The organism is Bacillus spongiae, assembly GCF_037120725.1.
GTDB lineage: Bacteria > Bacillota > Bacilli > Bacillales > Bacillaceae_K > Bacillus_CI > Bacillus_CI spongiae.
Map to the genome: position 1 here is coordinate 1 of NZ_JBBAXC010000010.1, position 115,343 is coordinate 115,343.

Annotated in this window: 115 protein-coding genes, 1 pseudogene, 1 riboswitch and 1 other annotated feature (1 of these 118 running past the window's edge); of the genes and pseudogenes, 32 read left to right on the plus strand and 84 right to left on the minus strand. The window is 35.3% G+C overall.

The annotated features are described in order from the left end of the window. Positions 1-278 precede the first annotated feature (278 nt). From WAK64_RS12660 to acnA, 7 genes are all read right to left on the minus strand, one after another. Positions 279-707 carry an acyl-CoA thioesterase gene (locus WAK64_RS12660; RefSeq protein ID WP_336587353.1) on the minus strand — a complete coding sequence of 143 codons (429 nt, stop codon included), beginning with the start codon at positions 705-707 and terminating at the stop codon, positions 279-281. Positions 708-993: 286 nt separating this feature from the next. After that, positions 994-1,410: a hypothetical protein gene (locus WAK64_RS12665; protein ID WP_336587354.1), complete on the minus strand. Its 417-nt coding sequence runs from the start codon at positions 1,408-1,410 to the stop codon at positions 994-996. Between the two features lie 1,400 nt (positions 1,411-2,810). Next, positions 2,811-3,044, minus strand: a complete 234-nt coding sequence (gene tlp, locus WAK64_RS12670; protein WP_336587355.1) for a small acid-soluble spore protein Tlp — start codon at positions 3,042-3,044, stop codon at positions 2,811-2,813. Between the two features lie 65 nt (positions 3,045-3,109). Next, positions 3,110-3,253, minus strand: a complete 144-nt coding sequence (locus WAK64_RS12675) for an acid-soluble spore protein N (protein WP_336587356.1) — start codon at positions 3,251-3,253, stop codon at positions 3,110-3,112. Positions 3,254-3,318: 65 nt separating this feature from the next. Then, positions 3,319-3,462: an FbpB family small basic protein gene (locus WAK64_RS12680; protein WP_336587357.1), complete on the minus strand. Its 144-nt coding sequence runs from the start codon at positions 3,460-3,462 to the stop codon at positions 3,319-3,321. A gap of 85 nt (positions 3,463-3,547) precedes the next feature. After that, positions 3,548-4,081: a TlpA family protein disulfide reductase gene (locus WAK64_RS12685; RefSeq protein WP_336587358.1), complete on the minus strand. Its 534-nt coding sequence runs from the start codon at positions 4,079-4,081 to the stop codon at positions 3,548-3,550. A gap of 173 nt (positions 4,082-4,254) precedes the next feature. Beyond that, entirely contained in the window at positions 4,255-6,966 is a 2,712-nt protein-coding gene (acnA, locus tag WAK64_RS12690; protein WP_336587359.1) for an aconitate hydratase AcnA, read from the minus strand. Between the two features lie 327 nt (positions 6,967-7,293). Here acnA and sspO point away from each other — a divergent pair, with 327 nt between their 5' ends. Beyond that, positions 7,294-7,446 (plus strand): small acid-soluble spore protein O, encoded by a 153-nt coding sequence (sspO, locus tag WAK64_RS12695; protein WP_336587360.1) that lies wholly within the window; start codon positions 7,294-7,296, stop codon positions 7,444-7,446. A 131-nt stretch (positions 7,447-7,577) separates the two neighbouring features. Here the strand turns inward: sspO and WAK64_RS12700 are convergent, their stop codons facing one another. Beyond that, positions 7,578-7,841: a hypothetical protein gene (locus tag WAK64_RS12700; RefSeq protein WP_336587361.1), complete on the minus strand. Its 264-nt coding sequence runs from the start codon at positions 7,839-7,841 to the stop codon at positions 7,578-7,580. 109 nt (positions 7,842-7,950) lie between these two features. On the opposite strand from WAK64_RS12700, the gene WAK64_RS12705 reads away from it, so the two are divergent. Continuing rightward, positions 7,951-8,094: a small acid-soluble spore protein P gene (locus WAK64_RS12705; protein WP_419465945.1), complete on the plus strand. Its 144-nt coding sequence runs from the start codon at positions 7,951-7,953 to the stop codon at positions 8,092-8,094. A 62-nt stretch (positions 8,095-8,156) separates the two neighbouring features. On the opposite strand, the gene WAK64_RS12710 is transcribed toward WAK64_RS12705, so the two are convergent. Next, positions 8,157-8,930 carry a serine hydrolase gene (locus WAK64_RS12710; protein ID WP_336587362.1) on the minus strand — a complete coding sequence of 258 codons (774 nt, stop codon included), beginning with the start codon at positions 8,928-8,930 and terminating at the stop codon, positions 8,157-8,159. 242 nt (positions 8,931-9,172) lie between these two features. Here WAK64_RS12710 and WAK64_RS12715 point away from each other — a divergent pair, with 242 nt between their 5' ends. Next, positions 9,173-9,646, plus strand: a complete 474-nt coding sequence (locus WAK64_RS12715; protein WP_336587363.1) for a DinB family protein — start codon at positions 9,173-9,175, stop codon at positions 9,644-9,646. Between the two features lie 132 nt (positions 9,647-9,778). Here the strand turns inward: WAK64_RS12715 and WAK64_RS12720 are convergent, their stop codons facing one another. Next, positions 9,779-10,726: a tyrosine-type recombinase/integrase gene (locus WAK64_RS12720; RefSeq protein ID WP_336587364.1), complete on the minus strand. Its 948-nt coding sequence runs from the start codon at positions 10,724-10,726 to the stop codon at positions 9,779-9,781. Between the two features lie 698 nt (positions 10,727-11,424). On the opposite strand from WAK64_RS12720, the gene WAK64_RS12725 reads away from it, so the two are divergent. After that, the gene (locus tag WAK64_RS12725) at positions 11,425-13,521 is read left to right on the plus strand and encodes a TerD family protein (protein ID WP_336587365.1); all 2,097 of its coding nucleotides are present in this window, start codon (positions 11,425-11,427) and stop codon (positions 13,519-13,521) included. Positions 13,522-13,640: 119 nt separating this feature from the next. Here the strand turns inward: WAK64_RS12725 and WAK64_RS12730 are convergent, their stop codons facing one another. Then, positions 13,641-16,463 carry a fibronectin type III domain-containing protein gene (locus tag WAK64_RS12730; RefSeq protein WP_336587366.1) on the minus strand — a complete coding sequence of 941 codons (2,823 nt, stop codon included), beginning with the start codon at positions 16,461-16,463 and terminating at the stop codon, positions 13,641-13,643. Between the two features lie 1,109 nt (positions 16,464-17,572). Here WAK64_RS12730 and WAK64_RS12735 point away from each other — a divergent pair. Beyond that, positions 17,573-17,797 (plus strand): hypothetical protein, encoded by a 225-nt coding sequence (locus WAK64_RS12735; protein ID WP_336587367.1) that lies wholly within the window; start codon positions 17,573-17,575, stop codon positions 17,795-17,797. A gap of 267 nt (positions 17,798-18,064) precedes the next feature. On the opposite strand, the gene WAK64_RS12740 is transcribed toward WAK64_RS12735, so the two are convergent. The 10 genes from WAK64_RS12740 to WAK64_RS12790 form a co-directional block, all read right to left on the minus strand. Next, positions 18,065-18,502: a GNAT family N-acetyltransferase gene (locus WAK64_RS12740; protein WP_336587368.1), complete on the minus strand. Its 438-nt coding sequence runs from the start codon at positions 18,500-18,502 to the stop codon at positions 18,065-18,067. Positions 18,503-19,279: 777 nt separating this feature from the next. Next, positions 19,280-19,651 (minus strand): cupin domain-containing protein, encoded by a 372-nt coding sequence (locus tag WAK64_RS12745; RefSeq protein WP_336587369.1) that lies wholly within the window; start codon positions 19,649-19,651, stop codon positions 19,280-19,282. Between the two features lie 402 nt (positions 19,652-20,053). Then, positions 20,054-20,542 (minus strand): hypothetical protein, encoded by a 489-nt coding sequence (locus tag WAK64_RS12750; protein ID WP_336587370.1) that lies wholly within the window; start codon positions 20,540-20,542, stop codon positions 20,054-20,056. A 979-nt stretch (positions 20,543-21,521) separates the two neighbouring features. Continuing rightward, positions 21,522-21,845, minus strand: coding sequence for a hypothetical protein (locus WAK64_RS12755; RefSeq protein ID WP_336587371.1), 324 nt, complete (start codon positions 21,843-21,845; stop codon positions 21,522-21,524). Positions 21,846-22,183: 338 nt separating this feature from the next. Next, a complete protein-coding gene (locus WAK64_RS12760; protein ID WP_336587372.1) occupies positions 22,184-23,680 on the minus strand; it encodes a serine hydrolase domain-containing protein in 1,497 nt (498 codons plus the stop codon). Further along, entirely contained in the window at positions 23,677-24,183 is a 507-nt protein-coding gene (locus tag WAK64_RS12765; protein WP_336587373.1) for a DUF1700 domain-containing protein, read from the minus strand. The genes WAK64_RS12760 and WAK64_RS12765 overlap by 4 nt, the downstream gene beginning before the upstream one ends. Beyond that, entirely contained in the window at positions 24,173-24,520 is a 348-nt protein-coding gene (locus WAK64_RS12770) for a PadR family transcriptional regulator (RefSeq protein WP_336587374.1), read from the minus strand. Before WAK64_RS12770 ends, WAK64_RS12765 begins: the two co-directional genes overlap by 11 nt. A gap of 536 nt (positions 24,521-25,056) precedes the next feature. Continuing rightward, positions 25,057-25,656 carry a restriction endonuclease gene (locus tag WAK64_RS12775; RefSeq protein WP_336587375.1) on the minus strand — a complete coding sequence of 200 codons (600 nt, stop codon included), beginning with the start codon at positions 25,654-25,656 and terminating at the stop codon, positions 25,057-25,059. Positions 25,657-25,959: 303 nt separating this feature from the next. After that, a complete protein-coding gene (locus WAK64_RS12785) occupies positions 25,960-26,145 on the minus strand; it encodes a hypothetical protein (protein WP_336587534.1) in 186 nt (61 codons plus the stop codon). Positions 26,146-26,230: 85 nt separating this feature from the next. Beyond that, positions 26,231-26,773: a GNAT family N-acetyltransferase gene (locus WAK64_RS12790; protein WP_336587376.1), complete on the minus strand. Its 543-nt coding sequence runs from the start codon at positions 26,771-26,773 to the stop codon at positions 26,231-26,233. Positions 26,774-27,290: 517 nt separating this feature from the next. Between WAK64_RS12790 and WAK64_RS12795 the strand changes: the two genes are divergently transcribed. The 3 genes from WAK64_RS12795 to WAK64_RS12805 all read left to right on the plus strand — a co-directional run bounded on the left by WAK64_RS12795 (position 27,291) and on the right by WAK64_RS12805 (position 29,352). Beyond that, entirely contained in the window at positions 27,291-27,998 is a 708-nt protein-coding gene (locus WAK64_RS12795; protein WP_336587377.1) for an ABC transporter ATP-binding protein, read from the plus strand. Next, positions 27,995-28,747: an ABC transporter permease gene (locus tag WAK64_RS12800; protein WP_336587378.1), complete on the plus strand. Its 753-nt coding sequence runs from the start codon at positions 27,995-27,997 to the stop codon at positions 28,745-28,747. The genes WAK64_RS12795 and WAK64_RS12800 overlap by 4 nt, the downstream gene beginning before the upstream one ends. Before the next feature lie 71 nt (positions 28,748-28,818). After that, the gene (locus WAK64_RS12805; protein ID WP_336587379.1) at positions 28,819-29,352 is read left to right on the plus strand and encodes a PadR family transcriptional regulator; all 534 of its coding nucleotides are present in this window, start codon (positions 28,819-28,821) and stop codon (positions 29,350-29,352) included. Between the two features lie 237 nt (positions 29,353-29,589). Here the strand turns inward: WAK64_RS12805 and WAK64_RS12810 are convergent, their stop codons facing one another. The 3 genes from WAK64_RS12810 to WAK64_RS12820 form a co-directional block, all read right to left on the minus strand. Then, a complete protein-coding gene (locus tag WAK64_RS12810) occupies positions 29,590-29,841 on the minus strand; it encodes a hypothetical protein (protein WP_336587380.1) in 252 nt (83 codons plus the stop codon). Positions 29,842-30,219: 378 nt separating this feature from the next. Then, positions 30,220-30,978 carry a metallophosphoesterase family protein gene (locus tag WAK64_RS12815; protein ID WP_336587381.1) on the minus strand — a complete coding sequence of 253 codons (759 nt, stop codon included), beginning with the start codon at positions 30,976-30,978 and terminating at the stop codon, positions 30,220-30,222. Positions 30,979-31,371: 393 nt separating this feature from the next. Then, a complete protein-coding gene (locus WAK64_RS12820) occupies positions 31,372-31,836 on the minus strand; it encodes a hypothetical protein (RefSeq protein ID WP_336587382.1) in 465 nt (154 codons plus the stop codon). A 343-nt stretch (positions 31,837-32,179) separates the two neighbouring features. On the opposite strand from WAK64_RS12820, the gene WAK64_RS12825 reads away from it, so the two are divergent. Then, positions 32,180-32,533: a hypothetical protein gene (locus tag WAK64_RS12825; RefSeq protein WP_336587383.1), complete on the plus strand. Its 354-nt coding sequence runs from the start codon at positions 32,180-32,182 to the stop codon at positions 32,531-32,533. Positions 32,534-32,906: 373 nt separating this feature from the next. Here WAK64_RS12825 and WAK64_RS12830 read toward each other — a convergent pair whose 3' ends face one another. The 3 genes from WAK64_RS12830 to WAK64_RS12840 all read right to left on the minus strand — a co-directional run bounded on the left by WAK64_RS12830 (position 32,907) and on the right by WAK64_RS12840 (position 34,491). After that, complete coding sequence (locus tag WAK64_RS12830; RefSeq protein ID WP_336587384.1) at positions 32,907-33,413, minus strand: GNAT family N-acetyltransferase; 507 nt, start codon at positions 33,411-33,413, stop codon at positions 32,907-32,909. A 366-nt stretch (positions 33,414-33,779) separates the two neighbouring features. Next, on the minus strand, positions 33,780-33,986 hold the full coding sequence (locus WAK64_RS12835; RefSeq protein ID WP_336587385.1) for a helix-turn-helix domain-containing protein: 207 nt from the start codon (positions 33,984-33,986) through the stop codon (positions 33,780-33,782). A 16-nt stretch (positions 33,987-34,002) separates the two neighbouring features. Next, positions 34,003-34,491: a DUF2975 domain-containing protein gene (locus WAK64_RS12840; protein WP_336587386.1), complete on the minus strand. Its 489-nt coding sequence runs from the start codon at positions 34,489-34,491 to the stop codon at positions 34,003-34,005. A gap of 614 nt (positions 34,492-35,105) precedes the next feature. Here WAK64_RS12840 and WAK64_RS12845 point away from each other — a divergent pair. Genes WAK64_RS12845 through WAK64_RS12855 form a run of 3 tightly spaced genes read left to right on the plus strand, consistent with a single transcriptional unit; the run spans position 35,106 to position 36,729 of the window. Next, on the plus strand, positions 35,106-35,663 hold the full coding sequence (locus WAK64_RS12845) for an RNA polymerase sigma factor (protein ID WP_336587387.1): 558 nt from the start codon (positions 35,106-35,108) through the stop codon (positions 35,661-35,663). Further along, entirely contained in the window at positions 35,653-36,441 is a 789-nt protein-coding gene (locus tag WAK64_RS12850) for a hypothetical protein (RefSeq protein WP_336587388.1), read from the plus strand. Before WAK64_RS12845 ends, WAK64_RS12850 begins: the two co-directional genes overlap by 11 nt. A 33-nt stretch (positions 36,442-36,474) precedes the next feature. Further along, positions 36,475-36,729: a hypothetical protein gene (locus tag WAK64_RS12855; protein ID WP_336587389.1), complete on the plus strand. Its 255-nt coding sequence runs from the start codon at positions 36,475-36,477 to the stop codon at positions 36,727-36,729. 96 nt (positions 36,730-36,825) lie between these two features. Here WAK64_RS12855 and WAK64_RS12860 read toward each other — a convergent pair whose 3' ends face one another. From WAK64_RS12860 to WAK64_RS12870, 3 genes are all read right to left on the minus strand, one after another. After that, positions 36,826-37,503 carry a DUF4386 domain-containing protein gene (locus tag WAK64_RS12860; protein WP_336587390.1) on the minus strand — a complete coding sequence of 226 codons (678 nt, stop codon included), beginning with the start codon at positions 37,501-37,503 and terminating at the stop codon, positions 36,826-36,828. Positions 37,504-37,875: 372 nt separating this feature from the next. Next, positions 37,876-38,334: an anaerobic ribonucleoside-triphosphate reductase activating protein gene (nrdG, locus tag WAK64_RS12865; RefSeq protein WP_336587391.1), complete on the minus strand. Its 459-nt coding sequence runs from the start codon at positions 38,332-38,334 to the stop codon at positions 37,876-37,878. Beyond that, positions 38,331-40,193 carry an anaerobic ribonucleoside triphosphate reductase gene (locus WAK64_RS12870; RefSeq protein ID WP_336587392.1) on the minus strand — a complete coding sequence of 621 codons (1,863 nt, stop codon included), beginning with the start codon at positions 40,191-40,193 and terminating at the stop codon, positions 38,331-38,333. The genes nrdG and WAK64_RS12870 overlap by 4 nt, the downstream gene beginning before the upstream one ends. Positions 40,194-40,934: 741 nt before the next feature. On the opposite strand from WAK64_RS12870, the gene WAK64_RS12875 reads away from it, so the two are divergent. After that, positions 40,935-41,069, plus strand: a complete 135-nt coding sequence (locus WAK64_RS12875) for a hypothetical protein (protein ID WP_336587393.1) — start codon at positions 40,935-40,937, stop codon at positions 41,067-41,069. A 2-nt stretch (positions 41,070-41,071) separates the two neighbouring features. Then, positions 41,072-41,315 (plus strand) — a binding site (T-box leader). A gap of 112 nt (positions 41,316-41,427) precedes the next feature. Next, entirely contained in the window at positions 41,428-43,281 is a 1,854-nt protein-coding gene (locus WAK64_RS12880) for an alanine--tRNA ligase (RefSeq protein WP_336587526.1), read from the plus strand. Positions 43,282-43,876: 595 nt separating this feature from the next. On the opposite strand, the gene WAK64_RS12885 is transcribed toward WAK64_RS12880, so the two are convergent. The 3 genes from WAK64_RS12885 to WAK64_RS12895 all read right to left on the minus strand — a co-directional run bounded on the left by WAK64_RS12885 (position 43,877) and on the right by WAK64_RS12895 (position 46,918). Next, positions 43,877-44,551 carry an HAD family hydrolase gene (locus WAK64_RS12885; RefSeq protein ID WP_336587394.1) on the minus strand — a complete coding sequence of 225 codons (675 nt, stop codon included), beginning with the start codon at positions 44,549-44,551 and terminating at the stop codon, positions 43,877-43,879. Between the two features lie 124 nt (positions 44,552-44,675). Next, positions 44,676-45,071 carry a hypothetical protein gene (locus WAK64_RS12890; RefSeq protein ID WP_336587395.1) on the minus strand — a complete coding sequence of 132 codons (396 nt, stop codon included), beginning with the start codon at positions 45,069-45,071 and terminating at the stop codon, positions 44,676-44,678. Positions 45,072-45,487: 416 nt separating this feature from the next. Further along, entirely contained in the window at positions 45,488-46,918 is a 1,431-nt protein-coding gene (locus WAK64_RS12895; RefSeq protein ID WP_336587396.1) for a M1 family metallopeptidase, read from the minus strand. Positions 46,919-47,760: 842 nt separating this feature from the next. Here WAK64_RS12895 and WAK64_RS12900 point away from each other — a divergent pair. Continuing rightward, the gene (locus tag WAK64_RS12900) at positions 47,761-48,141 is read left to right on the plus strand and encodes a hypothetical protein (protein WP_336587397.1); all 381 of its coding nucleotides are present in this window, start codon (positions 47,761-47,763) and stop codon (positions 48,139-48,141) included. A gap of 200 nt (positions 48,142-48,341) precedes the next feature. Beyond that, complete coding sequence (locus tag WAK64_RS12905) at positions 48,342-48,737, plus strand: hypothetical protein (RefSeq protein ID WP_336587398.1); 396 nt, start codon at positions 48,342-48,344, stop codon at positions 48,735-48,737. Between the two features lie 177 nt (positions 48,738-48,914). Here the strand turns inward: WAK64_RS12905 and hutG are convergent, their stop codons facing one another. The 5 genes from hutG to hutP form a co-directional block, all read right to left on the minus strand. Beyond that, positions 48,915-49,853, minus strand: a complete 939-nt coding sequence (gene hutG / locus WAK64_RS12910; protein ID WP_336587399.1) for a formimidoylglutamase — start codon at positions 49,851-49,853, stop codon at positions 48,915-48,917. Continuing rightward, positions 49,834-51,105, minus strand: a complete 1,272-nt coding sequence (hutI, locus tag WAK64_RS12915) for an imidazolonepropionase (protein ID WP_336587400.1) — start codon at positions 51,103-51,105, stop codon at positions 49,834-49,836. Before hutI ends, hutG begins: the two co-directional genes overlap by 20 nt. A gap of 77 nt (positions 51,106-51,182) precedes the next feature. Continuing rightward, on the minus strand, positions 51,183-52,847 hold the full coding sequence (gene hutU / locus WAK64_RS12920; RefSeq protein ID WP_336587401.1) for a urocanate hydratase: 1,665 nt from the start codon (positions 52,845-52,847) through the stop codon (positions 51,183-51,185). Continuing rightward, positions 52,789-54,378 carry a histidine ammonia-lyase gene (hutH, locus tag WAK64_RS12925; RefSeq protein ID WP_336587402.1) on the minus strand — a complete coding sequence of 530 codons (1,590 nt, stop codon included), beginning with the start codon at positions 54,376-54,378 and terminating at the stop codon, positions 52,789-52,791. The genes hutU and hutH overlap by 59 nt, the downstream gene beginning before the upstream one ends. 101 nt (positions 54,379-54,479) lie before the next feature. Beyond that, a complete protein-coding gene (hutP, locus tag WAK64_RS12930) occupies positions 54,480-54,914 on the minus strand; it encodes a hut operon transcriptional regulator HutP (RefSeq protein ID WP_336587403.1) in 435 nt (144 codons plus the stop codon). A 236-nt stretch (positions 54,915-55,150) separates the two neighbouring features. Here hutP and WAK64_RS12935 point away from each other — a divergent pair, with 236 nt between their 5' ends. Continuing rightward, the gene (locus WAK64_RS12935; protein WP_336587404.1) at positions 55,151-55,492 is read left to right on the plus strand and encodes a Type 1 glutamine amidotransferase-like domain-containing protein; all 342 of its coding nucleotides are present in this window, start codon (positions 55,151-55,153) and stop codon (positions 55,490-55,492) included. 63 nt (positions 55,493-55,555) lie between these two features. Here the strand turns inward: WAK64_RS12935 and WAK64_RS12940 are convergent, their stop codons facing one another. The 6 genes and pseudogenes from WAK64_RS12940 to WAK64_RS12965 form a co-directional block, all read right to left on the minus strand. Next, the gene (locus WAK64_RS12940) at positions 55,556-56,257 is read right to left on the minus strand and encodes a hypothetical protein (RefSeq protein WP_336587405.1); all 702 of its coding nucleotides are present in this window, start codon (positions 56,255-56,257) and stop codon (positions 55,556-55,558) included. Between the two features lie 108 nt (positions 56,258-56,365). Continuing rightward, positions 56,366-56,692: a hypothetical protein gene (locus WAK64_RS12945; protein WP_336587406.1), complete on the minus strand. Its 327-nt coding sequence runs from the start codon at positions 56,690-56,692 to the stop codon at positions 56,366-56,368. Between the two features lie 375 nt (positions 56,693-57,067). Further along, a complete protein-coding gene (locus tag WAK64_RS12950) occupies positions 57,068-57,691 on the minus strand; it encodes a hypothetical protein (protein WP_336587407.1) in 624 nt (207 codons plus the stop codon). An 80-nt stretch (positions 57,692-57,771) separates the two neighbouring features. Beyond that, positions 57,772-58,302, minus strand: a pseudogene (locus tag WAK64_RS12955) (GNAT family N-acetyltransferase). Between the two features lie 114 nt (positions 58,303-58,416). Continuing rightward, a complete protein-coding gene (locus WAK64_RS12960) occupies positions 58,417-60,675 on the minus strand; it encodes an AAA domain-containing protein (protein WP_336587408.1) in 2,259 nt (752 codons plus the stop codon). A gap of 394 nt (positions 60,676-61,069) precedes the next feature. After that, positions 61,070-61,222 carry a hypothetical protein gene (locus WAK64_RS12965; protein ID WP_336587409.1) on the minus strand — a complete coding sequence of 51 codons (153 nt, stop codon included), beginning with the start codon at positions 61,220-61,222 and terminating at the stop codon, positions 61,070-61,072. 522 nt (positions 61,223-61,744) lie between these two features. Between WAK64_RS12965 and WAK64_RS12970 the strand changes: the two genes are divergently transcribed. After that, on the plus strand, positions 61,745-61,915 hold the full coding sequence (locus tag WAK64_RS12970; RefSeq protein ID WP_336587410.1) for a hypothetical protein: 171 nt from the start codon (positions 61,745-61,747) through the stop codon (positions 61,913-61,915). Between the two features lie 99 nt (positions 61,916-62,014). Continuing rightward, positions 62,015-62,221 (plus strand): hypothetical protein, encoded by a 207-nt coding sequence (locus WAK64_RS12975; protein ID WP_336587411.1) that lies wholly within the window; start codon positions 62,015-62,017, stop codon positions 62,219-62,221. Between the two features lie 189 nt (positions 62,222-62,410). On the opposite strand, the gene WAK64_RS12980 is transcribed toward WAK64_RS12975, so the two are convergent. The 5 genes from WAK64_RS12980 to WAK64_RS13000 all read right to left on the minus strand — a co-directional run bounded on the left by WAK64_RS12980 (position 62,411) and on the right by WAK64_RS13000 (position 65,652). Then, positions 62,411-62,821, minus strand: a complete 411-nt coding sequence (locus tag WAK64_RS12980) for a hypothetical protein (protein WP_336587412.1) — start codon at positions 62,819-62,821, stop codon at positions 62,411-62,413. 616 nt (positions 62,822-63,437) lie between these two features. Next, positions 63,438-63,932 (minus strand): methylated-DNA--[protein]-cysteine S-methyltransferase, encoded by a 495-nt coding sequence (locus tag WAK64_RS12985; protein WP_336587413.1) that lies wholly within the window; start codon positions 63,930-63,932, stop codon positions 63,438-63,440. Further along, complete coding sequence (locus tag WAK64_RS12990; RefSeq protein WP_336587414.1) at positions 63,925-64,833, minus strand: DNA-3-methyladenine glycosylase family protein; 909 nt, start codon at positions 64,831-64,833, stop codon at positions 63,925-63,927. The genes WAK64_RS12985 and WAK64_RS12990 overlap by 8 nt, the downstream gene beginning before the upstream one ends. Before the next feature lie 11 nt (positions 64,834-64,844). After that, positions 64,845-65,402 (minus strand): bifunctional transcriptional activator/DNA repair enzyme AdaA, encoded by a 558-nt coding sequence (locus WAK64_RS12995; protein ID WP_336587415.1) that lies wholly within the window; start codon positions 65,400-65,402, stop codon positions 64,845-64,847. Positions 65,403-65,493: 91 nt separating this feature from the next. Further along, complete coding sequence (locus WAK64_RS13000) at positions 65,494-65,652, minus strand: hypothetical protein (RefSeq protein ID WP_336587416.1); 159 nt, start codon at positions 65,650-65,652, stop codon at positions 65,494-65,496. 155 nt (positions 65,653-65,807) lie between these two features. On the opposite strand from WAK64_RS13000, the gene WAK64_RS13005 reads away from it, so the two are divergent. The 3 genes from WAK64_RS13005 (at position 65,808) to WAK64_RS13015 (ending at position 67,163) form a co-directional block, all read left to right on the plus strand. Further along, positions 65,808-65,975 (plus strand): hypothetical protein, encoded by a 168-nt coding sequence (locus WAK64_RS13005; RefSeq protein WP_336587417.1) that lies wholly within the window; start codon positions 65,808-65,810, stop codon positions 65,973-65,975. Positions 65,976-66,336: 361 nt separating this feature from the next. Beyond that, positions 66,337-66,759, plus strand: a complete 423-nt coding sequence (locus tag WAK64_RS13010; RefSeq protein WP_336587418.1) for a flavoprotein — start codon at positions 66,337-66,339, stop codon at positions 66,757-66,759. 107 nt (positions 66,760-66,866) lie between these two features. Then, a complete protein-coding gene (locus tag WAK64_RS13015; RefSeq protein ID WP_336587419.1) occupies positions 66,867-67,163 on the plus strand; it encodes a TIGR04104 family putative zinc finger protein in 297 nt (98 codons plus the stop codon). A gap of 769 nt (positions 67,164-67,932) precedes the next feature. Here WAK64_RS13015 and WAK64_RS13020 read toward each other — a convergent pair. The 3 genes from WAK64_RS13020 to WAK64_RS13030 all read right to left on the minus strand — a co-directional run bounded on the left by WAK64_RS13020 (position 67,933) and on the right by WAK64_RS13030 (position 73,064). Continuing rightward, positions 67,933-68,574 (minus strand): zinc dependent phospholipase C family protein, encoded by a 642-nt coding sequence (locus WAK64_RS13020; RefSeq protein ID WP_336587420.1) that lies wholly within the window; start codon positions 68,572-68,574, stop codon positions 67,933-67,935. Between the two features lie 701 nt (positions 68,575-69,275). Next, positions 69,276-72,401, minus strand: coding sequence for an MMPL family transporter (locus tag WAK64_RS13025; protein ID WP_336587421.1), 3,126 nt, complete (start codon positions 72,399-72,401; stop codon positions 69,276-69,278). A 96-nt stretch (positions 72,402-72,497) separates the two neighbouring features. Beyond that, a complete protein-coding gene (locus WAK64_RS13030) occupies positions 72,498-73,064 on the minus strand; it encodes a TetR/AcrR family transcriptional regulator (protein ID WP_336587422.1) in 567 nt (188 codons plus the stop codon). A 716-nt stretch (positions 73,065-73,780) separates the two neighbouring features. Between WAK64_RS13030 and WAK64_RS13035 the strand changes: the two genes are divergently transcribed. Then, positions 73,781-74,770: a metal ABC transporter solute-binding protein, Zn/Mn family gene (locus tag WAK64_RS13035; RefSeq protein ID WP_336587423.1), complete on the plus strand. Its 990-nt coding sequence runs from the start codon at positions 73,781-73,783 to the stop codon at positions 74,768-74,770. A 325-nt stretch (positions 74,771-75,095) separates the two neighbouring features. On the opposite strand, the gene WAK64_RS13040 is transcribed toward WAK64_RS13035, so the two are convergent. Continuing rightward, complete coding sequence (locus WAK64_RS13040; RefSeq protein WP_336587424.1) at positions 75,096-75,341, minus strand: hypothetical protein; 246 nt, start codon at positions 75,339-75,341, stop codon at positions 75,096-75,098. Between the two features lie 725 nt (positions 75,342-76,066). Between WAK64_RS13040 and WAK64_RS13045 the strand changes: the two genes are divergently transcribed. Continuing rightward, entirely contained in the window at positions 76,067-76,570 is a 504-nt protein-coding gene (locus WAK64_RS13045; RefSeq protein ID WP_336587425.1) for a GNAT family N-acetyltransferase, read from the plus strand. Between the two features lie 294 nt (positions 76,571-76,864). On the opposite strand, the gene WAK64_RS13050 is transcribed toward WAK64_RS13045, so the two are convergent. The 6 genes from WAK64_RS13050 to WAK64_RS13075 form a co-directional block, all read right to left on the minus strand. Next, on the minus strand, positions 76,865-78,091 hold the full coding sequence (locus WAK64_RS13050; protein WP_336587426.1) for an NADH:flavin oxidoreductase/NADH oxidase family protein: 1,227 nt from the start codon (positions 78,089-78,091) through the stop codon (positions 76,865-76,867). Between the two features lie 228 nt (positions 78,092-78,319). Continuing rightward, positions 78,320-78,961 carry a lytic transglycosylase domain-containing protein gene (locus WAK64_RS13055; RefSeq protein ID WP_419465946.1) on the minus strand — a complete coding sequence of 214 codons (642 nt, stop codon included), beginning with the start codon at positions 78,959-78,961 and terminating at the stop codon, positions 78,320-78,322. Positions 78,962-79,053: 92 nt separating this feature from the next. Then, complete coding sequence (locus tag WAK64_RS13060) at positions 79,054-79,206, minus strand: YjcZ family sporulation protein (protein ID WP_336587427.1); 153 nt, start codon at positions 79,204-79,206, stop codon at positions 79,054-79,056. Between the two features lie 477 nt (positions 79,207-79,683). Then, positions 79,684-80,424 (minus strand): type I methionyl aminopeptidase, encoded by a 741-nt coding sequence (gene map, locus WAK64_RS13065; protein ID WP_336587428.1) that lies wholly within the window; start codon positions 80,422-80,424, stop codon positions 79,684-79,686. Positions 80,425-80,530: 106 nt separating this feature from the next. Continuing rightward, on the minus strand, positions 80,531-81,211 hold the full coding sequence (locus WAK64_RS13070) for an LrgB family protein (RefSeq protein WP_336587429.1): 681 nt from the start codon (positions 81,209-81,211) through the stop codon (positions 80,531-80,533). Beyond that, entirely contained in the window at positions 81,204-81,578 is a 375-nt protein-coding gene (locus WAK64_RS13075; protein ID WP_336587430.1) for a CidA/LrgA family protein, read from the minus strand. The genes WAK64_RS13070 and WAK64_RS13075 overlap by 8 nt, the downstream gene beginning before the upstream one ends. 293 nt (positions 81,579-81,871) lie before the next feature. Between WAK64_RS13075 and WAK64_RS13080 the strand changes: the two genes are divergently transcribed. Next, positions 81,872-82,342 carry an 8-oxo-dGTP diphosphatase gene (locus WAK64_RS13080; protein ID WP_336587431.1) on the plus strand — a complete coding sequence of 157 codons (471 nt, stop codon included), beginning with the start codon at positions 81,872-81,874 and terminating at the stop codon, positions 82,340-82,342. A gap of 107 nt (positions 82,343-82,449) precedes the next feature. Here WAK64_RS13080 and WAK64_RS13085 read toward each other — a convergent pair whose 3' ends face one another. The 7 genes from WAK64_RS13085 to WAK64_RS13115 form a co-directional block, all read right to left on the minus strand. Beyond that, the gene (locus WAK64_RS13085; RefSeq protein ID WP_336587432.1) at positions 82,450-83,898 is read right to left on the minus strand and encodes a right-handed parallel beta-helix repeat-containing protein; all 1,449 of its coding nucleotides are present in this window, start codon (positions 83,896-83,898) and stop codon (positions 82,450-82,452) included. A 694-nt stretch (positions 83,899-84,592) separates the two neighbouring features. Further along, positions 84,593-85,090, minus strand: a complete 498-nt coding sequence (locus WAK64_RS13090) for a GNAT family N-acetyltransferase (RefSeq protein ID WP_336587433.1) — start codon at positions 85,088-85,090, stop codon at positions 84,593-84,595. A 204-nt stretch (positions 85,091-85,294) separates the two neighbouring features. Beyond that, on the minus strand, positions 85,295-85,777 hold the full coding sequence (locus WAK64_RS13095) for an LURP-one-related/scramblase family protein (RefSeq protein ID WP_336587434.1): 483 nt from the start codon (positions 85,775-85,777) through the stop codon (positions 85,295-85,297). 291 nt (positions 85,778-86,068) lie between these two features. Next, positions 86,069-86,821 (minus strand): cytochrome c oxidase assembly protein, encoded by a 753-nt coding sequence (locus WAK64_RS13100; RefSeq protein WP_336587435.1) that lies wholly within the window; start codon positions 86,819-86,821, stop codon positions 86,069-86,071. 359 nt (positions 86,822-87,180) lie between these two features. Beyond that, complete coding sequence (locus WAK64_RS13105; protein WP_419465947.1) at positions 87,181-87,591, minus strand: ArsR/SmtB family transcription factor; 411 nt, start codon at positions 87,589-87,591, stop codon at positions 87,181-87,183. A 354-nt stretch (positions 87,592-87,945) separates the two neighbouring features. Continuing rightward, entirely contained in the window at positions 87,946-89,280 is a 1,335-nt protein-coding gene (locus WAK64_RS13110) for an MFS transporter (RefSeq protein WP_336587436.1), read from the minus strand. Continuing rightward, on the minus strand, positions 89,268-90,605 hold the full coding sequence (locus WAK64_RS13115; RefSeq protein WP_336587437.1) for an NAD(P)-binding domain-containing protein: 1,338 nt from the start codon (positions 90,603-90,605) through the stop codon (positions 89,268-89,270). Before WAK64_RS13115 ends, WAK64_RS13110 begins: the two co-directional genes overlap by 13 nt. A 1,051-nt stretch (positions 90,606-91,656) precedes the next feature. On the opposite strand from WAK64_RS13115, the gene WAK64_RS13120 reads away from it, so the two are divergent. After that, positions 91,657-91,803, plus strand: a complete 147-nt coding sequence (locus WAK64_RS13120; RefSeq protein ID WP_336587438.1) for a hypothetical protein — start codon at positions 91,657-91,659, stop codon at positions 91,801-91,803. Between the two features lie 174 nt (positions 91,804-91,977). Here WAK64_RS13120 and WAK64_RS13125 read toward each other — a convergent pair whose 3' ends face one another. The 3 genes from WAK64_RS13125 to WAK64_RS13135 form a co-directional block, all read right to left on the minus strand. Continuing rightward, on the minus strand, positions 91,978-92,919 hold the full coding sequence (locus WAK64_RS13125) for a glycerophosphodiester phosphodiesterase (RefSeq protein WP_336587439.1): 942 nt from the start codon (positions 92,917-92,919) through the stop codon (positions 91,978-91,980). Between the two features lie 458 nt (positions 92,920-93,377). Beyond that, complete coding sequence (locus tag WAK64_RS13130) at positions 93,378-94,418, minus strand: ribonucleotide-diphosphate reductase subunit beta (RefSeq protein ID WP_336587440.1); 1,041 nt, start codon at positions 94,416-94,418, stop codon at positions 93,378-93,380. A 10-nt stretch (positions 94,419-94,428) separates the two neighbouring features. Beyond that, complete coding sequence (locus tag WAK64_RS13135; RefSeq protein ID WP_336587441.1) at positions 94,429-96,654, minus strand: ribonucleoside-diphosphate reductase subunit alpha; 2,226 nt, start codon at positions 96,652-96,654, stop codon at positions 94,429-94,431. Positions 96,655-97,169: 515 nt separating this feature from the next. Continuing rightward, a riboswitch (cobalamin riboswitch) is annotated at positions 97,170-97,349 on the minus strand. 296 nt (positions 97,350-97,645) lie between these two features. Here WAK64_RS13135 and WAK64_RS13140 point away from each other — a divergent pair. Next, complete coding sequence (locus tag WAK64_RS13140; protein ID WP_336587442.1) at positions 97,646-97,858, plus strand: hypothetical protein; 213 nt, start codon at positions 97,646-97,648, stop codon at positions 97,856-97,858. A gap of 947 nt (positions 97,859-98,805) precedes the next feature. Here WAK64_RS13140 and WAK64_RS13145 read toward each other — a convergent pair. Together WAK64_RS13145 and WAK64_RS13150 are read right to left on the minus strand one after the other, a co-directional pair. Next, the gene (locus tag WAK64_RS13145) at positions 98,806-99,225 is read right to left on the minus strand and encodes a GNAT family N-acetyltransferase (protein ID WP_336587443.1); all 420 of its coding nucleotides are present in this window, start codon (positions 99,223-99,225) and stop codon (positions 98,806-98,808) included. A gap of 231 nt (positions 99,226-99,456) precedes the next feature. Beyond that, the gene (locus WAK64_RS13150) at positions 99,457-99,819 is read right to left on the minus strand and encodes a DUF2185 domain-containing protein (protein ID WP_336587444.1); all 363 of its coding nucleotides are present in this window, start codon (positions 99,817-99,819) and stop codon (positions 99,457-99,459) included. A gap of 380 nt (positions 99,820-100,199) precedes the next feature. On the opposite strand from WAK64_RS13150, the gene WAK64_RS13155 reads away from it, so the two are divergent. Then, entirely contained in the window at positions 100,200-100,322 is a 123-nt protein-coding gene (locus tag WAK64_RS13155; protein ID WP_336587445.1) for a YjcZ family sporulation protein, read from the plus strand. Between the two features lie 80 nt (positions 100,323-100,402). Here the strand turns inward: WAK64_RS13155 and WAK64_RS13160 are convergent, their stop codons facing one another. From WAK64_RS13160 to WAK64_RS13170, 3 genes are all read right to left on the minus strand, one after another. Further along, positions 100,403-100,639: a hypothetical protein gene (locus WAK64_RS13160; RefSeq protein WP_336587446.1), complete on the minus strand. Its 237-nt coding sequence runs from the start codon at positions 100,637-100,639 to the stop codon at positions 100,403-100,405. A gap of 64 nt (positions 100,640-100,703) precedes the next feature. Then, positions 100,704-102,845, minus strand: coding sequence for a DNA topoisomerase III (locus tag WAK64_RS13165; RefSeq protein WP_336587447.1), 2,142 nt, complete (start codon positions 102,843-102,845; stop codon positions 100,704-100,706). Positions 102,846-102,929: 84 nt separating this feature from the next. Further along, positions 102,930-103,658: a WecB/TagA/CpsF family glycosyltransferase gene (locus WAK64_RS13170; RefSeq protein ID WP_336587448.1), complete on the minus strand. Its 729-nt coding sequence runs from the start codon at positions 103,656-103,658 to the stop codon at positions 102,930-102,932. A gap of 402 nt (positions 103,659-104,060) precedes the next feature. Between WAK64_RS13170 and WAK64_RS13175 the strand changes: the two genes are divergently transcribed. From WAK64_RS13175 to WAK64_RS13185, 3 genes are all read left to right on the plus strand, one after another. Next, entirely contained in the window at positions 104,061-104,381 is a 321-nt protein-coding gene (locus WAK64_RS13175) for a potassium channel family protein (RefSeq protein ID WP_336587449.1), read from the plus strand. 674 nt (positions 104,382-105,055) lie between these two features. Then, positions 105,056-105,280: a DNA-binding protein gene (locus WAK64_RS13180; RefSeq protein WP_336587450.1), complete on the plus strand. Its 225-nt coding sequence runs from the start codon at positions 105,056-105,058 to the stop codon at positions 105,278-105,280. Between the two features lie 107 nt (positions 105,281-105,387). After that, complete coding sequence (locus tag WAK64_RS13185) at positions 105,388-105,996, plus strand: histidine phosphatase family protein (protein WP_336587451.1); 609 nt, start codon at positions 105,388-105,390, stop codon at positions 105,994-105,996. Positions 105,997-106,239: 243 nt separating this feature from the next. On the opposite strand, the gene nadE is transcribed toward WAK64_RS13185, so the two are convergent. The 8 genes from nadE to WAK64_RS13225 form a co-directional block, all read right to left on the minus strand. Continuing rightward, entirely contained in the window at positions 106,240-107,073 is an 834-nt protein-coding gene (gene nadE, locus WAK64_RS13190; RefSeq protein WP_336587452.1) for an ammonia-dependent NAD(+) synthetase, read from the minus strand. Beyond that, positions 107,066-107,554 (minus strand): NADAR family protein, encoded by a 489-nt coding sequence (locus tag WAK64_RS13195; RefSeq protein WP_336587453.1) that lies wholly within the window; start codon positions 107,552-107,554, stop codon positions 107,066-107,068. The genes nadE and WAK64_RS13195 overlap by 8 nt, the downstream gene beginning before the upstream one ends. 61 nt (positions 107,555-107,615) lie before the next feature. Beyond that, the gene (gene nadD / locus WAK64_RS13200) at positions 107,616-108,266 is read right to left on the minus strand and encodes a nicotinate (nicotinamide) nucleotide adenylyltransferase (protein ID WP_336587454.1); all 651 of its coding nucleotides are present in this window, start codon (positions 108,264-108,266) and stop codon (positions 107,616-107,618) included. Positions 108,267-108,319: 53 nt separating this feature from the next. Then, positions 108,320-109,423, minus strand: coding sequence for a nicotinate phosphoribosyltransferase (locus tag WAK64_RS13205; RefSeq protein ID WP_336587455.1), 1,104 nt, complete (start codon positions 109,421-109,423; stop codon positions 108,320-108,322). A 152-nt stretch (positions 109,424-109,575) separates the two neighbouring features. Beyond that, a complete protein-coding gene (locus tag WAK64_RS13210; RefSeq protein ID WP_336587456.1) occupies positions 109,576-110,124 on the minus strand; it encodes a cysteine hydrolase family protein in 549 nt (182 codons plus the stop codon). Positions 110,125-110,202: 78 nt separating this feature from the next. Beyond that, positions 110,203-111,024 carry an NUDIX hydrolase gene (locus WAK64_RS13215; protein WP_336587457.1) on the minus strand — a complete coding sequence of 274 codons (822 nt, stop codon included), beginning with the start codon at positions 111,022-111,024 and terminating at the stop codon, positions 110,203-110,205. Positions 111,025-111,295: 271 nt separating this feature from the next. Further along, positions 111,296-112,024, minus strand: coding sequence for a polyphosphate kinase 2 family protein (locus WAK64_RS13220; RefSeq protein ID WP_419465948.1), 729 nt, complete (start codon positions 112,022-112,024; stop codon positions 111,296-111,298). Between the two features lie 213 nt (positions 112,025-112,237). Beyond that, positions 112,238-112,684 carry a CotG/ExsB N-terminal domain-containing protein gene (locus tag WAK64_RS13225; protein ID WP_336587458.1) on the minus strand — a complete coding sequence of 149 codons (447 nt, stop codon included), beginning with the start codon at positions 112,682-112,684 and terminating at the stop codon, positions 112,238-112,240. 188 nt (positions 112,685-112,872) lie between these two features. On the opposite strand from WAK64_RS13225, the gene WAK64_RS13230 reads away from it, so the two are divergent. Next, the gene (locus tag WAK64_RS13230) at positions 112,873-113,961 is read left to right on the plus strand and encodes a CotH kinase family protein (RefSeq protein WP_336587459.1); all 1,089 of its coding nucleotides are present in this window, start codon (positions 112,873-112,875) and stop codon (positions 113,959-113,961) included. A 37-nt stretch (positions 113,962-113,998) separates the two neighbouring features. Here the strand turns inward: WAK64_RS13230 and WAK64_RS13235 are convergent, their stop codons facing one another. Then, positions 113,999-115,099 carry a M24 family metallopeptidase gene (locus WAK64_RS13235; RefSeq protein ID WP_419465949.1) on the minus strand — a complete coding sequence of 367 codons (1,101 nt, stop codon included), beginning with the start codon at positions 115,097-115,099 and terminating at the stop codon, positions 113,999-114,001. Between the two features lie 210 nt (positions 115,100-115,309). Beyond that, positions 115,310-115,343: the 3' end of a DUF2268 domain-containing putative Zn-dependent protease gene (locus WAK64_RS13240; protein WP_336587460.1), read on the minus strand. 863 nt of this gene lie beyond the right edge of the window; the window shows 34 of its 897 coding nt (coding positions 864-897); its start codon lies beyond the right edge, outside the window; it ends in the stop codon at positions 115,310-115,312.

Genomic DNA, 115,343 nt, shown 5'->3' on the forward strand with positions numbered 1-115,343 from the left:
TCTAGTGATAGGGAAAGCATTTATAAATCCTCCTAGTGTTTGTTTAGTCGCTAACATTATGACCAGGATTTTATAGATGCTTTCCTATTTTTATGGATAAATCACAAAATTTGGTGATGAACCATATTTCTTTGTGTTAGTTACGTACGCACACTAGTAATAATAGATGACTAGAATTAATCTGTTCAGGATTGTTAATAGTGTATCTTTTCTGGCATATTTTCTTTAAAAAAATAGACAGCCAGAAGGTTCATCTGGTTGTCTGTTTCCCTTAAATATCATGATTGCGTTTGTTTCTTTACCTTTTCGTATACTTCATGCCAGTTAGCAAATCTCTTCTTTAAGGAAATCGGCCGAAATGAGTCTTTTTTAACACAAATATGTTCCGAACTCCCTGAAACTGCCAATTCTCCATCCTCACTGTACATTTCATAGCCATACGTCAACCGAACCCCATTATATTCCTCGATCCACGTCTTCACAGTGGCGGTATCGCCATATCGAAAAGGCTTTTTATATGAAATTTGTAAGTCTACAACTGGGCAAAGAATACCCTCATTTTCCATTTCTGCATATTGAAAGCCAATATCTTCAATATGCTTTGTACGACCAAGTTCCATCCACACTAAATAATTTGCATGATACACGACACCCATTTGGTCCGTTTCTGCATATCTTACCTTTATCGTTGTTTCTGAAATATGCATTCTCTCACTCCACAATCTAAATTATCCTCTTCCTCATCTTACCACAAAGGTTAGTTGAATCTATTCATTTTATCCCTATTTGCCAATACTCCTTCTACTCTACTTCAAATCATATAGTAAAAGGACAGCTTTCATGAAAATGAGCAATGCTCATTTAAATTATTACCGAATCATTATAACGATACGCTTCTCTAGTTGTTTCGAATTGGATTAGTCAAATGGATGCAAATTATAGCCTCAAACGAACAAGTGAACGGGACAACAATGTATTAGAAAAAAGAAAAAATCATAAAGAATCATTGCTCATTTTAGGTTTATTAAATTTAACAACCGTAATATTAACGAGTGTAACAAATAATGGAATGAACACTATTGTTATCATGATATTCCTCATTGTGAAGTTGACAGTATTAGAAACCTCCCCATACTCTAAAATATAGCGTAAAACCATTCCTACCGAAGTAAACAGCAGGGTTAAGAGAAATATGGTTAATCCCTTATTTCTTACCAATCCGCCTAATAAAAGTGCGATGAAAACATATGCTGAAATAACGACAATTAAGAAAGAATTTAACGATCCATTGGCCTCAATCGCCATCCTATTAAAAGGAAACATAAAGCAGCCATTAAATACAATATAGAAAATGGTAATAAACCAAAATAACTTCTTTCTTTTATGAATAAGATTGAAAAACTGTTCCATACATTTCACCTCTTTTCCCCTGTAATATCTCTCATCAACAATCGCAAATGAACATTTGAAGTTCCAACATCGTTTTTTCTGCTTAGACTGTTAAATATAGCGACGGATGTTACGGTTCTTCAGAAAAATAATTTAAGTCCTTACTGTTACAGTATACCGCACCCTACTATTTGTACAATTCTTCCACTAATTCACTTTTGGACTAGGCTGCTTCATATTCCCATCCATCAATTCCATCTTTTTCAGGAACCGGACACAATATTAGGAAAATTTGATTTTTCATTTTATATTCCCCTCCTTCATTATAGGTTAAAATTTGAAGTCATTGTCTGGAAAAAGAGCTTAATATAAAAGTGGAGTTGTAATCTCATGTATAAATGAAAAACGCATAAGGCAGGTGACTTCACTGTTGATTGTACATCCAATCTAAGTGCTTTATGACGAAAATGATATTGCAAAAATGATTGTAAAAGTAAGTGATGACCAACAGAGAATTTTATGGATCAAATTAGGGGTAGATTATCAATCCTTGAAAGACCTCTTGTGATAGCTACAGGAAAGGGAAAGAGCTATACTTATACCCTTTTCTCAAATCCATAGTAGGTTAATTATTAGGCACGAATTGCCTTTAAAAGACAAGCTACATTAGCTTAACCGATAAACAATTTACTTTGAATGATGTTCTGGATTTTAGTACTGTAAATCAACCTGAATGCGTCAGAGTGATTTTTTGAAGGAAAAATGCATATTTTTTGTTAAACGAATAATAAGATTTGGAAAATGGCTAATTCAATAAAAGGAAGGGGATAGAAAAATGGGTTGGTTATTCATTGTTGCTGTGGCATATCTTCCAATTATCTATCGAATTCATAGCCGGTTAAATGATTTAGAAAAAGAAGTGAAAAGGTTAAAAGGAGAAAAGGATTACTGATCATTGCAGTATCCAGCCTTATTAAAATGAAGGCAAGAAATTAGGAAGTGAGAGGAACTATGAAAAGCCCATTTAGATGGTTGTTAGTATTCATTATTATTATCGTATTATTAGTACTAGTTGGTAAATATACAGTTATTCATACTGTAAAAAATCGTTTCAGCACGAATTGATGAAAAAGTCAAAGAAGAGGATAGTTTCTTTATCATTATCGATGGAGAAAAGATTAAAGTTCATAATGAAAACACTTGGAATATAATCGATAAAAACAGTCAATATGATATTGATTATGAATGGTACGCTAAGTCTACACCCGTTATCAATACTATAGTCCTCACGAAAAATCAACAGTGCACAATGATAATCATTCATAACAATATGCTTTATTAATGGTCTAACATGGAAATACAATCTTATTGTTGTAAATGAGCTTTAAGAAAAAGGTGTCGAAATAATCGACACCTTTTTCTTATTCTTCTCCTTGTTGATGAGCGTACTCATCCTTTATCTCGCTCCGAAACGCGTCAATACTCTCCCGGCGGCGCTCATTTTTGGCTTGGATTTGTTCCAATTGTTGTTCACAATCCGTGTTAGCCATTGATTCTTCTGCTCGTTCCATATTTTGAATCGTATTAAATACCATGTTTTGCAGCTTTTCCACGTTATCACTACGATCATCAGGTTTTGGTTTATCCCATGCCATTGTACAATTCCTCCTTGATGTAAAGAGCAAGTTCATTTAGTTAACATAATATTATTATGGTTATTTTATTCACCTTTTGTTTGAATTACTTGCGTGTGTAATCCAGATTTATCTTGCATCTGTTTTCCTTTATTCCCTCCAGCTGCACGTGGCTGAGTACCAATATGATTTGGAACGAAGTGTTTTCGACTTCCTTTTGGATTACTCATTCATATCCCCCCTCTATGTATCAGTTTTTCCAAAATGAAAGGGAATATGAATGAAGAACAATGGCTTATTCTGCCTTTTCCATTCTTTTTATTTCATAGCGCGCTTCAATTCGTTCTTCAATTTCATCCATCGCTTTTGAATCACTCATTAAAGCTCGTTTATTCTCGTTCACAAGGTCTGCAAATGATTTCTTTCTCAATTTTCTCATCGTTCAATCCTCATTTCATGTAAAGTTATCCATTATTATGGACAAACATGAAGAAGATTATAATAATATTCTTATTTTTTTGACGCTACGGGTTAGTACTCCATTCCGTTAATGTTTCAAGGTCAACCGGTCCAACTTTATTTTCCACTATTTCGCCTCTTTCATTAACAAGTATCGTTGTGGGAATCGATAACACGCCAAATCCACCCTCTACTAGATGATCTTCGTCTAATAAAATCGGGAATGTTAATTTGTATTTATCGGCAAATGCCTTTACATCGTTTTCAGGGTCAATATTAATCGTAAGAAGCTCCACATTAGGGTTGGAATCATAAAATCCTTGTAGGGCAGGCAACTCTTCCTTACATGGTGGACACCACGTTGCCCAAAAATTTAGGATTACTTTCTTGCCAACGTAATCGTTTAATGAAATGAGCTCACCATCTAGGTTGTATAATTGTATACCTTGTTGATTTTTCTCTGTTTCTTTTGTTTCTTCTGTTTCTTTATTTTCAAAAATAGAATTTGCTTTTTCCGACTTGTCATTTGCAAATAATTCCTGTGAGAAGATGAAGAGAATGACACTTAATAGCAAGAACCCTATAGCCTTATTTTTCATTTCTTTTACCTCCATAGCCTGTCTCATTGTAACTATATGCATGAAAGTAATAGATATACGGGGTAAAAGGGAAAGTACATGAGGTTCATTTTGGGGAAGAATAGACAGTATAGCTAATGAATATTGAAGAATAAAAAAAGAGTAAAGGAGATAATCCTCTACTCTTTTTCAACTTAACCGTGAAGCTTTTTACGTAGTACCATTTGCAGAATTCCACCGTGTCTGTAGTAATCTACTTCAACATCAGAATCGAAGCGTACAAGTGCTTCAAAGGTTGTTACCTTTCCGCTTTCGTCGGTTGCCGTAGCCGTAACGATATCACGTGGTTTAACACCTTCCTGTAGTTCAACAGCAATGCTTTCTTGACCAGTTAAACCTAATGTTTCAGCACTTTCCCCTTGTTTGAATTGAAGTGGAAGCACACCCATCATCACTAGGTTCGAACGGTGAATACGCTCATAGCTTTCAGCAATAACTGTTTTTATACCTAAAAGGTTTGTTCCTTTAGCTGCCCAGTCACGGGAAGAACCCATTCCGTAGTCTTTACCTGCAATAACAGCTAAACCAGTACCGTTTTGCTTGTAAGTCATGCAACCTTCGTACATTGACGTTACTTCATTTTCAGGCCAGTACGTAGTGAAACCACCCTCTGTGTTTGGTGCAACTTGATTTCGAATACGAATATTCGCAAATGTTCCGCGCATCATGACTTCATGATTACCACGTCGAGAACCATATGAATTGAAATCACGTGTTTCTACACCTTTAGAACGTAGATACTTTCCAGCTGGTGTATCTTTTCCAATAGCACCTGCAGGTGAAATGTGATCCGTTGTAACAGAGTCACCGAACTTACCAACAATACGTAATCCACTTAATGGCTTAATCTCATCTGGATCTTTAGCTAACCCTTCAAAGAATGGTGGATTTTGAATGTAAGTAGACTCATCATCAAACGAGTACAATGGCTCATTTGATGTTTGAATTTCATTCCAGCTTGCATTATCCGTAAACACATTTTCGTATTCACGACGGAAGATTTCAGGCGTTACACTTTGTTTAACGGCGTCCTTCACTTCTTCTGTAGTTGGCCAAATATCCTTGAAATAAACGTCCTTACCGTCTTTATCTTTCCCAATTGAATCGTTTTGAAGGTCAATATCTACGGTACCAGCCAGTGCATAGGCAACAACTAGTGGTGGTGATGCAAGATAGTTACCGCGTACTAGTGGGTGAATACGTCCTTCAAAATTACGGTTACCAGATAGGACAGATGTAACAAGAAGATCGTTATCAGAAATCGCTTGTTCGATTTCTTCCGTTAAAGGACCGGAGTTACCGATACATGTCGTACATCCATATCCTACTAGGTTAAATCCGAGCTTATCTAAATATGGAAGTAATCCTGAATCTTCTAAATAGCCTGTTACTACTTTTGATCCTGGTGCTAAAGATGTTTTGACAAATTTCGGAACTTCCATTCCAAGTTCAACTGCTTTTTTCGCTACTAAACCTGCGCCAAGCATAACGTATGGGTTAGAAGTATTCGTACAACTAGTAATGGCAGCAATCGCAATCGCACCAGTATTCATTGTAGCTTCATCACCATTGTTAAATTTCACAACAGCTTCTTTGTTTAGCTCACCCTCTGATACACCAAAGCCTTGGTTTCCTGCTGGTGCATTTAGAGCACGATGGAATTCCTCTTTCATTTGCGAAAGTGGAATTAAATCTTGTGGACGTTTTGGACCTGATAAATTTGGCTCAATCTCAGATAGACTAATTTCCACAACATCTGTGTAGACAGGATCAGCATTGTCAGCTGTAAAGAACATATCATTTTCTTTTAAATATTGCTCGACAACTTGAATATGGTCTTCATCGCGTCCCGTTAAGCGAAGATAATCTAAAGATTCTGCATCAACTGGGAAGAATCCACATGTAGCACCGTATTCTGGAGCCATATTGGCAATAGTTGCACGATCTGCTAGTGGAAGTGAGGTAACACCGTTACCAAAGAACTCAACAAATTTCCCTACAACACCTTTTTGGCGTAATACTTGTGTTACTTTAAGAGCAAGATCGGTTGCAGTTGCCCCATTTGGTAGTTCACCAATTAGTTTCACACCAATGACTTCAGGAATTGGGAAATAAGATGGCTGTCCAAGCATTCCTGCTTCAGCTTCAATACCACCTACACCCCAACCTAGAACACCGATTCCGTTGATCATCGTTGTATGAGAATCTGTTCCAACTAGTGTATCAGGATATGTTTCAAATTCACCGTCAGGAGTTTCAATAGCATGTACAACGCTTGCTAAATACTCAAGGTTTACTTGGTGAACAATTCCCGTTGCTGGTGGAACGGCACGATAGTTTTTGAATGCTTTTTGCGCCCAGCTTAAAAACTGATAACGTTCTGCATTTCTTTCAAATTCTAGCTCCATATTTGCTTGGAGTGCATCGCTTGTTCCATATTTGTCCACTTGAACAGAGTGGTCAATGACAAGATCTACAGGAATTTCAGGGTTGATCTTATCTGGGTCTCCTCCCATATCGGCCATTGCTTTACGAAGTGACGCAAGGTCAACAACTGCTGGTACGCCGGTAAAATCTTGTAAAATAACTCGTGATGGTTTAAATGGAACCTCTGCATCCTTTACAGATTCTGATCCCCAATTTGCTAAATTTTCAACATGCTCTTTTGTAATAACGTGTCCATCATATTGACGAAGAACAGATTCTAGAAGTACCTTTACTGAGTAAGGTAAGCGACTAACATCTGCTACTCCCGCATCCTTTAATGCGTTTAAACGATAATATTGATAACGCTTTCCGTTCAAATCGAATGAAGAACGTGCATTAAAAAAATCGTTCTTTGCCATCTCGATTCCCCCTCTTTTGAGAATATGCAATTTTTAATGTCAAAAAGCTCGAATTTTCTGCTACTCTTACTTTTCTCACATTTCAATATTAATATAAGCGATTCCATAAGTAAATAACAAGAAAGTTATAGGGTTTGATAAGTTTTCCTTATAAAAAATATTCCTACTACAGCTACATCCGTTGAACCCCTATCAAATCAACGTTTAACTCTATGAATTATCATTTACCATCCCTCATTTTATTATTTCAAAAAAACATGAAAACGTTTTATTATCTGCATAATTTCTCGAAAAAGGAAGAAAATAGGGGTAAGGAGGTGAGGAATCATGGCGAAACGAAAAGCAAATCATGTACGCGAAGGGGCAAATGCTGCGAAAGCTCAAGGGCAAGGTGCAGGCTATAATGAAGAATTTGCGAACGAACCACTACACCAAGCTCAACAGCAAAACAATAAGAACCGACAAAGAGATCAGCAATAAAGTTTGTGGCTACATAGAAACGCTGGAAGATGATCAATCATACTCCAGCGTTTCTTTTTTTGACTATGCTTTCCTTTATAAACTTCTTCAATACACAAGCAAACCCGCTGTGATAGCGGGTTTTGAACATGCTAACTGTTATATTCATTTACTTCTGTCATAATGGAGCTAAGATCTGATTTAAATCGTTCAAGTTGTTCACGTTGATGCTCTGAAGCAACTTCCAGTGCATTTTCTATTTGTTGATAGGCCTCATTCATTTCCTGTTTCAAGTGAGAGAGCTGTTTTCCATAGCTTGCTCCGTCCAGAACCAATTCATTTACAGCATTTTGCGCATCGACAAATCCTTGCTGTGCAGCTTGGAATGCTTGTTGTTTATCCTTATGATATGGCATTGTTGTCACTCCTTTACGCATTCGTACCTTTATCCTTTCCAAACTTTTTTCTTTTTATTCAGTATACTTCCTTGAACAATGTGCACTTTACTAGATAGGAGGGATAATAATGAATAAAAATGATAGCAAGGACATGCGAAAGAATGCGCCAAAAGGTGATAACCCTGGTCAACCTGCCCCATTAAGTGGTTCTCATAAAGCAAAAAATCAGAAGCATTCTAGACAAAAGAACCATAGCTCCCACGACATGTAAATAGTTCTATGATAAGATTTCAGTGGTATAGCTGAAGTCTTATCATTTAAATAAAACCACGATTAGATCATCTCTTTCATTTGATGAATGGCTTTATATTGACGGTATAGTTCACGTAAAGAATTCTCCATAATCTGATCTGATTCTGCACATTTCGAACGATTTGGAACTTGATTGCCTACTAGTACATAGAGAAGTGGCTGTTTCGTAAACTCACCAAGCACTCCCATATCTAAAATAAAATCAGGAAGTCCACCTGTCATGTGAGCAAGATGTTGTTTAGGAATCTCTTCTATTGCTTCTTGTTGCCTAACCATTCCAGTAATGATAGGCGAGAAAATATCAGGAGAATTTTTATACCCTCTATATATTTCCATTAAAGCGTGAAATAAGTCATGAATACTCCCTTCATTTTTAGGGTCTCGCGGGTTAGCCAATAAATGAATCGTTGGATAATCCTCTTGAATTTTTTTATGTATTTTCTCCCAACCCCCTAGGAAGTCTACTACACGCTTTGCGACAGCATTATCATGACAGGCAATCATTACTTCAACGGCTTCTTCTAGCGACAAGCTCTCCCGGCCTTGAAGATGGGGATATACGATGGAACTGTCCTCATGTGGATCGAAAAAGATGGAAGGTACGGTCGTATTCCAAAGGACCTGTCCTCCCTTCACCCATTTCGCAATCGCTAAACCAATTAACAATTTGCCGGCTGAAGCCAATGGAACGACCATATTGCTATTCTGTGAAAAAAGCTGTTTATTGTCTTTGATTGAATAGACAACGGCTCCATAGTCACCTGTAGTAATAGGCTTCAATACTTCTAACTTCATTCATATCAACATCCTTCACTATATTTCCCTTTTGGTGTACTGCTTTAATTCGACACCAGCATTCGAATTCCTTTTTTTCTGTATCTGCGATACTTTCCAATGATACACTTTATATCTATTCTTTTTTCTGTCCATAAATCGTGTTTGTGTCGAATTTTTCCCACTACTTCTCTCTTTCTTTGATAGGAAAAGAAGTATATTTTATAGAATAAACTAGTATGAAATGAAAAGGAGGTACTTAAATGAAACAACGTCATGAAATTTTATTTAAGCAATTAGAAACATATCGAAGTGAAATGATGGATGTTTTACGCCATGTCACGGCAAAAGAAGCTAGCGTCATACCAAAGGGTTTCAACAATAATATTCATTGGAATCTCGGTCATATTTATTTAGATCAATATATGTGGATTCAGGCTGTCACAATGGAAGAGACAGTTGCACCTGAATCCTTTCATGCTTGGTTTGGTTTCGGAACATCACCAGCTGATTTTACTGAAGAAACCCCTACTTTGGATGAGTTAAAAGACTTACTTAAACAGCAACCAGATCATATAAAGATTGCCTACGGAGAAAGACTAGAAGAGGAATATCCACCAACGGAAATGGGCATGCATACGATTGAACAAGTGTTGATTCGAACTATATTTCATGAAGGAATGCACTTACAGGCTATTCTAGATTTAAAGAAGCTAGTAAACGAAAGAGACATATAAAACAAAAAATGGGCGCCAAACTTACCTTTCAAGTAAGTGCGCCCACTAATCTTCACTTGTTCATTTAATTTAGGCAAGTAGTGATCTTTCTCCTTTTAGTTTACATAATATTATTATAGTTTATATAAATCATCAAAAGTATTCTGCAATATTCCGATCCATCGCTTCTTCTTTTTGTTTATCTGAAACATGAGTATATTTCTGTGTTGTATTTAAGTTACTATGCCCAAGTAATTCTTGGACTGTTCGAATATCCTTTCCTTCACGCACGAGATGCGTTGCGAACGAATGACGAAGTTTATGGCTCGTAATCTTTCGCGATTCCATTCCATTCTTCCCCCAAGCACTATTAATTCGTTCTGTTATTTCTTGAATTCTTCTTCTTGAAATCCTTTTTCCACGCCTTGAAATAAAGAGAGCTTCACGATCTTTTTTCATTGGATATTGTCTTTCATTTTGAATATAGTTTATGATTTCGTTAAACAACTGGGCCGGCAAAGGAATATAGCGTGTTTTATTCCCTTTACCGACAATTGTTAATCCCTTTTTCTCTTTATGTAAGGAAGTGAGATTTAAGGAGTGGACCTCAGCAACTCGTAGACCAGCAAAAGCCATTAGCCCTAACATGACTTTATTACGTATGATGTATTGCTGTTGTGACACTTGTTCTATCTTCTTAAAAAAACCTTGTAATTCGTTCTTTTCTAAAAAATCAGGAAGCTGACCACTCGGTTCTTTTGCCCCTTCCATCTCTGCTGCTGGATTATGTGAAATCATCTCATAGTCCATTAAACATTTAAAAAAAGAACGTAAGGCTGTCAATCGACGGTTTCTTGTTGTTGAGGAATTTTTTCGCTTATTTTTCAATTCATTCATAAATAATGTAACATGTATTTTTTTTGCTTCTTCTAACTCTACTTTTTCTTGTTTTCTTCTCGTAAAAAAGTCTAGGAAGAAATTGATGTCTCGTAAATAGTTATCAATCGTGAAACGAGAATACTCTTTATTATCCATATGAGTTTCAAATAGTAATAACTCTTCTTCATACCACTCTTTAATAAAAACGTTAGCTGTCTCCATTGTGAACTCCTCGCTTTTGATTCGTTCCTATTAGTATACTACGAATGATCATTTACCGCACATAAGAGATATTATGCGCGGTAATGCAGATAAACATGGTTTATGGACATTAATTACTTTCTATAGTGTCATAGTGCTCCTAATAAAATAAGAAAAAATATCCATTTTATTGGAAATAAAGGCTGTTATTAGGTATGATAAAACGAATACTAACAAAATACTTTACACCTTTTTTTATATGGTATATTATGTATAGGATAATAACCTTATCTTTTTTTACATATATTAATAGATACTGCAGGCTATAATATTTCTTCCTTCAACAATACTAATGGATAGTTAGAGATATTTCTTTCCTGCATCAACCATTTGGCTATGAAACCTCTTCCTTCTCTTAGTTTCTAATTGGGTCCACATGGCGGTTTTTCCGCATGTGGACAATAGATAGAGGTTTCTCTTTCCAAATGGATTTTCAATTATACCATTGATTGAGAAAGCGCTTATGTTCGTAATTCTCACTTCAATAGATTTCATTTTAATCAATCAGGCTATGACATTTCTTCCTTCTTTTCCTTTTACGATAATAGAGATGTCCTTTTCCTGATTTTTTTATTGGATAATTTCGGTTATGTGATTAATCATCGCTTTAATAATGTAGATAATACCTTAATCGTTCACTTAGAAGGGGATTTTGCTCTATGAAAAATTCTATTTATTTGACAAGAAAACTAAAAGTGTTCATAGAAAACGGAGAGGGTAAGCTTTCTGATGTTTATCTTTCTACTGCTTTAAAAAATATTGAGGGCTTAGGCTTTACTTTTTCTAAGCCATTAATCGAAAGGGCTAAGACCCTTTCTAATGAGGCTTTTACAACGTTTTATACAAACCTTGTTAAAAACTTAAAAGAACAAGTTGGTGCCAATGTAAACCATGTACCGATGTATCCGAATTTTCCGCAAGATGTAATGGAAATGACGGATGCTGAACTATATATCAACGCTATTATTCATTATGTGACGTTACTTCTTCCAAATGATAAAGCGAAAGAGCGCTTCCCTCTATTAGATAGAGTTGACTTAAAAGTTATTGATCTAGGTAGTGAAGAAGATTTCTACTTGATGCTTTCTCAGCTCATTGGTGCGAATACATCCATTTCATTAACCGATAAAAAGGATATTGAATGGGCTATTCATACTATTGATGATATTTCTAAAATTCTTCCTAAATTTATCCCGCATAAAGAAAATTTGGCGTTTACTATCCAACAATTGTTAAAACATGATAAAGCGTCCATGAATGAAGTATCTCATTATTTTAATAATGCTACGGATGTATTAAGGCTTGCGGTTGCTTTATCAGATGGTGATATTAGCCTCGCAACACCAACAAAATTTAAGAAGTTCAACCGACCTGAAAGACGTTTTTTACTAGGATTATTAGATGAATCGCGAAACATTACGGAGGACATGATTCGGTACAAAAAACGTTGGATTCGTTTAGGAGAGATTCTACACCCCGGCGAATACCGTAAAAAGTTCCCAAATGCGTACCGTGCTTTTCAAGTATTACGAAACTCTGAAAAAGTTGAAACATTTAATAGTAAAGTAGAAGCTGCGCTAGGAGAGGGCCAAATAAATAAAGCAGTAAATCTTTTATCAACACGCCCAGGAGAATTCGCTCGTCGTTTAGACCACCTTCTTCGTCTTTCAGAAAAGAAGCACTTAGATTCTCATGATGTTATTTCTGCTTTTAGTGAGGTGAAAGATGACCTATCCACTCCTGTGTTGCTTCAATTAGCAAGTCATTTCAGACACCGGAATGAAGAAAGAGATATTCGGACCTTTTTCCCAAAAGGGAATGTAGCAAAGGCATGGGGAATTGAAAATAACCTTCCTCGAATTAATAATGAAGTCTGTTCAATCGTAAAAAATTTATGTGAAGAAGCAATGAGAATCCGCTTTTCTGAACTACCTCCACTTGGAAAAGGATATTTAGATGAACGATTAAGAGATTATCTTGTCCCTTTTTCACAGCGTTCTGCAAGTAAATCTCTTCGTACACTTGTTCGAGGAAGTAAAATCAGCCTTCCAGAAGGCAATTTTATACGGTTTTTCTTATGGTGGAAAGAAGGCCGTGTCGGAGAAGAACATACCGGCCGAGTTGATATTGATTTATCCGCTGTCATATATGATGAAGGATGGGAATATCAAAGTCATATATCTTATACAAATCTTCGACAAGGTCATTATGCTTTTCACAGTGGCGATATTACCTCGGCACCAAACGGAGCATCTGAGTTTATTGATTTTGATATTCCCAAAGTGCTAGAAAATGGTGGCCGTTACGTTGTTATGTCTCTACACTCGTTTACTGATCACCCTTACAAAAACCTTCCGGAATGCTTTGCTGGATGGATGGTTCGCCAATCTCCTAATTCAGGAGAAATTTTTGAGCCCGCTACTGTTCAAGATAAGGTTGATGTCACTTCTGATTCAACTATTTCAATCCCTGTTGTTCTTGATTTGTTGGAAAGAAAACTCTACTGGACGGATTTATCTTTAACAAGATACTTAAACGAATATAATAATATCGAAGCAAACAAAGGAGGACTTGCGCTTGTTGCAAAATCAATGACCTCCATCGTAAAGCCAAACCTTTACGATTTATTTAAGCTCCACCTTGAAGCTAGAGGTGAACTTGTTGAAAACATCGAAGAAGCAGAGAGCATATTTTCTTTACAAAACGGGATTACTCCTTTTGACATTGAAAAAATAATGGCGGAGTTTATAAGCTAAGCTTTGATGAAATAAGTCATTTTCCATCCGAGTCTCTTATATAAACATATAAAAAAGAATGGAGTCACCTACAAGAGACCCCATTCTTTTTATATTAAAATCTTCTAGGTTACTATTTTTTACTTCTCTTCGACGATTAATGATTTTACCGTGTTATCTCCAACAGTATTGTTACTAAGGTCTTTATCACTAACGGTAAATAACTGACTTGTTCCGCCAAAGTTTGTTCTAGTGTACAAGGTTGCTTTGAAATCACCCACAATGAAGATGGAGGACAATGTTCCTTCTGTTAATCCTAATTCTTCTGTTGTTGAGAATTCGCCTGGAGACGTTATTTTCACATACGTATTATTCGGATTATAGTTCTTATCTTTAAACAAATAGACACCTTTACCAAACACTTTATAAGAAGAAACAGAATCATTTCCTACATTTGAGCCTCTTAAATCTTTTGTTCCATCTTTATAAGAAGACATATTTCCTTCATAATTGGTGTGTTTAAATAGGGCTACTCCATAATCTCCAATGACGATTACTGAGGATAACGTGTCATTAGGTAACCCACCATTACACTTAGTAATGTTACCACAATTGAAATTTTTAGAGACAATATGATCCCCTTTAAAATTGACTTTCCTAAATAAGTGAACCCCTTCGCCCCGAATAACTTTAATAGACGATGTTGTATTGTCTCCAATATCTCGGTCATCTAATGTTTTATCTCCACCTTCATTAAACCACGATACTTCCCCACCATAGTCTTTATCCTCATATGTGACGAGGGCATATGGGCCAACCGTTTTTACGGACGATAAATCATTATTGGCAAAGCCAATATCTGCGCTAATGTCATTAAAGGAAGAAATTCCATCGCTGCTTCTAGACTTAAATTTTAAATCTCCCATATAGTTTGAGCCTGAAAAGAGATAGACACCATCTTTTTTCTCTTTAACTTTTAGTGAAGAAACCGTATTCGCTCTAATTTCTTTTGAATCAAGATCACGAAATGTTGCATTCCCAAAAATCGTTTGGGACAAGCCATCATAGTTTTTATCTTTGCTGAGAGTTACATAGACGTCTCCTCTCACAAGTAGAGATGACAGTTGATTATCTGGGAAGTCTAATGATGTAACATCTGCTACATTCTGACCTTCACTGACTGAAATACACTCTCCATTAAAGCCAGTTTTTGAAAACAAAAATGCTGTATCTGTTACAGTAAAGTTATTAGCTATTTTAGAAGAAGGAGATTTGATTAATCTATCATTATACAAAACTTCCTTGACAATATAGTAATCTTTGTTTTGATTTTCCACTAACAAGTCATATAACTCGGAAGAAATGTTGACGGCAGCATCTGTGCCTTCATAAATTCCTACTTCTTCCCCGTCCGTATCAGGGTTTCCAACATAGACGCGGTAATAGGTTCTTTCCCCGGCAGGAAGCTGGTCATCTTCCCATGAGAAAGGGATGGAACAAGTCGTTTGAACAATGTCTTTTAAGGATGCCGCATTTAACTCAACTGTTTCATCAACCTTTTCACTTTGAAGTGAAACGGTCTTATACAAAGTTTCAGAGTTAAACAGATTGCTTTCATGGTAGGACTCTATCCAATATTCATTGCTTTTATTCGGTTCAACATTCACATCCAACCAGCTCGTTACAGTTGGATCTTGAATATAGGCAGCCACACTATCATTTTTGTAGACGATATACCCATGCACATTCGGGTCTGATACTGGATCCCAGGAAAGGTTTGTTGTTAATTCTTTAAAAGATGAATCTGCTTGTACGTTCGTAGGAACTTCTAAGTTCGGATCTTTTTCGTACATCGGCACTTCCATCGTAGCGTAAATTTCATTAACCATTTGGACATTGTACGAATTTTTATCAGGTCTTAGCCCATAATCATCTAAATCATTTTCAAATGCCTTTGTTAGTTCGTGGAAATTTTTACCACTATTGTAATTGACCTTTGACTGTGTCACAAGATTGTATACTGCCCATTTATATGGACTTGAACCCGCTTTTTCACCAAATGTTTTATCCAAAGCTCTGCTATTCGATTCCTCTACTGATCGAGCAAATGCAAAGGTCCGAGAATCCTCGTATGTGTATTCAAGTGTAACGCCAACTGTAAATTCACCTGCTATTAACGTATCGTTTGTGTACTCAAATGAAGTACCTAAGCCGAATCCGTGTGTTAGTGCAGCTTCCTCTTGCTGCTCTTCAGATAAACCCCAAGAACGATCATAGCTTACATTTGTCGTTCCACCTGTTTTTTCAATTCCATAGCGATCTCTCTCCCACCATTCCTCAATATCCAATGTTAACCCTTCGGCAAAATAAGAATTTTTGTCTAGTAACAGGGTAATCTCTTGTGGTGTTCCAAGTGGAAATGTGGAGTTTAATAATCCAGATGATGGACTATAAACAGCTCTAAACGTATCGATATCGGGATCATATTTATCTAACGCATTGTTTAAAACACTTAATGGTTGTCCTGCTAGCTCCTCATAATAATCTGCGTTATAATAATGATCTCTTTTCCCTGCATCTACGATAAAATTGATTGGAATATATTGCTCTGGATCAATTCCATGAAAAATTGTTCGATTTTCATACGTGTCTACAGGAAAGGCTTCATTTTCCTCAAGAGCAGGAACGAAAAGATCCGGCTCTACATACCCATTGTTGCTACTTTTTTCCTCCGCTTCTAGCAAACGAAAAGAGGATTTCGGAAGTGATTTAGTCGTATTTGATTCTACTTGGTCCTCAGGGATATAGACTTCATAAGTCCCACGATCAATTCCTTCATACCCTTCAGGCGCATCTACTTCACTATCAGACTGAGCAAATACGTTCATTGGGATGAGTAGTAATACAATCAATGTACTAAAAATAAAATAGGACAATTTATTTGCAAAAATTACGTTGTTCATGCCTTCACCATCTTTCAATTGATTAAGATTTAGGTAAATGTAGAAAAGTACATCTGTTAAACTATGAAGTTGTAAAATTATGACCTTTCAATTTGCATCATGTAATGTATTACTTAGCTAGTTGATAATAAAGAGTAGTGACGTATGTAGCTTAAAGCAAAGGAGCATTATCTCTTGTCACTCTTTGTTCAAAAGCAGTAGTTCCAACTTCTTTTTTCCGAATTAAAAGCAAATGATTTGTTTTTCACATTGGAATCACCCCCTAAAAAAACTGAATTTTCAATCAATTAAACAAATACTATTCCCTTTATTTGGTGATATAACTTAAGAAGCATTAGCCTTATCGGTATGACTATTTGTCTTCTAAAGGTATTTTCATAATGATAGGTTCATAAATTATGTAAATTAATGCTAGTGGGTTAGTTACCACTAACAATATTAAGTTGACTTAAGATTACTATATTTCTCATGAAAACACAAGATAAAATTACAAATTATGAGGAAATTCTTCATTCTTTACAATCAGATAACATTGTTGTTACTTCACTCTACTTTTCATCAAAAAATGGGATATGTTGATAATACTAATTCCGCCGAAAAATCCACCATATTTTCACTTTCTGCATATCCTATCTTTCTGTTGATGACTTTCTTAAATTTCCTTAGTTATTCACCCTGTTTTCCTTATTCACTTTAGTGTATATCGAACTTTTTTTCACATATGAAAGTGCCTCATAATAAGCGAATAACTCTCCCATAAGTGAAGAGTTAGAAATATTTATGTACTTTAATTTTTATGTTCCGAGGGATAACCGGTTGCGTATGAAAATTCGTAGTTTTTACTTTCCTTTGTTAATTGAAGAGATTACTTTAAAAAGACTCATTTATCCTCACTCACTTGGATTCAAGATAAAATGTGCATATCATCTACTAAAGCACCTAATAAAGTAGAGTAATATTTGTAAACTCTGTTAGCTGTACATTTTTAATGCTAGAATTATAAGTACAATAGTAGTTAATAGCATGACTACTTATGGTACATTCAGATTAGTAGATGATTGTCTATAACTCGATATTTAAACTATTAAATCTTAAAGTAGGACGGTTTTATGGATCATAATAGGAAAGCTCGATTAGAAAGATTACTGAAGAAATATAAAGTGAAACAAGCAAAGAGACAGCTCATTGATGACTTGGTAAAGTACCATGAGATTGATTTTTCAGAGAAAGAATTTGTGGATGATGAACTATCAGAGGATGTATATAAAAGGGTTTATGATCGTATTAGAGAAGATATTATAAATACAATTAAATTCCCCTATGACGAATTGTAGCCTTCGAATATTGGGGGAAATAGGAGGGAAGGACCATACATTATGATCCTTGTTCTTATATATTGTGTGATCATTACTCTAATGCAAAAAACTATATTTCGAGATAACTCTTTTTTAGACCATAACATAAATTATCTCTTGACCCCATTCGTTTAAGGTCTGAATTCAAGATAATAGTAGGTGGTCAGAATACCCATTTTTCCACTATTGTCTTATTTTCAGTGAATAGAATGACTACAGGGATTCTACCAATTAAATATTCTAATGCTAAAGCTGTATTTTCAGAACAATTTCATCCCACATTATCTCACCCGTTTTTTCAAAACCAATAGATTCATATAATTTTATCGCATTCACATTATCAGGTTCTGCACTTGTATAAAATTCAATACTACCAATTTTTTTTCTAACGAGTTCTAAAAGTTGTTGAATGGCAAGCCTTCCATAACCCTTCCCCTGATATTTTTCATCAATCATAAATCGACTCATTTCCATTCGACCCGTTTCGCTCTCTATCCCATACATTAAGAAACCCACCATTAACTCTTCATAATAAATTGCTAGTGGGTATAAGCCCTCCCAAAACTTTGACTCTAACAATGAATAACTATTATCTGCAACAAACGACTTTTGTTGATCAGAGACTGACAAACCAATACACTCTTCCCAATTATCAACCGTTAGTTCTTTTAACTTTATTTTCATCCTTTACCTCCATAAACATATAAACTTGTCTTGTAGTACTTTCCTTCTTGTTAAAATAGGAAAGCACTATTTTGAATTCTTACACCCTTAAGCTAAAGACAAATATGTATTAATTTTATTCTAGAATCCCACTAATGCTCACCTTATTAAGTATTGGTATTTCAATAAAACTACTAGTTTACATCACCTCAACTCATCATATATCAAACTAACCAAGATACAATTTCACCCTTCTCTTTTTTTGCGCGACTAGTGACTTTCCCTGAACATTGTTCAGGATTTACATAGCCACGTTCTACTTCTTTAAATAAAACTTGATAATATTGACTGTACTTCACCTAAAGTTGTATCTTTTGAAAGTTTATGTATACGAATTAATTCAACACTTTTTAAAACATCTAGAGTAGTTTCTTCGACTTCATCTAATTCTATCTTTAACTTCATAACTTCCTTAAAAACGCTTTTAAAATGACCTTTAAAGTTCGAAGTAGTTCGTTTTAAAGTCCGTTTGCAGTTAACCGTCTCGCTTCTTCCGTTCTCCTACCCAATTTCAGCCATCCAAGGTTTTGATTTTCAACTGTGGCACCTCTTTACGTAATCATCCTCTTCTATCCGTAAAACTATTAACCTTCTTTTTATCATTTAGAATTACAAGAAGGACAGTAAGTATTGAGGTGATATTTGAAAGAAATATTCGCACTAAATCAATAGTAGGAAACTTCTCTTTAAGATAGTGCACTTTTTAATTTATCATTCTTAAATTTACCAGTAATTATTTTAAATCCAAACATCATTTTCAGCAGTCAATTCTCCTTCATTTTCACCTGTATTGACGACTCCTTTTGGCTCTATGATCATGACATGGCATTCTTTTTCGGAAAATGGTCTGTGTTCTTTACCTTTAGGTATAACATACATATCACCTTTTTTCAGACTTACTTCTCCATCACGAAATGAAATTTTCATTTCGCCTTCCATTATGATAAACACCTCATCTGTCTCTTTATGGCTATGCCAAACGAACTCTCCAATAATTTTAGCTAATTTAAATTGATAGTTATTCATTTCCCCAATCACTTTTGGAGACCAGTGTTCATTAAATTTTGTTAGTTTTTCACTGATATTAATTACTTGATTTTGATAATCCATTTAATTCCCCCTATTAATGCTACTTTCAATTACAATAACAGATTTCCTTAAATTGTCATACTCCCTTTTTAAATTGAATTAGAAGACAAGATCATATTACTCATAATATAAATTAGCATTTCATAAAGAACAGCACCCATTTTTAGAATAGATGTGGATCCAGCTTTGTTTATTTATTCCTTCCCTGTTCGCATTGAAATCACCATTTTCGGTGTTAAATCGAAACGAAAGAAGGTGATGTCTCAATGACTCACCTTCTTTCAATGAATATAAACCTATACAGTTTATGAATTAAAAACGGTATCAACATAGAATATACTTCTTCTGTATCCTAGATTTTACGATTCGGATAAAAATGTGAAATTGAACTGACCATTTAAAAAAAAGAACAATTATTGTAAGTTATCCGCTGCTAACATTATAATGTTCACGTTGACTTCGGTACAGATCAACTCCCTTTTGTGCAATATACATAATGATGGCTTTTATGAAAAACAATCCCCATAAACTGAGCCTACTCATTCTTTTAAGCGCAAATATGCCGAGACGATGAAATAGGGTATAAAAGGGAAAGACGAATAGAAAATGTACGGCTGCGTTTAATAGAAAGTACAAAATCGGTTTACGATAAGTCCATTTTAATATCCATATACTTCCTATGAAGAATGGTCCCCATATTAAAGGTGTTTCACCAACCAATTTAGGGTGAATTGAAGTATAAAATACCCACCACTTTCGTTTTTTAGCGACTATACTTTCAATTCGAACGATGAGTGCCATTAAAAAAGCTACCGGAAAATATCGTTTGATCGACTGTTTCCCTATAAAAGGAGCTGTTCCCCATGATAAAACCAGACAGAAGACTAAAAGCAGCTTTTTGTTAATTACCATTCACTCCATTCATTTTTTTCTTAGCATGTGCAAAGGAATGGTTCTTTATTAGTAGATCGACCATTTCACCGGCTTTTATAAGCACTCTTATCCTATTTGAGGGTTTGTTTTTGGGTACATATTGATTAAATAAAAAAGCCTCTTAAGACCTAAAAAAATTTATTAACGAGATAATGAAATGACATAGCTATCAAGATGTAGGAGTCGAAAGATATTATTTTTCTAAGATTAAAAAAAGCATATAACAATAAAAACTCTTGTATAAATGCTTTTTCAATATTTAGGTTGTGTAGTAATTAAACAAAGTGACGATAGGAACTCTTTCTAGAAAAAAAGCTCTGTTTATTCGTATTATTGTTTAAAATTTCTTTTATTAAGAATTTCATCTGCTGTCATATATGTGTATTCATTAATGGAAATCTCAGGATTCTCCTTTAAAAATCTCTCCATAATCCTGTTCCCAATACGATGATTCGCCTACGGTGGTAGTGGTCTCATCATTATCAACTAAGTTGGTATAAAGATATTTCCACATTTTTTGTTCACCGAATTTCGCCAGCGGTCTTATTCAATGAACTTAATTATTGGAGTCAATCATCTCTGCTAATGGATCTGCTATCGCCTAAAAGGATGACTCTATTGAACAATGTATCTATTTTAGATAGGAAATTATTTTCTATGTAAACTGTATGATGGTATTCATGAGCAACAGTATTAACAGGTTCAACATCTTCAAAAGATGAATTCACTAATATATTCTTGTTCAACATTTCATATGTAATTGAATTATCCTTTCATTCCTCGGCTGCTTCATTTTTTATTCGAACAGCCAAATACATAAGCAGCTAATGTTCTTAATACTAATCCTCTTCCTTCGATGTTGAATGATGCTCGTCCAAATGCTAAGGACAAAAGATAGCAAATAAAGGTAGAAGTTCCAACTATTGCTCCAAATGCTCTATACCACAAGGGGCATTGATTAGAAAAAATAATCAGCGTAATAGAATATAGTCAAGCAGAAACTTAATGCCATAAACATGACGACCCCCACAGTTACTGGTGATAAGCGGAATTGGAATAGTTTTATTCCTCCAACGTCTTGTCCAGTCGAACTTTTTAACCCTACATTCATCTCGTTATGTATTTTAGTTGTATAAAGAATAAATAACCAAATTACTCCGAATATAACTAATCCACCTAAAAAAATAATCTCCATAATGTTCCATTCAAAGTACTTTGATATCCCCCAGATTACTCCTCCTTCTACTAACATTGTTAAGATAACTAATAAAGTCTTCTTCAAGTATTATCCCTCCTCTCTTATACTATTACGTTTGTTATTTTTAAAAAGTTTCATACTTTTTTGAAAATACTAAGGGGCTTATTTTGATCAATTACACGTTAAGACCTCTAAATGGATTTATTATTGATCAAAAAGATGCTCAAAAACTAATAGCTCTTCTGGTCACAAAATACATCAATAATACCCACTCAACTAACATTTTCTTACACTTCACTCTTCCTATCGTTCGTTCAACTACTATACTTTTTATATCGGTTGGATGTAGAATCACTTACTTGAATTCAAACTAAAGGTGATGTCTCAACAGAACATCACCTCCCTTTAACGACTAATTAAGATTAAACCGCTTTTTCTATTTTTACTCTCCTCTCTATCGAAATAAACTTGATTTTCTGCTTAACTGGAACAGATATGAATAATAATCCATTCAATGCTATTAAAAGAACAAGTACTTTTGTTAAGAATGCAATGTCTGGTGCAAATACGGTAATTGATTGCCATGGAACTCCTGCAACAAAGCTAAATAGCGGGATAGCTGAAATCGATAGGAGAATAAGGGTGATTCCTGAGATGTACCAAAACAGTCTGTATTGCAACTTTCCAGTTTTCAGCTTCAAAATAACGGAAATACTCAATATGATACAGGCCAATCCCATTCCTAATAAAATGAACGGTATAATAGGAATGTATTGAGGAATAGGCTCGGGACTTTCACCATTAACTAGAGAGATGATTCCTTTCTTCAAAGCAGGGAGTGAACCTTCCTCCAATATATGATTTTTATTGGTTAATATAACGCCTCCCCATGTCGTTTCTGGCATATAAAACACTTCTGCGTGAAAATCAGGGGTTGAACCTGAATGCCAAATCATCTCATTATCAGTACCTTGATCCGATATTCTTAACCCGAACCCATAAGACTGATCCTTCCTTGTATTATGAAGGGGCGATAAATATGAATCTAAAGAAGTATCCGTTAATAGGTCTTGAGTGGTTTGTTTGCTAATGAATTGTATATAATGAATAAGGTCGTCTGCACTTGCGGTCATATAACCATATGAGGCCCCCATATTGTCATAGGCTACAGTACTTTCAAATGGATACCCAAACCAGGACTGAAACCCGCCTTCGTATCCTTTCTCAATTGCTGAGTACTCGTTAGCTGATGCATTTTTCATCTTTAATGGTAGAAATATATGTTCTTCCATGTACTCAGAAAATGGCCTATTTGTTACTTCTTCTATCAGTGCCCCTAATAGTAAGTAATTTGCGCTACTATATTGATACTTTTCACCTGGTTGAGAAGAGAGTCCGATTTTTGAGAACTTTTTCACTTCATTTTTTAGCGCACCAACATGGATTGTTCCTTTATCCGCTATAGATAATCCTGTGTAAGTACTAATTCCACTTGTATGTGTAAGTAATTGTTTAATCGTGATTTTGGATGAAGGCTGTCGATCTTTTAAGGTAAACCAAGGCATGTAGTTTTTTATAGGATCCTCTAAATTAATGAGATTTTCTTCTATTAATTTCATTATGGCTAAGCCTGTAAAGGATTTACTGATTGACCCGATAATAAATGGCGTTTGCGTCGTTACAGCTGTTTTTGTTTCTCCCGTTACTCCCCATTCATTTACATAAAATATTTCATTCTCGTGAACTAGTGCAATCGAAGCACCCGGGATCTTTTGCTCTTCTAGAAACGTTTTTACATAGCTGTCAATCGAACTCTTGAGGTCTTGTTGTGCGAAGATTATGGATGGTGGCATACATGTTAATAAAAATGTAAATAGGCTACTTAAAAGAATAGCTGTTATTCGATAAATTTTCCTCAACCTTTCTTTCCCTTTCGTAAAAATAGTACGACAATCGAAGAAACAACCGAAGCAGCCAAAAGGCTTATCATCAATAACACACTATTCCACCATAAATTATCATCTATTAAATATATGAGATTATATTGAAATGACGGTTCATTAAGTGGATTAAAGGATTCGGTTAAAAACATGGAAAGTAATAACTGTGAAAGGAGGTAGGTAACGACAAAAGCCATCACTCCTGAACCAACTACAACCCTTCTACTCCGATTACTATTTCTAATTTGTTTAATTTCAGAATGCAAGTCTAAGCCATTAACTTCTAAATAATCTTTAACAAAAGTTGAAGTGTCTCCTAAGTCTGAAAGGCTATCATCACCATGCTCACGAGATTCCTGAATATGCTCCACAATTTGTTGCTTAATATCCCTTCTTTCTTTTTGACTTATTTGATATTGTTTTAATTCCTCTAATACTTCGTTCAAAAATTGCTTCTCAACAAAATTTAATTCATTGTTCATTGGATCGTTCTCCTTTCGAATTACCTTGTAATAATGATTTGATATCCTTTTGTAACGCTAACCATTCGTTAACCTCTTCCTTTAAATGTGTAGCTCCCTTCTCATTAATTTCATAATACACTCTTACTTTTCCGTTATCTGTCATCTCACGGTATGTATTTACCCATTCCTGATCCTTCAGCTTTGTCAAAATGGGGTAAATACTCCCTACTCCTTTCAGTTTTAAATTATGTTTCTCCAGCTCCTTCATGATTTCATACCCATAGCTTTTTTCCTTTGACAATATCGACAATACACACATTTCTAAATGCCCTTTTATTAAACTTGTTCTGTTCATAATTTAAATTTAACAGATGTATATATTTCTTTCAAGTATATAATTATAAAAATTACATAAAAAATGTTAATTTTACTTAGATCATCCAAATTATGAGTAATAAAATACGTCTCACCTCCTAGACAATCCGTTTTGCATTCAACCACAGGGCCAGCCAATTTGAACCAAAAAGAAGTAGTTCACATTAAAAAACCGAAAAATCTGCAAACAACAAAAAACTCTCCATTCTTCTGGAGAGTTTTATAGTGTTGATTACTTGTTACAGGGTGACTTGGAATAGTAAAGGGATAATCGCGACTTTGTTATTCATTTAAGATTTCGCTTCATCTCTTGTTATCTCCTCCACGGAACATTTTATCTAACTTCAAAAAAATGTATATAATGATTGTGTCTTTTTCATTTTCTAAAAGGTGGTTGTTACAGGCAACTCTTTAGATTCTTTTTTGACAACAGTAATATAAACTCCCAAATAGTAAAAAGTTCGAACTAATAAGGCTCGACCTTATGACCTTAAGAAAATAATAAAATACTGTACTTTATACATACTCAGGCGAAAAGTTTTTAATTTCTCTTTCTACGTCATCTACCCCATCAAACCAAAGTTCCACTAGTTTAATGCCATCTATTAATTCTATATTTAATCCTTCTGCGTACTCTCTTGCTGCTTTTGTAAACGCGCTAGTAGTAATAACATATCCTCCAACTGCACCTTTCTTAACCATATTTGAATGTAGAATAGCAATTGGGGCGAATGATAAATCCTCTTTGTAACATTTAATTTGCCCCAAATAAAGCCCATCTTTCATAGTGTGTTCAAAATCAACTCCGGAATCTCCTGAAGCTGGAGAAACCCAAGTTGATCCACCCTTAGCATTTTCAATTACATCCGCTACAAAAGATTCAAACATTAGTGGGTCCTGTTTATTGTAGATTGACGAATATGTAGTTGGCATTTCTGAGGTTTCTTTCTTAAAACGATAATATAAACCCATTGCTAATGTTCTCTTTAAGTCTTCACTTTTGACAATATGATCTGATAACAATGAGGTTTTATAGTCATTTTTTCTTTTGGTTAGTGTAAAGTGAACAAATGCAGCAGTTAAAATAAGCGCAATGAATACTTCAATTATTAGCATTTAGTTACCTCCTTATTTACTTACCTTTATTAGCCAACCGACCTAAAAGTATACTGCATAACAAAAAGACCAAAACGAATTTTGGTCTTTTATCATACCGAAAATAGAGTGTGGACGTATGTATATGTAGAAATTAGTCATTTAAGCAATTCAGAGCAGTCTACACTATTTATTGCAATGAGTCAAGATAAAAAAATTGCTGAAAAGTATTCGTGCAAATCGTTTTAGTTGTGGATTATCTTGCGTTCATTGTCGGAGAATTTCAGTGAAAAAGAAACGGAAAGTATTGCACAAGACAGCCACTTATATAATATCGTCTTCCGTTAATTTTTTAACTTCTTCTATGCCTTCGTGTTCGTCGTATTCGGTATACTCTTTAAACTCTTTTTGTATTTCTGCAGGTGCCCCAGGCTTAAGGTAACCCCAGCCGCCGCCAGGAGCACTTACATAATACGGACTATCTATAAACTTAGGTTTAGGCCATTTCATATATTTACTCCTTTCTATATATTTAACCTATCCTTCTCCTACTCCCGTTTATAGTAGAACTATGCTTGGGGCACCGCAGTCAGAATCAATTTTTCCATTCTGTCTGTAACAATGAAAATATGTATGCATCATGTGACGAATTATTTTGATAGAGATATCCTCTAAGTAAGCCTTCTTTCGTAAAGCCTAGTCGACTTAATAATTGGGTAGAGCTAGTGTTTTGAGGATACGTTACGGCACCGATTCTAAATAAATCTAATTCTTCAAATGAATATCGCAAGACCTCTTTCACAGCCTCAGAAGTAATTCCTTTCTTCCAATGAGATGGATGTAATTCATAACCGATTTCTGCTTTTTTACTCCCTACCTGAAGATTGTTTAGCCCTAATGTACCTATAAATTCTTTTGTATCCTTTAAGATAATCCCCCACCTTATGCCTCGACGCATCTCAAATACTGAATGCATCGAATTCACGATTTTTTCTGCATCCTCAATAGTTTGTAAGCTATCCATTCCATAGTATTTTGTCACTTCGTCATTTGACATAATTTCATAATAAGCTTGTATATGCTTTTCACTTAATTGAACTAATTTGAGTCTCTCTGTTTGTAATACTGGAAATTCCATACGTATCTCTCCTCTACTTTGTTATGAGAGAGTAACCCCTCATGATTTTCTATCTATGTAAATAATATGGTTATTTAAGAAAATATAGTAGTCTTATATTTTCACGAACTATCTGATATAATAGCAATATAAGATAAGGTTTGACATTCATTTAAGCATCACTACTCCCCATAAAATGCTTATTCCCTATCCAGTATTTTCACCATACCTATAGTCATGTCTTCCATTCGCTTACAAAACCTTTCTATAATCAACATCTTTCTTCTCATCATTCATTATTTTCCTGTTATTCTTACGTTAAATGAGCAACATTGTAAAAAGATTTCATACGGACGTAAGTGTCTTTGGATTTATCATGTTCATGATAAAACAAGGACAAGAGGAATAAATGGAGAGTCTTTCTTCTCAAATATTGTAATCGTAGTGTTTACAATTAAATCCATTCGTAGTATTATTTAGTTATCGTTATTTACTCAACGTTGACTATATAACGATGACTAAACAATAAGGAGGATTTATGATGGAATTAATTGTAGCCGAACAATTGGCAAAACGCTACGGAGAGCATGAGGTAGTAAGTGGCATTAGCCTGATGATTCGTGAAGGTGAAGTACTCGGAGTCATCGGCCCGAATGGTGCGGGCAAATCTACTATGTTAGAAATGATTGTAGGTCTCAGAAAACCCGATGTAGGATCAATCCGTTATTGGACAGAGTCATTTCATTCTTCTATAGGAGTTCAGCTCCAATCTACTCCGTTCTTTCCTGGATTAACAGCATTTGAAAACTTACAGCTTTTCTCGTCTTTTTATAAAAAACCTCAATCTATTCAAGAATATGAAGATTTACTACAATCTTGCCGACTTTTAAATGTCAGAAATACAGAAGCCTCCTCCCTTTCTGGTGGTCAACAAAAAAGACTTTCCATTGCCGCAGCCCTTACCCATGACCCTACCATTATTTTTCTTGACGAACCGACAGCTGCATTGGATCCAACATCTCGTAAAGAAATTCATGATATTATTCGCAACCTCCATGAAAAAAAGAAAACAATCGTGTTTACTTCTCATGATATGGATGAAGTTGAGAAGCTCGCAACAAGAATTGTCATAATTCAAAAGGGAGTGATTTTGGCTGAAGGTGCACCGAAAGAGCTTTATAAACGATTTAATGTAGACCACCTAGAAAAATTATATTTAAAGCTAATGGAGGAGGAAAAAAGATGAACATCATCTTTAAATCAATGATTATACACTCGTTAAGAGATAAAATAAGTGTATTTTATGCATTAGTATTTCCTATTATCCTTATGCTTTTATTAAGTATATTTTTCGACGGTGCTTCTACTGACATCAAGATTCTTACAGGTGTAACAGCTGTCAGTACAATCTTCTGGGGGATGCAAGGAATTGCTTTTCAAATTCATTCTCAGCGAAATAAAGGCGTTTATAAACTACTAAAATTAACACCAATGCCTGTTATTTCATTCGTTTTCATTATGGTGGCAGCCCGAACAATACTAGGTTTTATCATCACCTCCATCATATGGGTGTTTGGGATCATATATTTCAATATCGACATTACCTTCATTAGTGTAACAACTACATCTTCATTCATTATTCTCGGCATCCTATGCTTTACTAGTATCGGTTTCCTTTTGGCGAACTTAGCGAGTAACGAAGGACAAATAAATATTTATGCCAATCTAATTCAAATCCCCATGATCTTTATGAGTGAAGCTTTTTATCGCCTTCCAAATGCACCTGATTGGCTCCTCTTAATTGGGAAGTACTTGCCATTTGAATACTATGTAAAGGGATTTAACGGCATCTTGGATAGGAGCTACGATAACTTGTACAGTGGGATGTTCATCGTGTCTGTTTATTTTCTTGCAACTGTACTCCTATCTGTTTTTACTTTTAAATGGGATGAAAAGCAACGTATCAACATTCGCTTACGAAAGACTTCTGCATAATATTTCCCTTGTTTGAAAATTATGATACAATTATACTCAACATTGAATATTTTATGTTGAGGTGAATGTAAATGGCTAGATTAATGGTTTTAGGTTTACTTAAAATGAAACCTATGTCAGGATATGAAATTCAACAAATTTTAGAAATGAGTCAAACAGACTTATGGGCGGGAATTCTTCCAGGCTCCATTTACCACGCACTAAAAAAGATGGAAAAGGAAGGGCTCATTGAGATTGACTCAATTGAACAAACAGGGAACCGTTCAAAAGCAATATATAAAATTGTCGATAAAGGGGAAGAAGAATTTATCACATTAGCAAAACAAACCTTAACGGATTCCTCTGTATTATTGCCTAGTAAACTGTATACCGCCATTGGATTTTTGAATGAACTGTCACCTGACGAAATCATTGAAACATTACGGAAACAAAAAGATGGTTTAAATAAGCAGCTTGAACGACAAAGAGCAGGTGAACAAGCGAAAAAAGCGCATACTGAAATAGATGAAATCACAAGACTTACATTTGAGAACATTTATCTTCAATATGAGCTTCAAATTGACTATATTGATAAATTACTATCGATCTACACAAAAGGTAGATGACTGTCACCCTCTTGTTCACCTTTGAAAGGAAACTTCTTCTGAAGCTTCCTTTCATTTATTATGTATTTAGCTCCTAGAAGAGGACTTCCTAAATGATAAAACGTCAGAGGTTCAATTAAAAAAACACCTCACTATGCCAACTCCCTACGACATAAAATATAAAGTAAGAATTAATTATATAAAAGAGCCATCATCGACTCTCTTATATAACTAACTCGAGCTTTTATCGCTTTAAAACTAACTTTTCTTCCCTTGAAGACTCGACAAACAGGCTAACACTAATAGTGTCACTAAAACCAGAGCGGCAATAGCAAAGATTGCACTAATGATTAAAACAATAATAGCCGCTGTTGTTGCTGCTCCTCCTCCAAATGCAAGTGCTACTAATGCGACTGCAATGACAAGAGCGATACCTAATGAACCAAGCCCTAACGCAATACCTGCTCCAGTACATGGACAACATGCTTTTGTTTCAGAAGATTTCCCCATTTTTCTCCCCTCCTTATAAAAGCATCTTTCTCTATAAAATATGAAAAGTATCAATATTTCGTTCTAGGCAACCAATAAACGGGCTTTTATAGATATTAGTAGTGGGCGCCATAAAATAAACCCGTTTAGCGATAGAGGGATTTGCCTATTTAAATAGGAGAGATTATTCTTAAAAAACAAAACAAAGCCTACTTTAAAGTAGACCGATAGAGTTCATTATCGCATTTTTAGGAGAGGATACGGAACGAAGGATCATAATATCTTTTTTAGTACAAAGATATGTGTCAGCTCAAATTGAATCGCCCTTCTTACCCTATACATACTCCTTCATAAACCGACTGTTAATCAAAATCATGTTCCTCTACTATACAAATCCCATTATCTTTTCTTTGTCAGTTCTTCTAAGAAACCAATGGCGTCATTTACAGCCGGAACCTTCAACACATTGTTTTTCGTAAACTCCTCACACTGAGGACTACCTGCTGCTTTTATTAGGCGAGCGGCTTCTTCCCCATCAAATTCAGTACGTCTAAATTTGTACCCTTCTGAATGTAAATGAAGCCAGTATGCACCTGAAGAGTGAGCAAAGGGCATGCCAACACTACCAGCATTTATGATTTTTCTTGATCCAACCCTCCGCTCAAATTGTAGATGAGTATGACCACATACAATAATTTGTTGATTAATCCCTTCGAACATAGGAATAAGCCGATTATGTGAGGTAATTGGAGTGAAAATTTCTTCGTCGCTACGAGGAGTTGCATGGCAAAACAGTACCTCTCCTACCTTAGGAATTTGAAGAATTTGTTGTTCAGGTAAGTTGGCTAAAAAATCTCTCTCTTTTTTTGAAATCTGTGCTGCAACCCAATTTGTCAGCTCGACTGCTTTTTCTGATAATTCCTCAGTAAGGGGATGACCGTCGTAGGCTGTCACAACTTCCCGATCTCCATTTCCTCGAAGATAAAGAATCCGGTGTTTTAGCTGAAATAGACGTTCCAGCACTTGCTGCGGCATCGGTCCTGAGACAATATCTCCCCCAATTACAATTAAATCAACCTCACTTTTTTCGATCTCACCTAAGACGGCATTTAAGGCAGGCAAGTTTCCATGAATATCGTAAAGGGCGGCAATATTCATTTCATTCATCTCCTTTTCCCTATTATGTACTTTCAAATAAATGTTCGCCTAGTAATCTAGTTAGCTCTCTGTTTAGATTCATAATATGAGGAAGATGACCTAGATAGCCTCTTTACAATAAAATAATTATATTAATGAGTACAGTGAACATTGAGGTAAGAGATTGCGATGAAGTATCCTTTGGGTTTGACGATGTTCAATAATGTACAGTTCTAAGGGCAGTTTCCCCTATTGGTCGTTTTCAATAAATTTCTTGAGATTAAACATCAAGAGCAGTTCTATGTTACCAACCATTAACCCTCTCTCTTGTCCACTTCTTCATAAACTTCTACATTCTTAACTTCAATCGATGAGTTGTTTTTCACCTTCTAATACAAAAGATTATCAGTAATGTTATGATTCTTTATTCGTTCCATTCATTATTTTATCTTGCCATTTTTGGTAAACGTAAATAATTAACGCTAAAATCATCATGATGATAAAAATACCGAAATGCCCCATTCCTTTTAATTCATAAATACCAAAAGAAATTAATATTTTGAGTCCGATAAAGGCATAAGCTGCATCCGTAATCGCATTTGTGAGTATATAAACAAAAAAAGATTTATCAAACGTAAACCGAAAAATCCAAATCGTTCCTGGAATAAATACACCATAGGTTAACGGAAAACTCGTAATATGTCCCCATGGCACAATAACTTCATCTACAACCCACCAATTAAATACATAACCCATTTCAAAGACCATCGTAACAAGAAGCGACGCAAAAATCGCTACAGGCATAAAGCGTTTTATTGATCGTTGATTCAAGAAAAACAATGTTAACCATGGGAGAATCAGCATGAGCCATAAGACCAACTGAGCGATTGAAATCACCTTCTAAACATTTTATTTTATATAAACTAGTATGCCTAGCCAAGTGAAACTCTATTCTATACTCCATCGATAGATTTTTATTCCTCGCTCAAATAGTTTTGTGAAGCAGTACGAATTCCCCATATCTAAATTAAAAATAGATATACCCTTTTTAGGTGTTCAAATGATGTATTGGTTTTAACACCTACATTATGTTTGTTTCCCTATTACTCTATAATCTAACTCTTGCAATTTTAATAAAAACTATAATATAGGTTTTCTGTCCAAGCTAAATGAAAATAAAAACATACATTATATTAATTCCCGCAAAGGAGGTGAATTCATATTGTCTTTTTGTGTTCGTTTGAAGGAACCAATTAACGCAGAAGTAGACGTGCAAGAGTTTATTCAAGTTTGCGTTTTTTCAACTGTTGATCTAGATAGAGAAACAAAAGTATTAGTAGCTTTAGGAAACCGTGACCAAGTTGAAGATATAGATTTTGTATTTGCTGATGGAACATCAATTGATTTTAACGAAGTGGGTGTTCATATTTTTGAACCTGCTATTTTAAACACTTGTGCTAACATCATCGGAACGTTTAAAAAAACAGGAGAGTATTTATTTAATGTAGCATTACTTGATCAAAATAATAATGATCTACTAGATTTTGAAGTTGCAGTAGTGAAAGTATTTGAATAGGCAATAAAAATAGGGTTGTATCTATTTGATACAACCCTACCTTTCTAATGAGTCATCAATTATCAATTCACCAATCAAATTTAATTAGTCATGTCTTTATAAATCTTACATACCATTTTCTAATCGTCTAGAGAACCCTGCTCATTTATAATTAGAAATTTTCTATTTATAACTTCAATCACCTAGACTACCTAAGCTATTTAACAAGTGTAATCCTTTAAAAAGAATTCATTGTTCACGCTATAATTGGTGAAAAAAACGACTATCATATTTCGACGTCGCTATTCGTTTTTATCCAACCAAACGCAAATCCAATGGATTTTTTAATCTCATCCAGACTGGACCTTGCCTTCTCCCAGGTTGGTTTATTGGATTACAATAAATGATATTCATAGTAGGGTTCCTCTTGCTGTATTTCATCAAACCATTTTGTCCCTTTATATTGAAAGCCAACTTTCTCTAATATGTTTAGTGATGCTAGATTTCGTGGATCTGCAGATGCTGTAATAACCGAAACACGACCATCTTTTCTTGCCATGTTTAAGCAAGCAATGACAGCTTCTGTAGCAAACCCTTTTCCCCACGTCGATTGACTAAAATGAAAAATTAACTCAATTTTTTCCATTGATTTTGTGATATTAAAACCTGCGGCCCCAATAATCATGCTAGACGCTTTCTCTTGAACAGCATAAACAGATAAGTCATTTGTCTGATGTATCTCTCTATATATCTTTATTATTTGAGGGAATTTTTCATGTTTCGTTGCTCCATCACAAAATTTCATGACGTCTTCGTTTCCCCAAAACGTTTTCATTGCTTCTGCATGTGATTCATCAAATACACCTAAATATAAGCGCTCTGTTTCATAAACGATTTCCATCACTACACCTACCATCTATTATTACTCGATTCATTTGTTCCAATGTCCTTATCTTTTTTTAAAGCCTTAAAAAATAGTAGAAGATCCTTTAGCTTATTTTATTATAACAATATTCGGAAAAAATACGTGATTTTTTCTCAAAATTAGTTGTTTACCTATGTTTAAATATGGCATGTAAAATATAACATCCATTGGTAATCAATATCCCTTCCCTTTTAACCTAAAGAACCTCTTTTCAAAGATAAAAAAGCTGTTCCTCACTCTGGAGAAAAGTCACTTACAATCTACTAGTAATCTGTAAGAGACTCCCCATTATTTTATTATTACAGTCGAATACGGTGATTCTCACTCATTTAAACATAGTAATTATTTTTCTTCATACGCAAGTATATCTCCAGGCTGGCAATTTAATATTTCACATAAAGATTCTAAAGTAGAAAATCGAACCGCTTTTGCCTTATTATTTTTTAGAATAGATAGGTTGGCCATCGTAATGCCGAGTCTTTCTGAGAGCTCTGTAGAACTCATCTTTCTCTTTGCCATTACGACGTCAAGATTCACAACAATCGGCATCTTCACTCTTCCTTTACTATATGGTTTTGTCGTTTTCTTCCTTTATATTTATAGCTACTTCTAATAATTGAGCTAAAACCAAGCATAACAGTCCTATCGTCACACAAATGAAAATAACAATTAGTAGTGGTCCTGCCAACAGAACATCTTTGAAAAAATTAACGGAAAGCTTTAAGTAACTTACACACCCTATAAAAATGACTATTTCGCTAAAAGAACTTACTGCGATTACTTTTAGTGCCTTTACATTTTCATTAGAGAAAGGCTTTCTTTTTACGACTAAACCAGCTATTTTTCTTAGTTTAAATAATGATAAAACATAAGGGGCAGCACATAAATAGATACAAATTGTAACGATCCATACTAAATTTTGATCTAATAATTGATACTGACTTTTAAAAAAAGCAGTAAGGATTAACGGTGTTCCTAATAGAAGCATAAGTGTTATCAATATCCCCATAACTAGCGTGAAATTTAATATATATGGAATGCTTCTTTTGTTCATAGAAAAACCTCTTTTCATATATTTTCTTATAATATACTCTCATATTTATCGTTAATCAATAAAAAATTATCAATTAACAATTATTACTATTATTAATAACATAATTTTGGTTTTTCTAGTATGCGACTCTAGCGTCCCTTTATATACGATGACCTTTATTCAGAAGGACAAATTAGTCCTTCTATAAAATAGATTAATCGTCTGCTTTGTAATCTACTGTTTTATAACTACAATACTTCCCTCTCACCATTAAAATACATAAAGTTCCTAAGGGATCCTCTTTATATTCCATTTACTTGATTTAGAAATTTCCAACTCCAGAATGCAAGTTATTCTTATTTCATAGTTATCCTCAAGAAAAATACATTTGTAGGAATTGCCGATACCAGCGCATTATCTTTTTTATGGTTCATTCAGATTTATTTCAAATAAAGTGTTTAATTTCAAAGAAATACGAACAATACAAGTGAATGGGGTAACAAAGTATAGTTTTAGTTTTTATTTAATAATTGGAAACTTATAACATACAAGTTTAAATTGAAGATTTTTTAAAATATGTTGTTTCGTAAAACTTTTTTTAAAAATATTTCGTTAAACTAACTGAGGTGAATATATTGCGGACGGATGAGGAACTAATTAAAGAAATACAATCTGGGGATCAAGCCTCTATGGAGGTTCTAGTCGAAAGACATTATAAAACCGTGTACGCATTTGTCTATCGAAGGGTTGGAGATAAACATACTGCTTACGACTTAACACAAGAGGTATTTATTAAAATGATGAAAGCTCTTCCTTCGTTTTCATTTAAAGCTACCTTTCCTACATGGCTACTAACGATAGCTGTTAACCATTGTCGAGACTATTTTCGATCAAAGGCTTATCAGCAGTTCACTCAAACAGATGAGTATGAAGAACGATTGAATGTTAATAGAAAGGAAGATGTATATGCTACGTTTGAAAAAAATGAAAAACGACAACAAATGAAAGAGCTTATTTACGAACTACCAGATTACCAAAGTGAAGCCATCATCTTAAAATATTATCATGATTTAAAAATAAGTGAGATCGCTAAGGTCACAAATACAAATGCTTCAACCGTAAAATCACGACTGAAACAAGGGTTAGCCAAACTAAAAAAGACGCTAGAAGGGAGTATTTCGTTTGAGGGATAAACAAGATATATATAAAGTGGATGAAGAGCTTGAGAACTTCCCATTATTACAAGATTTTTCAGTAGAATTTCCAAGTGATGAAGAAATGTTCCATACGATTGAAGAACTAAGACAATACGTACCTCAACAGCAGGAAAACACAAGTATAAATCAGCTATCTAGACTCATCAAATTATCAGCATCTGAGCTATTCCATATTGAAAAATCCTTTTGGTCGGCAAATTTAGTCTTTTTTGTCATTGGATTACTTCTAGCTATAACGAATAATAGCAACCCATACTTTACAATCATGTTACTCTCACCAGTCCCATTTTTAATAGGATTGCTTCAAATCTTTAAAGGTAGAGACGAAAACGTGCTCGAATTGGAATTAACCTTTAAATACACTGCTCAACAACAAATGCTAGCGAAAATGGTTGTTATTGGGGTCTATAATTTCATATTAAACATTATCCTTATTACTTTGTTAAGTCTATTTGGAGAAGGGCAGCTAATTGTTTCGAAAATGTTACTATACTGGATCATCCCATTTTCATTAGTAGCATCAATTGGATTGTGGGTGACACAAAAAGTAAAAGGTCCCATTGCCGTCCCATCACTCGTCATTAGTTGGACTGCTTTCACCTTTATATATATGATGAATGAGGGAGCCATATCTTATTTTGAAACAAAGCCATTTATTTTTTATGTCATTACCTTTGTACTATCAATATTATTCTTCATTCAGCAAGTCAAAAAAATGAAAAATAGTCGTTTTATTGATATTTCACAGCTATAGACTTTTATAAGCCTTGGTGGTTGTTTTCCCCCTTTGAGAAGCAAGTCAATAGGGATGTATATCCTTCGTGTTTACTCAAAATTAATCAATAACCTTTCATCACAAGCATTCTTCTTATCGCATAGTAGTTTTAAACATGCATCTGATGAAGATTATCTTGAATCTCACTTCACCTTGTTAGATGAAGTGAATCATTTAGCTTATTATCCTTCTGAAATTATGGTGGGGCATTGTTTTCCTTCCAAACTAGGCAATCGTTTGTTGCCAAAACAGAAAGAATTATTTTGACTTTATTAAAGAAACAAAAAACACACCCTATCTAGCATTAGGGTGTGTTTTTCTATATGGGAAGCGATTGTAACAAGTTTTCTTTTATTTATAATGTTAATCTTCTACTAACGGATTGAAGCCTTTAATCAACAGATAAATAGCCAGAACTAACTCAAATATTGCTGTTGGTGCATTCATGATAAAATAAAGGGGTGTTATTATTTCAATTACATCAAACATCAATAAAAACGTAGCTATAAGAGTAAACGTACAGCCAATTATCCCCCATACTGAAAGCCAGTGAGGAAATAATTTTATCCGAAAAGAGCAATAGTATAAGATTAAACCACCTAAACTCCAAGGAAGTATCATTCCGATATGATTCAACCCATCTCTATACGCTCTAAGCAATTCTCCTATTGTTTCGTAATAGGATGGACTCGGTTGGCCTTCGATAACAAAACGTTCACTTATGAATAAAAGTAATAACAGTGAAACGATTCCAACAAAAAGAAAGGCTGCTCCAATAATTCTAAACCCGAAATACCCAAGGGCCAATTTAGCATTATATTTCTTAATGATTGGATATACTATAACCGCGATACACACATATACAGTCGCCATCATAAATTGAAAAAATACAGCCATCAATACTTGGTTTTTAATTAAAGCTAATGTTCCAAGATATTCCGGTCGTTCTAAAGCTGGAACTGATGATAGAATGCCAGATACTAATCCAAAGATTAATAATATTCCAAATGTAGTAGCTGTTTTCCTGTTGGAAGCCAACATTCCATCCTCCTCATAGTATTGTATTTATATATATTCCCTTTTCTATAAACTTCCTTCTCTTTACGTCCTATCAATCATTTATACAGGTATTATATATGGTCTACTCTGAGGAATTATTCCTATTTCTCTTATACAAGTTACTTAAATCTCTGAAACTTCGTTCTTACTCGGTATGCTGTCACCTGCCCCGAGTACTAATAGCTCAAATATTCTTTGTCTAATTGTATTTGCAATGTTCATTTTAGCATTTGAAAAGTTAAAGAAGTATTAAGTAGCCTTATTTAATAAAGTATTAAAAAACGATTGTCAATTCCAACGACATTTACTCGAAAAAAAATAACAGAGATTGTATACAAAAATCACTATGAATATTCATTGTAGCTTTTTTAATGATAGGATCCTTTGATTACTGCTTCCTCTAAAGCGAAGTGAAATGTCTCTTTCCTCCAATAAAAAAGGCCCATCAACTAATACATCACAATGGCTTAGTAACTCCAAAACATGTGTATTTTCACTGCTAATAAGCTCCTCATATGTGTATCCTGAATAGATCCATATATTTTTCTTCTTTGCCTTTAATGTTTTTGCAAGCTTCTTAACTTCTCTAGCTTGGAGAAATGGTTCGCCTCCAGATAACGTAACATTAGAAAGCGGGTTTAATAATACCTCCGCACAAATATCATTAACGGACATTTCAATTCCATTGTGAATATCCCAACTTTTAGGATTATGGCAACCTAAGCAGTGGTGTGGACAACCAGCAAAGAAGATGACTGTTCTTAAGCCTTCACCGTCTACGACAGAGTCATGATAAATATTCATAACTTTCATTGGTGCCTCACTCTATTCTTTTCTTCCTGTTTTTTTGCAGAGTTCCACTTCGACATGTCCCCAACCAAGTAGCCTGTAATTCTGCGAATCCTAGAAATATCTCCTTCCTCCGTAGTATGACAGACAGGACATTCCTGATTGATAATTCCTGAGTAGCTGCAATTCTTACAATAATCCACCGGATGATTAATTGACCCGTAGCCAATATGATTAGCATGCATCGCCTTTACTAACTGGTCGATAGCTGAAAGATTATTAACCAAATTACCGTCACTCTCAATATAAGTGATATGACCAGCATTACATAATTCATGAAAAGGACCTTCTTTTCTAATTTTATCTATTGCTTTAATAGGGTAATAAACAGGAATATGGAATGAATTTGTATAGAAAGGTCGATTAGTCACACCCTTTATTTCACCGAATTCTAATTGATCATGTTTTGTGAATTTTCCAGATAACCCTTCGGCGGGTGTCGCTATTAACGAAAAATTAAGCTGATATTCTTCTGTTGCAAGATCTGCTTTTTCTCGTAGAAACTGTACAATTTTATACCCAAGTGTCCACGCTTTCTCACTTTCACCATGGTGAAAACCCATTAAGGCCATCAATGCTTCAGCTAAGCCTATAAAGCCGATAGACAGTGTACCTTGCTTTAGGACCGTTTCCAAACTATCCCTACCTTGTAATTCCTCGCTCCCCTTCCAAATTCCTTGAGAGTATAAAAATGAAAAGTCTTTAGCTTTTTTCGTACATTGATGTAAATAACGTTCATATAGTTGCTGAATGACTAGATCACAATAAGATTCAAGCAGGGCAAAGAATTGTTTTTCATTGTTGCTCTTAAGAGCAATTTTCACAAGATTAATGCTAGTAAAAGACAGATTTCCTCTCTCGATACTATTCTCTTCCCCATGTAAATTTGACATGACTCTTGTTCTACAGCCCATATAAGAAACCTCGCTCTTTGGTGTACCATCATAATATTGAATATTAAAAGGGGCATCAATAAAGCTAAAATTAGGATAAAGGCGCATGGCTGTTGTTTTTAGTGCTAATTGATACATATCATAGTTCGGATCACCTTCTTCGAAATTTACTCCTTTTTTAGTTTTAAATATTTGAATGGGAAAAATGGGGGTCTCTCCTTTCCCAAGTCCGCTTTGAGTAGCTAAAAGAATATTTTTAATAATCATTCTGCCTTCTTTCGAAGTATCAGTTCCATAATTAATGGATATAAAAGGAACTTGTGAACCTCCACGAGAATGCATTGAATTACTGTTATGTATAAACGCTTCACAGCTCTGATACACCTCGTCCTCTGTTTCTTTCCACGCAATCCGCTCTTTTTCTGCCTTCTTATAAAAAGTTTGATATCCATTAAGCCTTTGAAGGTGATTTTCAAATGTTCGCCTTACGTAAGGTGCTAAATCAAAATCGAACATTGGTAATGCTTGTCCGCCATGTTGCATATTTTGATTTGCTTGTAAAATGATAGATGCTAATGCAAGAGCGCTTTTTATACCATGAGGCGGACGAATGTAACCATGACCAGTATTAAACCCATTGGCTAGAAGCTTAGCGAGTGGGATTTGACAGCAGGTGGTCGTTCCCATAGGCATAAAATCCATATCATGAATATGAATAAAGTTATCTTTAATGGCATTTTTTACTGAATCACTCAATAGTTTTGTGACCGCATAGTATTTTGACGATTCGGTTCCAAATTTATTCATTTGCCCCATGGGAGAACGTCCATCCATATTTGCATTTTCATTCAATAGTTCACTAGACGTTGTATTCGAAATCTCATCAAATGTTTTTAACAGCTCTTTTGTTCTCTCATTATCTACCAACATAATATTAATCCCTGCCTTCAAATAATTTTCTACTTAAAAAACAAACAAATCTCCATCTTCTATAGAGAGACAGAAAGGTTGCAGCAATATAACCCCATATACTACCATCAAAACTATAGAAAAAAACAAAATAAGGCGAATTTCCTTACTAATACGATATGACTATTCAATCCCTTCAAGAGAATGATGACTGTTGATTCTTAAATAGTTTGTCTTTATTATCATTTTTGGTATCCGTTTTTTTCTATCAACAATTCCTTTAAATTTTCGACTTACCCCTCATTCACCTAAACACTACATATGCCTATATAGTTAATTTTATAACACAATATATTGTGTTATTAACTTTATTTTATTGAACTTACCCCTGTTTGCCAACCCTATTTAACAGATGCCACAGTTTCGTCACAACTGAAAAATAGAGTAGAAACCAACATTGAGTTGCTTCAGGAGATGCTGAATTTGAATCTATGGTGAATACGTAAGTTCACCGACATGAAAAGCAGCCTGGGCTTTAAATCACTTAGCTGCTATTACCATATACTAGCTGGGATAATCCCAGATGCCACAATTACGAACCTCTTGTCGTAGTTCGCGATACTTGGTTACTCCAAAGTGAAATTGGCAATAAATCGTGGGTTTTAAAGTGAAGCAAACATCAACGCGCTTTTCAAAGCACATCCTCCTGATTATTTTACAGGTAAACAGGAATGTGGAATGGAGGCTGGGGAGAATTATAATTTGGCTAAAGTCAGAGGATGCGAAGCAACCGAATTGCCAAAGCTGATAGTAGAATCGACAAACTTATACCGTATAAAATATAGTAAAATTAAATTGACGGAGCAATTTGAGTGTGATAGCATTGGTTTAACTTAAAACGAAAAGCTATGATGAGAAATAGTAGGTATTAGGGATTTTACAGAGAGAAGATGGTTGGTGCGAATCTTTATTGATCTAATAGTGAAGCAGTCTCGGAGCTGTGAACCGAACAGAGGAATCTTAGTAGGCTTCAACGGAGTTCCACCGTTATTCAGGAAACAATACCGGAGATATCCCGTATTGATAGAGTGCAGAGAAATCTGAAATTAGGTGGTAACACGGACATCATAGTTCGCCCTAAGTTGACAAGAAATATGTCAGCTTAGGGCTTTTTTGTTTTATTTCTTCTAGATTGAATATTTGCAAAATAATTTTCTGAGAAGAAATAATAATTGAAATGGAGGTATTGAGCATAGTGAAAATGACACCAGATGAGTTAAGAAAATCATATATTGATTTTATGAAAGGAATAGGGGCTAGCCAAGTGCCCTCTTCTAGCTTGTTACCAGAAAATGATCCCTCAACGTTGTTTACAGGAAGTGGAATGCAACCTATGGTTCCATATTTATTGGGGGAAAAGCATCCGATAGGTAATGAGATTGCTAATATTCAGAAGTGTTTAAGGACAGTGGATATTGATGAAGTAGGAGATACGTCGCATCTGACATTTTTTGAAATGATAGGTCGATGGGAGTTTAAAGCAAATGAAAATAATTATAAGAAAAAGCAAATCGATGCCATTTGGAATTGGCATATTATCGAATTAGGAATTGATCCCAGCAGGCTGTATATTAGTGCTTTTATAGGAAGTGATGATTTGAATATACAGAAAGATACGGAAGCCATTCAAATCTGGTCAGAAAAATTTAAATCAGTTGGAATAGAACCTATCATTGAAGATGACCCTTATCAATATGGGACATCTAGAGGTGGAAAAATATTCTTATACGATGAAAAAGAAAATTGGTGGAGTCGTTCCGGAAGTCCATTGGATATGCCTGTTGGTGAACCGGGTGGGCCTGATAGTGAAATGTTCTATGATCTTGAACCAGGCGGTGATTCACTGGATCATCCTGCTTCTGAAAGCGAGAGGTTTTTAGAAATTGGGAACAACGTATTTATGTGTTACAAAAAAGAAGAAACAGGATTTGTAAAGATGCAAAATCCCAATATTGATTATGGAGGCGGATTAGAAAGGGTTGCAACAGCCCTAAATGGTGACAAGGATATTTATAATACGGCTTTCTTCCTTAATCCCAAGAAAAAATTGATGGAGTTAAGTGGTAAACAATATACAGACGATTTAAAGTCGTTTAGAATCATACTTGATCATGTGAGAGCGGCTACTTTTCTAATTAATGATGGTGCGCAGCCAGCTAATAGTGATGCAGGGTATATAACCAGAAGGTTATTAAGAAGGGCTATTCGTGCAGGTAAAAAAATAGGTATACAAGGAAATTTTGTCGGTAAGTTGTCTGAAGTTTATATAGATGAAGCAACAGCTTATGAAGATTTGATTGGAAATAAAAAGAAAGTTATCGAAATAGTAAATAAAGAAGAAAATCTTTTCTATAGAACTTTACAGCAAGGAGAATTTGAAATACAAAAACATCTTAAGAATAAGGGGAAAGTTACAGGTGCAGATGCCTTTTATTTTTACGAAACATATGGGTTTCCCTTGGAGTTGACGGAAGAGTTTCTAACTGAAAGCGGATATAGCATGGAGGACAAGGCGTCTTATATAGAGGCGGCAAAAAAACATGCTGAAAAGAGCAGAACTGCTTCTGCGGGTAAATTTAAAGGTGGATTAGCTGAACATTCAACAGAAACAACAGCGCTGCACACGGTATCTCATTTATTACTTGCTGGTTTAAGGGAAGTTTTAGGTGATCATGTTCATCAACAAGGAAGTAATATTACTTCAGAACGTTTACGGTTTGACTTCAACCATGATGAAAAACTTACTCCAGAGCAAATAGCTGAGGTGGAAAAGTATGTGAATGATGCGATTTCATCAAAAGCAGTTACCTATATTTCAGAGATGCTTAAAATGGAAGCGAAAGAAAGTAATGTTGAAGGGAATTTTTGGGATAAATATCCGAATATCGTTAAGGTGTATACAATACAAGATAACGAAGGGAAAGTTTGGAGTCGAGAAGTATGTGGAGGACCTCATGTAGAAGATACAACAAACTTAGGAAAGTTCAGTATTAAAAAAGAACAATCTTCTGCTGCTGGAGTTAGAAGGATTAAAGGAGTAATTAATTAACATTTCCAAAACGCGGACCAATAGCTGATGCTGTAGGGTTTCCATTTATAAATGTCAATGCTAGCTTGCTAACGAATACTTATCTCCGCCGAGCAATCTATTCAATCAGATACATTTACTGATTCTTCTATAGTCTTCAATCGATGCTTGACTGTTTTGAAATTGTTAGTCATTATTATGAAAAAACTCCCCTTACAGTAACAGATTGCATTATTTCACCTGTCTACTGTATGGGGAGGATATCACATTAAGAAATACGGTCTTAATGATGTAACAATCACCGGTTTCCCTATGTTGGAAGTTTTCACAATAATCTAGGCTCTTTTTTTATAACAAAAGCCTAATTTCTCGGTTAAAAAACCTAGAGAAACTAAGCTATTTATTTTAAAAATCCTTATGACGCTACCCCCATTAAATCCAAATTGATGCAGTCATCTCATAATCGTAATAAAAATAAAACAAATAAAAAATAACCCAGAAACACATTTAGTCGTGTTTTCTCGGTTATTCATCGTTTACATATAATTAGGTATAAAAACAAAGAACTATGACCATTTCTTCAATATGTTCTATAAAGGTATCCATCATTTCTTTCTCACATAATATAACTCAGTAATTCATCCAATGAATGGATCTCGTCATATGGTTTTATATCAGATTCATTGTTGATCATACAAGGGTTGAACCATATCCCCTTTATATTTACATTTTGACAACCATCAATATCCCTTTCTATGTCATCTCCAACGAATAATGTGGCATCCGGTTCTACTTTAAGTTTGTTTAATACTAATTCAAAAATACGTTTGTCAGGTTTACTAAATCCTACTTCTTCAGAAATAATGACTGTATCAAAACAACTATTTAAATTCGTGTTATTAATTTTCGCTCTCTGTCTCTGAGTTGCGCCATTTGTTACAATAGCGACTTTAACATGCTTTTTTATAATATTTATGATATTAATAGTGTTTTGGTTGATAGAAAAACAATAAGGGAAATGTTGATTCCAAAAATCTTGAATATCATGACGTGGCATTCTATATTTTGGTGAAAATTCATCAAATAATGATTCCAAAACATTTATTTTATCACTTTGGCCATACCTTCTTTGGTCATATTCTTTGAATTTTTGCAGCATCTCTTTTTTTCTTGAATGGTTAACCTCCTCATAGCACTTGTCTAAAATCATTAAAAACATTTTTTCTACGGCTTTATCTCTATTAAGTAATGTATCGTCTAAATCAAATATCATTGCCTGATAATCTCTCATGTCAATACACGGCCTTTCTCACTTCATAGTATTAATCCTCAGTTGGACAGTCAGATGGTATTGTTGCATAACTAGTTAGATTAACAGGCACAAACTGATTTCATAATCTAGTGGGTTATATTAATTAATCTTCTGTTAATGTAATCCCCATAATATGGTCAGTATAAATAGCAAAACTTTCACAGTCCATCTCCATATCAGGGTTAGCAAATGGAATTATTTTTACATTGTTTAACACAATCATTCCTTTTAAATTTAATACGCTCCCTTCTTGCATCATCTTAAATATCGTGTCCTCTGATTTTAATATCGCTTTGTCTAATAAAGGGACCGTATTAATGTCAGGCTCCTCCGTGTTGATTCTTTCTGCAATTATATATGAGTTTGAGGTGGCGATTTTAATTTTTCTTTTTTGCTCACTTTCTTTTTGCAATTCATCCAATACTGCCTGAAGGATAACAATATCTAGTTTTTTCATATCATGTACATTATTTAGTTCATGTCCAGTAATTTCGTGCATAGTATTTCCTCCTTATCTGATTGTCCTTACTTTTTATCAAAAAATATAAAAGGAACGTTTTTAAATTTTCAATAAATTTAAAGAGAACCTTTGTAGGGCCATCGATTTTTTTAAATTCCTATATGTAGCAATCATGCAAATAAGGCTTATTAATGCTGCCTAGGCTAGTGACAAATATTTAATCATCTTCTGAATAATTCGTTTATTTAAGAACGCATACGATAATTGTTTTAAGTATAAGACTTCGATTCCTTTACGCATTGAATTACAAGCTTAAAATATAATTTGTTCATAAGTCTAAAGAAGCCATTTTAAAATCTTCAAAATGGCTCATTTTCTTAAAGGTTAAACAAAAAAATTAGATCAATCTATATCTATCTTTGATATTCACAAGCGTATTTGAAATACTATATTGATTATTTCACTTTTAGCCAATCTTCAAAAACTGAATCATCACTTAAATCAAAGTACTGCTTCATGAACCTGATAAACTCTTCAGAATTTATCTCTTTATATTGATAGAAATCATAGTAGGTACTCAAGAAGTTTTCAGCCCCTTTTAACCCACCTCTTTCTTCAAATAACCCCCACAAAAATACAGTAGGTTTTCTGTAAAAATAGTAGCCTTCTTTTTCTTTTTCGTACTCGTGCATAGGTAGATTTACTGGTTTTGAATCTATTTCTATCTCTTTGAACACGTCACCATAAGGCTCTTCCTCTTTATTTCGTGCATAATAAAATAAATCTGTTGCAAATGTAGTAAAACCTTCATCTAACCATGCATCGTGGTATGAGTCATTGCTAATTACTCCATAAAACCACTGATGAGCAAGTTCATGAACAACTGTCTTTTTTAATGGCTCTGGATCTAACTGTAAAATACCATTGATGACGGAGTGTGCAGTAACAATCCCAGGATACTCCATGCCGATTCCATCTAAAACAATATCTATTTGATCATGTGGATACATGCCAATGTTTTCTTCAAAATAAGTGATGGCATCTGCAGCGATATCCGTTACTTCTTGGTGCAATTCCGAATCTACTTTAAACCCTAGAACATTAATAGTAATGTGTCCAACCTTTTTCTCTATAATAGTAGGATCTTTAAGAATCCCTACAAAGAACGCATTAACATTACTAGCTTGTACACTACCCTTGGTTGCACTTGGATAGGAGTCATTTGGACTCGTAGTGGCCACTGTGAATCCTTCAGGTATCTCATACGTAAAATTAAAATCACTATAGGACGTATGGAACGATTCCACTCCAAATCTATAGTCTTCTTTATTCCAACCACCATCCCTATAAGTAGCCAGCATCGGGTAAAATTGGGCTAAGTGGTAATTTGCTTTGCTTTTTGTATACCTTAATCCCTTTTCAGGTTGGGTAAAGTTATATTTAACCCTTACATTGATTTCCCCATCCGCTTCTAAGGGACTCTTTAAAGGAACCGTCAATGCATCTTTTTCTAGTTCATACTCTACTTTTTCTCCATTAATTACAACCTCATCAATTAATAAAGTTCCTGGTTTATACTGAGAACCAGAATATTCAGTCTCTTCAGTAAAGACATTTGGAATTAAATAAAAAACCAACTCATTCCAAGTATCGTTAGAAGTATTCTTAATATCTAGCTTTGTATCTAATTCAAAATCTCCCTCACTACTCATCTTTAGATTAATATCATATGCCGTATCGTGTCCGGCAGGAACACTCTTTGGAGAAAACGAATCTTTATCTATTGATACAGCAGACTTCTCTTTGCTTGTATCCAAATCACACCCAGTAAGTACATAGATTGTCATTAGCATCAAGCAGAATTGAAAATACCGATTCTTGAACACACTTGCCACCTCAACTTTTATTCTATAAAGTTATTTTATTTAACATTAAAGGTTGTGAGATCCGAGTATGAATTTTATCCTAAATAAATTATAGATAATGATTACATTACTATACCAAGTCGGCAGTATTAATCATCTGCACATAAATACTTTCTCCTAGAAATCATAACCACCTTTCTTTTCCGGCTAACCTTTATACATATATTACACGAAATTTCATAATATTGTAATAAAATAAATAAAATTATCCAACTCAGTGAATATATACATATTAAATGTCTTGAAAATTTAATAATAGATTAATATGATAGTTTGTGACCTCCTTCCAATTGAGGAAAAACAAATACATGTCTTGTGAATTAATCATAGTGACGAGGTTTATAAGTCTCTATTTCTACTTCATTAGCCACTACATCATGGCCTGTTGAATAGGATAGACTTAATGATTTACTTCCTCATATTTTTCGATTATGTAGACAAACTGACCCTCTCTGTACTCCCCCATTAATAAATTATTAAATGTTTCATTGCGTTTATATATCTGATGTTACACTACCATTAGAAATGGTGATACCCACTCTTAGTCGGATATACACGCATGTAGATTGCTTTACAAGAATGGTAGCCTTTGACCACTTCTCGAACGCCTTGAGAAGTCATTTCTTCTACTCCAATTACTGATATTTATATAAAATACCCCCAATTCTTATTAAAATCTAGCTAGGCTATTGTGTTAAATCTCAATGTCTCTATCTCCCTATACTGATGTGATATCAATAAATCGTTCACCTTTTCTCCTATTTATGAATATACTGAGAAAAAGAAACGGGGGTCTTATTTGTATGAATTACCATCATGACGATAATCTAGAAGAATGGGAGAATGTATTAAAAGGAATCTTGCTAGACCCTTTTACCAATTTTCTGGATGAGAATCAATTTCGGATTGATTTATTTGATATAACAGATGCCTATATCATCGAGGTATTTACTAAGGAATTAGAGTTAGAGGAAATTGAAATTATGAAGTGTGACCATCAGTTAGAAATAGGTATTAAATGTACTCAGGAAACAGAAAAAAGGAAACGAACTATCCCATTTCCCTTTTCCTTAAATGATCATCCTATGCACGCCAATCATAAAGGGGATTTGATTGAAATCCTCATCAAAAAAGAAACTTGTCATAAAGAGCTACATCCAGCAATGATTAAAATGATAGGATGATCTAATAAAACATAAGTCAAAGGACTTGTGTTTTTTACATGTGTGATTCAACTTATTAGAGATATTTATTCATATTTGCCATTTTGATTTATTATTTCTATGTACACATCTACTATTTCTAGACAACTAAATAGTTATATTTTCTTAGATGGTATTTAATGTATAATAATATTAATAATCGAATAGAGCGGGGTATGTAAATGAGATATTTCCAACTACTACTGATTATGACGTCAATAGCTGGATTATTTTTTGAATGGTCCCGAATTCAATTTATGTATATAAATGGGCTTGTCCATTGGTCCGGGATGTTAATTTTACTGTTTGGGATAACCTCTTTTGTATTCATCATGAAAAGGAAACGACTTTATATATGGACATTATTGTTATTATGTTCCATTCCACTTTTATCCGTTATTCAATATATTTATTTTGCACCTATTTTAATGATATCAAGTATTGATTTACAATTTAGCCAGGAGACTGTACAGCTAGGTTTCTATATTACCTTCATCAGTGGTATCCTATCTTTCCTTTTATTAGGGTCAAGTAGATTAATAAAGAAGCATGACCTTAACCCTAATAATGTAATATGACATCCTACTCTGCACTTTAAATGCTTACTTTTCATTTTTGTATAGCAATATTATCCTAGTGTGAAAAGTCCTAAGAATTCATATCAAGTTACTAGCACAAAAACAGAAAAATAGAAGGCAGGGTTTCGCCTACCTTCTAAAAAAGGAAATCTATTATGAATTTAGTTAAGTAAGGATTTACAAGAATGAATATTGAAGGACGGCAGCAGCAGCTAGACGACTCGTCATATTCCGATAATCCTTGTTCGGGTCGATTTCCACAATATCCATTGCTTTTACCTTCGAATGAGAACTCGCCATTTTCACGCTTGACAGCAATTCACGACTCGTTATCCCACCAGGTCCAATGGCAGGGCAGCCAGGAGCAAAGGCTTGATCGACTACATCCATATCAACCGATAAATAAATCATGTCTACTTTTCCTTCTAGCTTAGCTAATGCTTCATTGATTACATGATTAATTCCTAAACGATCTACATCGCTCATCGAATAGACAGTAATGCCTTTTTCCTTCACATAATCATCGTAAGCCTTCGCGTTCGCATAATCCCGAATGCCAACTTGAATTAAGTCTTCTCCGTGAATCCAACCTTCTTCTAACAAACTGCGGAAAGGCGTCCCGTTCGTTCTTCCGCCATCTTCTGTATTGCGGACATCGTGATGAGCATCCCATTGAATGACACCGATTCGACCGTATTGTTCAGCGAATGCCCGAATAGAAGGAAAGCTTACCCCATGATCTCCCCCTAGCATGAGGTATTTGTTACATGCTTTCGTCTCAAGCATCCCTTTAACACTTACATATAATCTTTCAATTGTTTCATCTACAGAAGTTGGATGAGTATACACATCGCCAAAATCAAGAAAACGAATCGAGTCATAATCAGTGTCTTGATCATGAGAATACGTTGTTAACGCTCCAAAGCTTTCACGAATCGTTGCAGGTGTTTCAGAGGCCATACTCATCGTTATGGATGAACGAGAGGACGGTAACCCAATAACCCCGATGTCCCCCTTTGCTCCATCTGTGTAACTCGTAAATAATTCTTTGACTTTTGTGACGTGACGGTCTTGGAAAGGTGGTTTTGTCGCTCCGTTAAGATAAGGAAAATTCATAGCCCTTATTCCTTTCCCATACAACTTTACCTGCTTTATATACCGTCTTAGTGTGGTTTACTCCAAAGTGATACGGGATGTATTTATAATTCGTTGCTTCCCATACAACAAGGTCTGCTGCCCTTCCAATAGCAAGGACACCCGCCTGTTCCTGTTGTTCAATGGCACAGGCTGCATTGACTGTAACAGCATTCCAAATCTCTTCAGGAGATAGCTTCAATTTTAACGCAGCTAAGGACATAATTAGTTGAAGGTTTTCCGTAACGCAGCTTCCAGGATTAAAGTCAGTGGCAAGCGCAACTGCTGCACCGCGATCAATCATTTCTCGTCCGCGAGCAAACGAATCCTTTCCTAAATAAAATGTAGTTCCAGGCAATAATACAGCAACAGTATTTGAATTAGCTAAGCCTTCAATTCCAAGATCACTTGCCGCAACTAGATGATCAGCACTCGTTGCACCTACTGAAGCCGCTAGTTCAGTGCCACCAAGAGAATCAATCTCATCCGCATGAATTTTCATGGAAAACCCTTTTGCTTTTGCTGCTTCTAAAAAGCGTTTCGATTGCTCAATCGTGAAGACGCCCGTTTCACAAAAAATATCGACAAAATGAGCCAATTCTTCCTGCTGTATTTCATCTAGCATATCAATCATTTCATCTAAGAAGACGTCTTCTTTCCCTTTGTACTCCTTCGGTACAGCATGAGGACCTAAAAAGGTTGGCACGATTGTTGAATAAGCCTCTTTTTGAAGTGCTTTAACGACACGTAATTGTTTTAATTCTGTCTCACGATCAAGTCCGTAACCGCTTTTTGCTTCAATTGTCGTAACGCCATAAGAAAGACTACGCTCTAAATGAAAGCGCGCCTTATGAAGCAACGCTTCTTCAGAAGCAACTCTCGTCGCGCGTACGGTAGAATGAATCCCGCCACCTTGTTGTAAAATTTCCAAATAAGGTACCCCAGCCTGCTTTAAGCTCATTTCTTCTTCCCTTGAGCCACCAAATACTAAGTGTGTGTGTGGGTCCACTAATCCGGGTGAAACTAAGCGTCCTTTTACATCAACAACCTCCACCGCTTCCATATTCGTTGCTTCGTCTTTATGCCCGATCCAACGAACAACACCATTTTGGATGGCGATAGCAGCATTTTCTAAGATGGGAAGATTCTTCATCTCCTCTCCCTTTAACGGCGTGGAAGATTCCTTTGGTAAAATTAATTGTCCTATATTTGTGATTAGTACATCATATTTCATTATTATGCCCCTCCTAAAAGCGTAGGGAAAAGTTATTTCTCCCTTTTCCCCACTTACCATTGCTTTAAATTGCCTTATTATTTTTTTAACATCGGTATATCGACATCGTGTTTCTCTGCCATATCTTCTGCTTTTTCATATCCAGCATCCGCATGGCGAACAATCCCCATTCCAGGATCCGTCGTCAATACTCGTTCTAAACGTTCCTTCGCTAAATCAGATCCATCTGCCACAACGACCATACCTGCGTGTAGGGAATAGCCCATACCTACGCCCCCACCATGGTGAACAGATATCCATGATCCGCCTGCCGCTGTATTTACTAGTGCGTTTAAAATTGCCCAATCACCAACCGCATCGCTACCATCCTTCATGCTTTCCGTTTCGCGGTTTGGTGACGCAACAGATCCACAGTCTAAGTGATCGCGACCAATGACAACAGGTGCTTTTAGCTCCCCGTTTTTAACTAGTTCATTTATGGCCAAGCCCATCTTGACCCTCTCACCATAACCTAACCAACAAATTCTAGAAGGTAATCCTTGAAAAGCCACTTTTTCTTGAGCCATATCAATCCAACGCTGCAATGGCTCATTATCTGGAAACAGCTCTTTAATTAAACGATCCGTTCTGTAGATGTCTTCCGGATCTCCAGATAAAGCAGCCCACCTAAATGGTCCTTTCCCTTCGCAAAACAAGGGACGAATATAGGCCGGTACAAAGCCTGGGAAGTTGAACGCATTTTCAATACCTTCATCTTTTGCAACTTGGCGAATGTTGTTTCCATAATCAAATACAATTGATCCATTTGCTTGGAACGCTAGCATGGCATCAACATGCTTTGCCATTGAGCGGCTAGCAAGCTTAACATACCGTTCTGAATCTTCGGCACGGAGCTCATCTGCTTCTTTTAAACTCATCCCTTCTGGAACATACCCATTTAATGGATCATGAGCAGAGGTTTGGTCCGTTACGATATCAATTTGAACGGCACGCTTCAATAACTCATGATGAACTTCAGCTGCATTACCGATAAGTCCAATCGAAAGCGCTTCTCCTTTTTGTTTTGCTTGCATCGCCATTTCTAGAGCTTCATCGATTGAACTTGTCATTTTATCTAAATACTTCGTATCTAATCGCTTTTGAATTCGGGATTCATCGACATCGACTGCAATGACGACACCACCGTTCATTGTCACCGCAAGTGGTTGCGCTCCACCCATTCCACCTAATCCAGCTGTTAAGGTGATTGTTCCCTTTAAGCTACCGTCGAAATGTTCTTTCGCAACAGCTGCAAACGTTTCATAGGTCCCTTGTAAAATCCCTTGAGTTCCAATGTAAATCCAACTACCCGCCGTCATTTGGCCGTACATCATTAGACCCTTCTGGTCAAGCTCATGGAAATGCTCCCAATTTGCCCATTTTGGAACTAATACTGAATTTGATAAAAGTACGCGAGGAGCTGCCTCATGTGTTTTAAATACAGCAACCGGCTTACCGGACTGGACAAGCATCGTTTCATTGTTTTCTAGGCGTCGAAGTGTTGCCACGATACTATCAAATGCTTCCCAATTTCGTGCAGCTTTGCCAATTCCCCCGTACACGACTAAATCCTCTGGCTTCTCTGCTACTTCAGGGTCTAAATTATTGTAAAGCATACGTAGAACAGCCTCTTGTTCCCACCCTTTACATTCTAAGTTCAGACCCGTTTTCACTGTAATCGTTCGATTTACATTCGTTGTCATGTTCATTTCCTCCTTCAAAATTATTGAAATTTTCTGCAGTGTCCCATGGGAAATCACCTGATTGCAACCACTCTGTGTATCTTTCTATATCATCTGAGAAAACACGATCTTCAGTGAAGCTTGGGACAACTTTTCGTCCCTCAATCCAAAAGGCCTTTGTTTTAGAAGCCATTTTGTCACTACCACGATATTGTGTTGCCTCCATTGCACAAATTCCTTCAATCGCTAAAACTCTTCTCGTATTGTTAATAATCATACTAGCGTGACGAGCCCCAATTGTTCCCATACTGACATGGTCCTCTTGATTGGCTGATGATGGGATGGAATCTACGCTAGCAGGATGGGCTAATGTTTTATTTTCAGATACAAGTGACGCTGCCGCATACTGCATGATCATAGCTCCAGATTGAAGGCCAGGTTCTGGACTTAAAAAGGCTGGTAAGTCGTTTAATTGTGGATTCACGAGTCGTTCAATTCGTCTTTCAGAAATGTTCGCAAGCTCTGCGACAGCAATTTTCAAGAAATCCATCGCAAAGGCAATTGGTTGCCCGTGAAAATTCCCGCCTGAAATGACCGTTTTTCCCTCATCAAAAATCAGCGGATTATCCGTTGCAGCATTCGCCTCAATCTCTAATTTCTCCTTTACATAGGCGAGCGCTTGCCACGTGGCTCCATGCACCTGGGGAATACAACGAATCGAGTAAGCATCCTGGACACGCATTTCTCCTTGTGAAGTAATCAGCTGACTGTCCGTTAACAAATGACGAATTCTTTTTGCGACATCCATTTGCTCTTGATAGCCTCTTACTTCATGAACGGCTGGATGAAACGCATCGATAATCCCGTGAAGTCCCTCCATCGTCATCGAAGCGATCCATTCACTTTGATACGCTAATGATTCTGCTTGAATATAATTGATGATTCCAACAGCTGTCATTGCCTGTGTTCCATTTATGAGAGCTAATCCTTCCTTTGCTTTTAACACAATCGGCTCGATTTGAAGCTCTTTTAATACGGAAGCAGCTGACCTTTTTTCTCCTTTGTAAAAAACACTACCTTCTCCTAACAACACAAGGGCTAAGTGAGATAACGGCGCAAGGTCGCCTGAAGCACCAAGTGACCCTTGCTGTGGAATAACAGGTGTCACATGAGAATTAATAAGAGTCATAAGACGGTCAATTACCTCTAGGCGGATACCTGAATACCCTTTAATTAATGCATTCAAACGTAAAAGCATCATCGTTCTTGCGACTTCTACGGAAAAGGGTTCCCCCACTCCGCAAGCATGTGATCGAATTAAATGGAGTTGGAGTGTATCTACATCCTTTTCATCGATTGTCACATCCGCAAACTTTCCAAAACCTGTGTTAATTCCATATACGGTCTGACGATTTTCTACGATATCTTCAACAGCTTTTCGACTTGCTATAACTTTTTTTAAACTATTCTCTGATAAGGTAATTTTCCTATTTTCATAGATTACTTGTCGTACTTGTTCGATTGTCAACGAATTTCCTGTTAGTTCAATCATTCAAACCCCTCCCTCTTTATTCAACATAAAAAGAGGCGACAATGGCATAGTAATGCCATCATCGCCTCCTACTCACTAATGTCTCTAGGCCATGACTTATTTTATATGTGGTTAATTCCTAAACCAATCGTTTCATGCTCTAACCCCTTAACAGGAGCGCCAATCGTTCCATAAAAACAGACGGCTATCCATTCGCCTTCGGCCTCTTTCTCATACGGCCTACCTCTAACGACCGAAAAGCGCAAGCCAACCGTTCGCATCATATCACCGATCGCTAACTGCCCTCTTGTAACGCCTTCAATTGCTTCTAATATGGCATGGTATAGCGCATGAGTTTCGCGATATAAGTCTTCATGAATAATGCCATTTCGTTTTGCTGCTGTCTCGACGGCAGAAATGACCTTTTGCATATTCATTGAACCTACTCTGCCCGTACAGTAACGAGTATGTTTTATCTTTTCTGGAAATAAAGCAAGCTCTTCTTCACTCAATGTCACGAATAACACCGCTTGCTTACCAATATCCTGCTGTTTCATAAATGCCCTCATAATCTGAAAATTTACTATTTACTAATATCTATTTTCATTTTATGCTTGATCAACGTAGGTGTCAACAAAGAATTCTCACTCTTTAGAAAGTTATTACATTAGCGATTTACTTGACTAAAAAGTATTAGAGTATGACAATGTTCCATTTTTAATAAGGTTCTTTTCATAAAGTTAAATAATTGTAAAAGTATAATATTACTTATGTAGTATAATGATGTTTAAAATTGTTCATCGGGGTAGGTTTATTATGTATTATTATTGGTATAAGTACAGGCTCTATAAATAAGGCTAAGAAAGTTGTGTTGGCAAAAGATATTAATGATAACATTCCACCGTTATCTATTTATGATGGTATTGGACTTGTTGATATTAATATTGAACCACATATAGATTCTGCAAGGAAGAAGCATATAGAAGAAGATATTTACGAAGCAACACGGTTTATTACAATTTATGGAGTTTATGATAACTCATTTATTAAGATAGTCAATGATAAGATGGATATATTCGGTACTTACATAAAATACGAAAATATAGAAGATAGGCAACGATTAATTCCAAAATAGAGTTCCAGTTGAATAAGAGTACCATAGGAAGTCATATCATTGATATGGCTTTTTAGGCTCATGTTACACTGGACCATAAAATGGGTTTTTATTACTATCAATTATAAAATCAATTGTTTTCGCTTGATACATTTTATTTTTGTATTCATAAGTAATAATAATATCTCCAATGGAACTCGCTGGGGATATTCGTCCGCCTACTCTGACCATAAGATTATTGTTCATTACCTCATAATCTATAATGCTCCCAAAGGCTATATCATCGAATAAAGCTTCAGATTTGATATCAAAAGGTGTTATATCTACTTTATAATCCTTTTCCCCGATACGAATTTCTGCTTCGTCATATGTTAGCTTTGTTTTTACGTTCTTATAAATGATAGCTAAAGGATTATCAACAATCACTTCAGTTAGCCGATTGTCCATTGTGTGAAACACATGAACATCTTCTAACAGAACGCCTGAACCATGCCCTAATGTTAAGGGGATGATGAGTTCTTTCCTGTGGTCATTATTAATGTCTATACAGCAAATTTGTGGAGCGTAAGTAGGACTACTTTCGCTATTCCAAAAAGGCTTTGTGTAGGTTGCCCCTTTAAAATTAATTTTAAATTCCCTATATAAACCATTCATTTTCTTACCATAAAGAGTTATATTCTCTTTATTATTCTGACTAACAATTTCATACCCTTCCATCTCTGCGTCTGTAATAGTAGGGATAATTATAAGAAGGAGCCCTAATAATAAGTTGATATATGTCTTCATAAACAACACCTCATTTTAGTGTTCCCTACTATATCTTCTTATACTAACGCTATTTTCTAAAAGATGGTATTTTAGTTATTTTGATGTCCTTAATAACGGAACATACGACTAATTTAAGGTTTTATTATGTTGTTGTAGCCATTTTTTTCGCTTTAAAAATAAGATTGATATTAAAATAGCTTCGCCTACAACCAACAAACCTACACCTATAACTAATCCTCCAAAGAACAGAAATTCATTGACACCCCACGTAATGAACGACCAGCCTAAAAGGGCTAATAGTCCAAATGATAAGTTAATGGTGGCTGATATAATTGCTTGGGGTAAAAATAACCCTGTTTTTCTAATCATTGAGGAGCCATACTGATAACTTACAGAAGTAGCCGTAATTAGCACAATGACATATAGAATCATTGCAATATCTATTTTGTTCACATATCCCACCCCTTTGATCAATCTGACGAATGGCAAACGTTTTGAATATTGTATTTTCCGTTACTTCACATTTGTTGAATGAGAAAATTCTATATAATTATATTTTAGCATAAATTGTAAAATGTCTTGTATATTGAATTGAAAGTCATTGAAGACTTAAAGTATCTACTGTTAAATTGATTAAATTTTAGCACGCTGAAACTATTAATAGGTTGTGTAAAAAAATACTAAAGCTGCCTTTACTAATACGACTTGTCACTTGATTAGGTAAAAAAACATAAATAAAAGGGGAATCCAATCATTAGTTGGACACCCCCTTTTAGAAGGACAAAAGCAACTATTAATATAGCTCAGTCCTTTCAAACAAGAACCGATTTAAAAAGGCAATGAATTGAACTTAAAAAGAAAGTAAAAGACGATAGCAAATATGAATAAAGCTCCCGCCATTTGAATCAACCCTTCTTTTACATAGCTTTCGTTCATTCGCTTACTTTCAAACTCTTCCTGTAATTGGGTAATTAATTTTTTATAGGGAACTTTCCACCACTGTCTAAACGTTACAGAATATGCACGTTTTTTTTCAGGATCTCCAAAATAGTCTATCTTTATAGTAGCCTTCTCATTAAGTAAGTCAATTTTCGGCTTTTCATCAGGTTCATGTTTGAAATTATAGGAAATTTCATTTCTCTGTAACAGTTTCCTCAATTCCATCAACACTTCATTTTTCGTTGTTCTTTCAATTCTAACCGTTTTCCCATGTTTCTTAATATATACGATGACTACTACAGCAGTTATAATGAGAAAAACGTATATTTGATCCTTTCCATCAGCTAATAGAGTAAATTGCATAATAGAGAGTAGGAACCCTACTAAAAGTGCAAACGTTGAGTTTTTACTAACCCCTTTTTGAACAATAATTTGAAGCCCTTGCAAAAAGCTAAAAAAACCAACGATCAGCATAGTGAAAGTCGCTATTACAAATAATATTAATGCATCCATATTATTCTACCTTCTGTCCTTTTTCTGTTCTATCATTCGATAATGAAAGAACAGTATTTAATATTCATACTATTCACCTATTAATCTGAATAAAACTCTTTTTTTAACAGGCCATAACAAGCCATATCCCAATACCGCCCCTTAATAAACAATTTCTCCCTATGAACCCCTTCTAAGTGCATTCCAACTTTTTGAAGCACTCTTTGAGAACCAACATTCTCTACAAACGCTCTGCCTTCAATTTTATTTAAGTGTAAATGATCAAATCCATATTCCATCACAGCCGTAACGGCTTCGACCATATAGCCTTTTCCCCACATGTCTTTTGAAAGCACATATCCAAGTTCACCACATCGGTTATGTTCATCTAACGTTACAAAATCAATACTTCCTATTACTCTGTTACTATCTAATAACGCGATCGCTCCAAAAATACGGTTTTTATCATTATTCACTTTACTCTTAATAAACTCGTTTGTATCTTCTTACGTTTCGTGAGTTTCCCAAGGAAGGTGCTTGCTAACGTCAGGGTCAGACGCATATTGATATACAGCTTCCACATCATCCATTGTAAATGGTCTTATCCGTAAACGTTCTGTCGTTAATGTCATCGGCTCCAAATCAAATCCCTCTTTCTAATGCATGATATTTTTTATTATAGTACTATAAGAAGGCCCAAATGAAAACCAAAAAAATACATGAATGCCAATATAAATCAAAACTACTTATGCTTCGTTTTGATTCGAGGATAATACAGCAGAGTATAAATGATGAATAAAGGTCTCTGATTGAAGTCTAACCGCAATGAAAGGGGGCCGAACATTTGGCATCCCTTCAAAAAAGGCTCCTGTCCATAACACCGATTCATCAATGACAATAAATGGGAATGGCATTTCTTCACACATCCAGCGAATGGCTGATGACCACTTTCTTTCCGTACGGGAAACGATTGTCACATCCATTGAGGTAGACTTCTCTTGTATGAGTTCAATCCATTTTTCCGACAACGTTACGTCCTCAGGCAAAGATAAAAGGATTGATTGTTTTGCATGAAGAAGGTCTTTTGCTAAGCCACTTATTTTTTTTGCATGCATCCATTGTAATTTGGACTGTTGGTGCTTTATCCATGTGCCAATTTCATTTGTGGTTACCAACTGATTCGTTTTCCTTTGATGAGTATACAATTGTTTGAAAACCGATCGAGAATAGACCTGTTGTTGTATAAAGGCGACATCGGCAACATGAATAAACTTTCCCTTTGTCCTTGTTATCGCAACATTAATCAATCTTTCGCTATTTTTTCCTACTAACAGCATACCAGGTCGTGATTCAGGATAACTGTCAACCGAATCAAACACCATCACATCCCGTTCACTACCTTGAAATTTATGGACCGTTGCGGCAATAATATCTGCTTCTGTTAATTCCTTTTCTAAAAGGTCCTGCAGTAATAGTGTGACAAGCTGAGCTTGTGCACGGTAAGGTGTAACATATCCAATTGAACTCGCGCCTCCTCTAAAAGCCTCTTGAATAAGCTGGATAGATAGGAAGGCAGACCAAATATTGATCCGTGAATGACTATTCTTCTCTTTCATGCAATAATTACCAGCATGACTTGTATCTACTAAAACAGAAGCCCTGTTTGAAAACGGGCTCAGCTCTGTGATTGGCTCCCTGCTTTCACGAACGTCCTTATGATCTCCAACTAATGAATGATAGATCACTCTATTCGTAAAGGCAGATATTTCAGGATGCATTCGCCTTTGTTCTTTCAATAAAAATAAGTGAGGATGGAGGTTTCCATTTTCAACCGAGTCTGCAACACCGGAACGATGAAAAACATCCTCTTTTAGCCAATGGGCAACCAGTTCATGGCGCGAAACGGCTATTGGTGGTAATTGTTTAAAATCGCCACACACAATGGTTCGTCTTCCTAGCGAAGCGGCAAACGCTGCTTGTGGAACATATGCCATACTAGCTTCATCTACAATAACTAGGTCATATTGCTTTTCATATATATTGGGATCCATTGCCGCTTTAGCGAGCGTTACGCCAATGACATTTGCGTCCTTCACCAATTTAGCTTCTCTCTGCCTTAATTTATCTAAAACATTTGCATATTTCCCTTCAATTTTTAATAGATCCTCAGAATCACGAGTACTAAACGAAGATGACAAGTCCTTTTTTAAAGCTTTCCTTTTCAATACTAAACTTTGTTTATTTTCAAAAAGCGTGGGGAATTGGATTTGAATTAATTTATCAGTCGATAAGGAAGGGTGATCAGAAATGATTGAACTCACTTGACTACCGTACCGAATGACATCGCCCTCCTTCCACTTTTCTTTATGCTCTATAAATGTTGCCGTTTCTTTCATCATCACGTCGACTGCCTGATTACTATGAGAGAGAATTAACACCTTTTGTCCTTTAAAATATTTATTGGCTGCGACTCGAGCAAGTGTATATGTTTTTCCTGTTCCTGGAGGCCCCCACACAAATGTAACGGGGTTATATTTAGAGCGTAAGATTAGCTCATGAACTGGACTTTTCACCTTCTCACGAGGGTGGCGGTCCTCCATTGTAGGGTGTAAAAGTCGATGGATTCTAGTTAACTTTTGTTTACTCTTCTTCAGTTCTGCTAATCGCTCTGATAATTGATCCAATAATTCCCAAGGATCATGCAACACCCACGCTTCTGATATGAGATCACCAAGTGACACTTCAAATGATAAAATAAGTCCTTTGCCTTCAGAGGATAATACCGTTCCGGAAGCAGTCATACTTCCCCACTCCATTCGGACAAGTGAACCAATTGGAATAAACAGTTCAAATGACGTATCAAAATAATAAGCATACCTTCCTTCATTCGATACCATTCGGCCGTTTTGAATTCTATATTTTGTACTTCCGTATTTTTTTAAATGTTGGATTTCAATAGCAAGTGCCTTTTGCCATTCCTTTACCCATGTTACTATCTCCTTCATATTCATTCCCTTTCCTATTGGCAACTATCGACACCGATAGACTAGTAGTATGTTATTAATCACATTTTTTACAACAATTCAATTTCGTATTCAATCACGATTCATGCACGACAAAGAAAGCTCAATTCAAACTGAAATGAGCTAATACACTATAACATGAGATTTTATTTGAGACAAAGCCTAGGATGGATTTCCTTCTAACCAACTCTCAGGTGAAGTATAACCCCTATTGGTTACCTCTGTTTAACAAAAAACGATGGATTCATTTCTTTCATTACAATCATTAGGGAATTATTCAATGTACGGTTGTTTGACATTACTTTGCCTAAACTCCCTCTACACCTTTTTCCTTACTACGATCATTTCATTTCTGGTATTACTCGCTTCCTTGACTTTACCTGAAATTCAACATCGTTGTCTGTCTACAACAGTTGTCCTTTGGTCGATAAACTGAGAGTTGGCTTCTAGGAATCGTAAGCTCTACTTTTATTCCCATTTGACGAAGTTTTTGGAAAATTGCTTTCATTTCTTTTTTATTTTCCACCATACAGTGAATCTCTCCTATTTTTCATTTTCCCTTGACTATGTACTACTCCTATTATAGGACGACAAAATGACTAGCACAATATCGTGACAGCTTTTTATCTAAATATTAATGATTATTTTTTATGAAATGTGAAAGAATTACACACCTTAGAAGAATGACAGAGAGAGGAAATTTGTGAGGAATTAGGAATTTATCATTGTTTTGACTGAATTAATAATCGAAATGTTTTTTAGTTCATTAGATCAAACAATCGTAGGAAGCGCTATGCCTACTAAATGGTTTTTTCATATTTGATTGGCGTTCATTTGAAAGCTATTCCTTATTTTGGGGAGCGTTGTTCTTTTTTTCTCTTTGTTTTTGTAGAGAGTAAAGCTAGTAAGCACGTTCTCGATTTAAGATTATTTAAAAATCGCGTATATGCTACAACCAATACCTTTTATATTTTAATTGGACTGGGTATGCTTGATGCTGTAATGGGTTTTCGGGGTCAGTCCTACTCAAGCAGGCTCAACGATAACTCCGATGATGAAATCTTTAATAGTAGCAAGTATTGTTAGTGAAAGGTTATTGTTAATTCTCCGCTACCGAACCTTCTTAACATACGGCATACTCATCGTTACATTAGGCTTTTACTTAATGAGTACGATGGATCTTGCAACAAATGAATTCCCAAAAATCGCCTTGGCGCAGTAACATCAGCGAGTACGTTTTATCCGTTCTATTAGTGGAACAATCGGCATCATCATCTTAAACGTTGTAATGACCAATAGCCTTAAAGTAAAAATGGAGAATGTGGCATCCGCTAGCTCAAATGAAATGGTCCGCCGTACATTATTCAGGCTTAGTGAACAAACGGACGCCTTATTTGGTTTTTTATTAAACCCTACAAAACTCCAATTATCGGAAGGTCTAGAGTACATCGTTGTATCGCACATTCAAATGGTTTGGAGTAACTCTTTTTCAACTGTGTTCTTAACAGGATTCACCTTTTCCCGTTAGGGATTACCGTCTCATTATCAGTCTGAAGTGCGAAAATCCAACGTGACCGATAAGAATCCTAAACAAGAATAATGACAGCTAAGTATTGAACCATCTCTATCATTACGTACTTGTCATCCTATTTCTCTTGGATTGTTACTTATTCATCCATACCTAATAGAGAATTCCTAAGGTGAAATTAAACACCATTCAATAGCCCATCGTAGATAAATTTATTTCTTGCCACCAAGAAGATAAATTAACGATTTTTATTGATAACGTTCCTTCCCTTGGTTTTGCTGAGAGGCCGACAAATTCACTTCCTTCTACTATCGTCTCACTTATTAAACCGAGATCGTCCCATAATTCCACACAGACGTATTGGCCTGGGGCTGTTGAAATCGAAACAGAACGAAGATAATTTGGGAAATCAACTTGACCATCAATGATGTAGCTGTCGTATCCGCCAATCCAAAAATCGTGGTACACACTTTCTATCGCGATTTGAGTGTCTGGAACATCCATATTAGACTCCACTGGAAATACTTCTGCACTTGCCTCTGAAATTCCACCAAAACCAGCTACTGCAACAGTACCTGCTATCACTAATTTTTTCAACATATGAATCCACTCCCTACTAAATTAGTAAATTAATCGCTTGATTAACTTCCACAACCACTATACACCACAAACAAAACCTAAAATATGTATATATTGTTAAAATTATGAAGAAAATGTGACGATTAATTGCTACTTTCATTTAGGGGATAGGACACATCTATGACAAACCTTGAGTTTGGGTAAAATAAATCCGCTATATGAATGGTAGGCGAAAACGATCAGAAGTTACTATGTTTTTCGAGGAAGTGATACGTAGAAAGCAAGAGGAACATTCATTATTCAACTAGCATCACTTAAAGTAAATGGAATTTGAAATAAGTAGAAATACATTACCGCACATCCGTGTAAAACAAACGATATTATACTGAAGATAGCTTTCATGTTGCTTTACAATCTACCACTTATAAACTTCATTTCTAGTGAATGACCTTTTCATAATGATCCATAAACCGTTCAACCTACTCTTTATTAGAATTTCAAAGACAAATAGAAACGACCCATTCCTCTCCTATTCTCTCCCTCTGTGTATACCCTTTGTACTACAAGCTACAACACATTGTATACATTCCCTTGAAAAAATGGCTATTTTTTACTAGATTTGGTTTAGCTTTCTTTTTTATAATTCGGTTGAATAGCTCACCACACTTTGTTCATGGTCTAAAAGCCACTCCTTTCTCCATAGCCCACCTGCATAGCCTATTAATTCCCCATTTGATCCGATAATTCGATGACAAGGTATGACGATACTTAATTTGTTTTTACCATTTGCCTTCCCCACTGCTCTGACCGCTTTTACATTCCCAATCAAAATGGCCATATCTTTATAAGACTTTGTTTTTGCATAGGGAACAGCGATTAACTCATTCCAAACATTTCTCTGAAACTCAGTCCCGTCAATAAGGTATGGGAAAGAAAAAACTAGTCGTTCTCCATTAAAGTATTCATCAAGCTGTTTACAGCATTCCTTCAAGACTTCAGGTGTCTTCTCGTTCACCCTATTTACAGGAAACTCTCTTTCAGTAAACAGTATGGAAGAAATGGCTTTATCTGTTCCGATTATTTCGATTACTCCAATTGGAGAATAGTAATCTACTATATATTCCTTAATCATACAATGACCTCCATAAATAAATGGTAGCATACGCTTCCCATCCATCCCATTTTTTACTCATCCCTTTTATTTCAGGTAGACTAGGCTTACGATGAAGTCCTAATGCTTGTTTTAGTGCGTTGTGAAGTCCAACATCGGTTATAGGAAATGCAGAGGATGAGTGCAAACATTTCATCATCACATAATGGGCTGTCCATTCACCAATTCCTCTAATATTCATTAATGTTTTTTTTATTTCATCATCGTTTTCGTTCTGTAGTAAGTCGACTTTAGTTAATGTTCCATTTGCTACTTTACTGGCAACCTCAATGACATATTCCGCTTTCCGAACAGAAAATTGGAGATTCCTTAAATCCTCCACGCTTAAGGCTGCTATCTTTTCAGGGGTTGGGTATAACCAAAAGGTTTGCCCTTCAAATTCGAGGGGTTCTCCAAATTGTTCAATAAACCGTTTCTTCAACGCATAAGCAAATGGTAGGTTAATTTGTTGACCAATTATCGCCCATGTCAGTGCCTCAAATAAATTTGAAATCCCTATCATTCTTAACCCATCATATTTTTGGACAATGGGTCTTAATATCTCGTCTTGATATGCAATATCATAAAATGAACATAAGTCTCTTTCTAAATCAAACCAGTCCCAAACATACTTTGCAATCAACATTCGTTCATTTTTCAATAGAGGGCCTAATGGGAAGTCAATGGTTATTTCTCTTGATTGACCACTTATTTTTAATAAAATACGTTTCCCGTTCAATTTCATTAACTTATATAAATAGCCATCCTTAATTTGATGGGTCATCTCTTGATTCGATCTTCCCAAAAACACTAAACACTCTTCAAAGCTAAACTCTTTTGGTGGATGAATTATTATCGTTTTTTTATTATCCGTCCATTCCATTTTAATTCCCCTTATCGTTTATGCGTTCGATATTCTTTTGGTGAACAATCTTTTAACTGACGAAAGGCCTTGTAAAAATTTGATGGGCTTTGAAATCCTACTTCATAACAAATTTCAAGGTTTGTATAATCTGTATTTGCCAGTAAATAGGCTGCTTTATCCACTCGGATTTTTTCCAAATACGTTCTTGGTGTTTCTGATGTTTCTTGTTTAAACAGGCGATCAAGATAAAAAGAACTGACGCCAACATGATTGGATATATCCTTTAATTCTAGTTTTTCTTTATAATTATTTACTAGGAAGGTGATGACATTTGTGACAAGAAGGTGGTGAGGAGAATATTCCACGTCTGGTTGACACCTTTTACATGCACGATAACCTGCTTTCTCTACTTCCTTCAGATCATGGTAAAACTCCACATTACATTTTTTTGGCTTTCTTGATCGACAAGAAGGTCGACAATAGATTTTCGTTGTTTTCACTGCTGTATAAAATAACCCATCATATTTACGATCACAAGCGATAATTTTCTCCCACATTTCATTAAAAGATAGATTTGCCTTAGACATTCATTATCAACTCCTTTGTCGTGAGATAGCTACCCCTTCGTAGAGGCGCTTATCATTAGGAAGAAAGAAACGTGAAAAGCATCCCTTTACCTCATTGTTCTATCTTTTGCAATACCAGTCTTTTAATCATACCAGTTGTCTCGTGACCTATGAAGTTCCCTTCAACTCCTATTACCATGATTAAATCAATGGACTGATAAAGATGAAATATAAATGTTGCACCCATTTTATCAAGAAATACTTCCAGCATTCATCCTCATTCTTGCGGTTATAATCTGTGGTAATGGGTATTTTTGTTAAGCAACATTGTGTTAAAATAAGGAAGCAACAATTTATTGTTATAGGAAAATATCACAATAGAAGAAATACAAATAATCTAGAATTTTATATTAGGGGGGAGATTTATTGACCAATCTACTCTTAAAGATTTTATTTATTTGCGGAATTATCTATGGTATTATTTCACTTTTTATCACAGTAAGAAAAAAGGCTAATCAAGAAATGAATCAGCTAGTAATCTCGATTTCATTGGTAGTTGCTTGTACAGCAGCATTTCTCATGACTTTGAATTAACAACAGGAACTTCAACGTAATCATGAATTCATTCATTTAAATAAATAGAGATGGCTGCTTTTTTCCCTTACCTAGAAAATTCACTGTCTTGCCAATTAAATATGGCAGAACTTGAATCTCTTATCTATTATCTGCTCAAAGTACGTCGTCACATTTTTATTAAAGAAGATAGAAGTACTTGTCCCATACATAAACTAGAAACCTATCATCATGGTTCTATATCCTTCTTTACTCAGATCAATGGATTGTATTTAAATCTTAGGATTATCGGTGCATAGTTTAGAAAATTAAAGAAATTAAATAGAGGAATTAGTAAGTCTTTATGCGAAAGGTACTAAAAACACAGTGGGAGGGTTCGTTCATGAATCATTCTTTTGAAAAATCTCTTCACGCTTTCATTAATGCGTGGAGTTCTTCATCATTAATTAAGTTTAAAGATTTTCTGTCGAAGGATTATAAGGCAAGAGAAATTAGAGAAGGAGAAATAATAGATTTTGGTTATGAAGAGTCCATCCTTGGATGGCAGCAAGGCTTTCAATTTGCCAATAGTAATGAGGCAAAATGGAGAATCAATGAGCTATCAAGAATTCCATTAAAAGAGGATGAAATGATGGTCATTCTTTCAGCGACGATGGAAGTTGAAGGAAAAAATTTAGAAACAGCCAATTTATTTTTTAATACGTTCAAAAATAGTAGTCAAAACGAGTGGAAATTAGTAAGAAGCTATATTGAAGCTGGAATCCCGACGGAGAACTTACGTAACAATACGGTACAAGGTTATTGAGGATAAAGGCTAATTATGAAAAACTGCCTAGAGATATCATAACTATGTATTGGTAGACTTATTCCTCAAACAATCAGTGTAATGAAATAAGTACAGGGGGGAGAAATATGCCAATTTGTCAAAAGTGTCATTACAAGTGGAGTTGGAAAGAAACATTTGTAAGGTTATTTACCTTTTCAACAAAATTAACATGTCCATCTTGTAATCAAGACCAATACATATCCAAGAACGCTAGAAATCGACTTAGTCTGACCATTTTTCCTTTTGTGATTTGGATACCATTGTTTGGTTTCAATGTATCTAATCACTATATACTCCTATTACAACTTGTATTGTGTGTCGTCTTAATTATTGTCATGCCATTCTTTTATCAATTGAGTAACAAAGATGAACCTATGTGGTAAACAATATTCTAGAAATAGGGATAAATTGAGCTCCCTATCAAACCAATCAAAATATTATTGAAGACACACAAGATAAGGCAATTTCCATATTAATTGATGAAGTGGAGAGAAAGGTTGCATATAATATGAAAAGAACTCAAAACGTGTATTTTCTTGGATTTTAGTTGGCATTGCGTTAATCGGGATCAGAGAATTCATTACGAACGTTTTCACAACATCAATAATGATTATAGGTCTGGTAATAATAGTAGCCCTAATACTAAAAGATATAGCTATCCGAGTGCGTTTTAAAAATTAAGGCCCTGTTAAAATTTAATATTGATAAATAGAGTAAATAATTGGGAACCGAAAAAGTGGTTCCCTACACACGCGTTAGCTACAATATTATAATTTGATACCTTGTTCTTTTGACTGGATAAAATAGACTTCTTCATACTTTGAATTAAAATAAGCAATAGCAAATTTTTCAAGGTCAATTAAATCTAAGTATTCATTTTACATCTGTTTGATTAGGGTTCAGGTTTGTCAAGTAGGCTTGGTATAGATCCTTTTTTATAGTACAGTCAAACATCTTAACGAGGAATAGTATGTATCTTTCCATACTATTCCTCGTTAAGATGTGGTGCATACTCATAGACAAAGGCTAATGGACCAACCTCAACCTCTATAAACTTACATCTAATGAATTTCAACAGAAAAACATGGTTTAAATTGTAACAAAAAAGCCGTATCAATGATATGACTTTCGAAGACTCTTATTCTACTATAGTTAGCAGTTAGTTGGATTCTTTGCAAGAATTTGTTTCATTTTTAGCAACCCTAAATCAACGGATGTTTCTATATAACCGATTATTTGATTAAATGTAAATACGTTAAGTTGTTCATTTATAACTTTCGGATCGTATTCCATATCGCCTAATACAAAAGGAACAAATTTTTCAACATCTCTCGATTTAACTTCCTCTAAATCTAGAATAGCAGGAAAAGAACTAAGTTGCTTTCTTAGTTCGTCTGTAAAACCGTAGTATTCTAGTAATTTTCCATTTAGTAATCGGAAGTCATTATGATACAGCTCATATAATCCTTCATCAGCATCCATTCTGTTCCTTAACCAAGAAAGGTTAAAGCCTCTTAGAAATATATCATCGGCAATTAAATGTGTATAATATCCTAATATATATGGATTTGTATTTTCCACTCTAGTACTATATTTATTTAAAAACCCTTTGTAATCAACCCTTCTTGAATAATCTTTGACTTCCCCTATAAAAAAATGAGATACGTTTTTTTCTTCGAATGCAAAAACAGCATCTGGAGCAATACTTCCAAGCAAAAATGATGTTTTATCTTCAATCGATAAAGAATTTGCAATTTTATTACCAATTATTAAATGCATTATTCTTGAACCCAAATCACAAAATCCCCCTTTATCTGGACAAAAAAATATTTTTCCTTTACTATAGATAAATTTGTAAGAGCAACTAATTTTACGAAAGGCTGTTTTCTAATTTGAACTTGAAAACCAAGCAAATTATTTCTTGGATAGATAATGTCTTGCATTAATAAAAAACATAGTACCGATGATATGTAACAGGACGATAATCGAGCTTGCAATAGCTGAATACTCCCCTTTAAATATGTATTCACTTGTCAAATTAACAAATACCATGACTACCATCAAAACGTACAAACCTTTTAAATATTTCATTTTTTTATTTAATACCTCTGCTTTCTTTAAAAGATACAGCCTTAGATCTAAACTGCTCCGTATGTTAAATAAGAAAATTCTGTATAATTATATATTAACTTAAATTGTAAATCTACAATATTAAATAGTTAAAGGTCATTGTCGCCTTATGTACTATTCTAAATAGGTTGCTATTTTGGTAAGCTGAGCTAGGTATTTGTTTAATCCGATTTATTCTAAAGCTATTTCTTCCTAGCTCCAATCAACGGAATATCGAGATACTTCAGAGCATCTTCTTGGCACCGTTCCATCCGACTCTTCATCTTTCCCCTATTGATATCAAAAGCAACTACTTCTGTCCAATATAGGCTTTTATAAGAAAGACAAAACCACCATTCTGGGTAGAATGGTGGTTTTCAAACACATTATAGATTGGTAGAATTTCCTCTTTGTTGAGCCTTCTTCCTTTCTAGTTTATCTTGCATACCAATTAAACCAGGTAGGAGGATTGGAAGCATGACAAAACTTAGAATAGCTAATGCAACCATAACGACTGTTGCTACTTGTATTAAGGTAAGGACTCCTGACGGAATTAACGCTGCAAAGGTTCCCCCTAAAATGAGTGCAGCTGAAATGACGACACCACCAATATGTTTGGCTGCTTCCACAATTGGCATACGTGAAATTCCATCGATTTCTACATATCTCATCATAAGGAAAATGCTATAATCTACTCCTAATGCAACAATCATAATAAAACTAAAAAACGGGACATTCCAGGTCAAGTATTCCATATCTAATACATTTACGCTGATAATTTCGGTAATTCTAATGGACGCTCCATAGGCTAACACCATTGAGACAATGATATAGATTGGTTGAAAAATAGATTTGGTAATGTACACGAGCACCAATCCAATTCCGATTAGCATAATCGTTGCCGTTCGAGCAAAATCACCGCTCGCTAAATTTTCAAGATCCACATTTTCAGCAGATTTCCCGCCAATTCCAATGACGGCATCTTCAAATTCAGTTCCCTTCGTTGCCGATTCAACAAGATGATTTATTTCACTTACAATCGACATCGCTTCTTTTGAATATGGATTTACGGACAATACTATATTCATTTGAGCGATTTTACGATCAGCTGACATATACGTATCAAGACCCGTTTGGAAATCTTCCCCTTCTAATATCTCTTGTGGAACGAAAAACTTTAATGATGAAGGGGATGCCCCTAATTCGTTTAAATACCCTTCTGCATCATTAAGACCTGAATGGATGTCATCTAATCCCTCCGTACTAGCTGAAAGACCAGACTGTAATAATTCCATTTGCCCTTCCAAATCTTGTAGTCCTGTGAATAACTGCTTTTGGCCATCGTGAATTTGATTTAAACCTGCTTCAAGTTCAGGTGTTTGGCTCGACATTTGTTCTGAACCACTAACTCCTTCCTCTAATCCGGCTCTTAATTCACCTGCCCCTTCGTGTAACTGATTAATTCCAGTTTCCATTTCATTAAGCCCAGCAGATACTATTTTCAATTGTTTATTAGCATCGTCTTCAATCGAAGCGATCATTGTTTTAACTCTTTCATACTCTGCCGGTAATTCAGCTAAACCCTCTCTAATCGTAGCGGCTTCAGCATTTGCATCTGCAAATATCCCCTCAATGTCAATCATTTCCGTTAACTCAGGGTTGGCATTCACGATTTCATTTAATGATGTTTCTAGCTCATTAATGATTTGTTCATAAGATGCCATAGACCGCTCGATATCTACTTGAATAGTAGATAAATAGTCACGAATGTTTCCTAGCTCACGTTCAAACTGTCTGTAACCATCAAATAAGACACTAAAACTCTCCTTAAATTCAGCTAAGCCATCCTCTAATTCTTTCGCTCCAATTGCTCCTTGCTTATACCCTTCCGCTAATTGATCTACGCCATCAGCAAGGGAGGAAACACCGCTTTTTACCTCACCTGTTCCATCAATCATCGCTTGAATTTTATCTAACTCATTCGTATCACTGGCACTAATTTCATCTCTAGCAGTTGACAATCCAGCATTGATTTCATCAACACCACTTTGTGCCTCTCCAAGACCTTCACTAAGAATATCTGATTGATCGTTAAGATAGAGCTCTTTAATTTTTTCACCTAAAGGTCTTGTAGGAGAAAGTACGGTTGAAACCCCTTCAATTTTAGAAATTTTCTCTGCTAATTCATCTAGCTCTTGTAATGATTTTTGATTATCTAATCGCTTATCCTCTTGAATCAAGACGGTAGTCGGTGAAGAAAATCCAGGAGAATAATGCTTCTCAATAATGTTAATTCCTTGTTTGGATGCATAGGAATCATCTACCTCTAAGAGGTCATTATAACTAAGTGTATCATTTTGTTTAATTAACACTGGAATTAATAATACGGCCAGCATAATTAGAACGGTAAACGGTCTTATAAAGGACTGTTTTGAAAGAAATGCCCATAACTTACTATCTCCATGCCCTTCAAACTTTTTGGATGGCCAAAACATCGTTTTACCGAGTAATGCCATAAAAAATGGGTTAAGTGTAATTAAAACAAGAATCAAAACCGCAACCCCTATGGCCACTGCTGACATTGACCTGTACAAAGAAAAATCTGCTAAAAACAGTACAGCAAACCCGATAAATACGGCTAATCCGCTATATATTACGGTTTTCCCAGCCGATTTAAAGGTATTTTTTACGGCTGAATAAATGTCTTCACTTTTACTCAATTCCTCTTTAAACCTTGTATAAAGCAAGATGTTATAGTCTGTTCCAATTCCAAATAAGATAACGACTAGGAAAACTTGCGTAAAGTTTGAAAATGGAAAATTTAATAAATCAACTAAATGGGCGACAACTCCCATTGATACCAAATAGGAAATCCCTACGGTTAACAATGAGATAACGGGAATAATTGGCGAGCGGAAGACGAGAATAAGGACACCAATGATAAAGATAACCGCAATGGCTTCCGTTTTTTTAACACCTTCTTCAATGGAATGACTAAAGTCATCAATAATCAAACTATTACCCGTTAAGAAGGTGTTCACATTCTCTTGCTCGAGTTGAATGACTTCATTTAGTCGATCCGCAACCTCATTAATCTCCCCTGATTTTTCGTCAACGGCAATCTGGGTTAAAATAGTCGTGCCATCTTCGGAAATTAATTGTTCTGCAATTTCCTTACTATCTAAATGCGTAACCATTTCGGTAATGCCCAATTCTGCCTTTTTATTGTTTAATTGGTCGATGGTCGCATTAATATCACTAACCTGTTCCTTTGTGAATTTTTGCTTGCTGTCATTGTGATAAACAGCAATGATAGAATAGGTATCTTCCGCTCCAGCTTCCATTTGTTGGTCCAAATAAGACGCAACTTGACTTTGAACATTTGAAGGAAGGGTAATTTGCCCTTTTTCTTTTACTAATTGCTGTAAATCTGGCATTGTCATAACGATAGCCACCGTTACAGCAATCCACGTAATGAACGATAGTAATCTTGCATTCAATACTTTCTTCAACTTGATACATCCCTTTATATAAAATTTTTCTAAACTACATTAAGCGGAATGAATATTCATTCCGGAATAAAAAGAGGAAATGCCAATAATCGATGGCTACCTCTTTATCGCATTCCAACAACAATTTTCTACATCTACTATGAGCTCTTTCGAATAGTGAATACTTCCACTTCTTATATTAAGATAGACTTCTTTAAAAGAGCCAAATACGATGGAAATAATGACCTCTGGAGATAATTCACAAATAACTCCCTCTTGTTTTCCTTCTTCAATAAAGTGATAGAGAAATTCAAAGAACTCCTGACTCATTTGTCTACTTTCTTCGTCAAGATAAAGATCATGATTTTGATAAGAAAGAAACACTACTCCTTCAGGTCTCTCTTCTGTATAAGTAAATAGTCCATTGAAAATACGATGAAACTTATTACGTATATTATTCTCAGATCCTGAAAGGCTTTGCGTAATGACTTCTGAAAACTCGGTTATGCACTTTTGAAATAAAACATTCAATAAGCCCTCTTTGTTTTCAAAGTAGCGATAAATCGTTCCAGCTCCTACTTTTGCTGATTCAGCAATCATTGGAACAGTCGTCGCATCAAAATTTCGATTAGCAAATAGCTTTAGTGCCGCTTCTAAAATAGCATCGCGTTTCGTTGCTTCCATTTCAATCACCTCTCATGCGGAATGAACATTCATTCCTTTCGTTATAATAATATAATTTTTCTACTGTTACGTCAATAAATGTACATCGAGTTTTATGAACTTATAGAATATCAAGTTTTGTATTTAATTCCGTAATTTAGCTACTCTCTACTAACACCCTCGATTAACATGGTTCACAAAGAGATGGTTTATGTAATATCACATCCATTACCTCTATATAATAGTGGGAGAACCGTTGTTGCTGCTCACCCTCTCCATAAAAAATAAAATCTAGGAACTAGTCCAAGATTCTATTTTAATTTAAACAAAGGTTTAGAGGATGTATAATTTGAGCATTGGCAAGATATTAACGTTTGCTTATTGCATGCTAATAATGATTATAATAATTGGGCTAATAATACCGATTGAAATAACTTCCGCTGCAATGTCCAAAAAAAGACCGAGGAAACATAGACAATTATCACCCTTTTCCCCAAGTAAAAAAACTAAAGCAAAAATGGCCGAAAAAACAGAGCTCATAAACGATTGACTATTAATTCAAGAGAATCAATCTCAAAAACACCTATTATAATAATTGACAAAGTGAAAATTCATGATAGAATTAAATCGGAAATATTACGGTTTACCCTTTACTTGTCTATCACTCTTTTAAAAAACTTTTTTTTCGCGGAATAAATCGGAATTATTTCGATTTATAAATATTAGGAGGATGTATCTTGAAAAAGAAAATAGTATTATTTTTTGTGTTAACAGCCATATTCATCATGACAGCATGCAGCAATACTCAAGAAAAAACGGATGGAAATGAAAAAACAGATGGAAAACTAACCATTTACACTACTGTCTTCCCCCTAAAGGATTTTTCAGAAAAAATTGGTGGGGATTTCGTACATGTTGAAAGTATTATTCCTCTAGGTGCAGATGCCCATACCTTTGAGCCAACATTGAAACAAATGCAGGATATTGCAGACGCAGACCTATTTTTGTATACGACGAGTCAACTTGAAACCTATGCAGCTGATATGAAAAAATCCTTATCGGATAATCAAGTAACATTTATGGAGACAGCTTATGGGATTGATACTGTCACATCAGAAGAGGAGCATAGTGAAGAAGAAACTCATAGTGAGGAAGAGGAAGCACATAGTGAGGAAGAGGGAGAAAGTGGTCATGAAGAACATGAAGACCAGGATCCACATGTTTGGCTTGACCCACTTCTTGCTATTGAAATAGCAGAAAATATTACAGCATCATTCAGTGAATTACTACCGGAACAACAATCAACATTTGAAGAAAACTTTCAAAAAGTAAAAGAAGAATTATTACAGATTGATGAGGAAATGCAGAGCACTATAGAAGAAAGTTCTTCAAAAGAAATTCTTGTTTCCCATGCGGCATACGGATATTGGGAAAGACGATATGGCCTTGAGCAAATAGCCATATCCGGCCTGTCTCCATCTAATGAACCTTCGCAAAAGGAACTAGCAGAACTTATTTCACTTGCTAAGGATCATAATATTGAATATGTTATTTTTGAACAAAATGTTTCATCAAAAGTTTCAAAGGTTATCCAACAAGAACTTGGGGTTGAAAAACTATATCTTCACAATTTATCTGTTCAAACAAAAGAAGATGCAAACCAAAATGAAGATTATTTTAGCCTAATGGAAAAAAATATTCAAACACTTAAAACCGCTTTACAATAACAAGTGCATATATCTACGAAAGCAGCAGCTATTTATCAAGAAATAGTTGCTGCTTTCTTTATATAGACGCAAAATAATAAACTACGATTTAATTTGATCATTGATAGACAGTGCAGCAATTTTGCATTAGCTCGTTGCTGAAGCGGAAATAATATCAAACTTTGTGTATCCGGTTATTTTTTTTAGGTGATAGCTGGTATTCGAAAAAATAGAAGCGAATACGGAATGAATGACTTCATGAAGAACGACCATGCTGATGATGAAAAGATGTAATTAAAAAGAATGACAACTGTTTCAGATGTCATAAACTTGGTTTACGCTTTTTTTAATTGATAAGCACTCCGAGCGAAACGAAAACAATCACAAAGACGAGATACATGATTAAAGACTGCCATGTTAATGAGAATTGAGTGTTCAACTCCTCCTTTGTCATAACAGTAGTGATACGTAACCCCGTAAGAGTCGTGACGTCACTTGTTTTATTAATTTTAAATAACTCGTAAATGTAATCGATTAAGAAGATGATGGACCAAATTACCGTTCCTATTCCGATGTACTTTTTGATTTTCATTTTGTCCCCTCCTATTCTTTCTTTATGATCAAATATACAACACATAATAGGACAATGTTATTGAGAGAAGATACATTGATGATAATGACGAATGTTAATTCAAGTGCGATGGTCTCATTGTCGTTACTATGCGACTTAATATCCGCAACGGAAAAGATGGTAATACCGTACATACTCTGTGAGCCCAACATATAAAGCTGCGGAAATTAAGATGACAACGGACTTATCTTGTAGGTGGTGAATGACTTGCGAAGAAATCGTAGAATCTGTATAGGTAATCGCTACAATGTCAAGGACGCGCACCGGAAGTGGAAAAATCTACAAACAAAGAAAAAAAGAATATTCTATCTTATTCAACCTTATTATTACATTAATTTCCATTAGTGTGAAATAGGTTTTTTATCTTATATTGTGTTTTTTTGAAAAGATACACTTGCTTCTTTATTATTAATTAGATGTTCACACCACTTTTTTAGTATTGCTTCAGTAGTTATTTCGTTTAACTTTGTGTTGATTTAAGCGCTTGAATATCTCTTGCTTAAACTCGCAATCAGTTTGATGGTATAAATAGCGCTATATTTTCAAATCTTTCACATAAAGCTCACGATGTCTTAATGTAGAATAAGCATGTAAAGCCGTTTTTCTTTAAAATAATGAAAAAACCACTGGAAATAAGGGCTCTAATTTAGTATTTTTATAGAAACAAAAGGAAACAGGAGGAAAAGATGGAGATTATTAGACTAGCACCCTCGCATGCAAAACAATATTGGCAATTAAGAATGAAAGCACTTAAAGAACATCCAGAGGCTTTTTTAACAAGTTATGAAGAATCACTACAACAAAGTCGCCCTATCGAGCAAACAGCTGAACGACTTTCTAATGAAAATAATTATACGTTTGGGGCATTTGAAAACGGTGAACTTATTGGGATGGTTACTCTACTAAGAGAATCTCGGAAGAAAATACGTCATCGTGCAAATATATATGCGATGTACGTAAATGACAGTAACCAAGGGAGAGGAATTGGTAAAGCCCTTTTACAGGAAGCCATTGCAGTTGCGAAGACGCTTCCTGAACTGAAAAAAATAAATTTAGCGGTTGTGAGCGGAAATCATCAAGCAAAGAAACTATATGAAACTTTAGGTTTTTCCGTTTATGGAGTTGAAAAGTTCGCACTGTTTGTCGAAGGCCGCTATTATGATGAAGAATTTATGTCTTTATTATTGTAATACTCACTCCCACAGAAAATGCATTACCGCTTAAATTCGAATGAGTGAAGAAAATGCCTTTTTCATTTACTATATTAGACAATGTCAATTTTATAAATACCACCCTCTGAGGGTGGTATTTATTTATTGAAGAATAATACAAGAATTCAAGATTGCAATTAAAAAAGTGCTGTAACTAGTTTTGTTCTAAGATTTCATACACCATTCAATACCACTCATTTCGCCCTTCATAAACAAAATACTCATCCTCTTGCTTAAACTTCCTTAATTAGCATGGAAAGGTCGGTTAAATGTTTATTTTACCCTTTTCATCTGAAAGACATCTTTTCCATTTTTTAAAACGGACTGCAAAAGTGATACTAACGCAGGATGGTTCGGTCTAACTTCCTTTCCTTCCCCTATTCGCTCTAACTGCTGTGAATACCAAGTTATTTCCAAAGGAGCGCGAGAATCGATCCAATTTAGACCGGTTTTAATAGGAGCTAATTGAACCTCTTGTATGCGATTTTCCTTCAGTAACTGTGGCAAATTTGGGTACACAGCAAGTGGACGAGCAACTCCTACAAAATCCGTTGCGTGTGATTCTAGCGCTGATTCCATTCCTGTTTTTGAACGAAAGCCACCTGTTACACATAATGGCATGTCAACACTTTTCCTCAATTTCCTAGCGAAGTCGATAAAATAAGCTTCACGAGCTTTCGTGCTTTCCTTCACATTTTTCCCCGTCATTTGAGGGTTTTCATACGTCCCTCCTGAAATTTCCAATAAGTCGACGCCTTCTTTCTCCAACTGTTCAGCAACGAATATCGCTTCTTCTTCTGAAAAACCTGCTTTCATAAAGTCAGCAGAATTCATTTTTACACTAATGGGAAATGACCCAGTTTGACTTCGAATTTCTCTATATACTTCCATTAAAAATTTCATTCTTCCATGAATATCACCACCCCATTCATCTTGGCGATGATTATGCCGTGGTGATAAAAATTGACTAATTAAATAGCCATGAGCACCGTGGATTTGAACTCCCGTAAACCCTGCTGTTTTTGCCAGTTTTGCACTTTGACCAAATCGTTTAATAACATCCGCAATTTCAGTTGGAGTAATTTCTCTTGGATGAGGGAAAAATCGGCTTATACTTTTATGTAATGGAATAGCCGAAGGGGCAACTGTTTCTGATACAATTCCTTTCGGAGATTGCTTTCCTGGATGATTCAACTGCATCCAAAGCTCAGTATTATTTCCAGTACCTCGTTCAGCCCATTTTTCTAAATATGGTAGTGCTTTTTCATCTTCTACTACAACATTTTTCGGTTCACCTAGAGCTCTTCGGTCAACCATCACATTGCCAGTTACAACAATCCCTGTTCCACCCTCTGCCCATTTTTCATATAATCGATATAGGGACTCTGTTGGAAGATGATTTTTGTCTGCTAACCCTTCACTCATAGCCCCTTTAAAAAAACGATTTTTACTCTTCATTCCATTTTTCGACGTAAACTCTTTATATAAAATAGATTCCACCCTTTACACCCCTTATCTATACTACAACCATTTTAGAATTTAAAATGATGGACAGTCAATTCTAAACCCTTCGAGATTTGCAGTATCGACTTTATGTAGGAAATCATCTAGATATTTCGTTAGACTCATGGGTAAATGAAAAAACCTGTGAATCCTTGCAAAGATTCACAGGGTAAGAGTGGAATGTTACAAATAGATATCCTACCTTTAACGTCACACCTATTGATCTCATTCCATACTTGTCGAAACACTCTCTTCTTTTAAATCCTTCTCATATTTTTCAAGATAATACAACACCGTTTCTACATATTCCTCGCTATGATTATACTGGAATACTGCTTTTTCAACGTTTCCTTCTTTTACCCCATGTAGCGATAAATATTTCGCAGCTGAGAAGATGGCATCTTCAACATCCCAAGGGTCCGCTTTCCCGTCAGCATTTGCATCTACCCCATAACCACCATATTGATCGATCACTTCAGGGTCCGTAAGTTCTTGATCAGAGATTTCACCTCTTCCAAGGTCACCACAAGTAGGATGCTGCCAACCCACAAAAGTACAAGGCATAAATTGCATAGGACCGATGGCTCCAGCTGGTGAGACCATTACTTCCATTTTTGAAAATCTTGTTTCTACTCGGTGGTGTGCCGCTAATAATGTCCATGGAACATCATATCTCTCACCAGCAGCCTGATAAATGGGAATAAACTCACCAGGAATATCATCTATAAAGTTTTTTGTATCAGAATGTTGAACATTAACATCGTTCATTGTTTTTTGATTCGTAATGTAGTATAACGAAAATAGAATAATTGGAACTAGCATTATTGCTATATACGAAAGCTTGGAACGTGTTATTTTCTTCTTCAAGCTTGTCCCACCTCTACTAGTAAATGAATATGTATAAGATAAAAAAGAATACAATATAGTTGTACCTATATTGTATCCTTTTTTTCCATTTTTTAATATACAAAAGCTGCTCCAACGATAATCAATAAAATAAATAATACGACGATCAACGCAAAACCACCTGCGAAGCCTCCGCCACCGTACCCGTAGCAACATCCAGAGCCTGGGTAGCCATACCCGTGACCATAACCACCATATCCGTACATGAATACTTCACCTCCGTTACGTCTTTCACTATGTACTATATGCATGATCAAAAAAAGTGGGTAGGCATTCACACAGGTTAACACAATATCTCATCGACAAATTCCTTACCATTCGTCCTCAAAAACCTGAATTATTTCATTATTTATGCTAATTCATTGTATTTTCTCTTACATAGACAACATAAAAATACTAAGTATCTTCACTTCAGTAAGTAAGTTTTGGTTTCTCAATATAAACGTCAAATTACTATTTAATGTACTGAAAGTATTTCAATAAGTCTTATTAAATACTAAAGAAGCGCGGACCTGCAAAAGCTAGTACAAGGTTTAATATGCCAAGATTGTTTTTGAATGGCTTCTTATCCATGTTTTTTCCTTTAGGTTTCTCCTCTTTCCATTTAAACCCTGTTTAAAATAGAAAAACCCTCCAATTCACTACTTCAATTGGAGAGTTTTCTATATTCTATTCGCTTATCTTTACTTTGTTAAAATTATTGGTTCACCCTTTGTAACTACGATCGTGTGTTCCATTTGTGCTACATAGCTGCCATCGTCCGTTACAAGTGTCCAACCATCACCAGATTCCACAATATGTTCCGCTCCTGTAGACACAAATGGCTCAAAAGCGATGACCAATCCCTCTTGTAAAAGAGCATTATCCCATGGATCGTAATAGTTCAAGATATGCTCAGGTGCTTCATGAAGAGATTTTCCTATTCCATGTCCAGTTAAATTCAAAATAACAGAATAGCCTTCTTTCTTTGCTCCACTTGTCACTGCTTTTCCAATTCCATTTTGTTTTGAGCCTGCTTTTGCCTTCTTTAATGCGTGATTAAATACTCGCTCCGTGGCTTCACAAAGTTTGGTTAATTCTTCATTTTCTCCAACGACGAATGATATACCCGTATCAGCAAAGAAACCATCATAGGAACCGGAGACATCGATGTTCACAAGGTCGCCATCTTGAATGACTCGTTGACTAGGTATCCCATGTGCAACTTCTTCATTGACGGATATACACGTAAACCCTGGGAAGTCATATTCACCCTTCGGACCTGAAACTGCACCAAATTCCTCAAACATTTTGCCTGCGATTTCATCTAATTCCTTTGTTGTCGTACCAGGTTTCGTTTGAGAGCGCAATTCATCACGAATGGTCGCAACGATTTTACCAATTTTCTTCAATTTTTGTAGTTGTTCATCTGTTTTAACTATCATCAAATCAACCTTTTCTTTGTTGTTTAGTTTCTGTCATTAGTATACTATATTTCCTGCATTTCTGTGAGTACTACCTATATGAAAAGGGCAAGTGTCTATTGATTCATTATAAGAAAAATAAAGGAAGCACAAAAGAAAGCGTGAACGATGTTACTCCCATGGCACTTCCGGCAACGGCCCCTTCTAACTCTCCTTCCTTAATGGCTTCTGACGTTCCAATTCCATGTGAAATAACACCTAAAGAGAGTCCTCTTGCGACAGGATGATTCACTTTTGTCTTCGTTAATAGCCATGGGCCAATCATCGCACCAATCATACCCGTCACAATGACAAAGGTTGCGGCTAAAGTTCTATTCGCTTCGATTACATCCGCTACCTCAACGGCTACAGGTGTTGTGATTGACTTTAAAATAATCGATCGCTTCACCTCTCGTCCAAGGTCAAGTATTTGAACAAAAAATACAGCCGAAGAGATAGTTACAAGACTTCCGATTATGCCTCCAACAATTGCCGGGCGAAAATAACGAATGAATAATGTCCGGTTTTTGTAAATAGGAACGGCAAGGGCAACAGTAGCCGGACCTAACATATACGAGATAAAACGATTAGTGATTTCGTACTCTTCATAGGAGATGTCGCAAATAAGAAAAATAGCTATAATTAAGATGCTACTGAGAAATATAGGTGTTGTAATCGGATATCGGTATTTTTTAGCTAGCTGTATCGACATAACATAGGAAGATACGGTAAGTATGAAGGTTAACAATATCATCATTACACTATTCATGTGACTTCACCTCTTTTTCTTTGACTACGAGCTGGGAAATTACTCCAGTCAGTACAATTCCAATCGCAGTCGAAGTCACAAGAGTAATGATAATAAAGACCCCATTTTCTTTAAATATTCCGCCTAATGTCATCATCCCTACAGCGACAGGAACAAAGAAAAATGCTAAATGCTTCAATAAAAGACTCGCTCCATTTTCAATCCACTCGACTTTTATAACCCCAGACAACAGGAGCAGGAATAACAGCATCATCCCAAGAACATTCCCTGGAATAGGAACGGAAAAAGTATAAGTAATAAATAGTCCAACTTCATAGAAAGCAACGAACACGAATAGCTGAATACTGATTCTCCACCAATTTTTCATTTTCTCCCTCTAGTCATTAAAGGATAAAATCCATTTCCTATTGTATGAGTCACTTGGATATCTGTCAAAATGTCCTATGTTCTCATTATAGTAAAAATCTACGGAAATGATTAGTGTCACTTTACCTTTCATCTTTAAATAGACAGCCCAATCACAAATACACCACCCTTATAAAACTCTGTTGTTATTTGATTAAACAGAACATTTGTTCTATAATGTAAGAAATGAGTATATGATACAATAAGATTTTCATACATATAGATTGATTTTACATAGAGTAGGGGGACTTTTAAATGCCAGATATAACTTATAAGATTTGGACCGTGGTTATGATACAAGATGGAGATAAAGTCTTGTTACTTGATAGAAAACACGATAATTTTACAGGTTTTTTGCCACCAGGAGGAAGAGTAGACTTTCCAGAAAGCTTTGTTGAAGGTGCTAAAAGAGAAGTAAAAGAAGAAACAGGATTGGAAGTAACTAACCTTGTGTTTAAAGGAATATCAGAATTTGTAAATCCATCTACAAATAAACGATATATAATGATGAACTATTGGACAAAGGATTTTAAAGGAAAATTATTAGATAACCCACCTGAAGGTGAAATTCATTGGGTTAACATTAGTAAAGCAAAGGAATTACCAATGCAAGAAGATATTAAATTAAGATTCGATTTATTTTTTGAACCTGGTACCTTCGAAATTCAAACAAAATGGAATAACGAGAAGAATGCTCCTGAGGAAATCATTGTTATAAGGACATAATTTCTATTGAGACAAGGAGACACCTTCTTTAAGAAGCCTCCTTGTTTATAGGAAATATCAACAACATTGTTAAATTTTGATAAATAAAAAAGAGCCTAAAAAGGCTCTTAGTTCAAACAAACAAAATTTGGATCGGAAACTCCGCAGTCATTTCCTTCAAAAATATTCGTATCAATATTTTGTTCGACAACATCAAAAATTCCATTATTAACAATTTGATTAAAACGAATTCTATTGTTAATTGATTCTACATCTAGAAAAATACCGTGATCTCCATTCCGATTTATTTTATTCTTTTCAATTAAATTGGCAAACGTCTCTTGAAAATGGATACCATCAACTATATTGTCTTCGACTTTATTGCTAACAATGCTATTCCCATTAGCTAACGTAGTATCTCCGTTTTCATCTTTAGGAATAACAAAAATCCCGATGTTATTCTCTGTAATCTTGTTATTACTGATAAGATTGGCAATCGCGCCCTCTAGAAATATTCCTTCACCTACATTTTGAACAACCTTATTTTTCATCACTTCATTTTGTTGGTCAAAGGTGAAGTCATCATTTCGGATGAAAATGCCTCTGCCATTATCAAACACTATATTGTTTTTTATAAGATTATCTCTTGTTCGATCACCTACTCGAATACCATCTCGGACATTTCCAATGATTTTATTACTCAAAACCACATTATTTGCAGCTCTATTATCTAATAATATTCCATCCTCCGTATTATCTTCCCAGTTATTTCTAATAAGAATATTATTACTGGATCCATTATCTAAAATAATGCCCCCTTCGCCATTATCAAAGGCTGAATTTGCGATAATTATATTGAAGTCATCATCCACATCAATTGCATCATCAGCATTATCACGCAGCGTATTTTTGATTAGAATACTTTCTTCCTCTATGTCAAAGGCATCAACCGTGTCTTCTGGTGGTGAGAGGAATCCATTTTCAATAAACTCATTAGCGATGAACGTGTTCTTTATTGCATTACTATCAATTCCTTCAAACAGATTTCCATTTAGCTCATTGCCAATAAACAGGCTGTTTCCACCAAATTCAAATATTCCCTCACGTTCATTTTGAAGGAGATGGTTTCTCACGAAAATATTCCGACTAGAAGATTCTTCTATAAATATTCCGGCGCCACCTGGATCTATTCCAAGCTCATCAATCACATATTTCTGCATAGTTAACCTCTGGATATTAATTCTAGATGAATTTGTAATGGTGATTCCAGTACTTCCTGCTGGTAATGTTGACCCATCCAATATAGGATTTCCTACGCCAATAATGTCAATTTTAGATTTATCGGTAATCTCCACTGCCTCTTCATAAGGACTCAACGAAGCTGTCACAAATATTGTATCTCCAGGTTTAGCTGCATCAACTGCGTCTTGAATGGTCGTAAACTGAAATCCTTCCCCGACAATAAGTATTTTTTGAGAAAGGATGACAATAGTTATAACAAGCAACAGGCTAAAGCCGATGATAAATGTAATCAATACTAAGCCAAACTTCGTTAAAGAAATTCCCTTTTCCTCCACATACTCACCCCCTAACCTTATTGCAGCAGGCTATATATAGTATGAAAAAGGAAAAAGGAGGGACATCTTTTTTGCTCGTTTTTCAAAAATATGTAAAAACAGTCTCCTTAAGGGGATCATGAAGACTGAACAGCTTGTTTATTTATTAAATAATCGTTCTTGCGAGAAGTTTTCAGCCAATCTAACACTAGTAATACTTGTCCATTATTTGACATCACTATTCCCTTCCAACTCATTAATGTTTTCTTCTATTTCCCTCCTGACTTCGGATCTTATTACCGCATTTGATAAGGAGGCTTTTCTTTTCTTACCCTAATAAAGCAATTAGCAATAATAAATTGTCAATTAATTGTTCATTGTCTATATCCCAATTGCTTGTTACCCAATTATCAATACGTTCCTTTAAACACCTTTCTATATGTTCATATGTACGCCATTGCCGTTCCGCAAGTTCATATAGGGCTTCTGAATATACTTAAAAGGCTATCTGTACAATTGAATTCTATATGCTTAATTAATTTTGAAAATTGAGCATTGAGTTCCTCAGCCAATAATTAATCGGGAAGGTCTTTATAAACCGTTAAATCCAAGATATGACCTCATCTTTTTAATCGCTTCATCATTATTAATGGCGATTAAAACACTTTGCAGGAAAACGTAATTCAATTCTTGCTTCCTTTAAATAGAGATAAAGCTACAACAGTTTAGACATATAAAATTGATTAAGAGTTCTTCCTTCTATTATAAGTGAATTTCTTTTCGTCCCTTCAATTTCAAAACCAAATTTCTTATAGAGAGCGACACCAGCTTCATTTTCAGTTGCAGCAGTAAGTTCTAAGCGTGAAATATTACATTTTGAAGCCCACTCTATTATGCTTTCAAATAGCTTCGTACCTACCCCTTTCCCCCTATACTCTTGGAGGATCCCTATAACAAGATAAGCAGAATGTTTAGTTCTTTGTACTGCTCCACCATTAGCCAATAAATACCCTACTAATTTACCTCTTTCTTCAGCAACAAAAATGGTTGAATTACTTTGTAGTTTGATACTTTCTAATTGTTTTTTTTGTTGTTCAGACGTTGTTTTTCTTTCTCCCGCTTCCATAAGCATATAATCTGAACTTTTCTCAACTTCCTTAATAAGAAAAATGAAGTCTTCTGCATCATCAATTTCTATCTCTCTAATCAACATCAGTATTTCCTCCTCTTGTACAACCCTCTTCAATTCTTGATATTGGTAGAGCTAGTCCTCATTTAGATTTTCAACTTTTACGTCCTTTTACTTAAGATCGATAATAAACCTTAATAACAAATGGACATATCGATTCGCGATTCAACGTAATTATTCAAGTCAAACCTTTATAAGAAACAAGCCTTTTATTTTTTACACTCAACTTTAAACCGATGCTGTTCCATCAGCCTTCACATAATCAATTGCAACAACGAGTGAAATAATAGTGGTCTCCATCTCTTTATCTATTATTTCAATCTTGTAGCTATCGCCCCAACTGAACCATTCTTTGTCAACCTTCCCAACGATTTCACCATGCTGTAATATTTGAAAATCCATATCCCACCAATTCCCATACACTTCAATGCCTGCCCCCTCAATCGTATAGCGGGCTTTAAATAAGGATAACTCTTTCTTAATCGTTACTACCTCTTGACCATCTACCTCAACAAAAAATTTGGGTAAAAAGCTGACCACCTTTTTCGTAATGCTTGCTACTTCATCCCCTGTTGTGTTCATGATTGAGAAAGTCTTTGGAATTTGCATAAAGCTTCCTTCCACATAATATACATCCTTCTCCTGTTGATTCTTTACAGTAAATTTTTCGCTTAGACTGAATACCTTTTGCTTTATATAAAGCTCCCTCATCTTATGCCTCCCTCCCTTAAATCTCTTATATTATTAACGTTTGAAATTGACATTGGTTCAATAATTATGAATTAAACTCCTTTTTCACTTCTTATATTTCATGAATGTTTCTCCATACATATCATCATTTTCTTAGCTAATTTATGCATATTAAACAAAATGATTTTTTGATAATCTGGAATTCAACTCTTTAAGATAATGACTATCTAATGGAACAACATCAGTAAAAAATCCTTTAGATAATCATCTATAAAAGGATAAAACGGTGGACAACTTTTTTTAAAGTTTCGTCTAATTCATTCTCATGGCCATTTTATAGGTCATGACCATAGCTAATTTATGAATAGCAATCATAATTATACCTGCAACAATTTGATCGACTTGTGAGGTATACCATGATGGAAGGACCAAATAGGAAGAGTGTGAAGCCATTTGATGTTTCGTTACATTCACAAGGAAAGAGATAGTCGTCTCTCCTAACAATCCATTAACAATAAATAATAAACAAGCAGGCATTAAAATCATCCCACTTAAGAAAGCATAGCTTCTTCTCTGGAATGACTGAGTTGAATTCGTTAACGGACTCCACGCATGTATGGAAAGGAGAAACATAATGAAAACATACCCATCATGGATAGAGGGGTATTGAGAATAGACATCAAAAATGAATGGAAGGTGATATAAAAAGAAGAGACAAGCAAATAAAATAAGCGATATAACTGGTGACCAAATCCTGCGAATCCTTCGGTTGAATAAGCTATTTTGTCCTCTCATCATACTACTAGGAAGTCCTAATAACAGCATGGGTGGAACGATAAAAAATAAAAGACTCATATCAATCATATGAAAAGTGAAGGAAACATGGCTAACATGGGCTAGAGGGCTCCCTGTTAAAAAATATATAATCCATAACCCACTGTAAAAAAGGAGCGTCTGAATGAGTAGAGGTTTCTCTTTTAACCACAGTCTAACTAATAAAAGATATAATAAACTAATGATTAAAAAACCAAAAAATAGAGGAATATTCCACTCAGGTGGTTGCACATTTTCTCCCTCCGATCTGTGTTTTAATCAAATGTACGTATCATATTTATTACGGTGAATTTAAAATTATTCGAAGGGGTTTTTATATTTTACGACAGTGCCTATAAACATACATCATTATTAGTTTAAAGTATTCATATTATCGCAAATAAGTAGAAGTCATTTTGAATAATACTTGTTCAAAATGACTTCTTCTCCAGATAATTAAATTTGAATTTTTATAAAAAAGTTCAATCATTTTCTGCCCTCGTTATTCTACAAGTAAATTTCTTCCTGAAAGCTACTTCAAGATAGACGACTTTTTAATCTTAAAGATTGAAATCCTACAATTTTCACTTCCTTAATAAGGAGCTTCATCATCACGCTTTATTACAACATGAACTACCATTGTAACTTTTCGTATCAACATTAGGTCCGCAACAGCTATTTTCTGTCCTATATCCTGTATCCGGATTAGACTTAAATAGGCGGAGAAGGTCTTCAGAAAACAAATGATCAAACTCATTCCTATTTATCTGATAATAACTCCATGTTCCCCTCGTTTCTCTAATTATTATATTTGCATCCAATAAAATTTTTAAGTGATAGGATAATTTGGATTGCGTCATATGAACAATGGGCGCTAAATCACACACACACATTTCGCCATTTTGGGTAAGCACATCCAGAATATGAAGCCTTTTTCTATCCGCTAATGCCTTAAATTTCATTTCATATGTTAGGAACGTTTGTTCCATCGAGGTATTTTCCAATGGGATTTTCTTTTCCATTGGCTCTCTCCTTTTCTAAAATTCTATTCATTCTTACCTGTATGAACCCTTCTCTTTAAATCTATTATTCTTAATCACTGTCTAAAATGATCTTACTGTAATTAATCAACTATTTTTGATGTAATAAATAACATAGATTCAACCATTTCGTATGTTATTACATATAAACGACAACGAACGTACACTTGAAATTGGTTTATTTATTATTATCAAATTTCCATTCTGACATTCATGCTCATTTATACAGCATTCGAGAAATGACAAAGCTTATTTTCCCATTTTAAAAAATCCACGGTAAAATAATGATGAAATCTAAAAAATGAATTCATTGATCTTCTACAGAGAATGAATATCCTAAATTTCCTTATTTCTGAATAAACGGGATTGTGTACACTTCGTCGCTGTGGTAGAGGGGGTACTCGTTAGGAACCAATAAACGGATAATAATAAAGCTATTCCTGCAGAGAGCCAAAATAAACTTGTCAAACCAACCTTTTGCTCCATCGTGTAACTCGAAATAGGACCAAGGGCTGCACCTAAATCAACTATTACGGTGAAAGTCGTCATAATAAATACTTTATTTTTTCGTTTCGATACATAATCCGTAAGAATTGAATCAATAATCGTAATTATAATTGACGAAATTAATAAATTCACAAACATTATGGGTAACCAAATCCCTAACTGTATTGGTAAAGGTATTAAGAATAAAAAAATGGCCGCACAAACGAAAGACACTTCTAGAAAGATGTTTTTATTCTTTGTTTTGTCCAGTAGACTTCCAACTTTTGGGGTAATAAACGGTAACATTCCCCATCTAAGTGCCTGTAATATTCCGGCAACCGTTGCTGCCCCTAGTGCAACACCTAGCATTTCTAGCTCATCTGCAAATTTCACATTAATAACGTGACTCAGTGTAGCCGTAAGCATTCCATTTAAAAGCATATTAAATAGAAAAGCGGTAAACAGGATGTTCATTATCTTTTTATTTCGAATCATTTTTATTGTATCGATGAATGAAGATTTACCCTTTAAAACTGGATGTTCATTTCCTTGAATCGTTTTCGGAATGTATTTAAAAACAAAATAAATACTAACAAATGCAAAGATCCCTAGGAAAATACTTATTATTTTTAATCCAAATAAATCGGCAAAAACTCCACCTAACAACATCCCAACAAGACTTCCAAGCTTATACAGCCCATTATACGTCCCCATCAGGTTTCCTCGGTTTAAATCATTGGATAGTTGTAAAATTAATAAATAGCTACCAAGTTTAAATAATGACCATGCAAGTCCCCAAGAAGATCTGAGGATAACCCAAATCCGAATATCTTCCACAATGCCATATCCAATAGTAGTAATTCCACTTAATACGACAGCAAGCAAAATACCCTTTCGAAAATCAACTTTTTTATAGATATATCCTATCAACGGGTTTAAAGGAAGTCTAACAAATCGATTAATTGATAGGAGCATCCCTACCTGCACTAAGGATGTTAATCCAATTTCCTTCCACTGAGTAGGTAAAACAATATATAACATTGAATCTCCTGTTAAACAGATAGCAGTTATGATGGCGAGTGCTACAATCGTTTTCTTATTGGAAGAATCCGCATGCTCCTTTGCTAATTTGTGAGCAACATGCGGATGTATTTTAAGTGGTCTTTGTCTGTTTAACCGCAACATGAACTACTATTGCTGCTTTTAGGTGTTGGACTTGGTCCACAACAGCTATTCGCGGTTCCATTTCCTATTCCTGAACTACAAACCCCTGTTTCAGGTAAATCTAAGTGCACTTCTTTTGCTCTTGCTAAATCTCCGGATAGATAATCCACTACAGAACGTACTTGTTCATACCCAGTCGCGAGTAAAAACGTTGGTGCTCTTCCATAACTTTTCATTCCCACAATATAAAAGTTCTTTTCCGGTTGTCGTAACTCTGCTTCCCCATGCGGCCTTACAGTTCCACAACTATGAATATTCGGATCAATTAAAGGAGCTAGAGCTTCAACACTCTCAACCGCAGGATCAAGGTTTAACCTAATTTCGTTTAAAAAGGTTACATCTGGTCTAAACCCCGTGCTAACAACTAATTCATCAATATGATTTAGCGTAATTTCTTCTTTGTTTAGTTCTCCAAACACACTAATTTTCCCCTGATTCTCTTGAAGGTCACGAATATAAAAAGGAGTAATTACGTTAATTTGGTTTGATTCCACCAATTTTTGAATCTTAATTCCAAGCTCTCCACGTGCTTGTAACTCATCATCTTCCTGCCCACCATATGTCTCACTTACATGCTTCTTTCGAATGACCCAATATACCGTTGTATCTGAATATTTTTCTTTTAATTTGGCAAAGTCGAGAAGGGAATTGATGGCTGAATGCCCACTTCCTACAACCATAATCGTTTTATTTTTATATCGCTCTTCTAATTGATTCACATTCGGAATTCCGTAGTGGATGTGATTTTTTAATTGTTTCTCAGCCTTTGTCCAAATACCGTTTGAAAGAGAAGGGTTAGGGCTTTTCCAAGTTCCAGACGAATCGATTACTGCTTTTGCAGTGAACATTTTCATTTCTCCATCGATTTCCACATAAACCTCGAAAGGAACATCTTCTCTTTGATCTGTCTTTAATTTATTTAACCCTTTTTTCGCAACTCCTACCACTTTTGCATTTAGCATAATGTTTTCTCTTATTTCTGGTAAGCTGCTTAAAGGGTGAAGATACTTGTCTACTAGATCCTTACCTGTTGGAAGACCATTTTCATTTGGAGCTAGCCACCCTGAATGTTCGAGTAATTCTTTTGAAGCTTTATCAATATTATATTTCCAAGTCGAAAACATTCTTACGTGTCCCCACTCAAGAACACTGGATCCAATTGTCTTTCCTGCTTCAAATAAAATGAAGTTCTCTCCTTTTTTCGTTAGCTGAGCAGCTGTAGCAAGACCAACTGGTCCACCACCAATTATCGCAACTGGGAAAGAGTCGTTTTGAATTTGTTTCATTTTCCATTACCTCCTATAATAAGTTAACTAATTTATTAATCAAAAATAATTGATTTAAACATCAAAAAAAATTGATTAATTAATGATAAAAATGGGCATTAATTTAATTACTACCTAGTTAAGTATATCTCCAACCCATTATAAATCATAATCGCGCTTAAATCTGTTTTTATTAAATCAAATATTTTTGATATTTGTAGTATATCAGTAATTTTCTCTGTACGCAATTATTAAATCAATTTTTTTTGATTTAATTTTTCCTTAATAAATGTTCTTAATGAAATATATGTTTCCCTCCTCTTCACCCCAGCAATCAATGTCGATTATTCTTCAGTATTTTTAAGTGTTACATTCATTATCTCTGCCAATACAGAAGTCGAAATAGCATGCTGTATGCAATGGCATAACAAAGTAATGTCTGATGTGAATTAGCTTCACGGCCAAACATTGACACTTTATCAGTTAGACTAAATAACACGTTTTTTCTTGTTTAATGAAATTTTTCTTTTAACAGTTTTGAAGAGTGTGCATTCACCACCCCCTAAACATTTTGTACATATCTATGAACCCTTTCAGATAACTTGTCATACCATATAAGAAATGTTTAAAGAGAGATTCGTCTCGGAAAAAAATGAAAAAATGCACATGACTTCTACCTCTAGTTGTTTATTGTAAATGCTGCTGTCGTTCTTGCTTTATAGCTAAAACACCACTTTAGAAGTTGGTATACCTCCATTGACGCCTCAAATACTCCTTTACTTAAAAGAAGGAGCAATGATCTCCGCAATTGGCCGAGATTCTTGAAAATCAAGACAAGCTTCAAGCACACAAAATATTCGCACCCTAAACAAATCGAATTAGTATCAATTAATTATGCGAAATAAACAGTTTTTCAGACTGGATAACAATAAAGGAAAATGGCTATTTCTCATTAATTACTTATTTTCTGTCAACTGTATTTTTAATATAGGAGCATCCATAAATGCATAAAAATCACATTGATGTATATACTACCTGCTGTGCTAATCATTTATGACCTGGAGGGAAACGAATGACGAAAAAATACAATAACGGTAGCCGTAATCAAAACTCCCCTAGAGTAGGAAATACCGAATTTGCGTCAGAAATACAGAGTGGCGATAACAGTAAAGGCAATAAGCATAATAAAGACCAACGTGATAAGACAGAAAAAAGGTAGGGGTGATACCCCACCTTTTTCTAACGCCATATAAATAGCAAGATTATCGGGAATATTCTCTGATAACGTAGATTATCAGCAACAATGATACATTTCCGATAAATGACCTACTTTCATTACTGTGAAATCATTACACGATCTAGAACCTGTATGAACCTATTATTGCAATGCTATCTAACGCTTCTTTCGCCACCCTCTCCGGTTCCATAAATAGACGACCATCTCCATTAAACTAACAGTAGCAAAAGGGATCGTTAAGCATATAATAAGAGCCGTAGAGATATAATTCATATACCTTTCTGATTTATTTTCATAATTAGGATAATCCGTAATAATTCCGTTCACATCTATATTATAAAGCCATTTATACATCTCTTGATTTTTTATTGTCCAAGGGTATGTTTCAAGTTCCAACATCTCTGTTGTCTGAATGAAACGATTACTTATAACCCCTTTACTTGGACTAATAAAATCGGCAAATATTGCGAAATCTGATAATTGTTCTACCCCTTGAAAGTTATCCTTTGAAATGACGATACCAATCGGAATCGTAGGGGCGTATTCATGAAACAATTGAACAGACTCTATATCGAAAGATTGAACAACGATCGAGCTATTTTCCCCTTTTTGGTCAAGGTAAGGGGTTAACTCCATAGCTAATTTTTGTTCAATTCCTGGATATCGATATGGCTCTTTAAGTTCAATGAGTAGGCCGATTTCTCCAACATATCGATCTAATACTTCCTTAAGGGTGGGTACCTTCTCACCCGAAAATTGTTGATGGAACCAACTACCAGCGTCAAATTGAAGAATTTCTTCGTAGGTTAAATCCTGGATAAGCCCAGAACCATTCGTTGTCCGTTCCACTGATGGGTCATGAATAACGATTAGTTCTCCATCTTTACTCATTTGTAAATCTAACTCAATATAGTCCGCCTTCATTTCTACGGCTAAATCAAATGCTGCCAGTGTATTTTCTGGTGCAAATCCTGAAGCTCCACGATGAGCAATCACTTTTGTAAATGGAGAAGGATTTTGAAATACGATGTTCGCGAACTGCATGTACAGAAAAAAAGCGGTCATCACCATTATGATGAAATAAAGGGTGATTCTCACATTGCTCTCTCCTCTGTTTCCCTCACAACTACCTACATGGGTGTATATTAGTATATGAGGAAAACACGGGGAACGTTCGAATTAAACAAGTAAACTTGCTCATTATTCATTTGTCCTGTTGGACAGAAATAACGGAAGGGGTAACACATTAATAGAACTTGTTCACTTCTAAAATTGTAAACGTGATTTCCTTTTACAAATTGGTGGTAGTGGTATTCTCCTCTTACTCCTTATTATTTATAAACAAACAGATAGAATAAGAGAATATCGTTTAAGAAAGTTAGATGATGCCCAATCCGTACCAATATGATATCTTCATCGTATTATAAAAAGCTAGATTAGGTATAGAATAATAAACTTATTCAGTTGTCAGTATTTCACTCCTGAACCTATTACAAAGGTATAAAAAAAGGCCGATCAATAGTCGAAAAATCGACTTATTGTCCAGCCCTCTCGTACTATAATTCATCAAATCCATTACTATCTGTCGTCTTTGTATACTGTCTGGATTTCTGTTCAAAAAAGTCCGTTTTTCCTAAATCTACTTCCTGATACGCTATGATCCAGCGCATCGGATTGGTCCGATATCCTTCGAAAGGCGCATCAAATCCAAGCTGTTCTGCTCTTTTATTTGCCATAAACTTAATGTAAGCTTCTAATTCAGAAAGAAGAATTCCTTTTACTCCATCACCAATGACTTCTTTTCCCCACTCTATTTCCAATAAGGCAGCTTCACGGAACGTGTCTGTACCATATTGTCTAAGAGATTCGGTATCATATTGAGGGTTCTCTTTTAACACCTCTTTATAGATCTTTTCAAAAAGGCCGACGTGTATTTGTTCATCTCGATTAATATAATTAATCATCGTGCTCGTAGCGACCATCTTTTGATTTCTTGCAAGGTGATAAAAGAAGGCAAAGCCACTATAGAAGAACAACCCTTCTAAAATAACATCAAAAATAATAGCTTTTAATAACGACTCAATTGACGGTTTTTCAACAAAGTCTTGATACCCAGATGTAACAAAATCATTTCTTTTTTGAAGGGTAGGTTCACTTCTCCAAAATTCAAATACTTCATCTTGTGTTTTTTTATCTACAATACTCGATAATACATAACTATAGGAATGATTATGGATTACTTCCTGCTGAGCTAGAATAATCATCAAAGCATTTAAACTAGAGTCCGTTAAATAGTCTGCTACTTTTCCAGCAAAGTCCGTTTGAATGCTGTCTAATAATGCTAAGAGCCCAATAATTTTTAAAAATGATTCCTGCTCCTTCGGTGTTAACATGGGAAACTGCTTTATATCCTTGGACATATTAATTTCAAAGGGAGTCCAAAAGTTAGCCAGCATTCGTTTGTATTTTGGATAAGCCCAAGGAAAGCGTACATCATCCCAATTTAATATATTTGAATTCCTTCCGTTTACAATATTCGTACTTCGATTAGGTGCATCATGATCCATAAGTCGTCTCTTTTGTAAATTTGTCATCATTTCCTCCTTCTTAGCTATGACAGCTCTCACATTCTTCAATGTTTGCAGCCGAGGTTGAACGAGTGTAATAGGTTGTTTTTAAGCCAGAATTCCATGCATCAAAGTGCAAATCAAGCAAAGCTCTCGCTTTAATATCATTGGAAACATACAAATTAAAGGAAATCGACTGATCAATATGCCTTTGTCTCATCGCATTTTGCTTAATACTCCAATGTTGATTAATTTGGTAGGCGCTCGAATAATACCATGTTGTTTCTGGTGAAAGGTCAGGTGCTGTCACTGGTATTTTGTAATCCTTCTTTTCTTCTGAATATTCTTTTCGGAAAATCGGATCAATACTAGCAGTTGACCCTGCAATGATTGAGGTTGATGAGTTTGGCGCAATCGCCATCACATAGCCGTTACGAATTCCGTATGTTTGAACATCCGTTTGCAGTTCTGCCCACTCTTCTGTGCCATACCCTCTTTTTGAGAAATAAGCGCCTGTTTGCCAATCTGATCCTTCAAAAGCTGGATAGGCTCCTTTTTCCTTCGCCAATTCCACACTAGCCTTAATCGTTAAATAAGCAATTTTTTCATAAATTCGATCTCCATACTCTACTGCTTGTTCACTTTCCCATTTAATTCCTTCTAAAGCTAACAAATGGTGCCAGCCAAATGTGCCTAGGCCGATTCCTCTATACTTTTGGTTCGTTAGCTCCGCTTGAGGTAATGGAATCGTGTTGACATCAATGACATTATCAAGCATTCGGACTTGTATCTCAATTAACCGTTCTAACACGTCCGCTTTAACACTCTTGGCAAGGGAGATGGAAGACAGATTACAAACAACAAAGTCACCTGGGTTTTTAGCTGTAACAATTTGGCCATCAATCACTTTTTCTGACTCAAATGTGGTCGCACTCATGTTTTGTGTAATTTCTGTACACAAATTGGAGCAATAGATTAGACCTTGATGATGGTTGGCGTTCATTCTATTGACCGTGTCACGGTAAAACATGTATGGTGTCCCCGTTTCAAGCTGAGAAATCATAATTCGTTTAAATAGCTCGATCGCAGGTACTTCCTCCTTTGTTAAGGTTGGATGATGTACACATTCCCAATAACGCTGGCGGAATTCCCCATCTCCCTTCGTTTGATCGAAATAATCCTCCAAGGAGTAGCCTAATTTTTCCCTTACTTCATGTGGATCAAATAAATACCACGAGTCGCGCTTCTCAACAGCTTCCATAAACAAATCCGGGATACAAACACCAGTAAATAAATCATGTGTTCGTTGCCTTTCATCACCATTGTTTAGCCTTGTATCTAGAAAGGAAAGTATGTCTTTATGCCAAATATCTAAATAGACAGCAATCGCACCTTGACGTTGACCTAGTTGGTCTACTGCAACAGCTGTATTATTAAGTTGTTTCATCCACGGAATAACCCCAGAGCTAACGCCTTTGAATCCCTTTATACTACTGCCCCTGCTACGAATTTTCCCTAAATAAACACCGATTCCTCCGCCATTTTTACTAAGCGTTGCAATATCAGTATTTGAATCATAAATACCTCTCAAGGAATCATCAACTGTATCAATAAAGCAGCTTGACAATTGGCCTTGGTTTTTCCCTGCATTTGCAAGCGTTGGAGTGGCAACTGTCATATATAGATTTGATAAAGCCCAATACGCTTCCTTAATCAATGCGATTCTTTTATCTTTTGTTTCTAATTTCATCAATTCCATTGCAATAATCATAAAACGTTCTTGTGGTAGCTCAAATATTTCACCTTGATGACTCTTTGCAAGATATCTTTCTGCTAGTGTCACTAATCCTATATATGTAAATAGCTCATCTTTTTCTGGTGAAAGCTCTACCTGTAAAAGATTAAACTCTTCCTTCGAATAATAAGTGAGTAAATCTTCGCTATATAGCCCCTTGCTCGTTAACGAGCTAACCAAGTCATAAAAAGAGTCATACGGTTTTTCTGTTTGTCGATTCTCACATGACTGCTTATAAAGGCGGTTAAGATATACTCTAGCGGCAACGTATGTCCAATCTGGTTCAAATTGGCTAATGCGCTCAAGAGCAGCTAAAATGAGAAAATCATCCATTGAAGCGTTTGACGTCTCCGTCATACTCGTCCAAACTTTATCTTGATATTCTTTAAACGATAGCTGTGGAAAGGCCATTTCTAATGCAACCAAATCTTCCATGATATCCCTTGTCGTTTTTACTTGAGAATTTCCCATATTGATCCCCACCCTTTGTTCTTCATTTTCATTTCATTGATAATCCGTTTTTACATGTCGTAATCGTTTTTGTCGGGTTTTGGAACACCAATACTGTCTTTTTACACCTACATGATTTATGACGTTTTATACACCAAAACTACTTTGCACTTTCACAACAACGGCTATGGACGATAAATCTAAATACCGATCAAGGCTATGGGTCGAATAATCTTCCTGTTTATGATAGAATTCAGTGTTTAGTATGTCTTATCGCGTCGGTCGCGGAAATTTCATCGAGATATGTTGCCTAAGAGGTTCGTGCCATGTCTCATGTTTTCCTTTAGTTGGCTATCTCTTGCTTGATTTAGACGAAATATTAATCTCTGACTTATCAACACGAGATTGAAAGCGGATGTAGTTGAATAAATAAAGACCCATCTCTTAGGAGAGTGGGTCAGAACGTCGGTAAATGAAAAGCATATATACATGCTTATTTACTACCATCGTCCTACCTTCTCAACTCCCGAAGAAGATATTACGTATTCATAAAGGCAGGTCTCCTGACTCGTGCTTTCACCCTACTTTAAGTCCTTCCCGTCTATTCGACAGTGGTCTCCCTTATTTCGTCAGCACATACAGTTGCGGGTACAGTTTTGGATTATAACCAAATTCCCTATTACGTCTAAATTGACACCTTCATTACTGGCTTATCACTATATATAGTATACAATAAATTTTTCAGACACAATCTATAGTGCCTGAAGTTATTATAACGTTCTATTGACTAGATGACAAGAAGAAAATAGAAAAAATCCAAACCGGAATTTTCGTGAATTTTCGACAAATACTGAGCACTCTTTATGCGTAGTTTTTGTAAAATATTATGTTGTAAGAGAAAAAAATAGTTTTCAATTCAGCGGATTCGTATTAAACTAAAGTCAATCCCTTCGGAGTAAATGGAGTGGATATGAAATTCTTAAGAGCAAAGATAAAAAGGAGCGTGGCTATTGTGGGAAAATCAAATGCCAAAAAATATCGGGAAAAACTAGCTAGAGAGGGAAAACGTAATCCAGAGGTAGATAGAAGTCCATTCGCAAAAGCAGATATGAGGACTAGAAGAACGAAAACAAAAAAGGACTATTTATATCGAGCAAAGTATAAAAACCATGATTCTTCCAATGAAAAGAATGGTTTTTTTTACGCTCAATTTCATATTGCATAAGATTTCACTTTGACTAGGTTCGTTTGGCATAGTTCTCAATAGAACGCTCGAATCCATTGGTCGTCACGATGATATTAATATTACGTAATTTTAGACTCTTAAACGTATTTTTACATATTGGAATATATATATCGTTACCCTCCATTCACCCTTTCTTTTTTACCCACTAATTATCACAGAATAAACATCCCCATATTTTTTAAAGGAAGAGAATTTTTCCATTTACTGTTCTAATTAAAACCATGTATTCAAAAAGCCAAGCCTACTAGCTTGACTGTGGTTAATTTTGAATTGCTTTAAAATTGGTTATTTTTTTAGAAGTAATAGCAACACTATCAGTCAATAAAAATTTTGGACAAAAAATAACTATTGTTATTTGATCATCAAACCATTCACCTATTTCTTCTACATATTCCCCATCTAAAAATTCACCACTCCTAAACGTGAATCTAACATTTTTTTCAACATACAAATGTAATATGTGGTGGCTTTGGAACGTTAGGAGTACCTTTCTTTTTTTGAGCACTGAATAGAGTTGTTCACCTGTAGTCCTTTTTTTTTATACTATTTCTTCTCCTGAAGACCATTTCTTAGTTACACCGATATATTTTGTCTGCTCCAACATACTAATATATTAATTCCTCAACTTCTTCTGTCGAAATCATAAGTCAACTAGGTGATGCCATAAATCCTTTTTCCTACCTTTAGAACTTCAAAAAAGTTGTTCTTGATGTCTTGCCATCTAAAGTGGCGTCAAGCATCACTTATCTGACCTTATTTGATTGTTCATAAAATTATTTGGCTGTATTTAGAACTCTCACAATCTCTGTTTGTACTACCCTTTTAGATTCGATGCTAACTTTCTGTAGTACTTTTGAGATTTTTCCATGTATCATAGCCGTTTTAATTATATTGCTTGATGTCCTACTTGTGTTTGGAAAAGAATACTATCTTGTTTTATAATAGATAATCTCAGGATCTCCTTCGTCTAAATTCTCTATTATTCCACTTTGACTAAACCCCTTCTTCTCAAATACTAGCTTCATACGTTCGTTAGAGCGATTAGTAGATGAAAATACTTTAGTAGTAGGTGAATGACTCATCATATAATCGATCAGCTGGCTTGCATATCCTTTACGTCTTTTTGATGGAGAAACAATAATCAGTGATATAAAGGAACATTCGAAGAAATGAGTATCGTAAATTAAAAACCCGACAATATCATTCATTTCCTTAACAATTAAACATCGCTTTTCATCGATAGCATTTTTAACAATCCTTCTCCTACTTGTATTTCCGATTACTTCACTATCGATATACACTACCTTATCTAAGTCTGTAATGTTAGCTTGGACAACGTTATTCATCTTACTTCCCCTATCATAGATTTTATTGGCTTTTTAGATCTTCTTTTTCCAGAATATGTGGAGCGTTATTCAACATTCGTGACCGACCGTCTACTGGCTGAATTGAATTTAAGTTATTGCATATAGGAATGAACGTTCTTCCTGCGAGCACTGGTACAAAATCGATTTTGATTCTTCTGACCCTTATATTAGACATGGTTCTCATGTATGAGTACTTTTCGTTTGTTGAAATTAATCTTCTAATGTTTCATCAAGAATAAATCTATCATTCTCGTCACGAATGTAAACAGTACCTAGTGCCGAGTTAAGAAATGGAATTATATCTTTATCATAATTACAGATTGTGTTCAGTTGATAAACTGAATGGTTTTCGGTATTTTCCATATATTCATCGCTTTCATCCCCAGCCAAGAACCTCCAACCACTATCAGGATTTCCATTTTGATATGGCTCTTCACGATACATAAAGCCTACTTTTAAACCATCAATTGTTATTCTATTAGAAGTAATACAGCCTTCATTGGAATCAATCAGTTGTTTAATTTTGTCACCTTTTAAAGGGAACCTCTTTGTTTTCTTTTTAAACCACCCCATATATTCCACTCCCCTTTTAATTCATTCGTCTACTCGATTAACGAAACTAGTCATTGACTCAACTTTTGCGTCTTAGCTGAATATCTTTACTTATATAGTAACATCAAACTGCATTACGTTACTGGATAGAATTTCAATAATACAATATTGTCGAAAAGTAGGCATTCAACCTTGTATCGTCCTCAAACTGGTGGAATGAGCCTCACAATTTTTGCTAAAGCAAAGATCATTCCAACTTTTTATCATAAATGGTTTATTACCCTGTCACTCTTTGCTTCAAAAATTAGACGCTCAAAATTCGGGCAAGTCCTCACAAAACGGAATGGATTTCATAATATATATTGTGATTCGATATTAAAGATTAAAGTGAGGTGAGCACAATGGGTTTTTGCGGTTGCGGCTATCCTGAACCATATACTGGCGGAACTGGAAATGTGTTTGTGTTGATTGTTGTATTGTTTATCTTGTTAATTATCGTTGGTGCCGTTTGCTTCGCTTACTAGGCAAAAAAAACTAAGGTCACTCTGTGTCCTTAGTTTTTTACATATACATATTTTAGATTATAATGGCGTTGACGCTAAAATTAACGATTCTTCATGACTTTTATAACCGCGACAATAATGCCGGTCGTGATGATTATTAGCGATACAATGCCTAATCCGATTCCTAGCCATCCTTTCACTAATAATAAGCTGATCACCCAAAGGATTAATCCAATTTCAAAAATAATATACGGTACTAAATAGTCTTGATACCTTTTATAAAATAAAAGAAAGCAAAAACTTAGCGCTAACACGATAACATATGCAAGAGCATCCATTCAATTAACCACCTTTTTAAGCAAATTGATTAAACCATCATTTCCTGAAATACAGGAAACTTCGTTAAAAATCAAATTGAATTTTCTTTTCTTCCTTATTCCACTTCAGGCTTGCGTCAAAGGTCTTTTCCCCTTTTTTTAGTCCTTTTATGACATTTGTTTTCCCTTCTTTTAACAGCTTTTTAGCGTTGGTCTGCGAAACAGTTTTACCTAATATTTTTTTCGATAAAGTAAATCTACATTGCTTTGACTTATATTCACTACAGCCGTAAAAGGTTCCTTTGTCAAGAACTTTTCCACCACAAAGCGGACAAATCCCCACTGATTTACCTAAAGAAAACTTATTAACTGCTTGAATGGAATGAGTATCGATTCCATCAAATTTCCACTTTGTCGCATCTTCTTTAGCATCTTGAATAATTTTGATGGTTAGTTTTTTCACCTGTTCCATAAACGCACCTGGGGAAGCCTTTCCTTCACCGATTTCAAGGAGTCTTTGCTCCCATTTAGCAGTCATTTCTGGGGAGGCAAGAATTTTGTCGCCGATAGCCTCGATGAGTACTTTCGCTTTATTTGTTGCAAAGACTTGGTTTCGTTTAATTTCTACATACTTTCTATCCTTTAACATTGTAATAATTCCCGCACGGGTTGCTTCTGTCCCTAGACCTTCTGTTTTCATTAAAACTTTCTCTAGCTCATCATTCTCTATATGCTTTCCAGCTGTTTTCATTAGCGTAATGAGCTGCCCTTCTGTGTATCTCTTCGGGGGCTGTGTTTTCCCCTCTTTTAACGTAACCTTTTGAACATCTCCCTCCTCCCCCTTTTCAATAGGTGGGAGAATCGTGTCCTTGTCCTTCTCTTTATGAAAAATCACTTTTCGCCATCCTTCTTGAATTTGCTGCTTTCCCTTTGAAATAAATTCTGCTCGACTGTCAACGAGTGTGGATATGGTCGTATAATCAAAGATGGCTTTCTCGTGATGGGCAGCAAGTAAGCGTCGAATAATTAAGTCATATAATTTCTCTTCATCTGCTGACAGTTTACTAGGGTCCTTCACTTGTTCCGTAGGGATAATGGCATAATGATCTGTTACCTTTTTTTCATTTACATAACGTTTATTATGTAAAATAGATGGTTGTGGTAATGGGAAAAATTCTTTATAGTTCCCTATTTCAGCCACCTTTGCTAAAATTTCTGGAAACATCTCCGCTTCGCCTTTCGTTACATAGTTCGAGTCGGAGCGTGGATAGGAAACCAGTCCTTTTTGATACAGCTTTTGCAAAATATCTAACGTTTTCTTAGGTGAGAACGTAAACGCTTTGTTTGCTGTTGCTTGTAAAGAGGATAAATTAAATAATAAGGGGGGCTGATATTCTTTACGCTCTTTTTCAATAGAAGCGACTTTTGCTCTTTTCCCTTGACAAAAGGCAGCAATCTTCTCGCCTAAGCCTTTTTCTTTAATTCGAGAGTCGCCCTTTAGATGCCATTTCCCTTCGTATTTTTTTTGGTCCATATGAAACTTAGCGATGACTTCCCAGAATGGTTCTGATGTAAATTGCTCAATTTCTTTTTCTCGTTTAACGATTAAAGCTAATGTGGGTGTTTGCACACGTCCCGCCGAAAATACATCAGCTATCCCCTTTTCCTTTAACAGTAACGTGTAGGATCTTGATGCATTCATGCCGACCACCCAATCGGCACATGCTCGTGCATACGCCTCATAGTACAAACTTTTCGTTTCACTTTCATCGAGTAATTTTTGAAAGCCCTCTGTAATCGCTTTTGTCGTTAACGAACTAATCCATAGCCTTTTCATTGGTAGCTTAACTTTCGCAAAATGAATAATGTTGCGGACAATTAGTTCTCCTTCTCGTCCTGCATCACCTGCATGAATGATTTCAGTTACTTCTGTTTTCTTCAATAATGATTTTACGAGTTGGAATTGTTTATATTTCGAACGTGTAACTTCATATTGAAAACGATCTGGAATTAGAGGCAAATTGGTAAGTGTCCACTTCTTCCACGAAGCATCATACTTTTCGGGCGCCTGCAATTGTAATAGATGCCCCACCGCCCATGTTACATAAGCACCTTTTGGAAAATAGTGATTAGGCAAAATCTCAATATATCCCTTCCCTTTTTTATGTGGAAACGGCTTAGCCAATGTAGCACCTTGGTCCGGCTTTTCAGCTATGATTAGTTTCATAGAATACTCCTACCTTTATTTAATCTATCTTTCTAACGATTTCTATCGTTACTCGTTTCTATTCTTAATGAAGATACCCTTCTGTTATTTTCTATTAATCTTATTTTTTAATACTGTTAATAAAAAAAGTGGCAGCTTTATGATTCTACGAATTCGTGTAGGCTGGGCAAGTAAGCGATGTAGCCATTCTAGCCCCATTTTTTGAAAAATGATAGGAGCCCTTTTGGCTGTTCCAGCCATGATATCGATCGTCCCACCTATACCAGCACTAACTTTCACAGGTAATTTATGTTTATTTTTGTAAATCCATTTTTCTTGTCTTGGGCAACCTAAGCCTACCATAAGTAAATCGGGCTTCAGCTGTTTAATCTCATTTATTATTTTTTCTTCCTCTTGTTCATTAAAATAGCCATGATGAACGCCTATGATGTTAAGATTACGATATTTTTCTCCCATCCTTCTCTTTGCTTTTTCAGCAACTCCTGGTGCGCCGCCTAGAATGTACACGGACTTTTCCATATCTTTCATAACCTCAAATAAATCAAACATCAAATCACAACCTGGAACCCTTTCTTTAATAGAGTTCTTTTCAAATTTTGAAGCTAACACAACGCCAATCCCATCAGGAACAACAAGTTCTGCCTCATTCAAAATCTTCATGAGCTCCTCATCCTCTTGTGCCTCCATAACGATTTCTGGATTTGGTGTTATTAATAAGTGGTTGTGATCTTCCGTAAGAAAGTTCAACAGTTGACGTAATGCATCTTTTCTTGTTGTATTATCAAATGGAACCCCCAAAACATCTACTTTCATTCTCTAATCTCCTCTTCCAATATCTGTTTCATACACTCTGCAATACTATTTAAATTGGACCGTAATAGCCCACCTATTTTTTATGTAATACTATTTACCATATCATATTTTTTCATTCATTGACTAGAAAGTTCTATAATCTCTTTCGACTAAAGCTCTACAGAAAATGTTCAAGTAATTTGTTCGAAACAATGCTTCACGAATTCCCTTTACAAAAATACTCGATTCAGCTTTATGATTTCTCTTGTTCTTACCACATAGGACAATCTTTATAGGCAATACCGTTACTTTTCTCTTCATCATCGTCTCTATGTTTATATAAAAAAATATGCTACTGTAGTAAAGGCAACTGACATCAAACAACTCAGATTAATGAAATAAACGGATGAAAGTAGGAATAGAATGATATCGTTTTTTATCACCTTAAGCAGAATGACCAAAGCTCTACTTCGAGCAATACACGATAAAGAGTTCCAAGTTCTTTTTTCATTAACCATCGTTACACTTCTATCGGGAACGATATTTTATTCTACAGTAGAAGGCTTCAGTCTAATAGATGCCTTGTATTTTAGTGTTATAACGTTAACAACAGTAGGGTACGGTGACCTATCCCCCCAAACAGATTTTGGTAAAATTTTTACGATTATATATTTAATTGCAGGGGTTGGAATCATATTGGGATTTATTAATAAAATTGCTGATAATATTAGAAAAAAAGATTAACAAAATAGTTGAAATCCTCATCAATAATAAAATGGCTCAAGCATTATGTGTATCAAATGCAAAAAAACCTCATTTTGAAAAGTGAAAAAGAGGGGAGAGTCATCAAATATTCAACGTATAAAAAGCTAAGTGCGATGCGGGAGCACTTAGCTTTTTAAAAAGGAGGTGTATGACTAAACATGGAATACCTTAGATCCAATATTAGTCTATGCTCCTTACATTTGGATGGTTGGACGTTTGTCGTATGTTTCGAAGACTAAATTTTTATTTTCTCAATATTTGATATTGACCTGTTGATGACTAAATTCATCCTTCAGTAAAAAATTTCCAGCACGTTGCACCACAATACCTGGGACTACCTTTACGAAATCACTTCTCTAACGTTTAGTGTGGATGGTCTTAGGTTCGTAGGGTAAGCCCTTGTCGTTTTAAAGTATAGCTAATTACATACTTGACTTCATTTTAGCGCCTTAGAACATTTCTAGGCGTTTATTGTTTTAGGAAAGTTTAGATTTATGTTTATAATATCAAAATATAAATTTACATATATATCCTCATTTGGTATAAAAGAGTTAGAAGGGTCACGATGGGACTACTAACCATCATAGAAAAATACTTCGTAATCAAATAAGCACAAAACCAAGACGCCGTGTAAGCGAAAGGAAACAGAAGTAATGTATAACTTTGAATCAAGGGAAAAGCTGGCAGAGTATTTTAGGAGTGAAGTAGTCAATACTACTGAAGCAACAAAAATCTTGAATTGTACCAGGCAAAACCTTTATAAATTAGTTAAAAAGAATGTATTGAATCCGATCAAAGAAACGTCTAAAGATCGCTTTTTCTGGAAAGCTGATATTTACGCAAGAAAAGAACAGGTAGAGAATAAGAAGAAATTGTAAGGCATCCTTTCAAGGGTGCTCCTTTTATATGTTTTATAAAGCAAAAATCGTTATGCCCAAGTAATAGTTAATGAATTAAAAAGCGAGAGAATATGGAGGCCTCTAATATGAATCAAATAATCTATTTGCTACGTCACGGAGAAACAGTCTTTAATACTCAAGGACGATATCAAGGTGAGCTTGATTCACCTTTAACATTAGAAGGTATTGATCAAGTGAAAAGTATTTCTAGGTTATTAAACTCCGTTATCGATGAACCTAAGGAATGGGATATATTTTCGAGTCCCTTAGGAAGAACGATTCAAAGCACAAAAATTATTTGCGAAACAATAGGTTATGATTTTGACAAGGTTACGATGGATAACAGGCTAAAGGAAGTATCGGTCGGCTCTTGGGCTGGTTTAACCACTAAGGAAATCGAAGCTTCTTGGCCTGAACGATTACAAAATACTGATAGCTACAACTGGTATTTTCATTCGCCGGATGGAGAAAGTTATGATTCTGTCATAGAACGAGCGACCAAATGGCTTGATAGTGTTAAGGATAGAAAGAAAATAATTGTCGTTTCACATGGGTTAATGGGTAGGGTGTTAAGAGGTGTATATAAAAATATGAAGAAAGAGGATGCGCTGAGGCTAGAAGTATCTCAAAATTCATTCTTCAAATTAACAAATCAGAATATTGAGAGATTTTGTTACGAATATGAAGAATTTTAATACATGCTATAGCGAAGGGCTCAAGCACATTTCTAATTACGTTTCTTTTTCAAAAGAAGAAGCCATGTTGAAAATGGCTTCTTTATTAGTGATAAGATAAATTAATTTTATCCAACGTTATACTAGACCGATACTTTAAAAAATGTATTTTCTCCCTCTAAACAGTCTGTGTGGTTCAATCCATTTAGCGACAGCTTTTGAACACAAACACAACAATTGAATCTTACTATCCTTTTTATCTAGTCACTCTTTAATCCACCAATCAGCGAACACTGAAATAGCGGCACTTCGCTTATGCTTAGTTTTTAACCAGTGATGAACAATTTGATTTGCCGCTTTCTCAGAAATTTTCTTTCCTTCAAGGAAGTCATCAATTTCTTCATAAGTAACACGGAGGGCTACCTCATCAGGTAACTGCGGCTTTTCATCCTCTAAATCAGCGGTTGGTGCTTTTAAATACAATTGTTCTGGACATCCTAGCTCTTGAAGTAGCAGCTTTCCCTGCCTTTTATTTAAACGGAATAAAGGAACTAAATCACATGCTCCATCTCCATGTTTAGTAAAGAAACCTGTGACTGCTTCCGAACTATGGTCAGTACCTAAGACCACTCCATTATGATATCCGGCAATGCTATATTGAACTTTCATTCTTTCTCTAGCCTTCTCATTGCCTTTAAGAAAATCAGATATTTTAACACCTGCAACTTTTAACGATTGAACACTTGCATCCACTGCTGGTTTAATATTAATCGTATAAACTTTTGTAGGCTGTATAAATTTAATTGCTAAGTGACAGTCTGACTCATCACCTTGAGTTCCATAAGGTAATCTGACTGCAATGAAAGAATATTGGTCGTCACCTGTTTCGTTGCGAAGCTCATTAATAGCCATTTGCGCAATCTTACCTGTTAGCGTTGAATCTTGACCTCCTGAAATACCTAAGACAAGGGATTTTATTGAGTTATTTTTTAACAAATAATCTTTTAAAAATTGTACGCTTCTTTCAATTTCTTCTCTCGCGTCAATGACCGGCTTGACCCTCATCTCACTTATGATTTCTTTTTGAATACTATCCATCTCTAATCTCCTCCCTTACCTCCATTAATATTTTCCCTAGCATGTTTTTACCTGTCTTCCTTTTTCCGCAACCCCAAAAATAATCATAGGGACTATCTTCTACAAGAACTGCATCCCCAGTTGATTGAAGCAATTCTCTTAAATCTGAATGTTGAGTAAACTTAGCCCTCACTGCTTCTCTCATGACATCAATTCTTCGACTATCCCAGTCGGGGTATATTTTGTATCCTCTATTTGAACCTAACGTTTTTGCGATAGCTGGAGTATGGGCCAACCTTACATGCTCTTGATAAGATATTTCACGATCGTCTTCCACCTCGATCATTACAGAAGGTAAAAACTTCATTGACTGAAAATAGTGCTCATTTGTAGCATACGCTTTCCCTTCTATTACAATAGAGTGGTAACTAAAATTACTAAATTCAAAATAGTCGTTTTTCCAAGAATAAAAATAAATTGTTTTTCCACCTTGTTTTTTCATTGCTCTTTTTTCCTCCCAGACTACCTATTTACAGTGTGTAAGCTTAGAACAATAGCAGTCTCTACGTTTTTTGTTTACTTTTCTCTTTACTACTCTCTGAACCATACAATCCATTGTTTTGAATATACGTGTAACATTTTTCTGGCAATAAGTATCTCGGTTCCCCGCCCCTATTAAATTCTTCTCTAATGTAGGAAGAGCTTATTTCCATTGCCAACCCTTTATCAATTAAGTGAAATGTGGAACCGTCATCGTGATTTCTTAATAGAGGAGAGCGACTAATGGTTTTTAGCATGTCAATTCCCTCCCTAGCCATTACAATAAATTGATTCTCTTCAATCAGCTTTTCACTGTTATCCCATTTCCCATCCCCTATATCGACTAATAAATCCGCTCCCATCATAAAATAGAGTTCATCTTCAGGGTAACATTTTTTGAAATATTTCATTGTTGAATACGTATCGATATTCCATGCTTCTTGGTGCATTTCATAATCACTCATGACAAATGTAGAATTATTTTCTAGTGCTAACTCAACTAATGCTTTCCTATTAATATCTGATGTTTTCATTTTTTTATCTCTTCTACGATTAGAACACGGTAAAAAAATAACTTGGTCTAATTTACAGCGGTGAGCAATCGTACTTGCCGTCCAAAGATGCACATTTGTTATTGGATCAAAGGACGATCCATATATTCCAATCCTTCTCACTGTTCGTCACTCCCTTAGTTCTCCGTATTTCTTTCACTTACGTGTGGCTTGCTTTATCCAAATATTTTCAACTCTACTCTTTTTAATCTTGGATTCGGATTTAATCTTCTTCCTTGTTTCGCTTCATGCTTCCCATTTATGAGTACATTATCTCCTGTAAAACCAATATTTACTTTAAGCAAGGAACCTCCTACCCCATATACATCTACTCCTGCATTAGCTGCTTCAAACTTCCTTATTCTCTCTGCCGTAAATCCACCGCTTACAACAATTTTTACGTGATGAAATGCTTCTTTATTTAATGCTTGTCGTAATGCCTTAATCAACGGTACATTTACCCCCCTTGGATCAAATGATCCCAATTCACTTTGATTTCTCATAAAATACTTATCAATCATTGTTTTCGATGTATCTACTCTAACCCCTTTTAAATCTTTACCAAACTCTCTTGCTACTTTTAATGAATCCGTTATGACGTCGTTATTATAATCAACCAATGCAATTAATCCATCTTCAGGAAACGTTTCTTTATAAGCTCTACAAGCCTTCACCACATCTCCGTCAAACATTTGAATCAAGGCGTGTGGCATAGTCCCTAATCCCTTCTCTCCCCACCACTCATTCATTGCATGGGTTGCTTGAGCTGACATACCTCCAATGTAAGCGGCATATCCATCACCTGATTGATTACTGAAATGGTCATCCCTATCTCCCATGAAAATTACCTGTTTTTCTTTAGCAGATGTAATCACTCGATAAACATTTGTCGCTACACTCGTTCGTCTAGCTAGAATACCATCAATAATTCCCTCTAAAAATCCAAATGTATGGTACTTCCCTTTCACAGTTAGAACAGTTTCAAATGGTTTAACCTTATCACCGTCGAATAACGCTTGTATTTCTAAATCTTCAGGGCTCTCTGCAAAGGTATGAAGTAATGCAATAGCTTCATCAATTCCACATAGGATAGCTTCTTCTTTCTGAAAAAACTGCATAGTAACTATCTGTTCAGACTTATACTTTTTTGCAATTTCCTTCGTTTTTAAAAAATACACAGCGGAATACCATCCATCTCCAACTCGTTCGTCAAATTTAAAGGTCTTGTTTGTTAAACGGTCGATTTCCCCTTTTATTTTTAATTGGATTTCTTTCGGCATTCTCTATCCCTCCAATAATATGAAATGTTTTATCAATTAACTTTTGAACACTCTTTTACAGAAATATAATCTTTGACTTTGTTTTTTTGAAAGAAACTATGCTTTATTTTTTAAGGTAAAATCTTTCCTCATCTCATCTGATCATACAGCACCTACACGATTGTGGCTCCTAGTACTTTTTCATAATGTTCTAATGCCCACTCATGACCGACATGATTAAAGCTAGCCACTGCATCTTTATGAATCACTACTTTGTAGCCCTTATTAAATGCTTCAATTGCTGTATGCAAGCAGCATATATCTGAGGTGACTCCAACAATGTGAATTTCTTCAATTCCTCTTTCTCTTAGTTTCACATCTAAATCTGTACCTAAAAATGCATTGTATCGAGTTTTGCTCAAATAATAGACATTTTCTACGTCTTTAATTTCTTTATAGTAAGCATTTAATTGACCGTATAGTTCTACTCCATTTGTCCCTTTTATATTGTGAGCAGGAAACAAGGATGTTTCAGGGTGATAGTTATCATTCCTTTGATGGGTATCTATGGCAAAGACGACATAGTCACCACATTCAACAAACTGCTTTGTCACCCCGACGATGCTTTCTTCAATCTCTTGAGCGGCTTTTCCACAAGTTAATGATCCATCATCTGCTACAAAGTCGTAAGTATAATCAATATTTATCAAGGCTCTTTTCATTTCTAAACACTCCTTTTTTATTAATAACCTTACAATTAACAATTAACATATTGTTAATTGTTGATCACAAAAATTAAATTAATACTTTGCTGAATAAATTGACCTAACAAATTCCTCTTCATTAATGTCTTTAAATTTATATAATTGCGATGGCGTTTTTGAATTTCTTTGGCTTTTTTTTAAGCTGCCATCTCTTTGTTTGACTACCTCTATAAACGGTAATTTACCTATTTTTCTAGAAAATGCTGAATCCTCTTTTACAACAGGCTCGTTAATAACTAATTGCAACAGTACTCTTAACTCACTTGCGGTAAACTCCTTCGGTAAAAAATGCTTGGCTACTGTTGTTTCTGCAATATCTCTTTTTATTATTTTAATGGCGTCTTCAATTATTTTCATATGATCAAAAGATAGCGATAAAGAGAATACCTCTTTCAAGGTAAACAGTTCCACTTCAATAGCATCATCCGCTGCTTTTCTGTTAGCTAAATATCTTTCAGGCACAATCGCATAATGAGCATTAGAAATAATCCAACCTCTTGGGTCTCTTCCTGGTTTGTCATACACACCGAAATGTTTCAAATGTAATCCTTTTACTCCTGTTTCCTCGGCCAATTCTCTAAGTGCAGCATCATATCCCCCTGCTTCATTATGAGATACAAATCCACCTGGAAGTGCCCATTTTCCCCCTTCAATATTAGGCTTTTCCTCTGCATTTACTAAAGCTCTTTTTATTAACATGATCTTGAGCTCCATTATTGGTGGTTTGTATTCTTGTTTCTTTTCTGATGTAATGGTGAAAATCGCAATATCTGAGGTATACCCATCAGGTGTTACAAATTCATTCACGTTATATTCTCTAAGTGCATCTTCACTTTTGACATGATTATTTCCATTCATTTTCCACAACTCCACCTAACTAAACTTTCTAAAGTAAATCCATATTTCAAGGTTTTTATAATTAACATATTGTTAATTATTATTTATTAGGTTAATCTTACCATCAACGATTCAGCATTGCAAGTTTTTTTCATTAAAAAGAATGAAATTTTTGGATTTATTATACAGGAATCCCCTTCTTCTACCTACAATATTTTCAAGTAATATTTACGCAACAAAAAAACTCTATCCAACTGTTGAATAGAGTTTTGGTCCAAAATATAGAGATAACTTAAAGGGAGATTCCTCTATTTATACACTCTCGCTCAATACGTTCTGTAATTAACCTTAAACATTTTATACGAGCAAACCGCTTATCTTCCCCTTCAATAACATTCCATGGGGATGCCTTTGTCGATGTTCGATCAAGCATCTCTTCAACCGCTACCTCATATTCATTCCATTTATCACGATTTCGCCAATCCTCTTCTGTTATTTTCCAGTGTTTAAGTGGGTCCTCTTGGCGTTCTTTAAATCGCTTAATTTGTTCTTCTCTAGAAATGTGAAACCAAAATTTCATTACAATATAATTCCTACCGGATAAATACAATTCAAAATGATTAATTTCTTCATAGGCCATCTTCCACTCGTCTTCGCTTGCGAACCCTTCAACTCGTTCGACAAGAACTCTTCCGTACCAAGAGCGATCAAAAATACCAATTTTCCCGTATTTAGGTATACGACTCCAAAATCGGTGGAAATAGGGATACTGTTTTTCTTCCAGAGTAGGGGCACTCGTTGCATGAACTTCAAAACCTCGTGGATCAATACTTTGTGTTATCCGCTTAATTGCTCCACCTTTACCGCCTGCATCCCAGCCCTCAAAAACAAGAATACAGCCTAATTTGTGATCAACAAGCTTCCTTTGTAACCCTAGTAGTTTTAATTGATATTTTTTTAGTTCTTTCTTATATTCTTGTTTACTCACAATCTTTTGGTTTAAATCTAGTTCTGCAAGCATCTATGCATTCACCCTCCATTATTTCTATTTAATTTTATGATGATAGATTTCTTCAACAAACCTCTTTTTCCTTTATTAATAACAAAGTTTTTTCGTAATGAACATTCGTATTGAAGAGAAAATAGTTCCCTTTCATCCTTATGTCTTTATTGCCCTTTCTATACTTTGAAACAATAAGAAAAGTGTAGAGGGAATTCCTCTACACTTTTCTTATTATAGCTCTCTTCGGTATCTCCACATGCTTCCTTCTTTCCAATAGCGATGTTCCGTTCTGCCTCTTCGCTTGCGCCTGCCACTTTTACTCTTTGAGCGATAAATATTTGATTCTTTATAGCTCTTGCCTTCTCCAGCCCCTTGATTTTCGCTTTCATTTTCCCATTGAGCCTCGTTTTTATCTGCCGGTTGACTCGAACGGTCTTCCACATTTTCTGGGCTACTGGATCGCTCTGAGTGACCTGTTGTGACATCTCCACTACGTGATGACTGCGAACGACCTGTTACAGGGCTTTCATTATCCGGCTCCTCCGAACTTTGTGAGCTCTCTGAACTGGCTTCAGTAAGGCGGTTTCCTCTCGGTTCACCAAATAAAAAACGGTGGAAATCACCTTCTTTCATATCATCAACAGCTTCTCGAATATCTTCCTCCTGATATTCACTCATCGTAACACCTCCATTTTTGAAAATGGGATGGCTTACATAGGATAGCCTCCCCTTAAAATAGTTTACGTACCAAGTCCATTTTTGACTGTGACAAACGCTGAGAAATAGCAATTTCTTTCTGAAGTTGTGACCTACCATCGACAGCTAACATAAAATTTAACGACTACCTCTCTACAAGGAGGAACTACATGGCAATTCGAAATCTCCCTACTTATCACCTTCATTTCCATCCATTAGACTTATTTGAACTTCGTTCCGACATTTGGAGTGAAGTACCTGTTCAAGCAACTTTAAAAAATCGTAAAAAAAAGCTGCAAGTAGACGTCGTATATCGAGGCTCACATATAAGAAAGTTCAAAAAAAAATCGTATCATATTCAATTTTACAAGCCGAAAACCTTCAAAGGTGTGAAGGAGCTACATTTAAATTCAGAGTTTAATGATCCCTCATTACTCAGAAATAAATTATCATTAGATTTTTTTTCTCAACTAGGAATTCTTTCTCCTAAATCACATCATATGGCCTTAAACATAAATTCAAATTACGAAGGTGTATATTTGGCTTTAGAATCAGTGGATGAACACTTTCTAAAAGACAGGTGCTTACCACCTGGTGCAATCTATTATGCGGTCAATGATGATGCAAATTTTTCTTTAATGAGTGAAATTGATCAAGATGTGAAGAAAAGCTTAAAAGTTGGCTACGAAAGAAAGTGTGGTCATAAAGCTGATGATTTAGCACTTGAAAAATTCATTTACAATATTAATTCTACGCCACCAGCAAAATTTGAAGAGATGATTAGTAAACATTTACACGTAGAACAATATTTAAAGTGGCTAGCTGGAATCGTATGTGTACAAAATTTTGACGGTTTTGTACACAATTATGCTTTGTATTACAATCGTAAAAATCATTTATTTCAATTAATTCCTTGGGATTATGATGCAACGTGGGGACGAGATGTGAATGGAAAAGATTTGCACCCTGAATATGTTCGAATTGAAGGATTTAATACCTTATCTGCAAGACTGTTAGCCGTTCCGACATACCGAAGACACTATCATGAAATTCTGACGTCCATTTTAGAGACAGAATTTACTACAAGAAACATGGAAACAAAGATATCTAGTTTACAAGAACAAATTTGCCCGTATGTTCAGAAAGATCCATACTTAAAAGACAAAGCACATATGTTTTTGAATGAGGCTGAATTAATTTTAACGTTTATAAAAAAAAGAAATGCTTATTTAAAAAAGGAATTAAAAAAATTACAATAAAAAAACAGACTCTTCATTAGAGTCTGTTTCAATTCGTTTATACAATCACTTGTAGATTTTTTGGATATTTCGTTAAAATTTCATGGCCCTCTTTTGTGACTAAAACGTCGTCTTCTATTCGAACGCCGCCTATAGTAGCGTCGTAAATACCTGGTTCAATTGTATAAACCATTCCCTCTTTCAATATACTTTCATTATTTTGACTCATCGATGGGGACTCATGAACATTGATTCCTAAGCCATGACCGATTCGATGTGGAAAAAGGTCACCATATCCGTTCTCTTCAATGATGTTTCTCGCTGTAATATCTAAATCGCCTACTCGTGTTCCAGGTTTTGAAATGGAAAGAGAGGCCATTTGTGCCTTTAAAACAACCTCGTAAATGGCTTTTTGCTTTTCATTAACCTCTCCAAAAACGACTGTTCGTGAAATATCCGAGCAGTATCCATCTAAAACTACACCTAAATCAAATAAAACAAAGTCTCCTTTGCTTAATCTACGATGACCAGGGTTACCATGCGGCTCCCCAGACTTCTCACCGAATAAAACAATGGTTGAAAAAGACATGTGACGAACACCCTTTTTCTTCAGTTCATATTCAATCTCAGCCACTACTTCCAATTCAGTGACCCCTTCTTTTAATGCCTTTACGCCCACTTCTACACCGAAATCTGCAAGCAGAGCAGCTCTACGGATAATGTTAACCTCAGCTTCTGACTTAACTACCCTCATGTTGTTTAGCTTCTCTTCAATTGAAACAATAGTAGGCGATGAAAACAACGATTGAAATGATTCTCCTCTCTCATAAGAAAGAGTCCCTTTCTCAAAAGAGATAGTCTTAGCATCGCTGATTCTGCGACTATTCACTGCTTTTTGCAAAAGACTCCAAGGATCTTCATGATCCTCATAACCGATGATTTCATGCTCCCACCCTGCTGCCTTCGCTTGGCTCACTTCCATACTCGGAACGATCATTAATGGCTCAGTTTTAGAAAAAAGTAGAACTCCGGCTAAACGTTCATGTGGATCTATGTAAAAGTTAGTTAAGTAAAATATATTTTCTGTAGAATTAATAAAAGCTGCATCAATTTGAAACTCTGTTAAATACTGTTGTAGCACTTGTAATCGATTAATCATGGTTTCTCCTCCAATTAAAAATGTATTCCACTCTCTTAGAATATCATAAAATCTTCTTTTGGATTTATGTCGCGGGGTAAGATTCGATTCATCGTCTTAAATAAACGATAAATAGGCACTCTATGTAGACATTTGTAAAAAGGTTAACAAACATTAAGTCATGTTTGTTAATGTTATTATCCTTCGTTAATGTGAGGTTTGATAAACAGATTATATCGAAAATAGTCCACAATTAGTTATTATT

Bases quoted from the DNA above. Each gene is read 5' to 3' on its own strand.
- WAK64_RS12660 (WP_336587353.1), bottom strand. From the start codon at position 707: ATGCATATTTCAGAAACAACGATAAAGGTAAGATATGCAGAAACGGAC.
- WAK64_RS12665 (WP_336587354.1), bottom strand. From the start codon at position 1,410: ATGGAACAGTTTTTCAATCTTATTCATAAAAGAAAGAAGTTATTTTGG.
- tlp (WP_336587355.1), bottom strand. From the start codon at position 3,044: ATGGCATGGGATAAACCAAAACCTGATGATCGTAGTGATAACGTGGAA.
- WAK64_RS12675 (WP_336587356.1), bottom strand. From the start codon at position 3,253: ATGAGTAATCCAAAAGGAAGTCGAAAACACTTCGTTCCAAATCATATT.
- WAK64_RS12680 (WP_336587357.1), bottom strand. From the start codon at position 3,462: ATGAGAAAATTGAGAAAGAAATCATTTGCAGACCTTGTGAACGAGAAT.
- WAK64_RS12685 (WP_336587358.1), bottom strand. From the start codon at position 4,081: ATGAAAAATAAGGCTATAGGGTTCTTGCTATTAAGTGTCATTCTCTTC.
- acnA (WP_336587359.1), bottom strand. From the start codon at position 6,966: ATGGCAAAGAACGATTTTTTTAATGCACGTTCTTCATTCGATTTGAAC.
- sspO (WP_336587360.1), top strand. From the start codon at position 7,294: ATGGCGAAACGAAAAGCAAATCATGTACGCGAAGGGGCAAATGCTGCG.
- WAK64_RS12700 (WP_336587361.1), bottom strand. From the start codon at position 7,841: ATGCCATATCATAAGGATAAACAACAAGCATTCCAAGCTGCACAGCAA.
- WAK64_RS12705 (WP_419465945.1), top strand. From the start codon at position 7,951: ATGAATAAAAATGATAGCAAGGACATGCGAAAGAATGCGCCAAAAGGT.
- WAK64_RS12710 (WP_336587362.1), bottom strand. From the start codon at position 8,930: ATGAAGTTAGAAGTATTGAAGCCTATTACTACAGGTGACTATGGAGCC.
- WAK64_RS12715 (WP_336587363.1), top strand. From the start codon at position 9,173: ATGAAACAACGTCATGAAATTTTATTTAAGCAATTAGAAACATATCGA.
- WAK64_RS12720 (WP_336587364.1), bottom strand. From the start codon at position 10,726: ATGGAGACAGCTAACGTTTTTATTAAAGAGTGGTATGAAGAAGAGTTA.
- WAK64_RS12725 (WP_336587365.1), top strand. From the start codon at position 11,425: ATGAAAAATTCTATTTATTTGACAAGAAAACTAAAAGTGTTCATAGAA.
- WAK64_RS12730 (WP_336587366.1), bottom strand. From the start codon at position 16,463: ATGAACAACGTAATTTTTGCAAATAAATTGTCCTATTTTATTTTTAGT.
- WAK64_RS12735 (WP_336587367.1), top strand. From the start codon at position 17,573: ATGGATCATAATAGGAAAGCTCGATTAGAAAGATTACTGAAGAAATAT.
- WAK64_RS12740 (WP_336587368.1), bottom strand. From the start codon at position 18,502: ATGAAAATAAAGTTAAAAGAACTAACGGTTGATAATTGGGAAGAGTGT.
- WAK64_RS12745 (WP_336587369.1), bottom strand. From the start codon at position 19,651: ATGGATTATCAAAATCAAGTAATTAATATCAGTGAAAAACTAACAAAA.
- WAK64_RS12750 (WP_336587370.1), bottom strand. From the start codon at position 20,542: ATGGTAATTAACAAAAAGCTGCTTTTAGTCTTCTGTCTGGTTTTATCA.
- WAK64_RS12765 (WP_336587373.1), bottom strand. From the start codon at position 24,183: ATGAACAATGAATTAAATTTTGTTGAGAAGCAATTTTTGAACGAAGTA.
- WAK64_RS12770 (WP_336587374.1), bottom strand. From the start codon at position 24,520: ATGAACAGAACAAGTTTAATAAAAGGGCATTTAGAAATGTGTGTATTG.
- WAK64_RS12775 (WP_336587375.1), bottom strand. From the start codon at position 25,656: ATGCTAATAATTGAAGTATTCATTGCGCTTATTTTAACTGCTGCATTT.
- WAK64_RS12785 (WP_336587534.1), bottom strand. From the start codon at position 26,145: ATGAAATGGCCTAAACCTAAGTTTATAGATAGTCCGTATTATGTAAGT.
- WAK64_RS12790 (WP_336587376.1), bottom strand. From the start codon at position 26,773: ATGGAATTTCCAGTATTACAAACAGAGAGACTCAAATTAGTTCAATTA.
- WAK64_RS12795 (WP_336587377.1), top strand. From the start codon at position 27,291: ATGATGGAATTAATTGTAGCCGAACAATTGGCAAAACGCTACGGAGAG.
- WAK64_RS12800 (WP_336587378.1), top strand. From the start codon at position 27,995: ATGAACATCATCTTTAAATCAATGATTATACACTCGTTAAGAGATAAA.
- WAK64_RS12805 (WP_336587379.1), top strand. From the start codon at position 28,819: ATGGCTAGATTAATGGTTTTAGGTTTACTTAAAATGAAACCTATGTCA.
- WAK64_RS12810 (WP_336587380.1), bottom strand. From the start codon at position 29,841: ATGGGGAAATCTTCTGAAACAAAAGCATGTTGTCCATGTACTGGAGCA.
- WAK64_RS12815 (WP_336587381.1), bottom strand. From the start codon at position 30,978: ATGAATATTGCCGCCCTTTACGATATTCATGGAAACTTGCCTGCCTTA.
- WAK64_RS12830 (WP_336587384.1), bottom strand. From the start codon at position 33,413: ATGGAAATCGTTTATGAAACAGAGCGCTTATATTTAGGTGTATTTGAT.
- WAK64_RS12835 (WP_336587385.1), bottom strand. From the start codon at position 33,986: ATGCCGATTGTTGTGAATCTTGACGTCGTAATGGCAAAGAGAAAGATG.
- WAK64_RS12840 (WP_336587386.1), bottom strand. From the start codon at position 34,491: ATGAACAAAAGAAGCATTCCATATATATTAAATTTCACGCTAGTTATG.
- WAK64_RS12860 (WP_336587390.1), bottom strand. From the start codon at position 37,503: ATGTTGGCTTCCAACAGGAAAACAGCTACTACATTTGGAATATTATTA.
- nrdG (WP_336587391.1), bottom strand. From the start codon at position 38,334: ATGAAAGTTATGAATATTTATCATGACTCTGTCGTAGACGGTGAAGGC.
- WAK64_RS12870 (WP_336587392.1), bottom strand. From the start codon at position 40,193: ATGTTGGTAGATAATGAGAGAACAAAAGAGCTGTTAAAAACATTTGAT.
- WAK64_RS12885 (WP_336587394.1), bottom strand. From the start codon at position 44,551: ATGAGAGATTATCAGGCAATGATATTTGATTTAGACGATACATTACTT.
- WAK64_RS12890 (WP_336587395.1), bottom strand. From the start codon at position 45,071: ATGCACGAAATTACTGGACATGAACTAAATAATGTACATGATATGAAA.
- WAK64_RS12900 (WP_336587397.1), top strand. From the start codon at position 47,761: ATGAATTACCATCATGACGATAATCTAGAAGAATGGGAGAATGTATTA.
- WAK64_RS12905 (WP_336587398.1), top strand. From the start codon at position 48,342: ATGAGATATTTCCAACTACTACTGATTATGACGTCAATAGCTGGATTA.
- hutG (WP_336587399.1), bottom strand. From the start codon at position 49,853: ATGAATTTTCCTTATCTTAACGGAGCGACAAAACCACCTTTCCAAGAC.
- hutI (WP_336587400.1), bottom strand. From the start codon at position 51,105: ATGAAATATGATGTACTAATCACAAATATAGGACAATTAATTTTACCA.
- hutU (WP_336587401.1), bottom strand. From the start codon at position 52,847: ATGACAACGAATGTAAATCGAACGATTACAGTGAAAACGGGTCTGAAC.
- hutH (WP_336587402.1), bottom strand. From the start codon at position 54,378: ATGATTGAACTAACAGGAAATTCGTTGACAATCGAACAAGTACGACAA.
- hutP (WP_336587403.1), bottom strand. From the start codon at position 54,914: ATGAAACAGCAGGATATTGGTAAGCAAGCGGTGTTATTCGTGACATTG.
- WAK64_RS12940 (WP_336587405.1), bottom strand. From the start codon at position 56,257: ATGAAGACATATATCAACTTATTATTAGGGCTCCTTCTTATAATTATC.
- WAK64_RS12950 (WP_336587407.1), bottom strand. From the start codon at position 57,691: ATGGATGCATTAATATTATTTGTAATAGCGACTTTCACTATGCTGATC.
- WAK64_RS12960 (WP_336587408.1), bottom strand. From the start codon at position 60,675: ATGAAGGAGATAGTAACATGGGTAAAGGAATGGCAAAAGGCACTTGCT.
- WAK64_RS12965 (WP_336587409.1), bottom strand. From the start codon at position 61,222: ATGGTGGAAAATAAAAAAGAAATGAAAGCAATTTTCCAAAAACTTCGT.
- WAK64_RS12970 (WP_336587410.1), top strand. From the start codon at position 61,745: ATGATGAAATCTTTAATAGTAGCAAGTATTGTTAGTGAAAGGTTATTG.
- WAK64_RS12980 (WP_336587412.1), bottom strand. From the start codon at position 62,821: ATGTTGAAAAAATTAGTGATAGCAGGTACTGTTGCAGTAGCTGGTTTT.
- WAK64_RS12985 (WP_336587413.1), bottom strand. From the start codon at position 63,932: ATGATTAAGGAATATATAGTAGATTACTATTCTCCAATTGGAGTAATC.
- WAK64_RS12990 (WP_336587414.1), bottom strand. From the start codon at position 64,833: ATGGAATGGACGGATAATAAAAAAACGATAATAATTCATCCACCAAAA.
- WAK64_RS12995 (WP_336587415.1), bottom strand. From the start codon at position 65,402: ATGTCTAAGGCAAATCTATCTTTTAATGAAATGTGGGAGAAAATTATC.
- WAK64_RS13000 (WP_336587416.1), bottom strand. From the start codon at position 65,652: ATGCTGGAAGTATTTCTTGATAAAATGGGTGCAACATTTATATTTCAT.
- WAK64_RS13010 (WP_336587418.1), top strand. From the start codon at position 66,337: ATGAATCATTCTTTTGAAAAATCTCTTCACGCTTTCATTAATGCGTGG.
- WAK64_RS13015 (WP_336587419.1), top strand. From the start codon at position 66,867: ATGCCAATTTGTCAAAAGTGTCATTACAAGTGGAGTTGGAAAGAAACA.
- WAK64_RS13030 (WP_336587422.1), bottom strand. From the start codon at position 73,064: ATGGAAGCAACGAAACGCGATGCTATTTTAGAAGCGGCACTAAAGCTA.
- WAK64_RS13040 (WP_336587424.1), bottom strand. From the start codon at position 75,341: ATGAAAATCAAAAAGTACATCGGAATAGGAACGGTAATTTGGTCCATC.
- WAK64_RS13045 (WP_336587425.1), top strand. From the start codon at position 76,067: ATGGAGATTATTAGACTAGCACCCTCGCATGCAAAACAATATTGGCAA.
- WAK64_RS13060 (WP_336587427.1), bottom strand. From the start codon at position 79,206: ATGTACGGATATGGTGGTTATGGTCACGGGTATGGCTACCCAGGCTCT.
- map (WP_336587428.1), bottom strand. From the start codon at position 80,424: ATGATAGTTAAAACAGATGAACAACTACAAAAATTGAAGAAAATTGGT.
- WAK64_RS13070 (WP_336587429.1), bottom strand. From the start codon at position 81,211: ATGAATAGTGTAATGATGATATTGTTAACCTTCATACTTACCGTATCT.
- WAK64_RS13075 (WP_336587430.1), bottom strand. From the start codon at position 81,578: ATGAAAAATTGGTGGAGAATCAGTATTCAGCTATTCGTGTTCGTTGCT.
- WAK64_RS13080 (WP_336587431.1), top strand. From the start codon at position 81,872: ATGCCAGATATAACTTATAAGATTTGGACCGTGGTTATGATACAAGAT.
- WAK64_RS13090 (WP_336587433.1), bottom strand. From the start codon at position 85,090: ATGTTGATTAGAGAGATAGAAATTGATGATGCAGAAGACTTCATTTTT.
- WAK64_RS13095 (WP_336587434.1), bottom strand. From the start codon at position 85,777: ATGAGGGAGCTTTATATAAAGCAAAAGGTATTCAGTCTAAGCGAAAAA.
- WAK64_RS13105 (WP_419465947.1), bottom strand. From the start codon at position 87,591: ATGGAAAAGAAAATCCCATTGGAAAATACCTCGATGGAACAAACGTTC.
- WAK64_RS13110 (WP_336587436.1), bottom strand. From the start codon at position 89,280: ATGTTGCGGTTAAACAGACAAAGACCACTTAAAATACATCCGCATGTT.
- WAK64_RS13115 (WP_336587437.1), bottom strand. From the start codon at position 90,605: ATGAAACAAATTCAAAACGACTCTTTCCCAGTTGCGATAATTGGTGGT.
- WAK64_RS13120 (WP_336587438.1), top strand. From the start codon at position 91,657: ATGACGAAAAAATACAATAACGGTAGCCGTAATCAAAACTCCCCTAGA.
- WAK64_RS13130 (WP_336587440.1), bottom strand. From the start codon at position 94,418: ATGATGACAAATTTACAAAAGAGACGACTTATGGATCATGATGCACCT.
- WAK64_RS13135 (WP_336587441.1), bottom strand. From the start codon at position 96,654: ATGGGAAATTCTCAAGTAAAAACGACAAGGGATATCATGGAAGATTTG.
- WAK64_RS13145 (WP_336587443.1), bottom strand. From the start codon at position 99,225: ATGAATAACGTTGTCCAAGCTAACATTACAGACTTAGATAAGGTAGTG.
- WAK64_RS13150 (WP_336587444.1), bottom strand. From the start codon at position 99,819: ATGGGGTGGTTTAAAAAGAAAACAAAGAGGTTCCCTTTAAAAGGTGAC.
- WAK64_RS13155 (WP_336587445.1), top strand. From the start codon at position 100,200: ATGGGTTTTTGCGGTTGCGGCTATCCTGAACCATATACTGGCGGAACT.
- WAK64_RS13160 (WP_336587446.1), bottom strand. From the start codon at position 100,639: ATGGATGCTCTTGCATATGTTATCGTGTTAGCGCTAAGTTTTTGCTTT.
- WAK64_RS13165 (WP_336587447.1), bottom strand. From the start codon at position 102,845: ATGAAACTAATCATAGCTGAAAAGCCGGACCAAGGTGCTACATTGGCT.
- WAK64_RS13170 (WP_336587448.1), bottom strand. From the start codon at position 103,658: ATGAAAGTAGATGTTTTGGGGGTTCCATTTGATAATACAACAAGAAAA.
- WAK64_RS13175 (WP_336587449.1), top strand. From the start codon at position 104,061: ATGATATCGTTTTTTATCACCTTAAGCAGAATGACCAAAGCTCTACTT.
- WAK64_RS13180 (WP_336587450.1), top strand. From the start codon at position 105,056: ATGTATAACTTTGAATCAAGGGAAAAGCTGGCAGAGTATTTTAGGAGT.
- WAK64_RS13185 (WP_336587451.1), top strand. From the start codon at position 105,388: ATGAATCAAATAATCTATTTGCTACGTCACGGAGAAACAGTCTTTAAT.
- nadE (WP_336587452.1), bottom strand. From the start codon at position 107,073: ATGGATAGTATTCAAAAAGAAATCATAAGTGAGATGAGGGTCAAGCCG.
- WAK64_RS13195 (WP_336587453.1), bottom strand. From the start codon at position 107,554: ATGAAAAAACAAGGTGGAAAAACAATTTATTTTTATTCTTGGAAAAAC.
- WAK64_RS13205 (WP_336587455.1), bottom strand. From the start codon at position 109,423: ATGCCGAAAGAAATCCAATTAAAAATAAAAGGGGAAATCGACCGTTTA.
- WAK64_RS13210 (WP_336587456.1), bottom strand. From the start codon at position 110,124: ATGAAAAGAGCCTTGATAAATATTGATTATACTTACGACTTTGTAGCA.
- WAK64_RS13215 (WP_336587457.1), bottom strand. From the start codon at position 111,024: ATGAATGGAAATAATCATGTCAAAAGTGAAGATGCACTTAGAGAATAT.
- WAK64_RS13220 (WP_419465948.1), bottom strand. From the start codon at position 112,024: ATGCTTGCAGAACTAGATTTAAACCAAAAGATTGTGAGTAAACAAGAA.
- WAK64_RS13225 (WP_336587458.1), bottom strand. From the start codon at position 112,684: ATGAGTGAATATCAGGAGGAAGATATTCGAGAAGCTGTTGATGATATG.
- WAK64_RS13230 (WP_336587459.1), top strand. From the start codon at position 112,873: ATGGCAATTCGAAATCTCCCTACTTATCACCTTCATTTCCATCCATTA.
- WAK64_RS13235 (WP_419465949.1), bottom strand. From the start codon at position 115,099: ATGATTAATCGATTACAAGTGCTACAACAGTATTTAACAGAGTTTCAA.